This window comes from Halalkalibacter alkaliphilus, from assembly GCF_023555415.1.
Lineage (GTDB): Bacteria > Bacillota > Bacilli > Bacillales > Bacillaceae_D > Halalkalibacter > Halalkalibacter alkaliphilus.
This window is the reverse complement of the sequence record NZ_JAKRYL010000009.1, coordinates 57,672-173,014: the sequence shown is the minus strand read 5'-3', so window position 1 is coordinate 173,014 and position 115,343 is coordinate 57,672. Positions and strand designations below refer to the sequence as shown.

The 115,343-nt window shown below is 39.2% G+C and carries 103 protein-coding genes, 1 pseudogene and 2 riboswitches (2 of these 106 cut by a window edge); of the genes and pseudogenes, 29 read left to right on the top strand and 75 right to left on the bottom strand.

The window, feature by feature from the left end:
* From rho to MF646_RS10795, 6 genes are all read right to left on the bottom strand, one after another.
* Positions 1-4: the beginning of a transcription termination factor Rho gene (rho, locus tag MF646_RS10820; RefSeq protein WP_250096505.1), read on the bottom strand. The gene continues 1,265 nt to the left of window position 1, outside the view; the window shows 4 of its 1,269 coding nt (coding positions 1-4); its start codon is at positions 2-4; its stop codon lies beyond the left edge, outside the window.
* Between the two features lie 338 nt (positions 5-342).
* Entirely contained in the window at positions 343-1,308 is a 966-nt protein-coding gene (glpX, locus tag MF646_RS10815) for a class II fructose-bisphosphatase (protein WP_250096504.1), read from the bottom strand.
* 19 nt (positions 1,309-1,327) lie between these two features.
* Entirely contained in the window at positions 1,328-2,611 is a 1,284-nt protein-coding gene (locus MF646_RS10810) for a UDP-N-acetylglucosamine 1-carboxyvinyltransferase (RefSeq protein WP_250096503.1), read from the bottom strand.
* Positions 2,612-2,765: 154 nt separating this feature from the next.
* Positions 2,766-3,407 carry a fructose-6-phosphate aldolase gene (gene fsa, locus MF646_RS10805; RefSeq protein WP_250096502.1) on the bottom strand — a complete coding sequence of 214 codons (642 nt, stop codon included), beginning with the start codon at positions 3,405-3,407 and terminating at the stop codon, positions 2,766-2,768.
* Positions 3,408-3,564: 157 nt separating this feature from the next.
* Positions 3,565-4,428 (bottom strand): class II fructose-bisphosphate aldolase, encoded by an 864-nt coding sequence (locus MF646_RS10800; protein ID WP_250096501.1) that lies wholly within the window; start codon positions 4,426-4,428, stop codon positions 3,565-3,567.
* Between the two features lie 261 nt (positions 4,429-4,689).
* A complete protein-coding gene (locus tag MF646_RS10795; RefSeq protein WP_034632964.1) occupies positions 4,690-5,052 on the bottom strand; it encodes a response regulator in 363 nt (120 codons plus the stop codon).
* A 220-nt stretch (positions 5,053-5,272) separates the two neighbouring features.
* Between MF646_RS10795 and MF646_RS10790 the strand changes: the two genes are divergently transcribed.
* Entirely contained in the window at positions 5,273-5,794 is a 522-nt protein-coding gene (locus MF646_RS10790; protein ID WP_250096500.1) for a DUF2529 family protein, read from the top strand.
* A 101-nt stretch (positions 5,795-5,895) separates the two neighbouring features.
* On the opposite strand, the gene MF646_RS10785 is transcribed toward MF646_RS10790, so the two are convergent.
* From MF646_RS10785 to MF646_RS10730, 12 genes are all read right to left on the bottom strand, one after another.
* Positions 5,896-6,495 carry a hypothetical protein gene (locus tag MF646_RS10785; protein WP_250096499.1) on the bottom strand — a complete coding sequence of 200 codons (600 nt, stop codon included), beginning with the start codon at positions 6,493-6,495 and terminating at the stop codon, positions 5,896-5,898.
* A gap of 57 nt (positions 6,496-6,552) precedes the next feature.
* A complete protein-coding gene (locus MF646_RS10780) occupies positions 6,553-7,170 on the bottom strand; it encodes a hypothetical protein (protein ID WP_250096498.1) in 618 nt (205 codons plus the stop codon).
* A 137-nt stretch (positions 7,171-7,307) separates the two neighbouring features.
* Positions 7,308-8,906: a CTP synthase gene (locus tag MF646_RS10775; RefSeq protein ID WP_250096497.1), complete on the bottom strand. Its 1,599-nt coding sequence runs from the start codon at positions 8,904-8,906 to the stop codon at positions 7,308-7,310.
* Between the two features lie 293 nt (positions 8,907-9,199).
* Positions 9,200-9,724, bottom strand: a complete 525-nt coding sequence (gene rpoE, locus MF646_RS10770; RefSeq protein ID WP_250096496.1) for a DNA-directed RNA polymerase subunit delta — start codon at positions 9,722-9,724, stop codon at positions 9,200-9,202.
* A 127-nt stretch (positions 9,725-9,851) separates the two neighbouring features.
* Positions 9,852-10,868: an HD-GYP domain-containing protein gene (locus MF646_RS10765; protein ID WP_250096495.1), complete on the bottom strand. Its 1,017-nt coding sequence runs from the start codon at positions 10,866-10,868 to the stop codon at positions 9,852-9,854.
* Positions 10,869-11,008: 140 nt separating this feature from the next.
* On the bottom strand, positions 11,009-14,248 hold the full coding sequence (gene icmF / locus MF646_RS10760; RefSeq protein WP_250096494.1) for a fused isobutyryl-CoA mutase/GTPase IcmF: 3,240 nt from the start codon (positions 14,246-14,248) through the stop codon (positions 11,009-11,011).
* Positions 14,249-14,264: 16 nt separating this feature from the next.
* Complete coding sequence (locus MF646_RS10755) at positions 14,265-14,903, bottom strand: TetR/AcrR family transcriptional regulator (protein WP_476729805.1); 639 nt, start codon at positions 14,901-14,903, stop codon at positions 14,265-14,267.
* Between the two features lie 195 nt (positions 14,904-15,098).
* Positions 15,099-16,241: an acyl-CoA dehydrogenase gene (locus tag MF646_RS10750; protein ID WP_250096493.1), complete on the bottom strand. Its 1,143-nt coding sequence runs from the start codon at positions 16,239-16,241 to the stop codon at positions 15,099-15,101.
* A 12-nt stretch (positions 16,242-16,253) separates the two neighbouring features.
* Complete coding sequence (locus tag MF646_RS10745) at positions 16,254-17,393, bottom strand: acyl-CoA dehydrogenase (RefSeq protein WP_250096492.1); 1,140 nt, start codon at positions 17,391-17,393, stop codon at positions 16,254-16,256.
* Positions 17,394-17,417: 24 nt separating this feature from the next.
* Positions 17,418-18,269 carry a 3-hydroxybutyryl-CoA dehydrogenase gene (locus MF646_RS10740; RefSeq protein ID WP_250096491.1) on the bottom strand — a complete coding sequence of 284 codons (852 nt, stop codon included), beginning with the start codon at positions 18,267-18,269 and terminating at the stop codon, positions 17,418-17,420.
* Positions 18,270-18,465: 196 nt separating this feature from the next.
* Positions 18,466-19,641, bottom strand: coding sequence for an acetyl-CoA C-acetyltransferase (locus MF646_RS10735; RefSeq protein ID WP_250096490.1), 1,176 nt, complete (start codon positions 19,639-19,641; stop codon positions 18,466-18,468).
* Positions 19,642-19,767: 126 nt separating this feature from the next.
* Positions 19,768-21,870: a (Fe-S)-binding protein gene (locus MF646_RS10730; RefSeq protein ID WP_250096489.1), complete on the bottom strand. Its 2,103-nt coding sequence runs from the start codon at positions 21,868-21,870 to the stop codon at positions 19,768-19,770.
* A 207-nt stretch (positions 21,871-22,077) separates the two neighbouring features.
* Between MF646_RS10730 and cls the strand changes: the two genes are divergently transcribed.
* Positions 22,078-23,274, top strand: a complete 1,197-nt coding sequence (gene cls, locus MF646_RS10725) for a cardiolipin synthase (protein ID WP_250096488.1) — start codon at positions 22,078-22,080, stop codon at positions 23,272-23,274.
* Positions 23,275-23,398: 124 nt separating this feature from the next.
* Here the strand turns inward: cls and MF646_RS10720 are convergent, their stop codons facing one another.
* The 6 genes from MF646_RS10720 to speE form a co-directional block, all read right to left on the bottom strand.
* Entirely contained in the window at positions 23,399-24,181 is a 783-nt protein-coding gene (locus MF646_RS10720) for an alpha/beta fold hydrolase (protein WP_250096487.1), read from the bottom strand.
* A 21-nt stretch (positions 24,182-24,202) separates the two neighbouring features.
* Positions 24,203-24,373 carry a XapX domain-containing protein gene (locus MF646_RS10715; protein WP_034631895.1) on the bottom strand — a complete coding sequence of 57 codons (171 nt, stop codon included), beginning with the start codon at positions 24,371-24,373 and terminating at the stop codon, positions 24,203-24,205.
* 65 nt (positions 24,374-24,438) lie between these two features.
* Positions 24,439-24,915 (bottom strand): DUF456 domain-containing protein, encoded by a 477-nt coding sequence (locus tag MF646_RS10710; RefSeq protein ID WP_250096486.1) that lies wholly within the window; start codon positions 24,913-24,915, stop codon positions 24,439-24,441.
* Between the two features lie 183 nt (positions 24,916-25,098).
* On the bottom strand, positions 25,099-26,769 hold the full coding sequence (argS, locus tag MF646_RS10705) for an arginine--tRNA ligase (protein WP_250096485.1): 1,671 nt from the start codon (positions 26,767-26,769) through the stop codon (positions 25,099-25,101).
* Positions 26,766-27,209 carry a YwiB family protein gene (locus tag MF646_RS10700; protein WP_250096484.1) on the bottom strand — a complete coding sequence of 148 codons (444 nt, stop codon included), beginning with the start codon at positions 27,207-27,209 and terminating at the stop codon, positions 26,766-26,768. The genes argS and MF646_RS10700 overlap by 4 nt, the downstream gene beginning before the upstream one ends.
* Before the next feature lie 193 nt (positions 27,210-27,402).
* The gene (gene speE, locus MF646_RS10695; protein ID WP_250096483.1) at positions 27,403-28,230 is read right to left on the bottom strand and encodes a spermidine synthase; all 828 of its coding nucleotides are present in this window, start codon (positions 28,228-28,230) and stop codon (positions 27,403-27,405) included.
* Positions 28,231-28,472: 242 nt separating this feature from the next.
* On the opposite strand from speE, the gene MF646_RS10690 reads away from it, so the two are divergent.
* Positions 28,473-30,539 carry a transglycosylase domain-containing protein gene (locus MF646_RS10690; protein WP_250096482.1) on the top strand — a complete coding sequence of 689 codons (2,067 nt, stop codon included), beginning with the start codon at positions 28,473-28,475 and terminating at the stop codon, positions 30,537-30,539.
* Positions 30,540-30,858: 319 nt separating this feature from the next.
* On the opposite strand, the gene MF646_RS10685 is transcribed toward MF646_RS10690, so the two are convergent.
* From MF646_RS10685 to MF646_RS10670, 4 genes are all read right to left on the bottom strand, one after another.
* Positions 30,859-31,386 (bottom strand): YwhD family protein, encoded by a 528-nt coding sequence (locus MF646_RS10685; protein WP_250096481.1) that lies wholly within the window; start codon positions 31,384-31,386, stop codon positions 30,859-30,861.
* A 172-nt stretch (positions 31,387-31,558) separates the two neighbouring features.
* Positions 31,559-32,062 (bottom strand): YwgA family protein, encoded by a 504-nt coding sequence (locus MF646_RS10680; RefSeq protein ID WP_250096480.1) that lies wholly within the window; start codon positions 32,060-32,062, stop codon positions 31,559-31,561.
* A gap of 14 nt (positions 32,063-32,076) precedes the next feature.
* The gene (locus MF646_RS10675) at positions 32,077-33,375 is read right to left on the bottom strand and encodes an HD domain-containing protein (protein ID WP_250096479.1); all 1,299 of its coding nucleotides are present in this window, start codon (positions 33,373-33,375) and stop codon (positions 32,077-32,079) included.
* Positions 33,376-33,578: 203 nt separating this feature from the next.
* The gene (locus tag MF646_RS10670; RefSeq protein ID WP_034631914.1) at positions 33,579-33,803 is read right to left on the bottom strand and encodes a YuzB family protein; all 225 of its coding nucleotides are present in this window, start codon (positions 33,801-33,803) and stop codon (positions 33,579-33,581) included.
* A 236-nt stretch (positions 33,804-34,039) separates the two neighbouring features.
* On the opposite strand from MF646_RS10670, the gene lipL reads away from it, so the two are divergent.
* Complete coding sequence (lipL, locus tag MF646_RS10665; protein WP_250096478.1) at positions 34,040-34,873, top strand: octanoyl-[GcvH]:protein N-octanoyltransferase; 834 nt, start codon at positions 34,040-34,042, stop codon at positions 34,871-34,873.
* Positions 34,874-35,328: 455 nt separating this feature from the next.
* On the opposite strand, the gene pta is transcribed toward lipL, so the two are convergent.
* Positions 35,329-36,321 (bottom strand): phosphate acetyltransferase, encoded by a 993-nt coding sequence (gene pta, locus MF646_RS10660; protein WP_250096477.1) that lies wholly within the window; start codon positions 36,319-36,321, stop codon positions 35,329-35,331.
* A gap of 262 nt (positions 36,322-36,583) precedes the next feature.
* Here pta and MF646_RS10655 point away from each other — a divergent pair, with 262 nt between their 5' ends.
* From MF646_RS10655 to gerQ, 4 genes are all read left to right on the top strand, one after another.
* Entirely contained in the window at positions 36,584-37,324 is a 741-nt protein-coding gene (locus tag MF646_RS10655; protein ID WP_250096476.1) for an enoyl-CoA hydratase/isomerase family protein, read from the top strand.
* 138 nt (positions 37,325-37,462) lie between these two features.
* Entirely contained in the window at positions 37,463-38,212 is a 750-nt protein-coding gene (hemQ, locus tag MF646_RS10650) for a hydrogen peroxide-dependent heme synthase (RefSeq protein ID WP_250096475.1), read from the top strand.
* Positions 38,213-38,460: 248 nt separating this feature from the next.
* A complete protein-coding gene (locus MF646_RS10645; protein ID WP_250096474.1) occupies positions 38,461-38,892 on the top strand; it encodes a cell wall hydrolase in 432 nt (143 codons plus the stop codon).
* A gap of 24 nt (positions 38,893-38,916) precedes the next feature.
* Positions 38,917-39,456 carry a spore coat protein GerQ gene (gerQ, locus tag MF646_RS23425; RefSeq protein ID WP_250096473.1) on the top strand — a complete coding sequence of 180 codons (540 nt, stop codon included), beginning with the start codon at positions 38,917-38,919 and terminating at the stop codon, positions 39,454-39,456.
* Between the two features lie 62 nt (positions 39,457-39,518).
* On the opposite strand, the gene MF646_RS10635 is transcribed toward gerQ, so the two are convergent.
* A complete protein-coding gene (locus MF646_RS10635; protein WP_250096472.1) occupies positions 39,519-39,890 on the bottom strand; it encodes a DUF423 domain-containing protein in 372 nt (123 codons plus the stop codon).
* Between the two features lie 110 nt (positions 39,891-40,000).
* Between MF646_RS10635 and MF646_RS10630 the strand changes: the two genes are divergently transcribed.
* Positions 40,001-40,621: a GNAT family N-acetyltransferase gene (locus MF646_RS10630; protein WP_250096471.1), complete on the top strand. Its 621-nt coding sequence runs from the start codon at positions 40,001-40,003 to the stop codon at positions 40,619-40,621.
* Positions 40,622-40,825: 204 nt separating this feature from the next.
* Here the strand turns inward: MF646_RS10630 and MF646_RS10625 are convergent, their stop codons facing one another.
* From MF646_RS10625 to pgmB, 9 genes and pseudogenes are all read right to left on the bottom strand, one after another.
* Positions 40,826-41,113: a DUF5327 family protein gene (locus MF646_RS10625; RefSeq protein ID WP_250096470.1), complete on the bottom strand. Its 288-nt coding sequence runs from the start codon at positions 41,111-41,113 to the stop codon at positions 40,826-40,828.
* 368 nt (positions 41,114-41,481) lie between these two features.
* Positions 41,482-41,754 (bottom strand): annotated as a pseudogene (locus tag MF646_RS10620) (MerR family transcriptional regulator); the annotation flags it as partial.
* Positions 41,755-41,781: 27 nt separating this feature from the next.
* Positions 41,782-42,522, bottom strand: coding sequence for a 3'-5' exonuclease (locus MF646_RS10615; protein WP_250096469.1), 741 nt, complete (start codon positions 42,520-42,522; stop codon positions 41,782-41,784).
* Positions 42,523-42,529: 7 nt separating this feature from the next.
* A complete protein-coding gene (locus MF646_RS10610) occupies positions 42,530-43,531 on the bottom strand; it encodes a DUF294 nucleotidyltransferase-like domain-containing protein (protein ID WP_250096468.1) in 1,002 nt (333 codons plus the stop codon).
* 3 nt (positions 43,532-43,534) lie between these two features.
* Positions 43,535-44,800, bottom strand: a complete 1,266-nt coding sequence (locus tag MF646_RS10605; protein ID WP_250096467.1) for an ammonium transporter — start codon at positions 44,798-44,800, stop codon at positions 43,535-43,537.
* 264 nt (positions 44,801-45,064) lie between these two features.
* Positions 45,065-45,733 carry a uracil-DNA glycosylase gene (locus MF646_RS10600; protein ID WP_250096466.1) on the bottom strand — a complete coding sequence of 223 codons (669 nt, stop codon included), beginning with the start codon at positions 45,731-45,733 and terminating at the stop codon, positions 45,065-45,067.
* A 177-nt stretch (positions 45,734-45,910) separates the two neighbouring features.
* On the bottom strand, positions 45,911-47,311 hold the full coding sequence (locus MF646_RS10595) for a sucrose-specific PTS transporter subunit IIBC (RefSeq protein ID WP_250096465.1): 1,401 nt from the start codon (positions 47,309-47,311) through the stop codon (positions 45,911-45,913).
* A gap of 399 nt (positions 47,312-47,710) precedes the next feature.
* Positions 47,711-49,159: a glycoside hydrolase family 32 protein gene (locus MF646_RS10590; protein WP_250096464.1), complete on the bottom strand. Its 1,449-nt coding sequence runs from the start codon at positions 49,157-49,159 to the stop codon at positions 47,711-47,713.
* 87 nt (positions 49,160-49,246) lie between these two features.
* Positions 49,247-49,924, bottom strand: coding sequence for a beta-phosphoglucomutase (gene pgmB, locus MF646_RS10585; protein WP_250096463.1), 678 nt, complete (start codon positions 49,922-49,924; stop codon positions 49,247-49,249).
* A 99-nt stretch (positions 49,925-50,023) separates the two neighbouring features.
* Between pgmB and rarD the strand changes: the two genes are divergently transcribed.
* Complete coding sequence (gene rarD, locus MF646_RS10580; protein ID WP_250096462.1) at positions 50,024-50,974, top strand: EamA family transporter RarD; 951 nt, start codon at positions 50,024-50,026, stop codon at positions 50,972-50,974.
* 46 nt (positions 50,975-51,020) lie between these two features.
* On the opposite strand, the gene MF646_RS10575 is transcribed toward rarD, so the two are convergent.
* The 4 genes from MF646_RS10575 to MF646_RS10560 form a co-directional block, all read right to left on the bottom strand.
* Positions 51,021-52,073, bottom strand: coding sequence for a tetraprenyl-beta-curcumene synthase family protein (locus MF646_RS10575; RefSeq protein WP_250096461.1), 1,053 nt, complete (start codon positions 52,071-52,073; stop codon positions 51,021-51,023).
* 160 nt (positions 52,074-52,233) lie between these two features.
* Positions 52,234-53,592: a type I glutamate--ammonia ligase gene (gene glnA, locus MF646_RS10570; protein WP_250096460.1), complete on the bottom strand. Its 1,359-nt coding sequence runs from the start codon at positions 53,590-53,592 to the stop codon at positions 52,234-52,236.
* Positions 53,593-54,258: 666 nt separating this feature from the next.
* Complete coding sequence (cshA, locus tag MF646_RS10565; protein WP_250096459.1) at positions 54,259-55,743, bottom strand: degradosome RNA helicase CshA; 1,485 nt, start codon at positions 55,741-55,743, stop codon at positions 54,259-54,261.
* A 167-nt stretch (positions 55,744-55,910) separates the two neighbouring features.
* On the bottom strand, positions 55,911-56,558 hold the full coding sequence (locus tag MF646_RS10560) for an NAD(P)H-binding protein (protein ID WP_250096458.1): 648 nt from the start codon (positions 56,556-56,558) through the stop codon (positions 55,911-55,913).
* Positions 56,559-56,646: 88 nt separating this feature from the next.
* On the opposite strand from MF646_RS10560, the gene MF646_RS10555 reads away from it, so the two are divergent.
* From MF646_RS10555 to MF646_RS10545, 3 genes are all read left to right on the top strand, one after another.
* Positions 56,647-58,188, top strand: a complete 1,542-nt coding sequence (locus MF646_RS10555; protein WP_250096457.1) for an FAD-dependent oxidoreductase — start codon at positions 56,647-56,649, stop codon at positions 58,186-58,188.
* A gap of 171 nt (positions 58,189-58,359) precedes the next feature.
* Positions 58,360-59,505 carry an IS4 family transposase gene (locus tag MF646_RS10550; RefSeq protein WP_250096456.1) on the top strand — a complete coding sequence of 382 codons (1,146 nt, stop codon included), beginning with the start codon at positions 58,360-58,362 and terminating at the stop codon, positions 59,503-59,505.
* 137 nt (positions 59,506-59,642) lie between these two features.
* Positions 59,643-61,631: a methyl-accepting chemotaxis protein gene (locus MF646_RS10545; protein ID WP_250096455.1), complete on the top strand. Its 1,989-nt coding sequence runs from the start codon at positions 59,643-59,645 to the stop codon at positions 61,629-61,631.
* Positions 61,632-61,681: 50 nt separating this feature from the next.
* Here the strand turns inward: MF646_RS10545 and MF646_RS10540 are convergent, their stop codons facing one another.
* The 8 genes from MF646_RS10540 to MF646_RS10505 form a co-directional block, all read right to left on the bottom strand.
* Entirely contained in the window at positions 61,682-62,062 is a 381-nt protein-coding gene (locus tag MF646_RS10540) for a VOC family protein (protein ID WP_250096454.1), read from the bottom strand.
* Between the two features lie 38 nt (positions 62,063-62,100).
* Positions 62,101-64,290, bottom strand: a complete 2,190-nt coding sequence (locus tag MF646_RS10535) for a DNA topoisomerase III (protein ID WP_250096453.1) — start codon at positions 64,288-64,290, stop codon at positions 62,101-62,103.
* Between the two features lie 76 nt (positions 64,291-64,366).
* A complete protein-coding gene (locus MF646_RS10530) occupies positions 64,367-65,191 on the bottom strand; it encodes a glycosyltransferase family 2 protein (protein WP_250096452.1) in 825 nt (274 codons plus the stop codon).
* A gap of 54 nt (positions 65,192-65,245) precedes the next feature.
* Positions 65,246-65,560 (bottom strand): DMT family transporter, encoded by a 315-nt coding sequence (locus MF646_RS10525; RefSeq protein ID WP_338035490.1) that lies wholly within the window; start codon positions 65,558-65,560, stop codon positions 65,246-65,248.
* Between the two features lies 1 nt (position 65,561).
* Complete coding sequence (locus MF646_RS10520; RefSeq protein ID WP_275980279.1) at positions 65,562-65,909, bottom strand: DMT family transporter; 348 nt, start codon at positions 65,907-65,909, stop codon at positions 65,562-65,564.
* Between the two features lie 62 nt (positions 65,910-65,971).
* Positions 65,972-66,069, bottom strand: a riboswitch (guanidine-I (ykkC/yxkD leader).
* Positions 66,070-67,260: a class I SAM-dependent rRNA methyltransferase gene (locus MF646_RS10515; protein WP_338035489.1), complete on the bottom strand. Its 1,191-nt coding sequence runs from the start codon at positions 67,258-67,260 to the stop codon at positions 66,070-66,072. It lies immediately after the preceding riboswitch.
* Between the two features lie 99 nt (positions 67,261-67,359).
* Positions 67,360-69,030, bottom strand: a complete 1,671-nt coding sequence (locus tag MF646_RS10510; RefSeq protein WP_250096451.1) for an EAL domain-containing protein — start codon at positions 69,028-69,030, stop codon at positions 67,360-67,362.
* A gap of 653 nt (positions 69,031-69,683) precedes the next feature.
* On the bottom strand, positions 69,684-70,583 hold the full coding sequence (locus tag MF646_RS10505; RefSeq protein WP_250096512.1) for an SDR family oxidoreductase: 900 nt from the start codon (positions 70,581-70,583) through the stop codon (positions 69,684-69,686).
* Positions 70,584-70,745: 162 nt separating this feature from the next.
* Here MF646_RS10505 and MF646_RS10500 point away from each other — a divergent pair, with 162 nt between their 5' ends.
* From MF646_RS10500 to MF646_RS10490, 3 genes are all read left to right on the top strand, one after another.
* On the top strand, positions 70,746-71,051 hold the full coding sequence (locus MF646_RS10500; RefSeq protein WP_250096450.1) for a DUF3817 domain-containing protein: 306 nt from the start codon (positions 70,746-70,748) through the stop codon (positions 71,049-71,051).
* A 310-nt stretch (positions 71,052-71,361) separates the two neighbouring features.
* Complete coding sequence (locus tag MF646_RS10495) at positions 71,362-71,493, top strand: anti-repressor SinI family protein (RefSeq protein ID WP_420842496.1); 132 nt, start codon at positions 71,362-71,364, stop codon at positions 71,491-71,493.
* A 69-nt stretch (positions 71,494-71,562) separates the two neighbouring features.
* Complete coding sequence (locus MF646_RS10490) at positions 71,563-71,889, top strand: helix-turn-helix domain-containing protein (RefSeq protein ID WP_250096448.1); 327 nt, start codon at positions 71,563-71,565, stop codon at positions 71,887-71,889.
* Between the two features lie 92 nt (positions 71,890-71,981).
* Here the strand turns inward: MF646_RS10490 and MF646_RS10485 are convergent, their stop codons facing one another.
* From MF646_RS10485 to MF646_RS10450, 8 genes are all read right to left on the bottom strand, one after another.
* Positions 71,982-72,197 (bottom strand): helix-turn-helix domain-containing protein, encoded by a 216-nt coding sequence (locus MF646_RS10485; protein ID WP_250096447.1) that lies wholly within the window; start codon positions 72,195-72,197, stop codon positions 71,982-71,984.
* A gap of 2 nt (positions 72,198-72,199) precedes the next feature.
* Positions 72,200-72,580: a hypothetical protein gene (locus MF646_RS10480; RefSeq protein WP_250096446.1), complete on the bottom strand. Its 381-nt coding sequence runs from the start codon at positions 72,578-72,580 to the stop codon at positions 72,200-72,202.
* A 451-nt stretch (positions 72,581-73,031) separates the two neighbouring features.
* Complete coding sequence (locus MF646_RS10475) at positions 73,032-73,619, bottom strand: DNA-3-methyladenine glycosylase (RefSeq protein WP_250096445.1); 588 nt, start codon at positions 73,617-73,619, stop codon at positions 73,032-73,034.
* A 120-nt stretch (positions 73,620-73,739) separates the two neighbouring features.
* Entirely contained in the window at positions 73,740-74,735 is a 996-nt protein-coding gene (gene pdxA / locus MF646_RS10470) for a 4-hydroxythreonine-4-phosphate dehydrogenase PdxA (RefSeq protein ID WP_250096444.1), read from the bottom strand.
* 3 nt (positions 74,736-74,738) lie between these two features.
* Entirely contained in the window at positions 74,739-76,025 is a 1,287-nt protein-coding gene (locus MF646_RS10465) for a four-carbon acid sugar kinase family protein (RefSeq protein ID WP_250096443.1), read from the bottom strand.
* A 106-nt stretch (positions 76,026-76,131) separates the two neighbouring features.
* Positions 76,132-77,109, bottom strand: a complete 978-nt coding sequence (locus MF646_RS10460) for a 2-keto-3-deoxygluconate permease (RefSeq protein WP_250096442.1) — start codon at positions 77,107-77,109, stop codon at positions 76,132-76,134.
* Positions 77,110-77,338: 229 nt separating this feature from the next.
* Complete coding sequence (locus MF646_RS10455; RefSeq protein ID WP_250096441.1) at positions 77,339-79,087, bottom strand: sigma-54-dependent Fis family transcriptional regulator; 1,749 nt, start codon at positions 79,085-79,087, stop codon at positions 77,339-77,341.
* 117 nt (positions 79,088-79,204) lie between these two features.
* Entirely contained in the window at positions 79,205-79,747 is a 543-nt protein-coding gene (locus tag MF646_RS10450; protein ID WP_250096440.1) for a GbsR/MarR family transcriptional regulator, read from the bottom strand.
* Positions 79,748-79,982: 235 nt separating this feature from the next.
* Between MF646_RS10450 and MF646_RS10445 the strand changes: the two genes are divergently transcribed.
* Genes MF646_RS10445 through MF646_RS10435 form a run of 3 tightly spaced genes read left to right on the top strand, consistent with a single transcriptional unit; the run spans position 79,983 to position 83,008 of the window.
* Positions 79,983-81,215, top strand: a complete 1,233-nt coding sequence (locus tag MF646_RS10445) for a quaternary amine ABC transporter ATP-binding protein (RefSeq protein ID WP_250096439.1) — start codon at positions 79,983-79,985, stop codon at positions 81,213-81,215.
* Positions 81,216-82,064 carry an ABC transporter permease gene (locus tag MF646_RS10440; RefSeq protein ID WP_250096438.1) on the top strand — a complete coding sequence of 283 codons (849 nt, stop codon included), beginning with the start codon at positions 81,216-81,218 and terminating at the stop codon, positions 82,062-82,064.
* Positions 82,064-83,008 (top strand): glycine betaine ABC transporter substrate-binding protein, encoded by a 945-nt coding sequence (locus MF646_RS10435; RefSeq protein ID WP_250096437.1) that lies wholly within the window; start codon positions 82,064-82,066, stop codon positions 83,006-83,008. The genes MF646_RS10440 and MF646_RS10435 overlap by 1 nt, the downstream gene beginning before the upstream one ends.
* A 192-nt stretch (positions 83,009-83,200) precedes the next feature.
* On the opposite strand, the gene MF646_RS10430 is transcribed toward MF646_RS10435, so the two are convergent.
* The 5 genes from MF646_RS10430 to MF646_RS10410 form a co-directional block, all read right to left on the bottom strand.
* The gene (locus tag MF646_RS10430) at positions 83,201-83,626 is read right to left on the bottom strand and encodes a VOC family protein (RefSeq protein ID WP_250096511.1); all 426 of its coding nucleotides are present in this window, start codon (positions 83,624-83,626) and stop codon (positions 83,201-83,203) included.
* Positions 83,627-83,702: 76 nt separating this feature from the next.
* Positions 83,703-84,581, bottom strand: a complete 879-nt coding sequence (gene aguB, locus MF646_RS10425; protein WP_250096436.1) for an N-carbamoylputrescine amidase — start codon at positions 84,579-84,581, stop codon at positions 83,703-83,705.
* 19 nt (positions 84,582-84,600) lie between these two features.
* Positions 84,601-85,632, bottom strand: coding sequence for an agmatine deiminase family protein (locus MF646_RS10420; protein ID WP_250096435.1), 1,032 nt, complete (start codon positions 85,630-85,632; stop codon positions 84,601-84,603).
* 198 nt (positions 85,633-85,830) lie between these two features.
* On the bottom strand, positions 85,831-87,396 hold the full coding sequence (locus tag MF646_RS10415) for a Vga family ABC-F type ribosomal protection protein (protein WP_250096510.1): 1,566 nt from the start codon (positions 87,394-87,396) through the stop codon (positions 85,831-85,833).
* 336 nt (positions 87,397-87,732) lie between these two features.
* The gene (locus MF646_RS10410; RefSeq protein WP_250096434.1) at positions 87,733-88,161 is read right to left on the bottom strand and encodes a GNAT family N-acetyltransferase; all 429 of its coding nucleotides are present in this window, start codon (positions 88,159-88,161) and stop codon (positions 87,733-87,735) included.
* A 153-nt stretch (positions 88,162-88,314) separates the two neighbouring features.
* Here MF646_RS10410 and MF646_RS10405 point away from each other — a divergent pair, with 153 nt between their 5' ends.
* Together MF646_RS10405 and MF646_RS10400 are read left to right on the top strand one after the other, a co-directional pair.
* The gene (locus MF646_RS10405) at positions 88,315-88,869 is read left to right on the top strand and encodes a YpiB family protein (RefSeq protein ID WP_250096433.1); all 555 of its coding nucleotides are present in this window, start codon (positions 88,315-88,317) and stop codon (positions 88,867-88,869) included.
* A gap of 218 nt (positions 88,870-89,087) precedes the next feature.
* Entirely contained in the window at positions 89,088-89,801 is a 714-nt protein-coding gene (locus tag MF646_RS10400) for a hypothetical protein (RefSeq protein WP_250096432.1), read from the top strand.
* A gap of 90 nt (positions 89,802-89,891) precedes the next feature.
* On the opposite strand, the gene ppc is transcribed toward MF646_RS10400, so the two are convergent.
* Positions 89,892-92,645, bottom strand: a complete 2,754-nt coding sequence (gene ppc / locus MF646_RS10395) for a phosphoenolpyruvate carboxylase (RefSeq protein WP_250096431.1) — start codon at positions 92,643-92,645, stop codon at positions 89,892-89,894.
* Between the two features lie 251 nt (positions 92,646-92,896).
* Here ppc and MF646_RS10390 point away from each other — a divergent pair, with 251 nt between their 5' ends.
* Entirely contained in the window at positions 92,897-93,166 is a 270-nt protein-coding gene (locus tag MF646_RS10390) for a hypothetical protein (protein ID WP_250096430.1), read from the top strand.
* A gap of 195 nt (positions 93,167-93,361) precedes the next feature.
* Here MF646_RS10390 and MF646_RS10385 read toward each other — a convergent pair whose 3' ends face one another.
* Together MF646_RS10385 and rlmN are read right to left on the bottom strand one after the other, a co-directional pair.
* A complete protein-coding gene (locus tag MF646_RS10385; protein WP_250096429.1) occupies positions 93,362-94,972 on the bottom strand; it encodes a glutathione ABC transporter substrate-binding protein in 1,611 nt (536 codons plus the stop codon).
* A 502-nt stretch (positions 94,973-95,474) separates the two neighbouring features.
* A complete protein-coding gene (gene rlmN / locus MF646_RS10380; protein WP_250096428.1) occupies positions 95,475-96,536 on the bottom strand; it encodes a dual-specificity RNA methyltransferase RlmN in 1,062 nt (353 codons plus the stop codon).
* A 249-nt stretch (positions 96,537-96,785) separates the two neighbouring features.
* Between rlmN and MF646_RS10375 the strand changes: the two genes are divergently transcribed.
* A complete protein-coding gene (locus MF646_RS10375; RefSeq protein ID WP_250096427.1) occupies positions 96,786-97,853 on the top strand; it encodes a sulfite oxidase in 1,068 nt (355 codons plus the stop codon).
* Positions 97,854-98,369: 516 nt separating this feature from the next.
* On the top strand, positions 98,370-99,788 hold the full coding sequence (locus MF646_RS10370; RefSeq protein WP_250096426.1) for an FAD/NAD(P)-binding protein: 1,419 nt from the start codon (positions 98,370-98,372) through the stop codon (positions 99,786-99,788).
* A gap of 45 nt (positions 99,789-99,833) precedes the next feature.
* Here MF646_RS10370 and MF646_RS10365 read toward each other — a convergent pair whose 3' ends face one another.
* Positions 99,834-101,255, bottom strand: coding sequence for an alanine/glycine:cation symporter family protein (locus MF646_RS10365; RefSeq protein WP_250096425.1), 1,422 nt, complete (start codon positions 101,253-101,255; stop codon positions 99,834-99,836).
* 175 nt (positions 101,256-101,430) lie between these two features.
* On the opposite strand from MF646_RS10365, the gene MF646_RS10360 reads away from it, so the two are divergent.
* From MF646_RS10360 to alr, 3 genes are all read left to right on the top strand, one after another.
* Positions 101,431-102,672 carry a PucR family transcriptional regulator gene (locus MF646_RS10360; RefSeq protein WP_250096424.1) on the top strand — a complete coding sequence of 414 codons (1,242 nt, stop codon included), beginning with the start codon at positions 101,431-101,433 and terminating at the stop codon, positions 102,670-102,672.
* Between the two features lie 130 nt (positions 102,673-102,802).
* Complete coding sequence (gene ald / locus MF646_RS10355) at positions 102,803-103,939, top strand: alanine dehydrogenase (RefSeq protein WP_250096423.1); 1,137 nt, start codon at positions 102,803-102,805, stop codon at positions 103,937-103,939.
* 166 nt (positions 103,940-104,105) lie between these two features.
* Complete coding sequence (alr, locus tag MF646_RS10350) at positions 104,106-105,260, top strand: alanine racemase (RefSeq protein WP_250096422.1); 1,155 nt, start codon at positions 104,106-104,108, stop codon at positions 105,258-105,260.
* 119 nt (positions 105,261-105,379) lie between these two features.
* Here the strand turns inward: alr and hprK are convergent, their stop codons facing one another.
* From hprK to MF646_RS10335, 3 genes are all read right to left on the bottom strand, one after another.
* Entirely contained in the window at positions 105,380-106,315 is a 936-nt protein-coding gene (hprK, locus tag MF646_RS10345) for an HPr(Ser) kinase/phosphatase (protein ID WP_250096421.1), read from the bottom strand.
* Positions 106,316-106,688: 373 nt separating this feature from the next.
* A complete protein-coding gene (locus tag MF646_RS10340; protein ID WP_250096420.1) occupies positions 106,689-107,876 on the bottom strand; it encodes an aminotransferase-like domain-containing protein in 1,188 nt (395 codons plus the stop codon).
* A gap of 158 nt (positions 107,877-108,034) precedes the next feature.
* Positions 108,035-109,423 carry a YjiH family protein gene (locus MF646_RS10335; protein ID WP_250096419.1) on the bottom strand — a complete coding sequence of 463 codons (1,389 nt, stop codon included), beginning with the start codon at positions 109,421-109,423 and terminating at the stop codon, positions 108,035-108,037.
* A gap of 338 nt (positions 109,424-109,761) precedes the next feature.
* Positions 109,762-109,848: riboswitch (cyclic di-GMP riboswitch) on the top strand.
* Positions 109,849-109,887: 39 nt separating this feature from the next.
* Between MF646_RS10335 and MF646_RS10330 the strand changes: the two genes are divergently transcribed.
* The gene (locus tag MF646_RS10330) at positions 109,888-110,382 is read left to right on the top strand and encodes a hypothetical protein (protein ID WP_250096418.1); all 495 of its coding nucleotides are present in this window, start codon (positions 109,888-109,890) and stop codon (positions 110,380-110,382) included.
* Between the two features lie 128 nt (positions 110,383-110,510).
* Here the strand turns inward: MF646_RS10330 and MF646_RS10325 are convergent, their stop codons facing one another.
* From MF646_RS10325 to MF646_RS10310, 4 genes are all read right to left on the bottom strand, one after another.
* Entirely contained in the window at positions 110,511-111,824 is a 1,314-nt protein-coding gene (locus MF646_RS10325) for a YheC/YheD family protein (protein ID WP_250096417.1), read from the bottom strand.
* 11 nt (positions 111,825-111,835) lie between these two features.
* Positions 111,836-112,429: an SET domain-containing protein gene (locus MF646_RS10320; RefSeq protein WP_250096416.1), complete on the bottom strand. Its 594-nt coding sequence runs from the start codon at positions 112,427-112,429 to the stop codon at positions 111,836-111,838.
* Between the two features lie 273 nt (positions 112,430-112,702).
* Positions 112,703-113,704, bottom strand: a complete 1,002-nt coding sequence (locus MF646_RS10315) for a DUF3231 family protein (RefSeq protein WP_250096415.1) — start codon at positions 113,702-113,704, stop codon at positions 112,703-112,705.
* 201 nt (positions 113,705-113,905) lie between these two features.
* Positions 113,906-114,784 carry a radical SAM/SPASM domain-containing protein gene (locus MF646_RS10310; RefSeq protein ID WP_250096414.1) on the bottom strand — a complete coding sequence of 293 codons (879 nt, stop codon included), beginning with the start codon at positions 114,782-114,784 and terminating at the stop codon, positions 113,906-113,908.
* 422 nt (positions 114,785-115,206) lie between these two features.
* Between MF646_RS10310 and MF646_RS10305 the strand changes: the two genes are divergently transcribed.
* Positions 115,207-115,343, top strand: partial view of a glycoside-pentoside-hexuronide (GPH):cation symporter gene (locus tag MF646_RS10305; protein ID WP_250096413.1) — the 5' portion only. Its footprint extends 1,240 nt past the window's final position; only the first 137 of its 1,377 coding nucleotides appear in the window; the start codon lies at positions 115,207-115,209; its stop codon lies beyond the right edge, outside the window.

Sequence of the window (115,343 nt, the reverse complement as noted above, 5' to 3'; positions counted from 1 at the left end):
CCATTAGGAACACCACACTTCTATATTTAATAAATCCCCATGTGCACAAAAAAGTAAGCATGAGCGCAAGGAGACAGTTTTTTTCAATTTTTAAGCATAGGAAAAAATCATATTAATATCCTCATTGTATCTTTAAACTTTAGAATAAAGTGTAAAGGAAAATTCGAGGGTTCTGGAGATTAGAGGGAAAGGACAAATAAAAAGTACGAACATATATACTATTTTAACCACAACACTAATAATTATTCAACAATAAAATATAAATTCTTTAAAGATACATAATTTGAGAGGTGTCCCCAAAAGGTCAAAGAACAGACCTTTTGGGGACACCCCCTGCAAAAACTACCGAATAACTAAATCCGGTTTCTTTTTCATACTATGTTTTCCGTCAACGAAACGTACAGTTCCTGACTTCGCACGCATAACGAGGGATTGCGTCGTTGCAGATGATCCATGATAGCGAACTCCTTTTAACAGTTCCCCATCTGTGACACCTGTTGCTGCAAAAATACAATCATCGCCTGAAACGAGGTCGTCCATGTGTAATATTTTGTTCACATCTTCAATCCCCATTTTCTTACAACGAGCTAACTCATCTTCGTTAGCAGGAAGAAGTTTACCTTGAAGCTCTCCACCTAAACATTTTAAACCAACAGCAGCGATTACTCCCTCAGGAGCTCCACCGGACCCAAGCATAATATCTACACCTGTGTCGCCAAAGGCCGTGTTGATTGCTGCGGCTACATCACCATCTGATAAAAGCTTAATTCTAGCACCTGCCAAACGGATATCTTGGATCATTTTTTCATGGCGATCACGATTTAAGATCGATACAACAAGGTCTTCGATATCTTTGCCTTTTGCTTTGGCAACGGCTTTTAAGTTATCAATAACCGGCGCATTAATATCAACCTTTCCAACCGCCTCTGGTCCAACAGCGATTTTGTCCATGTACATATCAGGTGCATGAAGAAGATTTCCGTGATCGGCGATTGCAAGTACTGCTAGTGCATTCCATTGTCCTGAAGCAACAATATTTGTTCCTTCTAATGGATCTACAGCAACATCGACACGAGAACCATAGCCATTACCAAGCTTTTCGCCGATATAAAGCATTGGTGCCTCGTCCATTTCACCTTCTCCGATTACAACGGTACCCTTCATAGGAATCGTATCAAATACGTCACGCATCGCTTCAGTTGCAGCACGGTCAGCTTCATCTTTGTTTCCTCGTCCCATCCAGCGACCTGATGCTAATGCAGCAGCTTCTGTTACGCGGACTAACTCCATCGATAAACTTCTCTCCATCTTGCTCCCCCCACGTCATTTAACTGTTTACTTGATCTAACTCCTCTTCGGTCATCGTTTCACGCCAAATTTTCGCGCCTAAACCGATCAATTTCTCTTCTAAATTGGCATAACCACGGTCAATATGTTCTAGTCCGGAAATTTCCGTAACTCCTTCAGCAAGAAGGCCAGCTACAACGAGAGCTGCACCAGCACGCAAGTCGCTTGCACGAACCTTTGCACCTTGCAGTTTCGTTTTGCCGTTAATAATTGCTGAACGACCTTCCACCTTGACATTGGCACCCATTCTTCTTAATTCATCGATATGCTTAAAACGAGCGTTGTAAATCGTATCTGTTACAATGCTTGTTCCCTCTGCTTGTGTTAAGAGACTTGTAAATGGTTGTTGAAGGTCTGTTGGGAAACCAGGATAGACTAGTGTTTTAATGTCCACCCCGACTTTTTCCCCACTGTTATGTATCAACAATTTGTCATCTGATACTTCAATACCTACGCCCATTTCTCTTAGCTTTGCAATCAGTGATTCAACGTGATACGGAATAATATTATCGATGATCACTTTCTGCCCCATAGCCGCAGCTAAAATCATATACGTCCCAGCTTCAATACGGTCCGGAATAATTGAGTGTCTGCAGCCATTAAGTGACTCAACTCCATCAATTCGGATCACATTCGTACCGGCACCTTTAATCTTTGCCCCCATACTTGTTAGAAGGGTTGCTACATCAATGATTTCTGGCTCTTTTGCAGCATTTTCAATGATCGTTTGACCTTTTGCCTTTACCGCAGCAAGCATAATATTAATCGTAGCGCCCACACTAACAACATCAAGGTAAATCCGTGCTCCCTTGAGCTCTTCAGCACGTAAATAAATGGCACCTTGCTCATTTGTTACTTTCGCGCCTAATGCTTCAAATCCTTTAATATGTTGATCAATCGGCCTTGGTCCTAGATTACAACCACCAGGTAAGCCGATCACAGCTTTTTTAAATTTTCCGAGCATAGCTCCCATTAAATAATAGGAAGCACGTAATTTTTTTACACGTCCATTCGGTAATGGCATCGCGATCATCGATTCTGGATTGATTACCATTTCGTTATCACTTAACTCAACTTTTCCGCCAATTTCCTCTAGTAGTTCGCCAAGCAATTGAACATCGGAAATTTCCGGTAAATTATCAATTGTTACTTTGGAATCTGCTAAAATAGCTGCAGGAATTAACGCCACCGCACTATTTTTTGCTCCACTAATTTGTACTGTACCTTCTAGCGGATATCCGCCTTCAATCATTAATTTATCCATAACCGCATCCCTTCCGTTGGTGCATTTATAAAAAGACACAATTTTGCTCTCTATATTCCATTATAACCACAACATAGAAAATGTAACGTGTTTTTCTATGTACGATTGTAAAGGAATTCTGAACAAAAAGCTACGGACGGCAAGCCGATAAAAATTAGCGGTTATTCCAGTCTGCTAAAAACTTCTCAATTCCTTGATCTGTTAATGGATGCTTTGAAAGCTGTTGAATAACATTGAACGGAATCGTTGCAATATGAGCTCCTCTGCGAGCTGCCTCAGATACATGAACTGGATGACGAACAGATGCAGCAATAATTTCTGTTGGAATTTCATGAGCATCGAAGATTTCTACGATTTCAGAAATAAGCTCTAACCCATTTTGACCAATATCATCAAGTCTACCTAGGAATGGAGACACATAAGTTGCTCCTGCACGTGCTGCAAGCAATGCTTGTACACCTGAGAATACAAGAGTTACGTTTGTTTTGATGCCTAGTTCAGAAAATGCGTGAACTGCTTTTAGACCTTCAGTTGTCATCGGAACTTTAACTGTAATGTTTGGAGCGATTGCCGCTAGTTCTTTTCCTTCTGCAATCATCCCTTCAGCATCTAGCGCAATAACTTCAGCACTAACTGAATCTTCTGTTACAACTGTTGTAATTTCACGTAAGCGGTCATGGAAGTCCACGCCTTCTTTTGCTACTAGTGAAGGGTTTGTTGTAACCCCTGCTAAAACACCTAAAGATTTTGCTTCCTTAATTTGCTCAATGTTTGCAGTATCAATAAAAAATTTCATGTTTCTCTTCCTCCCAATAATTGTTTCTATATTTTTTTATTGTTATCACTCGACAAAAACCGTCAAAGCGTTTACAAATTTATTTTTTTAGAAAATTAAAAATAAAAATAATGCCATTAAAAGCAGCTCGCTTGACCTGCTTTTAATGGGAATCAATTTATGCTTTGTTTGAAGAACCAAATTCACGCATTTTACCTTTAACTGTTTCTTTGATCGCTTCGCGTGCAGGACCTAAGTATTTACGAGGATCGTATTCTTCAGGTTTTGCAGCAAGTGTTTCACGAACAGCTTTTGCAGAAGAGATTTGGCTTTCTGTATTTACATTAATTTTCGCATGTCCAAATTGGATTGCTTTTTGAATATCACCAGTTGGGATACCAGTACCACCGTGTAGTACAAGAGGGATACCTACTAACTCATCGATTTCCTTCATGCGGTCAAATCCAAGATTTGGCTCACCTTTGTATGGACCGTGAACAGAACCAAGAGCTGGAGCGAAGCAGTCTACGCCAGTAGCTTCAACTAGTTCCTTACACTCAGATGGAATCGCGTATGCAGCATCTGCATCATCAACGATTAAGTCATCTTCTTGTCCACCGATACGACCAAGCTCAGCTTCTACTGATACTCCAAGAGCATGAGCAACAGCTACTACTTGCTTCGTGATTGCAATGTTCTCTTCTAATGGATGGTGAGATCCGTCAATCATAACAGATGTGAAACCTGCATGGATTGCTTCCACACATTTTTCAAAACTTGAACCGTGGTCAAGGTGAATTGCAACAGGAACTGTTACGTTGTACTCTTCCATAAGAGCTTCAACAATTGCCACAATTGTTTTGAAACCACCCATGTAACGAGCTGCACCTTCAGATACACCTAAAATTACTGGTGATTGTTCCTCTTGGGCAGCTTGTAAGATTGCTTGAGTAAATTCAAGGTTATTTAAGTTGAATTGACCCACCGCATAGCTTTCTGCCTTCGCTTTGTTAAGCATGTCCTTCATTGATACTAAAGGCATTGTACATCCTCCTTCATGTTAGAGCGAATCTTTAGATAACAGACGTAAATATGATCGCCGTATCTATTTAACAAGTTACCCGAAATGTCAGCAAATATCCAACTTGCCTATGTATAAAGTCTCTTGCTAAATAGAGATAAATCTATAAGAGAGCTCGATAGTTAATCGAGTTCATTATAGCATATCTCGACCAAAAAACACGCGTTTCTACAAGGTTTTCGCAACTTTTTGAATGTAAGCGGTTTATAGTGACACTTGTCACTATGATACAGCTAAGCTGTTTTTAATGACTTCACGAATGTCATCAATATCGAATGGTTTTGCAAAGTGAGTGATCGCTCCTAAGCTCATTGCTTCATTAATTAAATTCAATTCACCATACGCTGTCATCATAATGACATCCACTTCCGCATGATTTTCTTTAATTCGTTTTAGGATTTCCAAACCATCCATACCTGGAATCTTCATATCTAGAAGAACGAGATCTGGCTTTTCTTCTTCAACGATTTTCAGTGCTTGTACCCCATTTGCTGCCTCATGCATAACATACCCGTCTTTTTGAAGAATTTCACAAAGCAATACACGAATTCCATACTGATCGTCTACGACTAAAATTTTCTTCACTGAAAACACTCCTTTCAATTTTGGTGTGTATTATTTTCTTTCCGAATTTATATCAGTTAAAATAAATCACACACAGTTCACAACAAGATAAGTTCTGTATGGCCATGTAAAAATCCTTCCTTAATTCTAAACAATCGTCGGACAGTGTCCGACATTCGCTGTCTAAGGGTGTCGATGTTTCCATCGTCATACGCTACTATTCCAAATGGAGGCCTGCATTTTGAAAAAAATTTTTACAACACAATTGGTTGGTTTATTTAATAATTTAGATGAGTTTCTACTTGAAGATGCTGCCCGCTTGTTAAGCCAAGCTCTTGTTGGTGATGGCAACATCTATATTTATGGAAAAGATGAAATGGCAGCAGTTAGCGTAGAAGCTCTAGATGGAAAAGAACAGCTCAATCAAGTTGCCCCTTTATTTAAAGAAGGAAAAATGGTTAAGCTTGATCCTGCTGATCGAGTGTTCCTTCTTTCAAGAAAATCTGACGATGAAGAGATGCTAGAAATTGCTGAACAAATTAGCGAGCAAAACATTTCTATTGTTGGCTTATCTGCTACCTATAGTAACAAAGGGAACAAATGGACTGATTTGGTCGACATTCACCTTGATTTAAATGTGGCTCAAAGTCTTGTCCCGACAGATACAGGCGAACGAATCGGTTATCCATCATCATTGCTTGCGTTATATACGTACTTTTGCTTATATTTGCTCATTTCTGAGATCCTATCCGAGGTTGAATAGTTTTTTTCTTGGAATTGGAAGTTGAGTCTTTTAGGATACTGTCCAAACAATCTTAATTTACTCCAAAAAGCAAAACACCCCATATCCGGTGTTTTGCTTTTTCAAAACTTCGCATGTGTATGATGTTTGATGTACAAAAACAGTTTGGTAAACCAATATGCAATCGAACCCAAAATAAAATATCCGACAAACATATAAAAATTTAACAATGTCTCGTGAAGTTGAAGCACATTAATTTTCTCATACAGAAAAAAGATGCCAATTTGTCTATGGAGTTCAACCAAGCCAATTCCTACCACTGCACTAACTCCTAGTAGCCAAAGGTGAAAATTCTTTCCTCGATCGGTACAAAACTGATACAACAACAAATAGATCACTGGCAAAAGCGATGCATTAATCGATAGTGTAAAAGGATACTGAGGCAAGATCATATAAGGATGTTCCCAATACCCATACTTACTCATGTAAGCATCAAAATACGTGTAGAGAACATGGGCTGTGTATCCGTAAAATAAAATTTCAAAAAAGCGCTTTCTATTTAAAAGTAAGTACAAAGCGACTAACGGAATAATGAGCAAAGCAATAAGATACCAAAACTGCCATGTTGATGGATCTGAATACGTAGCCCAATACTCATCTGACAACAAGTTTGTTTCTACTCGAGCTTCATTTATTTTATCAATAAAATCTTTATGTGTCATAACACAGCTCCTTCCATCCATATTTTTGTTTTTCCATGGCTGACTCAAAAGGGTAAATCACACTTTTTGGGTCAGCCCTTTATTCCGCATCTTTTTTTCTTTTATTAATAGAAACAGCTTTGTGAACCAAAATATAAAAATGGAAGTCATATAGTTGTTTAGAAAGATGTAAAAATTAAGGAAACCGCTATGGAGTTGAAGCACATTTATTTTTTCATGAATTTGAAATAAATTTAACTGTTTGTGGATTTCAACCCAACCTAGACCTACAACTGCACTGACAACTAGTGACCAGAGATAGAAGTTTCTCTTATGCTCCGTGCAGTATTGATAAAGCAACATATAAATAACAGGAAGAATGGCTGCATTTACCGATAACGCAAAAGGAAACTGAGATAAAATCATATAAGGGTGATCGACATAACCATACCGAACGAGAAAAGAATCACCATACGTAAACAAGACGTGGATAGAGTAGCCAAAGAATAGTATTTCAAAGAATCTTTCTTTGTTAATATAGATAAATAAAAGCACTAAAGGGATAATAAGCAAAACTAAATGATACCAAAATTGCCAAGTCGATGCGTCAGAATATAATGCCCAATACTCATCAGTCATAACATTAGCCTTCGTTTGCACTCTATTAATGTTTTCAATAAATTCCTGTTGTCTCATAACAACGCTCCTCTCACCCATATTTTTGGTAAATGGCGACGTGATTATTCAACAACACAAAAGACAGCACAAAAAGGGTCTGACCCCTACCCCCTGGGGGTAGGGGTCAGACCCCTCTTCACTACACTAAAGCAATATTATTTTTTCAAAGATGCGCCTACGAATTCTCTAAATAGAGGTTGTGGGCGTGTTGGTCTTGAGCTGAATTCTGGGTGGAACTGTGATGCGATAAAATATGGGTGTTCTTCTAGCTCAATAATTTCAACAAGTCTTCCGTCTGGGCTTGTCCCAGAGAAGATGAATCCTGCTTTTTCCATTTGGTCACGGTACTCATTATTGAACTCATAACGGTGACGGTGACGCTCATACACAATTTGCTCATTGTATGTTGCAGCTGCAACCGTTCCGTCTGTTAACTTACAAGGGAATAAACCAAGACGAAGCGTTCCACCCATATCTTCTACGTCCTTTTGTTCAGGAAGCAGGTCAATGATTGGATATGGCGTTTCTGGATTTAACTCTGCAGAGTGAGCACCTTCTAATCCAAGTACGTTACGTGCATACTCAATTGAAGCTAGCTGCATTCCTAAGCAAATCCCTAAGAATGGAACATTGTTCTCACGAGCATAACGAATCGCTGAAATTTTCCCTTCAACTCCACGATCTCCAAATCCACCAGGAACTAAAATACCATCAGCTGACCCAACTAACTCAGCAACATTTTCATCTGTCACTTCCTCAGCGTCAATCCACTGTATATCAACATCAGCATCAAACGCATAACCAGCATGACGAAGTGCTTCAGCCACTGACAAATACGCATCTTGCAAAGCAACGTATTTACCAACAAGGGCAATCGTCACTTTTCCAGATAAATTCTGTACTTTTTCAACTAACGCTGTCCACTCTGTCATATCCGCTTCTTTGCACTCAAGCTTCAAATGCTTACAAACAATTGTATCAAGATGTTGTGCTTGAAGATCTAATGGCACTTGATAAAGAGTATCCGCATCACGTGCTTCAATAACCGCGTTTTTGTCGATATCACAGAATAACGCAATTTTCTCTTTCATATCTTGAGGAACTGGCTTTTCTGTACGAACGACGATCACATTAGGTTGAATACCAAGGCTGCGTAACTCTTTTACACTATGTTGTGTTGGTTTTGATTTCATTTCTCCCGCAGCAGCAAGATAAGGAATGAGCGTACAGTGAACGTACATCACATTTTCGTATCCAGCATCGCTTTTAATTTGACGAATGGCTTCTAAGAACGGCAAACTTTCGATATCCCCTACTGTTCCACCGATTTCTGTAATAACAACATCTGCACTAGTTTCGCGGCCTGCACGAAAAACGCGCTCTTTAATTTCATTCGTCACGTGTGGGATAACTTGAACCGTTCCACCTAGATAATCACCGCGACGCTCTTTCTTTAAAACAGTTGAGTACACACGTCCTGTTGTTACGTTACTGTTTTGACTAAGATTAATATCGATAAAACGCTCATAATGTCCTAAGTCTAAGTCTGTTTCTGCTCCGTCTTCTGTAACGAATACTTCCCCGTGCTGATACGGGCTCATTGTTCCTGGGTCCACGTTAATGTATGGGTCAAACTTTTGAATCGTTACTTTTAAGCCACGATTTTTTAATAAACGTCCTAGTGATGCAGCTGTAATTCCTTTTCCGAGTGATGACACTACGCCACCAGTTACAAAAATATACTTCGTTGCCATGTTGTTTTCGTCTCCCTTGCTTAATATATAAGTATTCTCTCCTACACGGAGCGTCTTCACACGAAGTGCAGCCAACACACAGCTGGCATACAGATAACTACGGGGTACTTATTAATGATTCTTCCCTTTAGGGTATGTTATATAAAAATAAAAAAACAAAAGTGACAGCTCTCCCTAGAAAGGGGGCGCACTTTTGTTTTTGTTTTATAAAATTATTCCAATTAGATTTCTTAAGCCCTAAATGATTCTACCTATATTGCTTACAGAAGTCAAGTAGATTTCATTCGTTAAAATTAACGAAGATCCTCATCTTCCTCTTCGATATCTTCGTCATCATCTGTGTCGTCAATATCTAAGTCTTCATCCGCATCATCGAAATCCGCGTCATCATCTTCGTCTTCATCGAGATCGTCCTCATCGGCAATTTCATCAAGCTCATCTTCAAGATCTTCGTACTCATCTTCGTAATCTTCAAATCCATCATCAAGTGTATCCACATCATCCAATGCTGCCTTCGCCTTTTTGCGTGGCTTCACAGGTGTTGTAATTTCTTCTTCAGCCTGCTCTAATGGATACCAGCTTTTTAAACCCCAACGGTTGTCGCCTAAAGAGTGAAAGCGTCCATCGATGTTCATATCTGTATATAGGTTTGCAATTCGTTGTTCTACTTCTTCTTTTGACATTTCCTTAACCTCTGCCACTTTGTTTACGAGGTCATAATAATCATAAGGTGTGCGCTCATCCTTCATAATTTCAAACGCAACCTCCACCATCGACATCTCTTGTAATACTTCTTTATCCAATTCTTGTAGCTTCATAAAAGGCACGTCCTTTCAGTCAATCTTCTTCTATCTATTGATCCAATCGTTGTTGGCATTTCAAGCATACTTTTCATTATAAACATATTTCCGGTGTTTATGCTAGTTCATGGAAGAAGAAAGTCTATTAGCTGGCAATTAGCTTCGTAATATACAGATTTGTTTTACCTAATTCAATCAACTCATCGTGCAGACGAACAAGCGGATTAATGGGATCTTGTGGAAAAATAAAAACAATCTCCGCAACTTCTCCATTACTTAACTCGGCATATTGACCAATGGAAAGCTCCATAAACTTGGTAACAAACATGGCTGCATATGTAGGTTCCAATTTTCCAAATGATTCATCTTTAATATGCTTTAAAACAGCGTATAGAGAATGCCCTTTCCGATAAACACGGTCAGACGTCATCGCGTGAAACACATCGGCAATGGCAATGACTTTTGAAAAAGGATGAATCTCATTTGCTCCTTTTTGATAGGGATAGCCTGTTCCATCCTCTCTTTCATGGTGCTCTAAAGCCATTAAACAAATATCCTCAGAATAAATAGAGCCTATTTTTAACAGCTCATATCCGTAAGTAGGATGCATTTTTATTTCAGCAAATTCTTCATTCGACAGTCGACCTGGTTTCGTCAACACGCCGTCACTTAACTCCAATTTTCCTATATCATGCAAAAGTCCACCAAGTGTAATCTTTTTTCTGTCCTCTTCTGAAAAATGAAGCCAATTGGCTAACATCGAAGCGACAACAGAAACACCAATATTATGGCGATATGTATAATTATCTTTATCAAACAGTCCTTCTAACAGTGTAGCTAGCCGCTCCTCGCGTGCTAGTAATTCGACAGTTGGAAGAACGGTTGATTCAATTTGAGTAAGTGCATGTTTATCTTTTTTAAACTTTTCAAAAATGTCACGTATTTCATTGGCTGCCCCTTCAATCAAATCGATGGGATTATCCTTATTCTTATTAGATGCACCTTGCAAAGCGTACTCCAATTGGTCAACGCTTACATTTATTTTTCTTAACAAAGGTTCTGATAACACGGTTCCCCTTTTTAGGAGAAGTGTCCCTTCATCACTAACTAAATCATGCAAAAGCTCTAAGCCAATATAACGCTGATGAAGTTCTGCAATCATTTTCCTCCCCCTAAAATATGGCATTTCATCTATTATACAATATCCCTTTAATTTGGAAAGCTTTAAGCAGGAAAAAAGAGCACTAAAAAAGGTAAACATTCCCTCCCTCCTTTAGTACCCTTCTCGCCTTCAAATAAGACCTACATATTTCTACGATACTGTCCCCCTACTTCATAAAGTGCTGCCGTAATTTGCCCTAAGCTTGCTACTTTGACGGTCTCCATCAACTGTGCAAATACATTTCCACCTTGAATCGCTGTTTGCTGAAGATGTTTCAAAGCTATTGTGGAATCTTGTTCATGCTTCTTTTGGAACTGGCGTAAATTGATAATTTGTTGTTCCTTCTCTTCCTTTGTCGCACGAGCCAACTCTAGTTCGAATTCACCGTCAGCTACTTGATGGTTCGGATTTACATACGTATTTACACCTATTATCGGTAAATCCCCTGTATGCTTTTTCATCTCATAAAACATAGATTCTTCTTGAATTTTGCTGCGCTGATACTGAGTTTCCATCGCTCCAAGTACGCCGCCACGATCATTGATTTGCTCAAGTTCGCGCAGTACGGCTTCTTCTACTAAATTCGTTAATTCCTCAATTATGAAAGAGCCTTGTAACGAGTTTTCATTTTTGGCAAGACCCAGCTCCTTTGAAATGATCATTTGAATCGCCATCGCCCGTCTAACTGAGTTCTCCGTTGGCGTTGTAATCGCTTCATCATACGCATTTGTATGAAGAGAATTACAGTTATCATAAATAGCCATTAATGCTTGTAGCGTTGTTCTTATATCATTAAAGTCAATTTCCTGAGCATGTAACGACCGGCCTGATGTTTGAATATGATATTTTAATTTTTGGCTTCTTTCATTCGCCTTGTATTTATGCTTCATAACCGTTGACCATATTCTTCTTGCGACCCGGCCAATGACCGTATATTCTGGGTCCAATCCATTGCTGAAGAAAAAGGACAGATTCGGTGCAAACTTGTTTATATCCATGCCGCGGCTTAAGTAATACTCGACATACGTAAACCCATTAGCAAGTGTAAAGGCAAGCTGTGAAATCGGATTTGCTCCTGCTTCGGCAATATGATAGCCAGAAATTGAGACCGAATAATAGTTACGAACGTCATAATCAATAAAATATTGCTGAATATCTCCCATCATTCGAAGTGCAAATTCAGTTGAAAAAATACAGGTGTTTTGCCCTTGGTCTTCTTTTAAAATATCAGCTTGAACCGTTCCTCTGACAACTTTTAGTGTTTGTCGTTTAATCGACTCAAGCTCTTCTTCTGTCGGGTTACGCCCATGCTCATTTTTAAAGCGATCTGACTGCTGGTCAATCGCTGTATTCATAAACATCGCAAGTAAAATCGGAGCCGGACCATTAATCGTCATTGAAACCGATGTTTGCGGCGCACACAAATCAAAGCCTGCATACAGCATCTTCATATCATCTAACGTACAAATACTAACCCCGCTCTCACCAACCTTGCCGTATATATCAGGCCGATAATCAGGATCTTCTCCGTACAATGTAACCGAATCAAACGCCGTACTTAAGCGCTTTGCCTCATCATCTTTTGATAAATAATGAAAACGCCGGTTCGTTCTCTCCGGTGTACCTTCCCCAGCAAATTGCCGTTTCGGATCTTCTCCTTTTCTCTTAAATGGAAACACTCCCGCTGTAAATGGAAAATGTCCAGGAACGTTCTCTTCCATCGACCATTTTAAAATGTCTCCCCAATCAGAGAATTTTGGCAGCGCCACCTTTGGAATTTTCAAGCCCGATAAGCTTTCTGTCGTTAGTTCTGTCACGATTTCTTTATCGCGAATTTTTGTCACAAAGATGTCTTGTTTGTAGGCTTCTTTTAACGAATTCCAGCTGTCTAGAATTTGTTTTGAAGATGGGAGGAGCTGCTCTTCGTATTGTTTCTTTACGTCATGTAACTGCTTTAAAGCTTCGTTTTCTGGTGCTTGTTCCTCAAGTGTGTGGAGCGCACCTGTTAACTGAAACAATGTACGTGCAACCTTGGCCTGTTCATCGGTTGTTTTTTTATACTGCCTAATCGTTTGGACGATGTCTCGCAAATAATGAGTTTGCTCAGGTGGGATGATAATGTTTTGTTTTATGACCTCTGTACTCGTTTCAATCATCGTTTCCCAGTTGTTATGACTAATCTGGGCAATACGTTCAATTAGGGCGGCAAACAGCGTATTCGTCCCTAGATCATTGAACTGACTTGCAATCGTCCCGTACACTGGCATAGCTTCAAGTCGTTCATCAAAACGGTTGTGACTGCGCTGATATTGTTTACGAACATGCCTTAGTGCATCCTCTGACCCTTTTCGGTCAAATTTATTAATTGCAATCAAATCAGCAAAATCAATCATATCAATCTTCTCAAGCTGCGAAGGCGCCCCGTATTCACTCGTCATTACATACATCGAAATATCAGCAACCTCGATGATTTCAGCATCCCCTTGGCCAATCCCGCTCGTTTCAACAATAATCAAATCATAGCCAGCTGCTTTCACAACTGCGATCGCCTCTTTCAGACTCGCTGAAATCTCTGTACGCGACCCGCGTGTTGCAAGCGAACGCATAAAGACACGCGGATCGTGAATGGCATTCATCCGAATTCGGTCCCCTAAGAGCGCTCCACCTGTTTTTTGTTTGGTCGGATCAATCGAGAGAATCGCGACCGTTTTATCCTTAAACTCAAATAAAAATCTTCGGACCAGTTCATCGGTTAAGGAGCTTTTCCCTGCTCCTCCTGTTCCTGTAATCCCGACAACTGGTACAGGTGTGGCGAGTTGGTTGATTTGTTGAAACGTCTTTTTGAACATACCTTCCTGTCGATGCTCCGCAATGGTGATAAGTCGTGCAACCGTGCTCGGATCTTTTTCTTTTAGCTTTGTGATATCTTTCTCGCCTGTTCCTGCAACATTAAAATCACACTCTCTCAGCATTTGATCAATCATGCCTTGCAGACCATGCTTGCGTCCATCTTCAGGTGAAAAAATCCGTGAAATCCCGTAGTCGTGCAGCTCTTTCATTTCTGGAGGGGTGATGACGCCGCCTCCTCCCCCGTAAATACGAATATGCCCTGCCCCTTTTTCTTGCAAAAGATCATAACAGTATTTAAAAAACTCGACATGTCCTCCTTGGTACGAGGAAATTGCAATCCCTTGCACATCCTCTTGTATGGAAGCGTTTACAACTTCTTCGACAGAGCGGTTATGCCCAAGGTGAATAACCTCAGCCCCGCTCGCCTGCAAAATTCTTCTCATAATGTTAATGGACGCATCATGACCATCAAACAAACTTGACGCGGTCACAAAACGCACATGATTTTTCGGACGGTACGTTTCTGACATGAACACTACTCCTCCTTTAAATCGGGCGGTGATCGACTCCTTGAAGCAGCTGCTCGACTTGTAAGGTCGTATATTCTTCTAAACTAAAATGCTTCTGAATTTGCCATCTTCTAAATGTCCACATATGTCCTTGCACTAAAATATTATGAGCAACTAGCTTCACCCTAGCATCATCATCTACATTGATTACCCCTTCTTTGGCGCAATCACGAATGACTTTTTCAATCATTTCGGTCATTTCTACTTCTTTTTGGAGCACGTAAGACAGTGCCTCTTTCGGAAGGGATTTCGCCTCTTGATACATGACAAGCACCTCATCCTGCATATCATGAATCACTTGAAAATATGCAGCAACTGCCTTTTTCAGTCTATCAATACCTTCATTGTTTGTATCAAGGTGATAAGCCAGACGATCTCTTACCTCTTCATATATTGCATCACAAACAAGGTAAAGGATATCTTCCTTTGATCTAATATATTCATAAAGTGTCCCAATGCTAAAACCTGACTCTTTTGCAATTTCTCTCGTCGTTGTGCGATGGAACCCCTTTTCAATAAATAAGCGGACAGCTCCTTTGACCATTTGTTCACGACGTTTTTTAATTAATTCTGGATCTTTGACTAACGATGGAACGGATTTCTTCAAATTTGCCAACCTACTTCCTCTCACTTTTCTCTAATATCTCTTAGCATACTAGACTTTTGGACAATCTACCATACTGAGTTAAGAATATTTTGTTAAATATAGAGAAGCTTTTGTCTGATGGAAGTTTAGTTTGAAAAAAAGGAGAGGACCGAAAAAGGTAAAATCAGTACCTAGATTTTTTTTAGCAGCTTTCGTATTGAGCTCTCAATCCGCCAACAACATCTTTGCGATCACCAATCTTTGAATCTCGTTCGTACCTTCATAGATTTGCGTAATTTTTGCATCACGCATAAAGCGTTCAACTGGGTATTCTTTTGTATACCCATATCCTCCAAAAACTTGAACGGCTTCGACGGTCACTTCCATCGCTGTATCTCCTGCAAGCAGCTTTGACATTGCTGATTCCAATCCGTACGATAACCCTTCGCCCTCCTTCCATGCTGCTTGATACGTGAGCAGGCGGCTTGCTTCAATTTTTGTTGCCATATCTGCAAGCTTGAAAGAAATTCCCTGCTGAGCTCCAATGGCCTTGCCAAACTGCTTTCGTTGTTTTGCATATTCAATTGATGCATCTAGTGCTCCTTGAGCGATCCCAACCGCTTGTGCAGCGATTCCATTTCGACCGCCATCTAGTGTCATCATCGCAATTTTAAAGCCCTCTCCTTCTTTCCCTAGTCGGTTTGCAGCAGGTATCCGACAATTTTCAAATATGATTTCTGTTGTTGGTGAGGAGCGAATACCAAGCTTATGCTCCTTTTTCCCGACGGAAAAGCCCTGTGTATCAGCATCCACGATGAAGGCCGTGACCCCTTTATGCCTGAGACTTGGATCAGTCAAAGCAAAGACAATGTAAATATCAGCTACTCCACCATTTGTGATAAAAATTTTCGAGCCGTTTAAAACATAATCCTCACCGTCTAATATGGCCGTCGTCTTCATCGCTGCAGCATCTGACCCTGATCCTGGTTCGGTTAACCCATACGCCCCGATTTTCGTTCCTTCTGCTAAGGCGCGCAAATACGTTTGCTTTTGTTCCTCGGTACCAAATTTATAGATCGGCCATCCAGCAAGTGAGGTATGTGCAGAGAGCGTTACCCCAGTTGATGCACATACACGCGACAGCTCTTCAACTGCAATGACATAGCTCATATAATCTGACCCAATCCCGCCATATTCCTCAGGCCATGGAATTCCTGTTAGACCAAGCTCCGCCATTTTATCAAAAATGTCACGATCAAAGCGTTCCTCTTCATCACGCTCCGCTGCTGTCGGTGCGACTTCTTTGTTGGCAAAGTCACGAACCATTTTCCGGATCATTTCCTGCTCTTCTGTTAAGAAAAAATTCATGAGCATAGCCTCCTAGTTTAGTAACTGTTTGCTAATGACGAGTCGCTGAATTTCACTTGTTCCCTCGTAAATCTCACATACTTTTGCATCTCGGAAATAACGCTCAACCGGATACTCTTTCGTATAGCCATAGCCTCCAAAAATTTGCACCGCTTCAATGGCGGTTTCCATCGCTGTTTTTGAAGCGTATAGCTTAGCCATCGAGGCTTCCTGACGAGGGCGTTTGCCGTTGTCTTTTAAATGAGCTGCCCGGTACGTTAGTAGTTTGGCTGCTTCAATTTTTGTGGCCATATCAGCAAGCTTAAAAGCAACTGCCTGCTGCGTTCCAATCGCTTTGCCAAATTGCTTCCTCTGTTTTGCATAGTTTGTTGCTGCTTCAAAAGCGGCTTCTGCAATTCCTAAGCTTTGAGCCGCAATGCCAATCCGGCCAAAATCAAGATTTGCCATCGCAATTTTGAAGCCGTCTCCTTCTTTCCCTAGCAAATTCTCAGCTGGTACGAGGGCATTCTCTAAAATAAGTTCGGTTGTATTCGATCCATTTAAGCCCATCTTCTTTTCCTTTTTGCCTACTTTAAAGCCTGGCGTGTCTTTTTCAACGATGAAGGCTGAGATCCCTTTTGCTTTCGTACCTGGTGCAGTCGTAGCAAAAACGATGTACGTATCTGCTTCGCCACCGTTTGTAATGAATACTTTGGAGCCATTTAGCACGTAATGGTCTCCCTTTTTCACAGCTGTCGTTTTTAATGCAGCTGCATCCGAACCTGCGCTTGGCTCAGTAAGCCCGAACGCTCCTAAATAGGTCCCTGTCGCTAACTTAGTCACGTACTTCTTCTTTTGCTCTTCTGTTCCAAAATACAAAATTGGATTTGTCCCAACAGATGTGTGAACAGATAAAATAACACCAATGGTTGCACTTACCTTTGACAGCTCATGAATCGCTATAATATACGATGTAAAATCCATCGCTGCGCCGCCATATTTTTCAGGGATCGGAATTCCCATCAAGCCAAGCTCACTCATTTTTTTTATGATACTTTCTGGGAACGTCTCGTGTGTTTCCATCTCATCAATAAAAGGAGTGATCTGCTCTTCTGCAAATTCACGCACCATTTTTCTCATCATCTCTTGCTCGTTTGTGAAGCGCAAATTCATGACTACACCTCCCTAGATGTAATACTAGATGTATTTGTAAAAACCTCGACCTGACTTTTTGCCAAGCCAGCCTGCCTTTACGTACTTTTTGAGGAGCGGACAAGGGCGGTACTTGTCATCGCCAAAGCCTTCATGAAGCGTCTCCATAATATAAAGGCACGTATCAAGACCAATAAAATCAGCAAGTGTCAGCGGTCCCATCGGATGATTCATGCCAAGCTTCATGACTTCATCAATCGCCTCAGGTTCAGCAACCCCTTCATAAACGGTAAAAATAGCTTCGTTAATCATCGGCATTAAAATCCGGTTTGAAACAAACCCAGGAAAATCGTTCACTTCCACCGGCGTTTTTCCAAGCCTGTGTGACAAGGCTCGAATCGTTTCATAAACCTCATCGCCTGTTGCAAGTCCGCGAATAATTTCAACGAGCTTCATAACTGGAACTGGATTCATAAAATGCATACCAATAACTTTCTCCGGCCTATTTGTGCTAGCCGCAATTTCTGTTATCGGCAACGATGACGTATTAGTCGCTAAGATTGTCGTTGGTGGGGTGATCTGGTCAAGCTCTGCAAAAATCGAGGATTTCACTTTAATATTTTCAATCGCAGCTTCAATCACTAATTGGACGTCACGCGCATTTCCTAGATCGGTTGAACCTTCAATGCGTTCTAAGATTTCTAGTTTTTCCGTCTCACCCAGTCTTCCTTTCTCGACTTGGCGAGCAAGATTCTTTGTAATTGACGTCATGCCTTTTTGAACGTACTCTTCTTTTATGTCGTGAAGAACGACATTGATTCCAGCCATTGCATGGACTTGGGCAATGCCAGATCCCATTTGTCCCGCTCCAATGACCATGACTTTTTGTATGTTCATAGATACTCTCCTTTGATATGTGATTCGGTTTCATAAAAAGGGAAGACCGCCCTTAGCCTTATTAGCGCGAACATGCTTGCGATCGCTACACTCGCCGTGCGCCTTTTATGAGAAAACCGCTCATAAAAGGCTTAAAAGATTACGGCGGCTCCGCTGATCGCGTCGGTTTAACCAAAAGGGAAGATCGCCCTTTTGGTTAAACCTCTATAAGCACAGCGTCCCCCTGGCCTCCGCCGCTGCATATTGCTGCGATTCCGAGGCCGCCGCCTCTTCTTTTTAGTTCATAGGCTAGTGTTAAAATGATACGGGTGCCGCTTGCGCCGATTGGGTGGCCAAGAGCGATTGCTCCTCCGTTTACATTGATTTTGCTCGGGTCAACCTCAGCAATTTGCTTGCTTGCTAAAGCGACGGCAGCGAAGGCTTCGTTGATTTCAAAAAGGTCGATGTCTTCTACTTTTTTGTTCGTCTTTTCAAGAAGTTGTTTAATGACTAAACCTGGTGTTTTCGGGAAGTTTTCTGGTTCAATAGCTAGTGCGGTATGTGCAATAATTGTTGCTAAAGGCTTGAGTCCTGCTTCTGTTGCTTTTGCTTCAGACATGAGAAGCAGTGCGGCAGCGCCGTCATTTACTCCAGGTGCATTCCCTGCGGTGATTGTTCCGTCTTTGCCAAAGACAGGTTTTAATTTTGCTAATGAGTCTAGCGATGTATCAATACGTGGTGCTTCGTCTTTTTCTATAAAGAGAGGGGCGCCTGAGCGCTGCGGTACTTCTACTCCGACGATTTCATCTGTCAGTTTTCCAGACTCGATTGCCGCAACTGCTTTTTTGTGACTTTCGTACGACCATTCGTCCTGGTCTTCTCTTGAAATGCCTAACTCTCTAGCGATTGCATTACCGTATGTGCCCATATGAACGTTGCGGAATGAACAGGTTAGACCATCATGAACTAGGCCATCAATAACTTGGCCATTGCCCATTCGCTGCCCCCATCTCGCATTTGGAAGGTAGTACGGAGCGTTGCTCATTGACTCCATCCCACCAGCAACAACGACATCCGCATCTCCTAAACGAATAAGCTGATCAGCCATTGTTACACTCCGCATGCCAGATGCGCACACTTTGTTGATCGTTTCTGTCTTAACCGACCAAGGAAGGCCAGCATGGTGAGCAGCTTGACGTGAAGGAATTTGGCCACTGCCTGCTTGCAGAACATTTCCCATTATGAGTTGATCGACTTGTTTTTTTTGCCAATTGGCACGGCTTAACGCCTTTTTGATTGCCTGACCACCTAATTCACTTGCACTTAACGCACTTAGGGCCCCACCGTATTTGGCAAACGGAGTTCTTGCTCCACTAACAATGACTGTCTTCATTCGTTTTCCTCCTCCTTCGTTCTGAGCGAACGCTCACTCAATTTTCATAAAAAAGAGAGGAAGCCTACATAGGCTCCTTTCTTTTTATGTTTACATTACACTTATGAAAGCCTTTTCTTTTTTATTCTAGTGTACAGCGTCATTTTCCTTCTGGATAAGCGATTTTTCTAAGATTTCTACTATATCAAGTGTTTGAATGTCTTCTTCGACTTCTTTGGCTTTTGTGCCGTCACTTAACATTGTTAAACAGTATGGACAGCCGCTCCCAATCACAGATGGCTCGACTTCAAGTGCTTGCTCGGTGCGTGCGACATTGACACGTTGGCCTGTATCTTCTTCCATCCACATCATTCCGCCTCCAGCCCCACAGCACATACCATCCTGGCGATTTCGTTTCATCTCAATGATCTCAACACCTGGAATCGCTTTTAATATTTCACGAGGCGGTTCGTACACTTCGTTGTAACGCCCTAGATAACAGGAATCATGGTAAACGATTTTTTCCTTCACTTCATACTTTGGCAAAATCCTACCATCTTTGATCAGCTCAGCTAGAAGTTCTGTATGGTGATATACCTCGACTCCTTCTAGACCAAATTCTGGATACTCATTTTTAAATGTATTGTATGCATGCGGATCAATCGTGACAATCTTTTTGACGTTATGTTTTTGGAACAAATCAATATTTGCTGCTGCTAGCTCTTGGAATAAAAATTCGTTCCCTAATCGTCTTGGAGTATCACCTGAGTTCTTTTCTTTGTTCCCAATGATTGCGAACGTTACTCCTGCTTCATTCATTACTTTTGCAAATGATTGAGCAATTTTTTGACTGCGTTTATCGTAAGAACCCATCGATCCAGCGAAGAAAAGAAATTCAAATTCTTCTCCTGCCTTCTCCATCTCTTTAACCGTTGGCACATGAATGTCGTCGCGACCTGTGCGCCAGTTTTCACGTTCTTTGCGGCTAATTCCCCACGGGTTTCCTTGACGCTCGATATTTGTCATTGCACGCTGTGCATCTGCATCCATTTTTCCTTCTGTTAATACGAGATATCGACGCATATCGATTATTTTATCGACGTGTTCATTCATAACTGGGCACTGATCTTCACAATTTCGGCATGTCGTACAGGCCCAAATTTCCTCTTCTGTAATGACATCTCCAATGAGATTAACGGAATATCCTGCTGCTACTTCCTTGCCGCCAGACCCTTGCATAGCTAGCTGGTTTGCTTTTGTATTAGAAAAAGCAAATTCCGGTAACCATGCTGATTTTGACGTAACTGCAGCACCCTTTTCAGTTAGATGATCACGCATTTTTACGATTAAATCCATCGGTGAAAGCATCTTGCCGGTTCCCGTTGCTGGGCACATATTCGTACAGCGCCCGCACTCTACACAGGCGTACAAGTCGACGAGTTGTTTTTGGTTAAAGTCTTCAATTTTATTCACACCGAATACTTCTTGGCTCTCATCTTCAAAGTTAATAGAAGCTAACTGTCCAACTTTGTGAGTCCGCCCTAAGAACACATTTACTGGACCTGCAATTAAATGCGCATGCTTGGATTGCGGTACGTAAACGAGGAATGTAAGCAGAAATAATAAATGCATCCACCAAAAAACAAAGAAGAGCCCACTTGCTATAGTTGATGGTAAAAAGCCAAATATAGCTGCAATTCCTGAAGCAATCGGCTCAAAACCACTTAATGATTTTTCAAGCCAGATGATTTCCATTCCTTTTGCCAGAAGCTTAGACGTCATCAAACCACCGATAAATATGAGGACAAGACCTGCTTTCCAACCTCGCTTTAGGCGCCCTAATTTTTCAATATAACGGCGATGGAATGCCCAAACAACAGCAACTAAGATCATAAATACAATGATTTCTTGGAAGAAAGTAAAGGCTGGATACAACGGTCCTAATGGCAAATGTGAACCAATCACTAGTCCTTTCCAGATTAAATCTATTGCCCCGAGCTGAACCATTAAAAATCCGTAAAAAAACATTAAATGAATGATGCCGCTTTTCTTATCTTTTAATAGCTTCTTTTGCCCAAAAACATTTACCCAAACCGCATGTAGACGTTCCTTCATTGAATGATCGAACTCTGCTTTTTTTCCGAGTTTGATATATTCATACCTCGTTTTGACAAGCGTTACGAATAAATAGACAGCATAAGTCGTTACGAGCACGAATAAAATCCAATTAACCCATGTTAACGCTTCCATAACTGAGCATCCCCCTTCATTCTTCCTTTTATAAAATACTCATAGGCACATTTATAAAACGATTATATCACGACTTGAATGAATGGTCATTCATTTTTTATAATCTTTTTCTCATGATCTTCCTCATTTCCGCACATGCTAAAAGCAGAACTCTAAGCAAAGTGTGGCGCTACTTGCTAAACGCTCTTGTAGAAAGAAGGTTATGCGATGAATGGATGGGTTATTACTGCTTTAATTATAATTGCTGTTTTCATATGGTTGAGAGTCGATTTTGTACTTGGACTACGTCAGCAACGAAAAGAAGCTACTCGACATGTTCAAAAAACACGACACGGTGACGTAACTTTTTTACCTACAGGTGATGAATTTTATAGAAAATTGTTTGCCGATATTGAGCAAGCAACTGACCATGTGCATTTACTCTTTTATATCATCAGAGATGATCATATTAGCGGCAAGATGCTGAAGATTATTGAAGGAAAAGCAAAAGAAGGTGTAGATGTCAGGCTGTTGGTTGACAAACTGGGCTGTGACATCAAAAAGAAACATTTAAAACAGTTAAAGAAGGCTGGGGTTCGATTTGCCTATTCTCACCCTGTATCCTTCCCTTATATCTTTTTCACTTTTAATCGGAGAAACCACCGAAAGTTAGCGATTATGGACGGCAAGGTTGGTTATATTGGTGGATACAATATTGGGGATGAGTATTTAGGAAGAGATCCTAAATTTGGTCCTTGGCGTGATTTCCATTTACGTATTGATGGAGATGGGGTCCAAGATTTACAGGGTCAATTTTTACAAGACTGGCAAACAGCGAAGCAAAAGCATATGGAGAGATCCTCTCATTATCCTACATTAAAAGAAGGGCCTATTCCACTTAGGATATTGCCAACCGATGGGGTTTATTTGGAGGAAACCTTCATTGATTTGATCAGCCAAGCGAAAGAAACAATCGTAATTGGTACTCCTTACTATATTCCTGGCGAACCATTGCAGAGAGAATTAATGGCTGCAGCCAAACGAGGAGTGGACGTGAAGCTCATCGTTCCAAAAAAAGGGGATCACCCTCTTGTAAAGGAAGCGGCATTTCCTTATTTTAAGCCGCTGCTTGAAGCAGGAATTAATGTGTATCAATATTACCGAGGGTTCTTCCATGCAAAAGCGGTTGTTATTGATAACCAAGTTTGTGACATTGGAACAGCAAATTTCGACAAGCGGAGCTTTCACATTAACCATGAGATTAATTGCTTGATTTATGATGCAGAATTTATTCAAAACGTATTAAAGGAAATGGAGCATGACATTCAGATCTCTGAACGCCTGACACTCGAAGCATACAAGAAAAGACCCCTCACCCAAAGAGGCAAAGAACAAGTCGCCAAACTTGTGTCCGGCCTCCTTTAAGAGAAAATCTACCATTAAGGGGTCTGACCCCTCTTTACCCCTTCACAGCGTTAGTGGTGTACCGAGGGGTCTGACCCCATGATACATATCAGCAAAAAATGGACCCTCAGAAGAGTGGTCCATTTTAGTGTATTTGTGCGAGTTGTTTTCGTTTGATCCAGCTGTCGATAATAGAGTTACATTGGTCTGGACGCCTTGTTGGTACTTGGTGGGCCACTCCACTTACAAGGACCACATCAACATCTTTTAATTCTTTAAAGAACGTTAATGAGTACAAAGGAGATACCGCATCTAACTTTCCGTAGATCAACAAAACAGGAACCGTTATTTGTTTCAGCCTATCCGTTGAAACATAGTCTCTTCCTTGTTGATAAATACGTTGCAACGTTGGCGCGTCACCACGCTTAATAAAAAATGCCATTTTTTGTTGCTCGATTTTTGAACGAAAATGAACTTTTGGCAAGACAAAGGAAAACATATTAAGCAGCTCATTTTTCGCAGCCCATATTCCGAGGTTAAATTCTTTCTCAAGCAAAAATGACGACACTTCTGGGAAGCCGCTAATAATAATGACCCCTCTAGTTAATTCCGGATACAAAAGCGCAAACTCCTGGGCTGTCGATCCCCCGTTTGAATATCCGCAAACAATAACAGGATCAAGTCCTAACTTCACAACTAAAGAATAAGCTATCTCAGCAAAATCGGTAACTGACGTTTTTTCCGATCGTTTTGAGCTTCTGCCACTATCGGTCAAATCGATGAAAATAAGCTGATAGTTTTCAGCGAGAGCACGCTGATATTCAAACGTTTCAATCCCCATAACAGGTGGATGAAAAAAGAGAATCGGCGTTCCCTCTCCATGAACTTCATAGTAAAAATGAGCTTCGTTTGATTTCAAATATGGCAAATGACCTGCCTCCTTTTCTCCTTACGATTGAATAAATGGAAGAAGCCAGTGGAAAAGTTTATACCCTAAATAAACACCGACGATTCCCATGACACCTGCTAGTGCTGGTGGGGCTGGAATCGGCAATTTAATTAGTGCAAAGAAAAAACCAACAACTAAACCCGCTATAAGAGCAAGGATTACTTCTTGCATGAATATCCCTTCTTTCTATCCTTACTATGTGTGAAAAGCCTCGCATTATTCTTTTACATGAGGCATTACCAAATAATCTCTATCATAAACCAAACAATTAAAATGAGCTGAATCATAAATTTGGCAAACGTACTGCTTAAAAAAGCAACCAAAGAAGCAACTGCGACTTTACACGCATGCTGCCCATTTTTACTTGATGAGAACTCCGTAATAAAGACAAGGAGAAACGGCACGAGTATAAGGCCAAATGGCGGATAAATAAAGGAGCCAATAATGACACCCACCGCAGCCATTCTCTCTCCCCATTTTGATCCACCATATTTTTTCACAAAATATTGACTCGCAATTATATCAGCACAAAGAATGATGACTGTTAACAAACCCGCACCAATCCAAAACCAAATGGAAAGTGACCCAAGCATAAACGCATAAAGGAGAAATCCACCCCATAACACAAGAACAGAAGGAATGATCGGAAAAATCAGGCCAACAAAACTTAGAACAAATAAGGCAATAATTAAAATCCAAATAAGAATGTTCATACTCCACCTCCAAGCTTCCATTTCTTAATCAGACAGTAAACTTTTCTTATTCAGTTTGATCTTCTGTTCAGTAAATATATCAGCTATTTTTAATTTTTATCAGCTTTATCAAAGTAATATGCTCTTCCTCCAACTTGAGAAAGAACAGAAAAGCACTTGGAATTTTGTCCAAGTGCTTTCACATTACATTTTTTCTGGAGCTTCTACCCCTACTAATGCAAGGGCATTTTTAATCGTTACTTGTGTTGCTTTCATTAGAGCCAAACGTGCATTTGATGCTTCCTTTTGCTCTGGATCGATAACTCGTTCAGCATTGTAGAAGCTGTGAAGCGTTGACGCCAAGTCATGAACATAGTTTGTAATACGATGCGGAATTTGCTTTTCAGCTGCTTCAGCAACAACGGCTGGGAAGTCCCCAATTGCTTTTAACAAATCGTATGCTTTTTCAGAAGAAAGAACAGATAGATCTGTTGTTTCATCAAATGTAAAGCCTTGCTCACTTCCTTGGCGCAGCATGCTGCATACGCGCGCATGAGCGTACTGAACGTAGTAAACAGGATTTTCGTTTGATTTTGAAACAGCTAAGTCCATATCAAAATCTAACTGTGTATCAGAGCTGCGCATTGCGAAGAAATAACGCGTTGCATCAATTCCAACCTCTTCCATTAAGTCACGTAGCGTAACAGCTTTCCCGGTACGCTTACTCATTTTCACTTTTTCTCCACCTTGGAACAAGCTAACCATCTGGATAATTTGCACATCCAATTGTTCTGGTGCATATCCAAGCGCTTGAATAGCCGCTCTCATACGAGGAATATACCCGTGGTGGTCAGCTCCCCAAATGTTGATCAACTTCTCAAAGCCACGGTTCATTTTATCTTGATGATACGCAATATCTGGTGTTAAATACGTGTAGCTTCCATCGTTTTTAATTAATACACGGTCTTTGTCATCACCGTATGTAGTAGAACGGAACCAAGTTGCTCCATCTTCTTCATACGTCTCCCCTTTTTCCGCTAACACATTTAACGTTTCGGTTACTTTTTCCGTTTCATATAAAGATGTTTCCGAGAACCAGTTGTCAAATTCGACGCGGTATTCCTTTAAATCGACCTTAATTTTTTCTAATTCTTTTTCAAGACCATATTGACGTAAAAATGTGTGGCGCTCCTCTTCTGACACATTTACGTACTTATCACCGTATTCATCAGCTAAAGCTTTTCCGAATTCAATAATGTCCTGCCCATGATAGCCATCTTCCGGCATCGGTTTATCTTGACCTAGTGCTTGATAGTAACGTGCCTCTAGTGAGAGTGTCAGATTATGAATTTGATTTCCTGCATCATTAATGTAGTATTCACGCTCTACATCATAGCCGGCTTTTGCTAAAACATTACATAGCGCATCACCAACAGCCGCTCCACGAGCATGTCCAAGATGTAGTGTTCCTGTAGGATTCGCAGAAACAAATTCGACTTGAATTCGTTTTCCACCACCTACATTTGTTTCCCCATACGCATCACCAGCTTTTAGTACAGTAGGAATAACGTCGCGTAAGTAGCTATTATCCATGAAAAAGTTAATAAAACCTGGTCCAGCAATTTCAACCTTTTCAACAGATGCACGCTCATTGTTCAGCTTAGCAACTAGTTCTTCTGCGATCATACGTGGTGCTTTCTTTGCCACGCGCGCTAGCTGCATTGCCATATTCGTTGCATAATCACCGTGAGCTTTTTCCTTTGGTGTTTCTAGGACAACCTCAGGCATTTCTTCTGCACTTGCTAGTCCTGCTTCCTGTACTGCAGCAACGATTTCCTCTTTTAATTTTTGTTTAATTTGTTCTACACTATTCATTTCGTTGTATCCTCCTCTAATGTCAACCGTACTTGGTGGGTTCCCGTCTCCTGACCTTGTAAGGCAAATTTATATGTAAGTTGAATGCGACCACGGCTCTTACCAGACGGCCACTGAACGAGCAGCTTATCTGTTGTCGCTGTTGTTTCCCATGAGGCATCTGGGGTGACATAACGTCCGAGCGTTTCTTCTCCTACGATAAAGCCTTGTCGCATCAGGATTGAACCTTGCCTAATGAGCATAAGCTCTCTGCCATCCCATTTCATCGTTGTTTGCACAGATTCTGTTTCCGACAACGTTTCTTGAAAGCGCAAGTAATCCTGACTGCCTTTATGAAACAGCTCTCCCCGAGTTGTAAACTCATAGGAATCTGTATGATCACCATGGTTAATTTTCGTTTGAAATCGCATTTTTAATGAACGTTTTGTTGGTTTATTCATCCTTAGCTCGCACACCTCTCTATTATTCAAGTTTAGCGAGTTTACTACCGACATGCAAGACGCAAGTCAATTCTTGAAATCGGGGTCAGACCCCGCTTTATTTTTGTAACGTAGTAAAGAGGGGTCTGACCCCCAAATGCTATGCAAAAAGAGCAACCCATTCTGGTTGCTCTTTCATGGTGTTCGTTTGCTTTTATTTGACTAAATCACCGACAAACTTCGGTAGAGCGAAGGCAGCTTTGTGCAAATCCTTCGTGTAGTATTTCGTTTCAATGTCATGAAAGCGGCTGTCCTCTACTTCTAGTGGATCGTACTTTTTCGATGCAATGGTAAATGTCCACAAACCGCTTGGGTATGTTGGAATGTTTGCCGTATACAAACGGGTAATCGGGAAGATTTCTTTTACATCTCTAAATACCTTCGTAATGAGTTCACTATGGAACCAAGGATTGTCCGTTTGTGCAACAAATATACCGTCCTCTTTCAACGCTTTTGAGATTCCTTCATAGAACCCTTTTTCAAACAACTTCACAGCTGGTCCAACTGGCTCGGTAGAATCGACCATAATGACATCATACTCATTCTCTGACTTTGCAATGTGCATGAAGCCATCATCCACTTGAACATCGACACGAGGATCATCAAGTGCTCCTGCAATCGTTGGTAAATATTTTTTCGAGTACTCAATAACCTTGCCGTCAATTTCTACAAGTGTCGCCTTCAAAACGGATGGATGCTTAAGGATTTCACGGATGACTCCACCATCTCCTCCTCCGACTACTAATACATTTTTCGGATTTGGGTGTGTGAACAATGGAACGTGTGCGACCATTTCATGATAAACAAACTCGTCCTTCTCGGTTGTCATAACCATCCCATCAAGAACGAGCATATTGCCGAATTCTTCAGTTTCAATCATATCAAGCTTTTGAAAATCAGTTTCTTCTGTATGATGAGTTTGCTTAATTTTTGCTGTGATCCCAAAGTACTCTGTTTGTTTCTCTGTATACCATAATTCCATTTGTGTCACCTCATAAATTCCTAACTTATCATTTATAGGTTCTTCCATTTATGTACGTTCTACTCATACCAAATGAAAGTATATAGCAACAAATAAAAAAATCAAGGGGAATTTATCCATTTCCCCACGTTTAAAAAAGATGCTTTTTACCAATGATGAATAGATAGGCGAACAGCATAACAAAGGCATTTGTTCGCAAACTTGCCATTATAAAAAAATCATACTAAGAACGGGGTGACGTAATGGAAGTCGTCATTGACCGACGAGTACGCCGAAGAAGGCGCTTAGTCCGTTTATTTTTTCGTCTTTTATTAATATGTTTAGTTTTGGCAGCAGGGGCCGCTGTCTCTCTTCTATCGTATACAAAAATGCAAGGTCCCCCTCCATTAAACGTGTCGCAAACAACTGTTTTTTATGGAGCAGACAATTCACCTATAGGTCAGCACCATCAAGGTGAAAACCGACATTGGGTCGGATTATCATCCATTGACAATGATATTATTAACGCAACAATTTCAATTGAGGATAGACGCTTTTATAATCACCTTGGATTTGACCTTACTCGGATTGGAGGCGCAGTCGTTGCAAATCTTCGTTCAAGGTCTATGGCTCAAGGAGCGAGCACACTCACGCAACAATACGCGAGAAACCTCTATTTAAGCCATGATAAAACATGGGTACGGAAATGGAACGAACTGCTGTATTCACTCAGGCTAGAAATGAACTATGATAAAGATCAAATTTTAGAGGGGTACTTAAATACCGTTTATTATGGGCACGGAGCTTACGGGGTCGAAGCTGCTTCTCATCATTATTTTGGAAAGTCAGCAAATGATCTCACTCTAGCAGAGGCAAGTATGTTATCTGGTATTCCAAAAGGGCCTAGCTATTATTCACCTTTAATCGACTTTGAACGAGCAAAACGACGCCAAGCTGTCGTACTGCAATCGATGGTCGACAATGGTGTATTAACTCAAGTGGAAGCAGATGAAGCCCATGCTGAGCCTTTAAATTTCATTCATGATGAGCTAGACAGCACCTCAACAGTCGGACCTTACTTCCAAGCAGCTGTTGAAAAAATCTTAATACAAGATGTCGGCATTGACCCAGCCTTACTCGAAGCCGGTGGACTGAAAGTGTATACAACCCTTGACCCTGATATGCAAAAAGAAGCTGAGTATTGGGTTGAACGTGAAATGCCTGACTCCGAACTACAAACAGCCCTTGTTGCCATGGATCCGCGGACGGGTGATGTAAAGGCACTTGTCGGAGGAAAAGATTATGTTGAGAGCCCGTTTAACCGTGCAATTGATGCGAGAAGGCATCCAGGTTCATCGTTTAAACCGTTTCTCTACTATGCAGCACTTGAAAATGGATTTACACCTGCTTCAACCCTCATGAGTGAGGAAACGACGTTTGAGATTAGTGGCGGGCAGCCTTGGTCACCTAGTAATTTTAATGATAACTATGCCGAGGATTTTATTACGCTGCTTCAGGCGATGGCTTTTTCAGATAATATATACGCTGTGAAAACCCATCTATATTTAGGAACGGATAAAGCTGGGGAACTCGCTCACCGCGTCGGGGTTGAAAGTCCATTAGACGAGGGCGCAGCGTTAGCGCTAGGTGCTTCTGATGTTGGGATAGCCGAAATGGCTAGAGCCTACAGTGCCTTTGCCAATGGAGGGAAAAAAGTAGAGCCTCGCTTTATTAAGAAAGTCGTTGACCCAGAAGGCGATATTCTCTATGAATCAGAGCCGAAACTTGAGCAAGTTCTTGACCCGAAGCTAGCTTTTGTTATTACAGATCTTATGAAAGGGATGTTTGATCCGTATTTAAATGCTCATACATCTGTTACAGGACGCTCTGTTTCCCATTTAATCAACCGTCCAGCAGCAGGCAAGTCCGGTTCTACGAGTCGAGACAGCTGGATGGTTGGCTATACACCACAGCTCGTTACAAGTGTCTGGGTCGGCTACGATAGTGGGACATTTTTGAATCAAGCAACAGATGGGCAATACGCGAAAAAGATTTGGGCTAATTTTACTGAACATGCCCTAAGCGATCAGGAAGCAGTTGACTTCCCAATTCCTGATGGTGTCGTCGGGGTGGAAATGAACCCACAAAACGGGCTGCTTGCAACAGAGGACTGCCCTACACATCGTGTCACATACTTTGTCGAAGGAACCGAGCCGACGAAGGAATGTCCAAAACCAGCTTCTGACGGAGAAGAAGTGGAAGCAATTGATGAGGAGTCTCATGAAAAGGAACGCTTTATTGACCGATTTTTTAGATGGTTTGGTCATTAACAAACAGGCTAATGGCGGTTCGCTACTTAATCTAGAGAGGAGAAACCCACTTCTCTCTGGCTTTTTAATCCATTTGTTTCTTAAGGGTATTCAGAAGGTCATCAAACGACTTCTGGATAACTAGATTACGCAGAAAAGATGAAAAGGCGCAAGGGGTGTCCAGTCCCTTGCGCCTTTTCGTGTCCTAGTATAAATGTGCTGTTTATACTTCTCTCAGTTTACTCGTAATAATGGAAAAGCTCAAGAGTCGCATTCAGTGTTCAAAAATCTTTCATAGTTATTTGAATTTAGGGGTTTACAAATGAGTGGTTTTCTCTCTCTAAACCTCTAATGCTTCATGCAGCTCTTTACCTGAGTTTACCCACATTTGTTCGTTATGATTCTTTAAAAACTCAGCAAGAATTTTCTTTGATTTGTCGTCCATGTCATCGACGAGAATTTTTCCTTTTAAAGATTTATCCATCTTATTTACGTGCTCTGGCAAGCTCTTATAGCCGCGTCTAATTTCAGTATCAACTGTCATTTCACAACCAGCTACACCCGCGTAATACGGCTTTCCCTCTTTATGATTAATCGTCACCCATACAAGCCAGTACAGCTTGCCATTAGGTACTTTCTCCTTATCAGGAAGAAATTTAATACGCTTTTCAACAGCTGAACGAGCATGTAACGCACCCATATCGACAAACGCTTCTCCTTCTGTTGGATCAACAAATACAGGTGACACGTTATCTAAGTTCATTGTACCGGCTCCATAACCGCCGTGGCCGTCTGTTGAGTCATTGCTTAAAATGTTAAACCCACTGCTTTTCTTCTTTTTCAGGTTATCATTATTTAGTAAGTCCACTTCGTACACCTTCCTTTCACTGCCTTTGTTCAAATTTTACACAAAACTACCCGCTATATGCTAGTGTAAAGTAATATTCATTTGTGCATACGTGACGATTTAAACAATTACATTTTATCAACTTTTCGAATCTAATAAAAAACTCACCCAAAAAAGAGTGAGCTAATCTATATTAATGACTGAGTGTTCGAAGCGTCCCAATAAATTCATAAGCTTGTTCAATGTCTTCCTCAGTGTAGTTTGATTTCTTTTTTAGCGTAAAAACTTTCTCTTTCACTTCATCGCGAGTGAGTTCTTCAAAATACAAGAGCGTTGAAACGAGCTCTAAGAAACGTGAGCTTTGGCCGTTTAGTTTTCCAATAAGCTCCTCTGTCTGCGGCAAATCGAATTGGTATAATTTCAAAAACTTCTGCCCTTCCTCTGAAAGAGCGTAGCGATATTGATAGTAGTTTCCCTTATCCTCTTTGTTCTCTAAAAGGAAGCCTAAGTTACACAGCTCTTCCATCCGCAAGCTTAGTTCTTCTGAATAAGGTCCAAACATATGAAATTTAAATCGCTCTGAAAATGGCACGTCCATTTTTTTGGCGATATAAATCATCTTTTGCAGCTTCTTCCGTCCAACAACCTCACCAGCTTGCAAAAAAAGTGCCATCACATTTGCATGATCCTTCAGCAAAGTCTGTTCCCCCTTTAAACGTTCAATAAATCTCGAATCTTCTTCTTCACTTCTTTATGTTCACGCTCATCCTCTAAGTAATCAAGCGGAAAGTAGAGCTTATGATCTGTACGCTTCTTTCCAGATATCGCTTCAACAACATCTGATTCCCGCGACAGCTCGCGTAATTTCCCGTTTGGCATAATTAAATGAATCGGCAGGCGCTCTTCTTCCTCACCCGGGCGGTAAAAGTCATACGGGAGGTCAGAAGATGAATCGACAACTAAATAGTAGTCAGGATTCAAATCAGCTTGACGGAACAGATCTTGCAGCACAGGCCAATCATTCATACGCAAATTTGGATTAAATTCGACATACTTAAATAATTTTCTATTACAGAATCTTACACAAAGATCGCTCAAAATGCGATCCTCTTCTTCTTGCCAAATTTGAAAATAATAGAGAGTTATCGCCTCATCTAACCGTAAATAATCGTCCAAGCTCCCTTTTCCATCAAAAAAGGAGTAAAAGTGATGCGGCTTATGCTTAAACTCATAACCTTGTTCGTAAAGTTCCTTAGCACGCCAAAAAATTTTGCTTAAGATAACTTCTCCGCTCCGTGTGACCGGGTGGAAATACACTTGCCAATACATTTGGTAACGGCTCATGATATAATCTTCAACCGCATGCATCCCGCTTTGTTTAATCGCAACTTGATCTTCCATCGGACGCATCACACGCAAAATTCGCTCCATGTCGAAATGGCCATAGCTCACCCCTGTGTAGTACGCATCGCGTTGCAGGTAATCCATACGATCGGCATCAATTTGACTTGAAATAATACTTGTTACGAGCTTGTTTGAATACGTTTTTTCGATAACATCTGCAACAGCCTGTGGGAAATCAGGACTTACATTTGAGAGCACTTCATTTACTTCGGTGTCTCCTAAAATGATTTGTCTTGTCCACTCTTCATGATCGGTATCAAATACCTTTTCAAAGGAGTGGGAAAAAGGCCCATGCCCAACATCATGCAAAAGCGCTGCTGCAAGCGTGAGGAGACGCTCGTTTTCATTCCAATGCGGCCGGCCACAAAACACATCAAGGATCCGTTTTGTAATCTCATACACCCCTAGCGAATGGTTAAAGCGCGTATGCTCAGCTCCGTGAAACGTCATATATGTCGTACCTAGCTGCCTAACACGACGCAAACGCTGAAATTCCTTCGTGCCAATTAAAGCCCAAATCAACTCGTCCCGCACATGGATGTACCTATGTACTGGGTCTTTAAATACCTTCTCTTCTTCTAATTGACCGTAATAAGGTTTTGTCATATCCGTTCCTCTCGTCTTTCGGTAATAGTACCTCCATTATAAAGGAAGAACGAGCTCATGTCAGGAGGGGTCTGTCAGGAGGGGTCTGTCAGGAGGGGTCAGACCCCTCTTTATCTCTTCACCGCTGTACAGACACACCGAGGGGTCTGACCCCTCGCCCTCCACAACGCATAAAAAAATCCCAGTTTCTGTTTAACTGGGATTTATTTTTTAAGCTTTTTCATGACTTTTTCAATGAGCTGATCTTCATCTGGCGCTGCGACCGGACGATTATTCACAAATGCAAACGACTTTTTTCTCCCTGGCCCACAATATGATTGACATTTTATATCGATTGTTGCTTCAGCATCAACTTTTTTCAAACGTGGGATAAGTGTCTTTATGTTGGTCGCTTGGCATTCATCACAAATACGAAATTCATTTGCCATTTTACCTGACCCCTTCTATTGCTAGTATCTATATGTTCAACGGAATGATCTCTTTTTAAACCATGAACTAGTATACCATAAGATTCTGTAGAAGCAATTGGTTATTACCTTTAACAAACTGTGTAAGGGATACCATGCGATATAACAGCATAAGAATAATGTCTCCTCCTTTTATCCCTATCAGAAAACCCGTGCTATAATAGAGGATATTTAATGAAATTATAGGAGCTTCGCCCATGACTATATCTATCCCTTCTATTTCTAATACTTGGCGTTTCTTGGACCATAGCACGTTCGGTCCTACCTTTGATGCGCTTCAATCTTTTGCCTATGATGATACACTTTGTTCATTTATCGGGCAGCAGCAAGGACTTCCTGCTATTCGATCGTGGGTTCACCATCAAACGATCGTCCTCGGCATCCAAGATAGCCGCTTGCCGGATATAGATTCAGGACGTACGTATTTAGAATCAAAAGGCTATCGCGTCATTGTTCGTAATTCTGGAGGTCTAGCTGTTGTCTTAGATGATGGCGTCTTAAACCTTTCCCTTATTCTAAAGGAAGAAAAGGGGTTCTCTATAGATGCCGGCTATGAGCTGATGTACGACCTTATAAAAAAGATGTTTGCCTCTTTTCATGTCCAAATTGATGCTTATGAGATTGTTGGCTCCTATTGTCCAGGAAGCTTTGATTTAAGCATTGGCGGGAAAAAGTTTGCTGGAATTTCTCAGCGGCGCATTCGTGGAGGCATCGCTGTTCAAATTTATTTATGTGTCACAGGCAGTGGCAGCGAACGTGCAAAGGTTATCGAACAGTTTTATGAGAGATCGGTAAATGGCAAGGAAACCAAGTTTGCCTATCCTATCATTAAACCTGAAACGATGGCTTCCTTAAACGAGCTTCTCAAACAGCAATTTACGAACTCAGACATCATGACAATCCTTCTGCGTACGATACAAAGTGAAGGGATCAATATATCGGTTCAGTCCTTTTCAGCTGAGGAACAAAGTCTATTTTTAGAGAATTATGATCGAGTACTGACTCGTAATGAGAAAGCTTTAAACCGTTAAAGGGGGTATCTCAAAAGGTCTGTTTTTGACCTTTTGAGATACCCCCAAAGCAATGAGCGAAGTCGCTACATCTTTTAAAGTCGAAGCCACTGAAAAAGGTACAAACCAGCCTTTTTCAGTGCCTCGATTAAGTAGCAATGGCTCCGCATGCTGCGCGCCTGCTATGAGAAACCCGCTCATAGCAGGCTTTTCAACAAAAGGCAGCAGCTCCGCACATTGCTTCGAGGGCACTGAAAAAGGTACAAACCAGCCTTTTTCAGTGCCCTCTTAAAAGCCTTGAGAGGAGTGGGGTACACACTCACGGCGCGTAGCGAACGGAGCCATTTCTTCCTCTGTTTTGGTCTTTAAACACATCCCATTTTTTGCATACCACACTACATTTTCGCTAAAAAACTACATTTTTCGCAAAAAAAGGCCAGCAAAGCCAGCCTTTTTATCATCTACTTAATATTAACTTAGCTCATAACCTTCTGATTAATCGCCTGCATCGCTGTAATTAATGAAAGTTTATATACATCAGATGCGTTACATCCACGTGAAAGGTCATTTACTGGTTTGTTTAACCCTTGAAGGATTGGGCCGATTGCATCGTAGCCACCAAGACGTTGTGCAATTTTGTACCCTAGGTTTCCTGACTCAAGACTTGGGAAAATGAAAACATTCGCTTGACCTTGAAGTGGTGACTCTGGTGCTTTCTTTTGTGCCACTGCTGGAACAAATGCTGCATCAAATTGGAACTCACCATCAATGACTAAATCTGGTCTCGTTTTTTGTGCAAGTTTTGTTGCTTCAGACACTTTCTTTGTTTCAATCGATGACGCTGATCCTTTTGTTGAGAAACTTAGCATCGCCACTTTTGGATCTAATCCGAAAACTTTTGCTGTTTCCGCTGTCGCAATCGCAATTTCAGCTAACTCTTCACTGTTTGGAGCAATGTTGATCGCACAGTCACCGAAGACAAACTTTTGCTCTTCTTTTACCATGACGAATACTCCTGATGTACGCTTAATACCTGGCTGAGTCTTAATGATTTGTAGTGCCGGACGTACCGTATCACCTGTTGAGTGTGCAGCTCCACTTACTAAGCCGTCAGCTTTGCCAAGGTACACAAGCATTGTTCCGAAGTAGTTTACATCAAGTAGTAACTTGCGTGCTGACTCTTCAGTTTCTTTGCCCTTACGACGCTCAACAAATGCCGCAACCATCTCATCCATTCCATCATAATTATGAGGGTCTAAAATCGTTACATCGTCCCCAAGTGCTATACGGTTCTCAATTGCTTTTGCACGTACTTCTGAAACATTACCAACTAAAATTGGTTTTACAACTTTATCCTTTGCCAAATTTGCTGCAGCTTCTAAAATTCGTTCATCCGTACCTTCTGGCAACACAATGATTGGATTGTGTCTTTCCACCTGTGCTTTTATTTCTGAAAAAAGATTACTCACTATTGATTCCTCCTAAAAAAACTACGCTCTTTTCATTATATGATAAGGATACTCCTCTTGCATGCAAAAAGGAACCATATTTGTCAAGTTCACTAAAGTGTTAATTTTTTCAAAAATTAATATATTTTCGCTTACACACTTACTACATTAGTATTTTTCGTCATTTCTAACATTACCTTTAGGATGACCAAAGGATTCTTTGCTTATGTGTCGAATAGATATTACCAGAAAGTGAATGACTGTTCATTTTAGGGGGGGTTTTATGGAAACATCTATTGTTATATACGAAGTTGAAAACCAAGTTGCAATGATTACACTAAATCGTCCAGAGGTAAAGAACGCACTTAGCAAATCCACACTTGATGAGTTATACAATTTATTTAAAAAAGCAAATGATGATGAACATGTAAAAGTGATTGTCGTACAAGGTTCAGGGAACGCCTTTTCTGCTGGAGCTGACATAAAAAGCATTCCATTAGAGGACATGAAATCCTTTGATTACGGCTCCTATTTAGATGACACGTATAACCGTCTTATTCGTCAAATCGTCTCTACATCAAAACCGGTGGTCGCTTATATTAACGGCATTGCTGTTGGTGCTGGATTAAGCATTGCACTTGCATGTGATTACCGAGTAGCAAGCAATGAGGCAAAATTGGGCCTTGGGTTCTTAAAAATTGGACTCGTTCCTGATGCTGGTGCTTCCTATTTTTTACCTCGTCTCATCGGGTTAAGTAAATCAATGGAATTAGCTTTAGGAAAAATGATATCAGCAGACGAGGCGCTGCATATGAATCTTGTTACCCAAATTGGTCAATTGGATCAACTCATTTCTTCATTAAAAGGTGTTCCTCCAACGGCATTTGGATTAATGAAGCAAAATTTCCAATGTAGCTTTGATCATCATTTCGAAGATGTTTTACAAATGGAAGTAACAGCCCAACGCCAAGCTGGTAAAACAAAAGAACATCAAGCTGCTATTACACAGTTTTTAAAAGGGTGATCCTGTCGCTTCATGGTTGTAACAGACACTTCTTCTCCCCTCAACTATCTGTGTTCATGGCTTCCCCGTTTCAAATATGATATAGTATCGTTGATTACATATTTGAAACGATTTATGAATACAAAGGAGATGTTTTTGATGAGTGAAGCTGCAATTACATTAGATGGTTGGTATTGCCTGCATGATTTCCGCACGATTAATTGGCCGGCATGGAAAACAATCTCAACAGAAGAACGCGAGCAAATTTTAGCTGAATTCCATTCGATGATTGATAAATGGGTGCAGACAGAAGCAAACGAGCAAGGAAGTCACGCGATCTACTCAATCGTTGGTCAAAAAGCAGACATCATGCTCATGATTCTTCGTCCAACAATGGAAGAGCTTAATGAAATTGAAGCAGTATTTAATAAAAGCCGCTTAGCTGAGTTTACGATTCCTACCTACTCTTATGTGTCTGTTGTAGAATTAAGCAACTATATGGCAGGCGAAAGCGATGAGGATCCTTACCAAAATCCACACGTTCGCTCACGTCTGTACCCACAATTGCCAAAGGCAAACCATGTTTGCTTCTATCCAATGGACAAGCGTCGTGATGGTGAGGACAACTGGTATATGTTGCCGATGGAAGACCGCCGTTCGCTTATGCGTAGTCATGGCATGATTGGCCGCAGCTATGCTGGGAAAGTAAAACAAGTGATTACTGGATCAGTTGGTTTTGATGATTGGGAATGGGGCGTCACATTATTTGCTGATGATGTTCTTCAATTTAAAAAACTTGTATATGAAATGCGCTTTGATGAAGTATCTGCTCGTTACGGTGAGTTTGGCTCTTTCTATGTTGGAAATATTCTTTCTCCTAGTCACTTATCTAGATACTTTCACGTATAAATAGTAAATGACCACATCTGATGAAGATGTGGTCATTTTTTTACTGAGTTTCAAACAGATAGGACACAGAAAGCGAGTCTTAGCGGACATACTCACTAAAAAACGTATGCATACGCCCCTTTTTCAAGTCATATAGTGAAGTAACTGCACCGCTTACGGCAAATCATCCTTTTTTATTTTGGATGCAGTTTTCGTTTCTTATCTCTTACTAACTTCTAAGAATGTCAACTTTGATAGGAGGTGAACGGATGGCTGTTATTAAAGCTAATTCAAGTGATATCGATATGCTCGCAAGGCTGATGCGCGCAGAAGCAGAAGGTGAAGGAGAGCTTGGAATGTTAATGGCAGGAAATGTCATGGTGAACCGTACTAGAGTTCGTTGTATGGACTTTGGTGGCGTCAATACGATTCCTGACATGGCATTTCAGTCTCCAGGGGGGTTTGAAGCTGTTCAGAAAAGTTACTTTTATCAAAGAGCTCGCGAAAAGGATCGGCGATTAGCCAGGCGAGTGATAAACGGTGAACGATTCCATCCTGCCGAATTTTCTTTATGGTTCTTCCGTCCAGAGGGAGCATGTCCAGCACAATGGTGGGGGCAGTGGAACACAGGTCGGTATAAATTACATTGCTTCTACCAACCATTGCCAGCAGATTGTGAAGAAGTCTTCAACACTTATTAATTAAACGAAAAAGGGGCGATCAATGTGCATCAGAATCAACAACCATGGTATCCACAACATCAAGCAGGAACGGGGTATGGACAGCAGCACCAGCAGCAGGCTTTCCCTGGACAGCAGCAAGCGTTTCCTGGACAGCAAGCACCCGGACAAATTCCATATACATCAGCTGAAGCTTATCAATATCAACAAATACCAGGAATCACTCAACAACAACAACAACCTTTCCCTGGCTTTCCTGGCTTTCCTGGCTTTCCTGGAGAACCAGGAATGCTGCCAATTGAACAATCCTTTATTGAGAATATCCTTAGGTTAAACCGAGGTAAGATTGGTACATTCTATTTCACGTATGAAAACAACCCTGAATGGAATGCACGAGTGTACCGGGGACGTGTAGAAGAAGCTGGCCGTGACCATATTATTTTAAGTGATCCAGAAACAGGTCAATGGTACTTACTTCTAATGGTTAACTTTGATTATGCTGTCTTTGATGAGGAGCTTGAGTATGATTATCCGTTTGATGGAGTAGCTCCACTCGCAACATATTCTCCAAGACCTAATGGTTGATTGTTTTTATCCATACAAAAAACCCCTGCTATGACCATTTAGTCATAGCAGGGCTTTACATTTTATAACCCTCTTAACACAGCTAACCCTAACAACACCCAGCCAACAATAAAAGCAAGCCCACCGATTGGAGTGATAGCCCCAAGTTTTGTGACTCCCGTTAATGCCATCGCATAGAGACTCCCTGAGAAAAGCACAATTCCAATTAGGAAGCTCCAGCCCGCACCATTTAAACCTGGTAACGGATATTTCAATGCAATAATCCCTACGGCAACAATCGCTATACCGTGAATCATGTGATACTGTACACCCGTTTGATAATTCTTCATCATACGTTCTGTTAATCTAGGTTCTAATCCATGTGCACCAAATGCGCCAATAGCAACAGACAGTCCCATAACAATACTACCTATTAATAAAAATAATTTTGCCACTGTATTCGACTCCTTTTCATTATCAAATCTTTTTTCGAAAGAACATTTTTGTGCTTCACGTGAAATTTCACGTTCGTTTTACTACAATAGAACAAAAGGAGGTTTTTCATATGAGCTCTATCAACGTTCGTCCTTATACCCTAGATGATTTTGAAGGATTATTAGATGTTCAAAAAGAAGCATTCCCTCCCCCATTTCCAGAAGATTTATGGTGGTCACGCGATCAAATTAAAGCCCATGTCACAACGTTCCCTGAAGGGGCTTTGCTTGCTGAATTAGATAACGTTGTCGTTGGCTCTGCTACCTCTCTCCTCATTACCTATGACGGGAAGCCGCACACATGGGAAGAAGTTGCAGATGATGGCTACATACAAAAAAGCCATAACCCTGCAGGTGATAGCCTTTACGGGATCGATTTATGCGTTAGACCAAGCTACCGAGGAAAAGGCATTGCCGGCGCTCTATACGAAGCCCGAAAAGAGACCGTTAGAAAGCTTGGTCTAAAACGATTCATGGCCGGTTGCCGTATTCCAAACTATCACGAATATGCAAAACACCTTGATGTAGACAGCTATGTAAAAGCTGTCGAAAAAGGAGAAATAAAAGATCTTGTCCTTACCTTTATGTTAAAACAAGGCCTTCGCCCGCTCCAAGTAATGTCGAACTATCTAGAAGATGAAGAGTCACTGGATTATGCGGTGCTAGTCGAATGGAGAAATGACCAGCTTTAGCAATGAGACCACTGAAAAAGGTATGGTTTTGACCTTTTTCAATGGTCTTTAAGCAATGAGCGGAACCGTTGCTTTGTCTTAAAGCCTGCTATGAGTGGTTTTCTCATAGCAGGCGCGCAACGTGTGGAGCCATTGCGCTTCCTCGAATCCTCTAAAAAGGACTTTTTCAGTGGTCTCGAAAACCACCCTTTTTCAATCCCTTCTTTAAAAATCGAGGATATTTCGATCCTTCTCTTCAATCTCACCGCCACTTTGAACAAGCGGCTTTGCAAAGCTGCTCGGCTGAGTTGGGAGCACATAGTCTTGTTGGGGTGGTGTCGGCATTGGCACCTGTTTTGTAGCAGGCGCCGAGCCTTTTAATAAGTTGCAGTATGCTTCAATGACCGCTGATGTCTCACGCACCGTTGCCTGATCTCCGTTAGAGATGGCTTGTCTAAGCTTTGTCACTTGAGATTCTATATGGTCACAAATTTGATTTGCTGGAATGTTCATTTCTTTCTCCTCGCTTTTTGATGATTTTTTTATTTATGTAAGGCATAGAGGAAAAAGGGAAGATCGTCCTTTTTCCTTGATCGTGCATACATGCTTTGCGCTGGCTTCTCTCGCCGTGCGCTTTTTTGAGAAGATCGCTCAAAAAAGCTTAAAACCTTTACGGCGGCTCCTTTTCGCCTTGATCGTGCGTACATCGTGGGCGCTGGCTTCTCTCGCTGCGCGCCTTACAAGAAACCCACTTTTAAGGCTTTAAAACCTTGCAGCGGCTCCGCTCAGCGCTTCGGCATAGAGGAAAAAGGGAAGATCGTCCTTTTTCCTCTATGCCTCTAGTTTATCATAGTCCTCCTCACAACAAAAAGAAGGAGCTAATCAGGTTTCTGATTAGTTCCTTCTTTTTGTTGTCTTGATGCGAAGATGGCTTTGACGCCTGCGATGTTGACTCCTTGTTGGATGAGTGATTTGATTTCGAGGAAACGTTCGATGTCTTCTACTGAAAACATTCTTTGATTTCCTTCGTTTCTTGATGGTTTAATAAGCCCTTGTTCTTCATAATAACGAATTTGTCGGGCAGACAAGTCCGTCATCTCCATTACTACACGGATGGGAAAACATGCTTGACGTCTAGGAATATCTGACTTCACTCGCTCCCCTCCTCCTTCGCTACCATTCTATAATTGAGACATTCGACCTTTTGCTAAATAAGAATAGACATCTCGTAATGTCTCAAACCCTTTCTCTTTCGCAAGCCGAATGTTTTTTTGCCATAATTGTGCCGTAATGAGTGCATCCTCTAATGCATGATGCCTCTTTTGTACGGGAATTTCATAATAAGCACAACACTCTTCTAACGTCACTAGCTTTTTTGGGACGACGATCTTCGTTAGAAAGGATGTGTCAATGATTCGGTGTTGAAACGTTGTTCGTAACGTTTGCCATGTTGCATGAGACATAAACTTTTTCTCATGAGAAGCATGATGGGCAACTAGTGTTGAATGTCCTACAAACTTATAAAAATCGGATAACACATCTACTAGTGGCGGAGAGTCTCTTAATTCTTCCTCTGTTAACCCTGTTAGTTCTAAAATCTCATTTGACGGTGAAGTCGAGCATTTTACAGTAGAATAAAATATATCCTCCTCATAAATCTCGCACCCTTTCATCTTTACAGCTCCAATTGAAAGAATGCCATCCCCTTTATCCGGATAAAACCCACTCGTCTCTAAATCAAAAATAATAAAGGGAAGCTCAGTGAGCGGGCGATCAAGAACGTCTTCTTGCTTTAACTGACGTTGAATTTGACGTAAATGAGAAAGCCTGGCAGCATCAGACTGCTGTTGAAGTGATGTATAGACATTGGGACTTAATCGATTCGACAACTGCTTAACTAGTTGCACCATATTATTTATCATCGTTTATTCACCCTTTTAGCAGCCTTTCTATAGTCTGATACAGCCTATGTCCTTCTCTTACCCAATTTTTTAATTGCCTCTGCTCATCCTTGCTTAAATTTTCTATTGTAAGATGATGAATATGCTCGTATTGTTCAATACCTTTTTGCCATTTCACACGTTGTTCTAATAGTCTTTCGAAAGATTCCTTCATCTTTTTAACATTGTCATGCTCACTCGGTAATTGTTGAAACCTATCTACCGTCGAACTTGACAAAATTTGCTGCTCAATAGCTAGTAAGCGTAAACCATTTACATAGGGAAATAGAACAATCTGTTTAAAATCAAACTTTCCTTTATGAACACCTTTTGTTTCAACAAGCAGTTGATTAAATAGTCCAATCCCCTTTTTTAGTCTTCCTGTATTATCGGTTAATCTTTTTATCATTCTAGGTTGTGTTTTAATGAATTGAAAAGTTGCTTGCTTTAACCGCTTGACTAGTTCATGTTTTCCATAAATAGACCTAGCATCAACAAACGTCAGTGTATATCTGAGTGTTTCCCACCTATCTTCTCTCAACCAATATTTAAGCTGCTCCTCCCACGTTTCATAGGAACAACACCATTTGGGGCTTGATGCCATCACATTTCCGTCACAGCGTTCGTACCCTGCTTTTTCAAGAGCGTAAACAATGTCTCTTCCTAGATGGAGGAAGTACGATGCATCCTCTTCATTGCTGCTTTCATATATAAGTCCATGATCCTGATCACTCCAAAATGACTGTTCAAGCCTGCCTCCGCTTCCCATTAAAAAGAAAGCAAAGTGAGCGGGCGGTTTGCCCCACTCACTTTCTGTCTTTTTAAGAGCGAGACACACCGCTTTTTTTATGATCTGTTCATGACTTTCTTGAAGAGAGGCCGAGGTATGCTCCTGTTTATGAATGGTATTTGTGCGTTCTTCGAATAAAAGGCGAAGTTCCGCGTCCCATTCTTTATCATTAAAGGTAGGATAACTCTTTGCCCCTGCCATCCATTAAGCTCCTGTCTTTTCGCTTCCAGGCATGCTCTCAGGATAACCGTAGCTACCGTGCTCACTAAGGTCAAGACCGACAATTTCCTCTTCCTCAGATACACGAAGGCCGCCACATACAGCTTTTGTAACTAATAATAAAACGTAAGAAGCGATAAATGCGAACGCACCACACGCTACAACACTTAATACTTGAACTCCAAGCTGACTAAGTCCACCACCGTAGAATAAACCAGCTGTTCCACCGTTCATTGCTGCAAGCTCAGGAGTTGCGAAGAAACCAGTTGAAACAGTTCCCCAAACACCAGCTACACCGTGAACAGATAATGCAAAGATTGGATCATCAATACGTGCTTTATCAAAGAATTTCATTGAGAAGAATACGATTAAACCACCAACGATACCGATAACAACTGCTGCCCAAGGAGCAACGAATGCACAAGATGCTGTGATTGCTACTAAACCTGCTAATGCACCGTTTAACATAGTTGGCACATCGGATTTTCCTGTCATTGCCCATGCAATGAATAGTGCTGCTACTGCACCAGCTGCTGCTGCTAATTGTGTGTTAAGTGCTACATAACCAAAGAATGCATCTGCTACTTCTAATGTACTACCTGCGTTAAATCCGAACCAACCTACCCAAAGAATTAGAACCCCTAGAGCTGTGTAAACTTGGTTGTGACCAGCTAATTCATTTGCTGAGCCGTCTTTGTTATATTTACCAAGACGTGGTTTTAAAAGAATTGTAGCTGCAAGTGCTGCCATGGCACCTGTTAAGTGAACTACTGTAGAACCTGCGAAATCTTGCTTTCCTAAGTCAGCTAACCATCCGTCACCCCAAATCCAGTGTGCAACGATTGGATATACAAATGCTGAGAATAGTACTGCGAAAACGATGTATGCTGATAATTTAGCACGTTCTGCAAATCCACCAAAAGCGATTGTTAATGCGATTGCTGCGAACATTACTTGGAAGAAGAAATCAACTGATCCAACTAACCCTTCCTCAGCTGTTGAAAAGTCTCCAAAGAAGAAATCTGACATTCCGATAAAGGCATTTCCTTCACCGTAAGCAAATCCCCAACCTACAGCCCAGTATACTAATGAAGCAATCCCGACTGTGAAGATTGTTTTTCCGGCAATATGGCCCGCGTTTTTCATTCGCGTTGAACCTGCTTCTAAAAGAATAAATCCACCTTGCATGAAAAGAACTAAGACTGCACAAATCATTACCCATAAATTATCCATAAGTGCTAATTCAGTCATTTCTTTCTGCCCCCTTTAAAATGTGTACACGTTAGCGTCAGAGAAGCTAACATCTGTTGTTAGTTCTAATTATACGTACGAAATATTCTGAATCTACTCTATTGTCAGATATTCTGACACACTTTTAAATCAAGCTGTTTTTATGTAAAGGCTTACTACCGTACCCTCACTTATGTTTCAATGAAAATGGAATCACACAGAAAAACCTACACTTTTTTGTGTAGGAAATGCATTTTTATCTAGTTCACTTGTAAAATTTAACAATTACTTCATACTCCACTCAATTGGGTCTTGTCCATTACTTTTTAATTTTTGATTGATTTGTGAAAATGGTTTGCTCCCGAAGAACCCTCGATGGGCAGAAAAAGGACTTGGATGTGCCGCTTCAATAATTGTATGGATCTCATTTGTAATCATCGCTTTTTTCGATTGAGCGTGTTTGCCCCACAATACAAAAATGACAGGCTGCTCTCGCTCATTTAACGCTTTTATCACCGCATCGGTAAAGGTTTCCCACCCTCGTCCTTTATGAGAAGCCGCCTGTTTTTTACGCACAGTGAGTACAGTATTTAATAAGAGTACTCCTTGCCTCGCCCATGTAATAAGTGAACCGTCTAATGGAATCTCACAGCCAAGATCGGTGTGCAGCTCCTTGTATATATTTTTTAATGAAGGCGGAATTTTTTCTGTAGGCTGAACAGAAAAACTAAGACCATGTGCTTGATTGGGTCCATGATAAGGGTCTTGTCCTAAGATGACAACTTTTGTTTTTGAAAAAGGTGTGCACTCTAATGCTTGGAAGATTTCTTCTTTCGGTGGATAGACCGTATGATTTTCATATTCTGCCATCAAAAACTCCGCAAGCTCCTTAAAGTATGGTTTATCAAATTCATCGCCAATGACATCTTTCCAATCAGCAGTTAGTTTCCTCATGTACGTCACTCCTTTACTACTTCATTAGTTTAGCATAGATCGTATTTTAATCGGCCGTTAGCTGCATCCTGTCCAAGATCGTCCATTTACTGTCGAAACTTCGCCACTTTTTGTCCAAACAAGATTTTCCCCAACAAAAAAACTCGCCCCCGCAAAAAGCGGAAACGAGTTCTTCTATTACTTTTTCGTAGTATCTTCTTTTAAGCCAAGGATCCAAGTTGCAGCAAATGCCCCCGTCACTGCAATTAACATTCCAATTAAGTAATTGATAATGTTGGCAGTTCCAAATGGTGCAGCAATGGCAATCATCGGGATTCCTGTTAATCCATATGCATTGGCAAAAACGTTCATGAAGACGACGTACGCTCCACCTAATGCACCACCAATCGCTGCTCCAATGAACGGACGCATGAAGCGTAAGTTTACACCGAAAATGACAGGCTCTGTAATTCCAAGGAATGCCGAGAACGATGCAGGAAGGGCAATTTCCTTTACTTTCTTATTTTTCGTTAAGAAAAATACTGCAAGACCTGCACCACCTTGTGCAACGTTAGCCATTGCCCAAATTGGTAGTAAGAAGTTAACACCTAAGTCAGCAATAAGTGCTGCTTCAATTGCATGGAAGCTGTGATGAACTCCAGTAATAACAATTGTTGAGTAAAGTCCACCAAAGATTAGCCCAGCAAAGATTCCAGCTGTATTATAAATAAAATCAAGGCTCCAAGTTAGTCCATTTCCAAGCCACGTACCAAGCGGGCCGATAAATAGCATCGCAATAAATCCTGTTAAAATTACTGTTATAAACGGAACAACTAGCAAGTCAATTGCATTAGGAACAACCTTGCGTAGTCCTTTTTCAATCTTACTCATTATATAGACAACAAGCAGGATCGGAATAACCGTTCCTTGATAACCAAGTAACTCAACATTCATTCCAAAGAAGACAATTGACTCTGGTACTGCATCTGCAAGCATCCAAGGGTTCAGTAATGCTGGATGCGTCATAATTCCACCAAGAACAGCTCCAAGATATGGGTTAGCTCCAAATTCTTTCGCTGCACTAAATCCAATTAAGATCGGTAAAATAATAAACGCAGCACTTGAGAACATATCTAAAAATAAGATCCAAGGGCTGTCAGGTGCAACCCATTCAAATGCTGTCATCATTCCAAGCAGTCCCATTAACAAACCACTTGCAACAATTGCCGGGATAATTGGCACGAAGATATTTGAAAGCGTACGAGCGATTCGAGCCAGCGGATTCATTTTCTTTTTAGCCGCATCACTGTGATCAACTTGTTTTTCTCCCCCATCAGTATCCTTTGCGCCAACGCCTGTAATGCTTGCAAACTCACCATACACTTTATTAACAAGACCTGTTCCGAAAATAACTTGAAACTGTCCAGAAGCACTAAAAACCCCTTTTACTCCATCAAGTTCTTCAATTGCTTGCTTATTTGGTTTATCATCATCGTTTAAAACGATACGTAAGCGAGTGGCACAGTGTGTAGCACTAATTACATTGTCTTTTCCACCTAAAAGTTCAACTAGTTCACTAGCTACTTTTTTCGTATCCATCATGTATTGCCCCCATTCCTAGATATTTTTATTTTAATCAAATGTGAAATGGTTACTCGCTCTCATCCATATATAACAATAAAAAAAGACCTAAAATGGCCTAAACGTATACGTATCCAAAAGATACACGTATCCCGTTTGTCCATTTTAGGTCTTGCCTGCTTGATCAGTAACAATCCCACATATTTAATTGATTCCGCTTTCAGTTTACAACTATCGACCGAATTCGTCAATAACCTTTGCTTACTTTTTTAATTGGGAAATTTTTAATTTGTGAAGAGGCCCTTCTTTATCAAATTTGTAACATCATTATAACAGGGAATCACCTTTACTTGGCATTTAATACCAATAAACTTCGAAAAAGAGACTTGCTTACAACCGTAAGCAAGTCTCTCTATATTACCGTAATTCCCAAGCTTCTATCGTCACTTTTTCCGTACCTTCAGCCGCAAACGAAATTCCTTTTTCCTCAACATCTGGATAGATGCGAGCTGTAAACACCTCTTCGCCTTCATTGATAAATACTTCAATGGAAGATGTATCAATGAAGATGCGTAGGCTCTTTAATTGGTGAAGGTGGCAAAATCTCTCCTCCACTGTTTCCCCATCAACATAGCTAATACGGTCTAGCTTGAATAGCTTATCAGTTGGATTGTATACGAGATTTGCATGATTACGAATATGAATCGTCATTGCATTTGTTATCGTCTCTAGTGTCTCAAGGTTGATTTCTAACACATCCCCTTCTACACCTTTAAATGCTTGAGCCTTATTACCAAGCTCAACAGCTTCATGTTTTACCCCTTCGCCACGCAACTCTTTTAGCTCTTCAACTGGCAGTTGATAAACCTTTCCATCGACTAGTTTCAACTCTCTTGGCAAGGTCATGGCATGGATCCATTTATGCTCAATCGTTGGATGGGCATCTTCACGTTCTTCAGGCAATCCAAGCCAGCCGATCATAATACGGCGTCCTTTGTCATCAACCGTTGTTTGTGGCGCGTAAAACTCAAAGCCACGATCTAACTCAATAAATTCCCCGTGCTTGTATTCAACTGAATCATAATCCAGTTTCCCAACAACATATCCCGCTTGGTAGAGATTTTGATAGTAGATTCCACTTGGTTCTAATCCTTGTGGGGAAAAGACTAATACATCTTGTCCATCAAGATCAAACAAGTCCGGGCACTCCCACATATAACCAAAATCCTCAAAAATACCAACATGTGCCCCTGCAATCGGACCAAGATGCTCCCAGTTCTCTAAATTACTCGAACGGAATAGAACAGCTTTTCCTGTTTCATCCTTACTTTGCGCGCCAATAACCATGTAAAAGTATTCTCCATGCTTCCACACTTTTGGATCGCGAAAATGCGGAGTATACTCTTTTGGGAGACGAAGCACAACACCCTTTTTTTCAAAGTGTTGGCCATCTTTAGACTCTACCATGACTTGATACGATTCCCGGTTGTTGTTTTCATCTTTTACGTTCCCTGTGTAAAACAAATACATCGTTCCGTCATGCTCAATTGCACTGCCTGAGTAGCAACCATTTTTATCAAACCAATCACTCGGAGCAAGGGCGATATCATGATGCTCCCAATTCACTAGATCTTTTGAAGAGTAATGTCCCCAAAACTTTGCACCGTGTTCTGTTTTAAATGGATTCCATTGATAAAATAGATGGTACACACCTTTAAATTGGATAAAGCCATTTGGGTCATTTAACAATCCTACCGGCGGCATTACATGATACGCTAAACGATACGGATCTGCTTGTACAACCTTTTTATACTTTTCTACTTCCTCATATGCTTGACTGCGTAATTGTTGATCTAGATCTGGCATAGTATTAGCTCCTTCTATCTAGTTTTGTGAAATCATCGTATCGTAGCTTCTTACATTTTGGCAACTGGTCTAAAGCGACTAAACTAGCTAAAAAAGCGTTTTCTCTTGCTTATTAAGTGCTTTTTCTAGTACTTCAACGGTTAATTCTTCCGTTTGGGACAACGTAAGGTCTGCTCTTATTAAAGATGGCTCACTCCCGACGCCTACAGAAAACATTTCTGTTTGTAAAATACCTGTTAAGCCGGCATCTCCATCTTCTATAGCCACACATTCAGCTGGTGAAACATCAACCATTTCCGCTGCTTTTAGAAAAATTTCCGGATCAGGCTTGCCGCGTGTTAATTTTGTGACGTCAACCACACCAGCAAAATAATCAAGCAGTTGAAGTCTTGATAACACTCTGCTTGCATTTTGACTTGCTGAAGCAACGACCATTGTCATTCCTATTCCTCTTAAGTCTTCGATAAAGGAGCGTATACCAGGTTTGGCATCTTTATCGGTTAATTGATTGATTAATTCTATGTAATGACTATTTTTTGTTTCGCAACACTGTTCAAACTCGTCATCTGATAAGTCCAAACCCGACTTGTCGACGATCGCTTGTACTGTCGCTCGCCGGCTTAACCCTTGCAGCTTTTGATTCCATTCCTCACTAAAAGAAATACCAAGCCGATCAGCCACTTTTTTATTAACATGGTAATGTAAGTGAACGGTATTTGAAATGACTCCGTCCATATCAAAAATAACTGCTTTTATTGATTTCACAAATATCCCCCTTATTATTTAGTAAGTCGAAAAAAGTTATAGGCATTGATTGTTAACTTGTGTAAAATAGAGCTACATCATCAGAGAGGAAGTTGAACTATGCAGCAATCAGAGCATCAAGTAGGTGTATTGGCGGCAACTTTCGCCTACTTAATTTGGGGTATTCTCCCCTTGTATTGGAAGCTCCTTGAACCTGTTTCTCCTGGCGAGGTGCTAGCTCATCGAATTGTATGGTCATTGGTCTTTATGATTCTTATTTTAACCGTTCGAAAACAACTTCGCTCAAGCTGGAGGGAATTCATTTATATCTTTACCCACTTTCGTTCAGCTGTTGCTATTATTTTAGCATCTTGCTTTATTACGTTAAACTGGTTTGTTTTTATTTGGGCAGTTAACAGCGATCGTGTCGTTGAAGCTAGTTTAGGTTATTATATCAATCCACTAATTAACGTTCTTTTAGCGATGCTATTTTTAAAGGAGCGGTTTACTCGCTGGCAAGGTATTTCTATTGGGTTAGCGTTTATTGGAGTAGCTGTTATGACCATTTTTTATGGAGTTGTCCCATGGGCGGCACTTATTCTTGCCGTATCATTTGGGTTATATGGGCTCATTAAAAAGATGGTAAATACAGGTGCCATGATTGGTCTTACGATCGAGACATTGTTAATGACTCCGTTTGCGTTATTGTTTTTATTATGGTTATCTAAGCAAGCAGCTTACTCCCCATCTTTTGGCTCATTGCAAACAGAAACAACGTGGCTATTAATGGGGGCTGGTGCCGTAACTGCGATTCCTCTTTTATTATTTGCTATCGGAGCAAAACGAATTTCCTTATCGTTGATAGGGTTTCTCCAATATATCGGACCAACGATTATGCTTTTTATCGGAATCTTTTTATACAAGGAACCGTTTTCTCAAATTCAACTAATTGCGTTTCTCTTTATATGGGTTGGACTGTTCATCTTCACAACGTCGAAAACAACTGCTTTTAAAAAGATGACTAGCAAACTATGTAAAACAAATACGAAACATGAACCAAAAGCCTCATAAAACTCAAAAAAGCAGTCGAGAATTCTCTCGACTGCTTTTAAAAGATTTATGCCCGGCGGTACATCCAACTATTCAAATAAAAGAATACAGTCGGTAAACCGCCAAAACGAATAAATTGTTTAGCTGTTTTTTTAATTTCCTTATGAGCTTGTACTTTCTCATCAGCCAAATAAATGGCAATTAACCCTTTATTAATAAGACGATGAAACTTCCAGTCAGGAAGACCTCGAATGCTTTCTTCTGCTTTTTCTCTAATATGACGTATCCTTTCAACCATTTTTTCTTTCGACTCATAATAGAAAATGAAATTCAGGTCCTCTGCCTCAAGGTCTTCTTCTTGATCGATAAAATAATCAAGTAAAATATGCAGGCCTTGAACCCAAGGGAAATATCCATTTTTGATCAGCACTGCTTGTTCCTTTGTCATCTCGCCATTAGCCGCATAAGCAGCAAAGCAAAAAATACCTAATGTAGACCCTGCACAAGCCGAAAACTCATACCACGTCATAGGAGGAAGCTCTTCTTTATGCCTTTCAAACCACTCCTCCAATAACCCAACACGTTTATCGATCTCCACATGTTTAAAGACTTGCAAATCACAGTAGTATTCTGCCAATTGAAGCATAGGCACCTTAGCATGTTTAAAACCAGGCAACTCTAAAAGAACTTCCTGACAAGTCTTCACAAGTGAAGCTAAGTAACCTCGATCATCTTGGTCTTCTCGATAACGATAATAATTTTCCGGCTTCACCCCTGGACTCAAAGCATGATACATCGACTGATGAAGTGCTCTGAAATCCTTTTCATCTAATGACGTACTTCTGTCACAGAGATTATCTAAATAATCACTTATCGTTTGATACGCCACGATAAAGCGGATAATTTTATTGCGATGTTCTCTTGCAAGCAGTCCATATACAGCTCCACCTTCACAGTGAAATGCTTTATCTTTTAAGCTAGCAAGCGCTTGTTCACGTAACTCGTCATTTGGTATAGCCTTTGCTTTTTCCTTCCATTCACGTAAGTAATAGTGAGCATCCGGCAACACTTCCCGATAAATTCTATATAGCAAAGTCCATGGTTTCGTTGGAGCTTTCAAGGTGTTACCTCCTATCTGCCAATTGATTGTCTACTTCAAAAAGTATGCCCAACTCACATCCTACACATTACCAAATTTTTTATGTGTATATTTTGATCAGTGACCTAAACAACTAAAAAAAGACAGCTGAGGATTCTCAACTGCCTTCTTATTTATTAAATTAGAATTTAGCTTGGTAAGCTGCAACTTCCCAGTTTGTAACAGCTAAACGGAAGTCATCACACTCAGCACGTTTTAATGCTACATACTCATTAAATGCGTGCTCACCAAATGTTTGACGGCCGATTTCCCCAGTTGCAAAACGCTCAACTGCAGCTTCTAGACTTGTAGGAAGGTTTTCGATTCCGCGAGCTTCTAGCTCTTCTTTGCTCATTTCAAAAATATCAGCATTTGTAGCTGGAACTACTGTTAAGTCACGATCTACTCCATCCAAACCAGCAGCTGCAATGATAGCAAATGCAAAGTAAGGATTAGCCGATGGATCTGGACAACGGATTTCTACACGAGTTCCTGCACCACGAGTTGCTGGGATACGGATTAGCGCAGAACGGTTAGATGCAGACCATGCGATATAGCAAGGCGCTTCATATCCAGGTACTAAACGCTTATAAGAGTTTACTAATGGATTTGTAACTGCAACGAAATCCTTAACATTTTCCATTAGACCAGCAATGAACTGGTATGCTTTTTCAGATAATCCTAGATCATTAGACGGATCGTAGAAAGCATTTTCTTGCTTCTCGTCATCAAATAGAGAGATGTTTACGTGCATTCCACTTCCGTTCTCACCAGCAAGTGGTTTCGGCATGAATGTCGCATGGTAACCAAATTGCTGAGCAACTGTTTTAACAACCCACTTGTATGTTGTTGCAGCATCAGCAGAACCTAATGCATCAGCATATTTGAAGTTAATCTCATGTTGACCGATTGCTACTTCATGGTGAGATGCTTCGATTGTGAAGCCCATCATTTTCAAAGCTTTATAGATTTCAAGACGTACTTTTTCACCAAGGTCTTTTGGAGATGGTTCAAAATAACCACCCACATCTTGAGTTTCTAATGTTGGTTGGCCATTTTCGTCAGTCTTGAATAAGAAGAATTCAAGCTCAGGTCCAACACTGATTGAATAACCTTGGTCTTTTGCACGCTTAACTGTTTTTTTCAAAACGTTACGTGGGTCGCCGTCAAAGTCAGAACCATCAGGCTTTTTTACGCTACATAAGAAGCGAGCTTCTGAATAACCTTCTTGCTCAGTCCAAGGTAATACAGCAAATGTAGTTAAGTCAGGATCAAGGTAAAGGTCAGATTCATTAATAGGTGTATACCCAGTAATAGATGAACCATCGAACATTACCTTTCCATCGATTACTTGATCTATTTGTTCAGCAGTAACTGTAACATGTTTAAGAGTTCCTTCAATGTCTACAAATTGTACGTGAAGAAGTTCTACATTCTTTTTCTCGATTGTTTCCTTAATAGTTGCAACTAAACTTTCTCTAGTCGGTGTAGATGTTGCCATTTTTAAACACTTCCTTTTCATGTAATGTTATGTGACATCAATTTGTTATGTTTTACTTTAAGGGGTTACTAGCTTTTACGCAACGGGTATGTCAGATAATCTCACATAGAATATGAAAGTACAGCTTTCGACAAAAACGGCATAATCTGCTCAACAAAGGTAATGAAAAGGCTTACTTATATGAGAATTTTCTCAAAACTTTTTTCCTTAATTATTTTTCTGACTATTGATATTAGAAGGATTATATACCCAGATACTCCCAAAATCAGGTTCGTAATTGCCTCTCATGGCACTAGTCAATGTTACAGGAGACTAGTGAGTGTATTCAATATCATATTGGAATTAATATGTTGTATGGAGTATGATGAGCTTTACTTTTGGTTTTTATTTTGTTTTGGTCTTCATTTAATCTATGAGCGACTTTTCTCTTTGATCCTTAGCTTGTTTCGGTCTTCATCAACCTTATGAGGCACTTTTCTCTTTGATCCTTAGCTTGTTTCGGTCTTCATCAAACCTATGAGGCACTTTTCTCTTTGATCCTTAGCTTGTTTCGGTCTTCATCAAACCTATGAGGCACTTTTCTCCTGTTTGGGTCCTCATCTATACCCAAACACCCAAAAAAACATGATGTATTCTAGTTGAATACATCATGTTACCTTAACTATCTTATGCATTTTTCGCTTTGCGCTGGCCATGTCCGCCGCGTCCGCCTTGACGACGTCCACGATCGTCTTTGCCACGGAACTGCCCTCTGCGGCGATCATCACGATCACGACGTCCACGATACGGTTTTCCACCACCGCTTCCGCCACCATCACGACGCTTTTTCACACGTAGAGGAGCTTCTCCTGTTAAACGAACTGGAGTTGTATCCGGCTCTTTTGTTAGAAGTTTTAATGCAGCTGCAAGAGCAGACGTTGCATCTGATTCTTGTAGTAAGTCTTTAGCTGCTTTACGATAGCTATCGGCATCACCGCTAGCAATTAATGAACGTAATTGTTCAACAGCTAATTCCTGTTGACCTTTAATCGCTTGTTCAAACGTAGGCTTTTGAACTTTGTTCATTTTTTTCTTCGTAATTTGCTCAATGGTACGAACATGATCCATTTCACGAGGCGTAGCAAACGTTACAGCTAGACCAGACTTACCAGCGCGTCCTGTACGTCCAATACGATGAACATAGCTTTCAGGATCTTGCGGAAGGTCAAAGTTATAAACATGTGTAACACCACTAATATCTAATCCACGAGCAGCAACATCTGTTGCAACTAATACGTCGATTAAACCACCTTTAAACTTACGAAGGACACTATCACGTTTTGCTTGGTTTAAATCACCATGGATTCCTTCTGCACGGTATCCGCGTTTAATTAGTGCTTCAGACAGCTCATCGACACGTCGTTTCGTACGACCGAAAACAATTGCCAGCTCAGGAGATTGGATATCCATGAAACGGCTCAGCACGTCGAACTTCTCTTTTTCGTGAACTTCTACATACTGCTGTTCAATATTTTCCATTGTTACTTCTTTAGCCTTAACCGCAATTAATTGCGGGTTAGACATAAATTGCTGTGCAAGCTTTTCAATTCGCTTTGGCATAGTCGCTGAGAATAAAAGCGTTTGACGCTCTGTCGGTACTTCTTTTAAGATCGTCTCAATGTCTTCAACAAAGCCCATATTTAACATTTCATCAGCTTCGTCTAATACAACCATATTTACTTCGTTTAAACGAATCGTCTTTCTTCTCATATGGTCCATTAAGCGACCAGGTGTTGCTACTACTACGTGTGGCTTGCGTTTCAAATCATTGATTTGTTTACGCATGTCCTGGCCACCATACACGACAACCGTACGAACGCCTTTATGCTTACCAAATTTAACGAGGGACTCTGCGACTTGATTCGCAAGCTCTCGTGTAGGGGCAAGGATAAGTGCTTGAACATGTGCTTCTTCAACATTAATTCGGTTAATTAGCGGAATACCGAAAGCACCTGTTTTACCTGTGCCCGTTTGCGCTTGCCCAATAATGTCTTTTCCTTCTAATGCGGTTGGAATGGTTTCTGTTTGAATCGGTGTCGCTTCTTCAAATCCCATTTCTGTTACTGCTCGAACCACTTTGTGATCCAAGTCAAAATCATAAAAAGTTGCCAAATATATAATCTCCTTTTTTGGTGAATTCACCATGTTACTTAATTTTAAACATCCTTCAATACTAACATGTCCAGATCAACAACACAATATGTATTTTTTCGGGGTCAGACCCCTCTGTATTGCAACAACGCGGTGAAAACCTGCAGAGGGGTCTGACCCCTTCATAATTAACCCAATTGATTTGACTCATAAATCAACACACGTTGATCTGTTTTCGTTAAAGCTGCTCTAACCATCACTTGTGCAACTTGTTCCCCAGAGATGGCCCGATATTTAGAGAGCGTCCCTTTCAACAATGGCTTGGCTAACTTCGCTCCCCATTCACCAACCTTCTCACCTATCCTGAGTTCATTACGCTCGCCAAGCAATAAAGAAGGGCGAAAAATATGAATATGTGAGTAAGCAAGTTTCATGACTGCTTTTTCCATCTCCCCTTTTACACGGCTATAAAAAAAGCGGGATGTTTCACTTGCTCCAATGGCTGACACGACTAAAAATTGCTTTGCTCCTTTTTGCAATGCACCTGCAATCTTCAAAGGATATTCGTAATCAACTTGTTTAAATGCCTCTTTCGTCTTTGCTTTTTTCATCGTTGTCCCTAAACAACAAAATACATCATCTACTTTTGGAATATCACTACTTTCTAAAGAGTCAAATGAAACAACTTTGACTTCAACCTTCTTACTATTTACCTCTATGTCTCTTCGTACAAGAATATAAATTTTTTTATACTCCTTTTGTTGTTCCAGCTTCTTCACAAGGAATTGGCCAATGAGTCCTGTAGCCCCAACTACGAGCGCTGTTCTTTGTTCCACTTGCAAACCCTCCTTTTGCTCTAATACATGAAAACCCTACGTTTGGTTATAGTATGAAAAGAAATTCCAATTATCGGAGGGATACATAATGTCAGATGATTACACTTTAATTGATTCTTCCATGCCAGAGCAACCAGAACCTTATTGGCGCGACTCCGTTGACTTGCCATCTTTTCCTTCGCTTGAAGAAGATGCAGCGATAGATGTAGCGATAGTAGGTGGAGGAATATCAGGGATTACAACTGCTTATCTTCTTTCAAGAGAAGGTGTAAAAGTCGCATTACTAGAAGCGAATGAATTATTAAATGGAACAACAGGCCATACAACAGCGAAGATTACCGCACAACATGGTGCCATTTATGACGAGTTTATCTCCCACTTAGGAAAAGATAAAGCCAAGCTTTATTATGAAGCAGCGACTGATGCTCTCCAATTTATTCAAAACCTTGTCAAAGAAGAACAAATCGACTGCGACTTCTCATCAGAGGACGCTTATTTATACACAACGACAAATCGAGGTGTAAATAAGTTAGAAAAGGAAAACGAAGCTTACAAAACATTAGGAATAGACGGTGGACTTGTTGATTCTATCCCGTTAAAATTGCCAATTAAATCAGCTCTCGTCATGAAAAATCAAGCTCAATTTCATCCACTTAAATACCTTTCATATTTAGTCAATAAGATTAAAGAAAACGGAGGTAAGATTTTTGAAAATACGGTAGCAGTTGATATTAAACACCAACCTAACCCTGTCATAATGACTAAAGGCGGGGCAAAACTGACTGCAAATCATGTTGTCGTTGCCTCTCACTTCCCATTCTATGATGGAGGCGGCCTTTATTTTTCACGTATGTATGTAGAACGTTCCTACGTATTAGCAGCAAAGGTAAAAAAAGGTGAATGCCCAGATGGAATGTATTTAAACGTTGATTCTCCGTCTCGTTCATTACGCTATACGATGAGAGACGGTGAAAAGCTTGCGATCATTGGCGGTGAGGAACACAAAACAGGACAAGGAATCAATACCCAATATCACTATGAAGCACTAGAACAGTACGGAATGGAGCTTTTTTCTGAGCTAGATATTCAATACAAATGGTCCGCTCAGGATATGGTCACACTCGACAAACTGCCGTATATAGGAAGAATTAATCGGACACATCGTAATATATACGTTGCTACCGGTTATCGAAAATGGGGGATGACAAACGGTACGATGGCAGGTCTTTTAATAAGCGACCTAATATTAAATCGTAAAAATAGGTATGAAACTCTTTATAGACCTTCACGCTTCATTGCTGACCCAAGCGTCAGGAAATTTATTACTAACAACGCCGATGTAGCAAAGCAACTTCTACAAGGAAAATTTGATAAGAGCGAGCTTCATCCAGATGATGTAAAAACAGATGAATCCCAGATCGTAAATGTTAACGGGAAACGAGCTGGAGCGTATCGTGACAAAGATGGCCATCTACACGTTGTTGATACAACATGTACACATATGGGATGTGAAGTTCATTGGAACGACGGTGACCGCACATGGGACTGCCCATGCCACGGCTCACGCTACTCCTATGATGGAGAAGTAATCGAAGGCCCAGCAAAAAAACCACTCAAAAAAATCGAATAAGTGAATAAGGGGTCAGACCCCTCTTTACCACATTAACGTACAACCGAGGGGTCTGACCCAGGGCTGTTGATTAGCCAGAATTTAGTAAATATAAGCATATAAAAAGACAAAAAAAGCCATCTCCGTTAAAGTGTAGTTACCGCTAACAAACACAAAGGAGAATGGCTTTTCATGAACAAGATTAACACACTTCCTCAGTTGTTACAATTATTCATTTCCGAAGAGGATTTCGACCAAATTGCAGTAAAATACGGCTATATAGAGACGGCACGGAAATTCAATTTCATTCATCTCATCCACTTTTGGTCCATTGCGGCTACGAAAGCATGGTCAGGTTTTCGAGAGGCAGAGGCAAATTTACCAAACTGTTCTACTTTACCGAATGTAGACCATTCAACCCTTGCGAAAAAAGCAAAAAGTGTACCTTACCAACTCATTCGTGAGATCTTTCAATTGCTTATCAAACGAATGAACCGATCGCTTCGTCGGTCATTTGTGAAAAAGTATAAACTTTATGCAGTCGATTCAACGACCATTACGTTTAAACATCCTAATTATTCATGGGCGCGTTATACAAGCAGTCGCCATGCGATACGACTTCATACCACATTTGATCTCTTGAACCATCAACCAAGCCAAGTCATTGAAACAACGGGACGCGATCATGATATTATGGTTGCCCCTAAACTTTATACTCATGAAGATATAAACGCTGTTTTCATAGGTGATCGAGGGTATGCTAGTACAGCAACCTTTGAAGACCTAAATGAACAAAACCAGCATTTTGTGATCAGAATTGCGGATGCTTATACAGCATCAAAGCGAAAAGCGTTAAAACGATTGAATGTAGAGAAGACCAACATTGTTAGGGATGAAACAGCTATTCTAGGTAAAGGTTCACGTGAGACAAAGAAAAGGTATCGTCTTGTCACCTTTCAGGATTCAGAAGGGCATGACATTCGTGTAGCTACTAATCTAATGGATTGTTCAGCAGAAGCCATTGCTTCCATGTATAAATCTCGTTGGCAAATTGAACTGTTTTTTAGATGGGTCAAGCAAAACCTCAAGTTATCAAACCTATTTGGAATGTCCGAAAATGCAGTGTACAGCCAAGTTTTTGGAACGTTAATCTCGTATTTACTGTTACGCTGGTTATATAACGAAACGAAGTCTGCCTGGAGTATGGTTTATTCATTAAATTTTTTGGATTTCTCGCGCAGGTTTATTCAGCATACTCTCCCAAGTGAGGTGAAAGCTGAAATTCAGTGGTTCCATCTAAATAGGAGAAGTCTATCTTATTTAGATGGAAAATATTAGTTAATCAACAGCCCTGGGGTCTGACCCCCCCTCCTCCCCCCTCACTTTCTCCTAGATCTTTTTTCACATTTTTGTTGAACTTCATTGAAATTGCGCCGATAATATCATTATTACTCAACTAGGAGGCTGGTACTTTAATGAAATCAATTCAAACTAGATTAATTAGTCTTATCTGTTTGATTTTAGTTGTTACGTTACTTGCAGTTTCTGCAATAACATATTGGCAAGTAAAGCAACAGGTTGAAGCAAATATTCTATCAGAAGGAGCTATCTCTACAGCCGATAAAAAGAGTCATATTGACCTTTATCTATCAAACTACGCTTCTTCCATGTATCGCTACACACACAATAATGTAATATCTGAGTTTCTGAATGCTGCAGGTGAAGAAAAAGAAGCACTTTGGCAATTAGTAAGCGAAGACTTCCTGATCTTCAATGAGCAAAATGAAAATATTGCGGTTAGCTATTTAGGAACGAATCAAGGTGAGTTTTATGCAGAACCATTTATTGATGTCGGTTCAGACTATGATCCACGTGTTCGCCCATGGTATGAACAAGCTTCAGCGAATCCAGGTGAAGTTATTTGGACAGAGCCATATTTAGATGCAAGTTCAGGCGAGTACACAGTTACGGTTGCCAAAGCGGTTATCGGTTCGAGTAATTCGATTTTAGGGGTCATCGGCTTTGATTTATCTCTAGAAGATTTAACAAATATCGTCTCTTCCACAAATTTAAATTATGACGGCTACTTCTTCCTTTTCGATGAAGCAGGCATTGCCCTCGTCCACCCTACTATGACAGAAAACAACCGTGAGGATCCGGTAGTCGCTCAAATACTAAGCGGTGGAAGTCATGGACTTATTGAATATAACCAAGACGGTTCTAACCAGATCCTTTTCTACGAAACGATAGAATCAACTAACTGGAAAATTGGCTCTGTCTTTGAACAAGAAAAAATGCTAGCGCAAGCGAACGAGCTACGTAATACGATTCTTATTACTGCTTTCATTGCAATCCTAATAGCCATTGGCATTTCTTATTTTGTTTCGAAAAAAATATCAAAACCAATTGTCGCTCTTCGTAATCAAGTAAGTCTAGTAGCTAACGGTGATTTAACCGTATCAATTTCATCCAATTCAAAAGATGAAATTGGGCAATTAACCAATGACTTTAATCGAATGGTCCTCTCCATGAAAGGGTTGATTGACTCGATTCAAACATCTGTTGAGCAAGTTTCTCAATCTACGGAAAACTTATCAGCTGTTGCTGAGGAAACCCTTGCTTCGAGCGATGAAGTTGCAGCAGCTATCAATGAAATAGCGAGCGGATCCTTACAACAAGCTGAGGATATTGATTCAACGAAGCTAGCAACTGTTGATCTATCCAAACAAATTGACTCCGTAAATACTTACTCTGCTACTCTTGTAACCTTGTCACAACAGGCAAAAAGAGAAAATGAAAAAGGCTCTGATACGGTATTCTTATTACGTGAACAAACACAAGGGTTTAATTCCGTCATTCAAGGGGTAGAAAAAGCCGTTCATACTTTATCGGATCGGATTATTGAAGTAGGTCAAGTCATTGATACGATTAATAATATTTCTGACCAAACAAACCTTCTCGCTTTAAACGCTAGTATTGAAGCGGCACGAGCTGGTGAAAGCGGAAAAGGATTTGCTGTTGTAGCGGCTGAAGTACGAAAGTTAGCCGAGCAATCCTCTCAAGCGACAAATAAAGTCAGGCAAACGATTGAAGGTATTCAGCTTGAGGCAAATAAAGTGGTTCATGAAATGACTTCAACTAAGACCATTACTGAAGAACAGAACTTGGCTGTACAAAGAACAGAAGCTAGTTTCGAAGGAATAGAAAAAGTAGTAGATCAAATGACTTCTGCCATTAACTCCATTAAGACAGAAGTAAAAAAAATGACCGATCACAAAGATGCGGTTGTTGCTTCCATAGAAGACATCGCTGTTGTGTCCGAGCAATCTACAGCCGCCTCCGAAGAAGTTGCAGCCTCATCAGATGAGCAAAGAAGAGCACTTTCTACTGTCTCCAACTCAACCGAATTATTAAATGATGCAACCCTTGAGTTAACAGAAAGAATGAAGCAATTTAAATACTAAACAAAAAAGGAAAGAGCTAGGTGCTGACTATACACCTAGCTCTTTCTCTCTTACAAAGGTTGTTCCACATGCAGTTCGATAATATGTCCATCTGGGTCACAGCAGAAAATTTGTGCAAACCCACTCTTGCTATCGGGCTTCTTAACGATGGTAATATTATGTTTCTTCAACCACTCCGCCGTTTCATAATAATCCTCTACGCGAAGTGCAAAATGCAGTGCTCTAGAGTTAATTTTTTGTTCTGCTTCACGAGGCATTGTCTCATCAACAATAAGATGAAGTTGCCCTTCTCCGATTTGATACCAAGCACCATCAAAGTCAAAATCCGGTCTTGCTACTTCTTTTAATCGAAGAACTTTGCCATAAAATGCTTTTGATCTTTCCAAATTTGATACCGGTAAACTAACATGATGAAGAAGTACTGCTTTCAACGTTTTCTCCCCCTCAGTTCGCAACACAAGCGATTTGTCTAATCATCCAACTTCAGCTTTGCTAACGCATCTGCTAATGCGTTGTTGGTGAACTCCTCTTGTTTGTTTTGCTTTTTCATGAAATTATTTACTTCTCGCTTCGATACTTTCTTGTTTTGGTTGTTTTTTCTTCGTTCTTGGAACGTTGATAACTTCTCCCTATGTCCACAAACACAAGCAAATGTTTGACCTTCGCCCTCTCCCCAAAGCTCCAATTTCTTTTTACACTTTGGACAGCGTGCATTCGTTGTCTTAGAAATATTTTTCTTGTAGCCACAGCCCGGATCCTGACAAACACGTCTCTTTCCATGCTTTGATTTCACTTCAAGTAACTGCTTTCCACAATCAGGACATGGGCTTCCCGTTACATTATCATGCTTAAACTGCTTCTCGCTCTGTTTAACCTGGCGAACGATGTCTGCTGCGTACTGTTTCATATCTGCCACAAAAACAGATTTCTCTAACTGCCCTTTCGCAATTTGCTCTAGCTTTTGCTCCCACTCTGCTGTTAGTGCTGGTGATTTTAGTTCAGCAGGAACTAACTCTAGTAACTGCTTTCCTTTGCCTGTTACATGTAAATATTTGTCTCTCTTTTCTACTAAATGAGTATTCAAAAGCTTTTCAATTATGTCCGCTCTTGTCGCAACTGTTCCAATTCCGCCTGTCTTTCCTAACGTCTGTGCTAACTCTTTATTATGGCTCTCTAAATAGGCACTTGGCTTCTCCATCGCAGAAAGCAGCGTACCTTCTGTAAGTCTTTCTGGCGGCTTTGTTTGTCCAAAAGCAACATTAATTTCTTGAACAGGTAGCGCATCACCTGCGCTCAACTTTGGAAGAGCACTCTCACGCTCATCTCCATCTAAATACGACGCGTCTTCGGAATAAACGACTTTCCACCCTACGCTTGTCATTCTCTTCCCTTTTGCAATAAACTGTTCCTTCGCAGCTCCTGCTGTAATCATTGTTTGTTCAAATTCATTTGCTGGGAAAAAAGCAGCTAGAAAGCGTCGTACAATTAAGCGATATAATTTTGTTTCCTTTTCACTTAATGCGTTCGGTCCCGGAGATTGTTCTGTTGGAATGATCGCATGGTGATCAGATACTTGTTGATCATTGATACAAGCTAGGCTTTTATCAATTTTAACGCCCTTTAACTGGGAAACCAATTTTCGAAATGGTTGAATATCACAAGCTTTTATGCGATCTGCTAACGTATCAACCATATCGGATGATAAATAATTTGAATCGGTTCTCGGGTACGTGATCACTTTATGCTGCTCATATAAACGCTGAATGGTAGAAAGCGTCTCTTTTGCTGAATATCCGAATCGTTTATTCGCTTCACGCTGTAGTTCTGTTAAGTCATATAACTTAGGAGCAGCAATCTTTTTAGCAGCCTTTTGAATATCTAATATGTTTAACTTTTGCCCTTTAAGTGACGTACGAATCGTTTCTGCTTTTGTCTCATCAAACATTCGGCGTTCATTCGTCTTCTGATCAACCCAATGAAACGATATTCCATCCTCGGTTTTCACCGTTAATTGCTTATAAGGAACAGGCTTAAATGTTTGAATATCTTTTTCCCTTTTTGCTATCATTGCAAGCGTTGGGGTTTGAACCCGTCCACAAGAAAGTTGAGCATGAAACTTCGTCGTTAATGCTCTCGTTCCATTCATTCCCACATACCAGTCCGCTTCTGATCGAGCGACAGCCGAATGATAGAGACCTTCAAACTGTTTCGCGTTTTTCAACTTCGCAAAACCTTCCTTAATTGCACGGTCTGTTACCGAGGATATCCATAATCGTTTCAACGGTTTATTTACATGTGCTTTTTCAAGAATCCATCTGGCAACAAGCTCTCCTTCACGACCTGCATCTGTAGCAATAATAATGTCTCCTACATCTTTACGCTGCAGTTGAGCCTTTACCGCATTAAATTGCTTGCTCGTTTGTTTCATCACAACAAGCTTTAACTGGTTTGGAAGCATCGGTAAATCATCTAAATTCCACGTTTTATAATTCTCTCCATAGCTTTCAGGCTCAGCTAATGTAACTAAATGTCCCAACGCCCATGTTACTATGTATTTGTCCCCTTCTAGAAACCCATTTCCTTTACGCCCACAGTTCAATACTCGAGCAATATCACGGGCAACAGAAGGTTTTTCTGCTAAGACAACTGACTTTTGCATCAAAACATCCTTTCCACTCTAATGCTTACATGATAGCATTCCATTTTAAAAAAAGATATGACACAGTCATACCTCATTATCCAATTGGTTTTCGCTTTAACCTTGAAATCACACCTACACCATTCCATATGCGTTCACTTTTTGCTTCTCTTCTTTTCATAGCCGGTTCTTCTAGGAGCAAACGAAAATTCATCGTCGGCAATAAGCCTAATTGGTGCTTTTCTGATAAGCGATCTAGATGAATTCTCATACTGTCCATATTCTTTGACTCATTACTGCTTGTTTCAGAAAAATTATAAATCACACTCGCTACAGGTAAGCGTTTCACGTGAAACATTCCTGCTACTTGCAAATAAAAATCCCAATCCCAGTAATGCTTCATCTCTTTGTCAAACAGACCTACCACCTCATGAATCGTTCTACGATAAAGACATCCAGACGGGACAAATGTTGAGAATACCTTCATATCTTCTAACCTATTATGATAGGCAAAAAGTTTACGATCAATAGGAATTCTCTGTTCAGCCTCTATTTTGTAGTTAACAATTTCAACATCCGAATGTACAAAATCAGCATCCTTTATAGCTTCTATCATTCGTTCAAGATGAGTTGGTACAATCCAATCATCGTCATCAATGAGCATAATATATTCCCCTTTTGAAAGTTCCACTCCAACGTTTCTAGCTTGAACATGATGCTGATTATTAGATAAATTGACAATGGTACAAGATAGCTCAGGATAAAGAAGAACAACCTCCTCTACTGATTTCCCTGCATCATTAACAATTACTACTTCAAAATTCTGATATGTTTGGTTCGCTAGTGACTGTAGTAGTTCAGCTAACTCTAGCAAACGATTATACGTTGGAATAACAATCGAAATGAAGGGCTGCACGCTCATCACCTTTTCCAGTTTTTTACTAATGTTATAACACACCTACGTTCAGATGTGTAGCTATGTGACAAGCTTTAACCCAACTGAAGCGAAAATAATCATACTCAAAAAGAAAAGTCGCTTCCAATGCTTTGATTCATTATAAAATAACATCCCTATTACTACACCACCAGCTGCCCCTATTCCAGTCCAAACAGCATAGGCAATCGCCATTGGTAAGATGGACATAGCTAATGATAGAAATAGAAAACTCAAGCCAAACGCACTAACTAGTAATAGCAGCTGCAGCACTCCCCTTTTTCGATTAAATTGAGTAATCATTGCTACACCCGCCATTTCAAACAAACCTGCTAAAATTAAATAACCCCACTCCACTTTATTGCCCCTCCTTTGCTTCTTCTTGCTCTGGTGTACTCACCTTCAACCCAACTACACCAATAAGCAATACACTGATAAAGAATAGAACCGAAAAGCGAAACGGCTCCGCAAATATGATATGGTCAACAATCACCGTTCCAACTGTGCCTAGTCCAACAAAAACAGCATAAGCCGTTCCAACTGGAAGCACCTTTCCAGACCAAATCAAAACTGAGAAACTAACAATGATCGCAACAATTGTCAGCCCCCATGTTGCATAACTTGCAGCATATTTCAATCCGACGACCCAACCAACTTCAAAGACTGCTGCTATGACAAGCAGCATCCACGCAATGTTTTTATTCATTTTTCAAACCCTCACTTTTCAAAAAATAAAAAAGCCCGAAACGTCCCTATCAAATGATAGTAACCTCCCGGGCTTTTCTCCCTCCGTGTACATAGAAGCTTCTATGCGCTTTCTCTTGGACCAGACCGTATGTACACGCGGAACCCTAGAAAGCTTTTTATTATTTTCTTTTTATAAAGACGACCTTTAAATAGTTTCCTTCACGGAATGATTTCGTCGTCTTGAAATCATCTGGTAACGTGTATTCCTCTAAAATTTGATAATTTGCATTTTCCTTTTTGAATGCCTCTTTAATAAACGTATGAAACTTCTCCATAGAAAATGTACTGCAATTTGTCGAGGCAATAATGACTCCATTTTTCTCTGTAATGGCAATCGCTTCTTGTAGCAAACCTGTGTAATCTTTCGCGGCACTAAACGTATGTTTTTTTGACCTTGCAAAGCTAGGTGGGTCTAAGATGACAAGGTCAAATGACTTCCCTTTCTTCTTTGCAAATTTAAAATAGTTAAACACATCCATCACAATAATATCCTGAGCTTCATAATCAATGCCATTTACACTAAACTGTTCAATTGTTTTAGCTAGACTTCTTTTAGCAAGGTCGACACTTGTTGTCTTCGCAGCTCCGCCAAGGGCAGCTGCAACCGAAAACGCACCTGTATACGAAAATGTATTTAGCACATGTTTGCCACTTGCATACTCATCTCTGATTCGTCTACGTACGTCTCGCTGATCAAGAAAAACACCGACCATTGGGCCATCATTTAAATTAACAGCGAAATTCATGCCATTTTCTTTAACAATTAAAGGGAACTCACCACGTTCTCCCATAACAAAATCATCATCTTCTACATACTGTCCCTGGCTAGCAAATCGCTTTTTCTCATATAGACCTTTAAAGGTAACGGCGTTTTGTAATGCCTCATAAATGTCTTTTCGAAAATGATAAATCCCTTCACTGTACAACGTACTTACATAAAAGCCATCATAAAAATCAATCGTTAGACCGCCAATGCCATCTCCTTCTCCATTAAACAGACGAAAAGCAGTCGTTTCATTATCGTTGAATAAGTTCTTTCGACGGTTTACAGCTGCTCGAATTCGTTCTAAAAAGAAATCTCGATCAATCGTTTCGGACGGATCTTTCGTTACTATCCACCCTACTCCTTTATTTTGCTTACCATAATACCCCTTCCCAACAAATAAGCCTGATTCATCCACAACACGAAGGATCGTTCCTTCTTCTGCTTTCTGCATACTTTTTGTTAGTGCGGTTTGTTCGATTAGAGGAAATCCTTTTTTCATTTTTTCCGAACTACGTTTTTTTACCTCGATTGTTATTTCCGTCACACATATCATCCAATCTACTTATATTTCGAACATGTTTGACTCATTATAGCACGAGTTAACTTGAACCAATAATCGAGCCACCATAATTGGCTGTAGGAATTATAACAAACTACTCCACTGCTCTCTTGCTTGTTTAGAAGCCTTGTGAACAATTTCATTAGGAGCTGGTTTACCAAAGAGATAACCTTGTAACTCATCGCAAGAAGCGTCGACTAGCATCTTGGCTTGTTCCACTGTCTCAACACCTTCTGCCGTTACTCTTACGCCAATCTTCTTAGCTAAAGTAAGAATCGACGTAATAATATGATGCTCTTTTGAATTTCGTTTTAAATTTTGCACAAATGCTTTATCAATCTTTATCTTATCTACGGGCAGCACCCGTAAATAATTAAAAGAAGCATGCCTCATACCAAAATCATCAATTGCTACTTTGAACCCTAATTTACGTAAACAGCCTAACTTCTCAATTAACAATTGTTCATCTTCTAAAAGGGTGTGTTCGGTTAATTCAAGTTCTATGAAGCTTGGGTCAATTCCATGTTTTGAACAAGCTGCAAGAAGCTTCTTTTCTAGCTCTGTGGATTGAAACGTTTTAATTGATAGATTTATCGAGACATAACGTAGCTCTTCATGAGAGTTTGCGACATGCTCACAAACCTTTTCAATCACCCATAGGTCAATCTCTTGAATAAAGTCACTTTCTTCTGCAGCCATAATAAATGCATCTGGTGGTACCGGTCCTAATTTCGAACTAAACCAACGCAATAATGCCTCATAATGAATTCCTCCTGTTGCAGCATTAACAATCGGTTGGAAATAGACGACAAACTCCTTGTTCACAATCGCCTTTTTTAATTCGTGAACTAGATGAGGTTTTGATCTCATTACTTCCGTTTGACGATTCATATCAAATACCTTTACCGAATTCCCCTTCTCTTGCTTTGCCTGCAACATAGCATGATACGCTTCATTAAGCAGGCTCAACTCTGACTTTGTTCCTACCTCTTGGAAACTCACTCCTACCGCGGTCTCCATTACGAGTTTCATACCGTCTACAGAAAATGGTATCGAAATCACTTGTTGAAGTTCCTTTACTAAGGCAACTGCATCGTGCTTTGTTGAAAAAAAACAAACAAGTTCATCTCCAACTACACGCGCTAGCTCCGATTCTTTTTCAGGAAGTATATTCAAAATCCGCTTTGTAAGTTCAGCAATAAATACAGCTTGGTCAATCTCTTTCGTTCTTCCTTCCTCGTTTCGCTTTATTTGCCTAAGCTTGAGGTAACATAAGGCAATCGGATTGCTATCAGCTATTTGAAGCTTTTCCTTTAACTTGCTAACAAACAAATGGTAACTTGGAAGGCCTGTAACAAGATCAACAGTTGCTTCCTTTGGAGATCTTGTTCTCTCTGTATAACTAATAAAATACGTTAATTCGTCATCAGCTTGAATCAAGGGCATGATCACCAATCTTGCTACTTCATCCGTTAACTCCATATTAAGCTTGTCCTCAACGACAACGGGCTTTCTTGTTTCTTTTGCCTCGTTATAGAAAGAACTTAAATGGTCTGAAATATAGTCTGGATACACTTCATTCAGTTGTTTACCAAGAAAACTTTCATCTAATGAAGCAAGTTCTTTCGCCTCCGGGCTTATGTAGCGATAGACATAGTGATCGTCTATTACTTCCATTAAAAAAACGACTCCGTACATAAGCTCGAACGACTTGATTATATTCATAATTGGAACAAGTTCTTTATTATTAACCAATACGAAACGCCATCCTTCCAACAAAAACTTTTGAAGTCCGAAACATTCATATTAATATATATATTTTATTTGATCTTACAGTAAAAAAGAAGATAGTCAAAATTGATATAAGCTAAAAGAACAAAGGGAAGGTCGCCTTTGTTCTTTGTTTTCTTGCTTAAAAAACTACTATCGCCTTACGTGTGCGATCATGTTTGCAATGGCTACGCTCGCTGCGCGCCTAAAGGGGAAGTTCGCTCCTTTAGGCTTAAAACATTTACGGTGGCTTCGCTCATTGCGTCGATAACCGAAAAAGGAAAATCCCCTTTCGGTTTAGCTTTTATATATGAAATATACGTTTCGCCTTACCTGTGCGAATATGTTGCAATGGCTGCGCTCGCCGTGCGCCTTTTTGAGAAGTTCGCTCCTTTAGGCTTAAAACCTTGGCAGTGGCTTCGCTCATTGCGTCGGCAATCGAAAAGGGAATATCCGCCTTTCGGTTAGCTTTTATATACGAAAAGTACATTTGTCCTTACCTGTGCGATCATGTTTGCAATGGCTACGCTCGCTGCGCGCCTAAAGGGGAAGTTCGCTCCTTTAGGCTTAAAACCTTGGCAGCGGCTTCGCTCATTGCGTCGGCTAACAGAAACAAAGGAAGGGCACCTTTGTTTCTGTTAGCCTCCTACAATTTCTCCTCCATTTACGTGTAGGACTTGGCCTGTTACGTAGCCTGAGTCGTCTGAGGCTAGGTAGACAAAGGTTGGGGCTAATTCGAATGGTTGACCTGGCCTTTTCATTGGCGTGTCTGTGCCGAAGTATTTGATTTCCTCTTTTGGAAAAGTGGCTGGAATGAGCGGTGTCCAGATAGGACCAGGAGCGACGGCATTTACTCTTATCCCCTGCTCAACTAATGACATGGCTAATGATCGTGTAAATGTAACAATCGCCCCTTGTGTAGCTGAGTAATCGATTAATTTCTCATGACCTCGATAGGCCGTGACAGATGCGTTATTAATGATCGTATCTCCTGATTGTAAGTATGGGAGTGCAGCCTTTGTCATAAAGAAAAAAGAGTAAATATTTGTTTTAAATGTATCGTCTAACTGATCAAACGTAATATCGAGAATTGAATCTTGCACATATTGAACTGCGTGATTATTGACTAAGACATCAAGCCTGCCAAACCGATCAATCGTTTGTTTAACGACCTCTGTTGAAGCAGCTTCTTCCCGTAGATCAATCGCAATTGCAAGACATTCTTTCCCTATTTCTTCAATACGCTTCTTCGTAGCATTTGCATCAATATGTTCATTTAAGTACGCGATTACAACATTTGCACCTTCTTTTGCAAAGGCAATCGCCGTTGCTCGCCCTATCCCACTATCTCCTCCTGTAATAATCGCCACCTTGTCTTTTAACTTACCTGAACCAATATAGTGAGGATTTTCTGCAATCGGGTTTGGTATCATTGGGTACTCTAGACCTGGTTGCTGATCCTGTTCTTGAGGCGGAAATGCAACAGGCTGTTCTTTACACTTCGTCTCTTTATCATAATAAGGAAAAACTGGATACATCATTACAACCTCCTAATCCACTTTTGCCTTATAGCGTATTCATTTCTAGGCTAAATGTGTTTTTCTAAATCGTCACGAATTAGAAAAACACATTATATTAATAATTTGCTATAATACAACCTAGGTATGACAACGAGTCCACTTTAATTGGAGATGATCATTATGAGTTCAACACTTAAATTATTTCGTTTTGTCAGTTATATAGAAGGACTTTCTTTCATCCTTCTATTAGGCATTGCTATGCCATTAAAATATATGTTTGATATGCCAATGATGGTCACGGTCACTGGATGGATTCATGGTATATTGTTCATGCTTTACTTTGTCGTTCTAGCATTTGTCATGTTTACTGAAAGATGGTCATTTAAAAAAGGGCTACTAGCAGCCATTGCATCTGTTATTCCATTTGGTCCGTTTATTTTTGATGCAAAATTAATAAAAGAAGAACCCGTAACAAAAAGTTTATAAGATTCTGTTTAAAAAGGGGAGATTTTTCCCTTTTTGAACAGACTTGTGAGAAAATTAGACATGGTTTTTTTATTCGACAGCCGGCTTTGGTTTTTTTCAAAGCCGGCTGTCTTTATAGTTTTACGGCCTCATAAAAATGTTATTAAGAACCACATTTTCAAAAACAAAGGGGAAATTTACAAATAACTCTTTATTTCATAAGTAATTAGTATTATACTCAACTTAAGTTCTTTAAAAAGAACAATTCTTTCGGTCTAATTGTTCTTAATATAGGCATATCTTTAGTCATGATTTAAAGGAGATGAATCCGTTGAATAATCAATCTGATAAACTTGACCACGAGTGGCTAATGTTAATAGAAGAAGCTAAAAAACTAGGATTATCTGTTGAAGAAGTCCGTAATTTTTTAAAATTGCAAGCAGTTCATTTAGCGAAAGAGTAGTTCTATTTACAGAACAACCTCTGCACTGTTATAATCATACTATTACATAGGCAGAGAGGACAGATATGTATGATCGGCGAACGTGTGAAAAAATATCGACTTGAAAAGGGCTATTCTTTATCAGAGTTAGCTGAAAAAGCAGGAGTAGCAAAATCTTACCTAAGTTCAATTGAAAGAAATATTCAATCTAATCCTTCCATACAATTTTTAGAAAAGATCTCTTCTGTTCTAGGAGTAACAGTTGAACACCTATTAAATGAGGAATCAAAGAATAAAAATACTAAATTGGACGATGCTTGGATTGAGCTAGTAAGAGAGGCCATGGATTCCGGAATTAGCAAGGAGCAGTTTAAAGAGTATTTAGAGTTTAATAAGTGGAAAAATAATCAAAATTAATACACATAGGTGACTTTATTATTGATGTATAGACCTTCTCGTCTTCTTATGAAGCTACTTGCGTCTACGTAATAGAGTCACCCTCTTTATATTTACTTTTTTGATACTTCATTTACAGATTCAATTAACTTCATAAATTCAATTCCAAGTGCTATAGAGAGCTTCTCTAAAACGGCAATACTTGGGTTTTTTTGCATTCCTCTTTCAATGTAACTAATATATGATTTTGATACCCCCGAGAGAGTGGCTAATTGGTTTAATGTCATCCCTCTTTCTTCTCGTAACACCCTAATGTTTCTTCCATTCATTCCTATATCTCCTTGTCTGCTTTTTTGGTGAACCTTATTTTCTCCTCCTTTTCATTTGGTAACTTTGAAGAATTAATCGGTAGAAATTGATCAGTATTCAAAATGTAGTCATATTGATAATGGTAGCTAGTGCTATTTGAGTTACTAATTGATTGGGTAATGCAGCCAAATAATAAAATACGATTATCGGCTAGCTTTAGATCAACGTGATAAATGACGGATTCAGACAAGGGGAACTTTAATTGACTTACAAACAAAAGCGATTTCTTTCTAATTTCAAGGATAACAATCGTTGATAGTCTTGAATCTACTAATTCCCCTTCAACTTGATGAATTGAAATTCTCCCTAACAAAGGTTGTTCATAACATGAAAGATTGTCCATCTTATCCTCCTGAACAAATTAAAGAGTATAATGTTCTCCAATAAGAACATTATACTCTTTAATTATAGTGCAGTAAACACTTTTTGTTCTCTATAAAGAATTACAACTACTTAAATTCTGCTACAAATAAAAAAACTGATTAGGAGGGCTTCCATCTAAGTCAACTTTAACGATCTAATACACCTGCTAAAAATTTCACTAGTATAGTTTTTCACTGCGCCTTCACTAATATAAAACTTTTCTGCTATTTTATTATTTAACCCTCTTAGCAAGGAGATTCGACCACTTCCCTTTCTTTCTTAAAAGCGAACCCCCTCCTTTATGTAACTATTTTATCTAAGCCACTCGCTTTCCGCGAGGAGGAGTCGAGTGACTTCCTCCATTTCACTACGAGAAAAACGTTTCTTCACAACATCAATCTGAAAACAGTCTTTAAGAATGCTTATTCCTATTATCTTGAGACAAACCGATTGCCTGACAACCAATACCTCCAAGGATAATCCCTCGCTTCTCCACTGTTTTCAATCCCAATTCTAGGCCCACTTTCAATGATTCCACTTCTTTTTCCCTCTGCGATATAGATTGGTTGCTTATTGCAAGGAAGACCATAATCGAGTTTCGTTATACCTAATGCTTTAGTTAGTTTCCCTGGCCCATTTGTTAAATCCTTTTCTTTTTTCTCTTGTCCTCGACGCTCATACATTAGTTCGATTCCATGATAAGGTTCAACAGCTCTTATCAAAACAGCTTCAGGATGACCCACTTCTCCACTGACAACATTGACTAAACAGTGGGTATGCATAACATATGTATAGAAATGCCCCGGTGGTCCAAACATGACTTCCGTTCTCTTTGTTCGACGGTTTCCAAAACTATGTGCCGCTCGGTCATCAGGACCAATATATGCCTCTGTTTCAACAATCCACCCAGATGTAACCCCCTCTTTTGTTTCCTTAACAAGAATTTGCCCAAGTAAAGCCTGTGCTAGGTCGAGTGTAGGTTGCTGATAAAACTCCGCTTTTTGTGGTTGAAGGATCAATTTACTCACCTCACCGATTAATTTTATTTAGTTTACCAAACAAAATAGGTAAATCAAAAAGAGGCTGTCGTCAAAAGGTCCATACTTTGACCTTTTGAAACAGCCTCTTTCCACTTGCAACTAATCTCTCGGTGCTAATTCAATTGCAGAATTAATTGCAGCCTTCATGCTTCTTGAATCAGCTATGTTTTTTCCAGCGATGTCAAAGGCCGTTCCATGGTCAACCGAAGTACGGATGACTCCGCCTTTTAATCCTACCGTAATATTTACTCCATCTTCAATTCCCATTACTTTAATTGGAGCATGACCTTGATCGTGATAGCAAGCAACAACAATATCAAAATCGCCACGAGCCGCACGGAAAAATAGTGTATCTGCAGGATGAGGTCCAGACGCATTAATGCCTTCTTGTTTTGCTTTTTCAATACCAGGAGCTAACTTTTCCTCTTCTTCTCCATTCCCGAAAAGGCCATTTTCACCAGCATGCGGGTTAATTCCACACACTGCAACACTTGGGTTTTTCATACCCGCTCTAGTTAACGTGTCATGTGCTAATTTAATCACTTTGTATGTTCTTTCTGGGTTAATCATCTCGATTGCTTTAATTAATCCTACATGAGTAGTTAGGTGAATTACCTTCAAATTTGGTGCTGTCAGCATCATAGAGAAGTCTTCCGTATCAGTCAATTTCGCCAAGATTTCAGTATGGCCCGGGTACAAATGGCCACCTTTGTGCAGAGCCTCTTTATTAAGTGGAGCTGTACAGATTGCATTGATTTGTTTTTCTTTTGCTAGTGAAACAGCTCTTGCAATATACTGATAAGCGGCGTTGCCCGCTTCACCAGAAACTTGACCAAATGGTAGATCCTCCGGGAGTAGATCTAAATCAATAACATCTATTGTTCCAAATTCATTTTTTGCTTCTGATACATGTTGAATGACATGAATATCTACGTCTGCTTCAACAATCGGTTTCACTTTCTCCAAAATCTTCACATCACCAATCACAACCGGTTGACACCTATCATAAATATCCTTATCTGTTAACGACTTCACGATAATTTCCGGTCCAATTCCCGCTGCATCCCCCATTGTAATTCCAATAATCGGCTTCATACATTACACTCCTTTTAATTTATCAATAGCATGGACAAATACTGTTTCTTTGCCGAAACCACCAGCTTTTGTTATAACAAAAATCTCTTCATTTCCAATAAAAGTTGAAATCGGAACACCGATCTCTAGCTCGTCGTGAAGATAGAAACCTTTTACATTCCATAATTCACATACTTGTTTAGCTGTGTCACCGCCTGTCATGACAACACCTTTAAAAAGTTTTTCTTCAATTAATCCGGCACTAATTTCACCAAGTATTTTCACTATTTCATTACTCGTTTCTGTATGAGTAAAGCCGTTATTCTCCCCTGTTCTTCTTGCTTTTTCAATGTCACTCGGTGTACCAGTAGAGTAAATAACAACATCAAAACCCTTTCCTGCTGCAACCCTTGCTTCATTTAACACGTTTGACACTTCAAGTCTTCTATCTTCATCACAGGATACAGCTTTATAAGATTCTACTTTGATCCCGAAAACATTGTCTTTTTGTAAAACAACATCCAGCTGGTGTCTAGAATTTTTGTTAACACTGCCTACAACAGTTAAAACAGGAGTATTGCTCTTAGGAATCGTTAATAGCTCCTCTTTTTCTTCAATCCCGTAATATGAAGGAAGATGGTTAGCTAAGCCCGCAGAGCCAACCCATGCAATGTCAAAGTTAGAGTCTTTTGTTTGGTGTAAAATTCGAGACAAATCTTCTTCCGTTTCAGAATCTACGACAATATAGGTTACATGATCTTTTGCAAAGGTTTCAAGTTCGCGTTGAAATACTTCTTCATCTTTGTGCAATAAATTTTTATCGATCAAACCAACTGATTTGTTTGTTTGCTGCTTTAATAATGTAGGAATATGTGAAACAGTTACAGGCGTTTTCGGGTCATTGGCAATCTCTGTTTCATGTAATGGAACTCCATTTAGAAAGTGGTACCCATTTACAACTGTACGACCATTCTTAGGATAACCAGGAACGACGAAAACAAAATCTGGTTTTAAAGAATCATACAACGCATCGATTTCTGCTCCAATATTCCCTCTCATTGTCGAATCAATTTTTTTATAGATGTTTTGAAAACTTTGTTCTTTAAGAAATTCAGTTACTTCAAATACCATATCATAAGCTTTATTTTTATCAATCGAACGGCTATCTGTATCAAAAACAACCGCTTCTGAATCATGAACAGTCCTTTTATCTAATCCAAATAAAACAGATGTTTTCAAACCAAACTTCGCAAGTTGTACTCCACTATCATTTGCTCCTGTTAAATCATCTGCGATAATGGCTAATCTCATTGTTTTCCACTCCTTATCCTCAATAGAAAATCGCAATCTTTCTATTTTTATAGATTGCTATAAAGAGAAAGCCATTCATTAGAAATGAATGGTTCCTCATAACTAACTATTGGAAGTTATTCGCTGCAGTTTTTCCTTTTTTCTCTAAACGCTTTACTAAAAAGGCAACAAATATCGGCAGTAGAATGGCTGTCGTTACAACACTTGCTGCTACTTGAACCGTTGCTAATTCAGCATTTGCTGCAAAAACCGGACTCGCTGCTGCAATTGCTGCAGGTGTTGCTACAGCATTTCCTGCTGTTGACCCTTCAGCCGCACCAACAATCGGGTTCCAATTAAATAGTTTGAACACGTAATATGCTACTGAACCTGTAACTAAAACCGTCATTACTCCAATCACAATACCAGCTAAACCACCTTGAATAATTGCTTGGAAGTTAATCCCCATCCCTAATGCAAAAGCAAAGAACGGAATTAACATATCACTACCTTTACTTAAGAAATCTCTCATTTCACCATCTAAGTTTCCAAGAATAAAACCGATTACAATTGGTAGTAAAACAGAAATAAATGCTGTTGCTGAGAACATTCCTTCAACAAATCCCATTGCTCCGAAAATTGATAGAGCTACCATCGTTAAAAACGGACCATCATTTAAAGCTAATACTGAATATGCCGCTTTATCATCTGCTTTTCCGTACTGCCCTACTAAAGCCATGTACAAGCCACCATTACTATTTGTCATTGCTGCAATGATAGCGATAGGAACTAAACCAAAGAATAAGCCATCTGAACCTGCCATCATGAAAGCTAGTAAACCAACTGCTGCACCGACTAGCCATTTCACTCCAAGAAGCGTTGCCCCTTTTCCAACAGACACCCCTATATTACGAACATTGATTTGTGCACCAGCACAAAGTAAGAAAAGGGCAATAAGTGTTCCTGCTCCATTTACAAAGAGCGCCTCTGTAAAGTTACCGATCCGAAGTAAATCGGGAGCTACTGTATTAATAGTTGCAGCTAGCAATAATGGTACAACCATCATGCCGCCTGGAATTCTATCTAATGTTTGTTTAAGTTGCATTGTGAAAACTCCTTTATTTTTTATTGCGCTTACATTTCGTTGGAAACGCTTTACCTTTTTTCAAAAAAATTTAATAAAAGCTAATTATATGATTAATATTGCAACAATTTTTATTTTTGAACAAAATGTAACGCGCTTACAATTGTAAGTATAAACACATATGTTTATTTTTGCAATACTTTTTTCTGTTAAAAACAAAAAAAATAAACTAACGTTGCAAATTGCAACGTTAGTTTATTTTGCGCCATAAAGTCGTACGGTTAATCCCTAACCGTTTTGCTGCTTTTGTTTGGTTCATATTTTCCTCTTCAAGTACAGTAAGAATGATTTGTTTTTCTATTTCTGCTAACGTTTTTGTTAAATCAATGAAAGATCCATTATCTCCTTTAGATTTACCAAGAGGCACCGTGTCTAGTAACAACTTCTCAATGTAATCTCCCTCTGAACGAATGACAAGCTCTTTTACAACCTCTTTTAACTGCTTCACATTTTCTGTCCACTTTACTGATTTTAGCGAAACAAGAGCATCTTCCTTAATCCCCACTATTTGTTTCCCAAATTGAGCATTAAAGATACTAACAAATAACCGAATTAATTCAGGTAAATCTTCGATACGTTCATGTAAAGTTGGTACATATATATGATTTCTTTTAACTTGTTTGATCAGTTCTTTATGCATTTTGGGATCATCGGTAAATGAGTATATCACTCTCACTTGATTATTTTTTTCAAATAGTTGTGCTATTTCCTTTTGATGTTCGATTGTTATCTTCTCAAATCCAGTAACATAAACCGTTGTTTTTTCAAGCATAGTAAGAAAATTAGCTATTTCACTAACCACTTTATTAGAATCCGTTTCTATGATCAACTCAACAAATGACCCTTCGTTCCACCTACCCTCTGTGTGAATAGAGGACGCAAGAAACTTCTTTCCAACTCCTTTATCACCCCAAATAACAAGTGGGTCATTATGTGCTGACGCTTGCCTTGCTTCTTCTAAGACATGTCTCATTACGTGACTACTTGTCACTATTTGCGCAAAAGATGTACGTGGCATTCTGCCAATGTGAACTTCTATACTCTTTTTTTCTTCTATGTTTATTTCATGTATTTTGAAATAAAAGTACTCATTACCTCTATCAATGAACTTCCCTGCAGTTACATACAGACTTTCCCCTTGCAAGGCGATCGTCGAACTAATTACATCTTCATCCACTTTAGATATCAACTCTGAAATTAATTGCAAAAACTCTTCTGGTAAATTAAAAATAGAAGACTCTTCATTTCGATCAAACAACTTCTGTTTAAACACCTGATTGGCATAGATAATTTCTCCACCTTCTTGAAAAATAGCAATGCCATCATTTATAGAATGTAATAGTTCTTTGTACAAGGAATAGTCTTTTTCTATCTGTTCCATAGCCTGATTCATTTGCTTAACTTGATCAAAAACTTCTAAAACAGACTCCTTTCCAGTTGTAATCATCATCCCTTGCAGCCCAAAACCCTCTGCTGTTTTCACTGTAATTGTATCACCTAAAATAAGCTGGGCACCTTGATCCCAAGCAGCTTTAACAGCAGTTGCTACTTCCTCTTTACGGTCGACAATGGTGTAGGAAATATCTATATTAAGTAAACTTGAAACAGAAAGCACATCATTACAAATATTAGGGAACCCAATCATTTGGACTTTCATTTGATAATCTTTAATGAGTGTCAATGTCCTCAAAATATCATAACCTGACAGTTTCACCTCTATTACAGGAATATCCGTATACTTACTAATTAAGTTCGCAGTACCGCCACGACTAATAATGAACTTAATCCCCTTATTTTCATATGCTTTCACAATAGGAATAGCAGCACTTAAATCTGCTTCTTCTATAATAATATCAAGGTCGGCTTGCTGCTTTGCCAGCACAGTTGCTAATTCCTTTAGCCCTCGATACGGTGCTATAAACAATATTTTTATCCCCATACATTTAACTCCCTTGTTGCAATTTGCTACATTTATTATACAAAACGAGTCGATAGTTCACCACCTTACTCTTTTTAGATTAGATAAAAAAAAAAACCAAACCTACAGGGATTTGGTTTAAATGTTACTTTTTTTCTTTGGAATATATTCAAAAATCTCTTTTGATTCAATGCTATCAATAAGACGGTTAAGCCAATCGTAGTACTCTAACGCATGCAATAACTTTTCTTTGTCTACTTCAGCTTCCTTTTTTACCTCATCAGATGTTCCTTCGTCTGCAAGCAATTCATCTAATTCCTCTAAAGACTTTTGAAGAGAGTTAATGTTTAAAGAGACTCCTGCCCTCCACTTAACAGAGAATAAATCTGAAAATGTCTCATACCAATCATCGATCGATTGATATAAATCTTTCCGAATCCCTTTTTTCCAAACTTTTTCAACCATCTTCAACTCTTGTAGCTGCCTAACTGACGTACTCATACTCGTCTTGCTCATCCCTAGTTCATCTTTCATACAATCTAACGTCATTGGCCTTTCACTAAAATAAAGCAATCCATATAATCTACCTACTGAAGGCGTAATCCCATAAAGATTCATGTTTTGTGCCATTGAATCAATAAAGCGTGACCTAGCTTGCTCTAGCTTGTCCAACTCATTCATTCCATCACTTCCCCGCGGAGCTTTTTTTATAGACTACCACATCAATTTCAAAAGATGAAATTGGAAAAAAGAAGGAATAATGAGTTATTTGGAGCAATTCTAAGAATAAAGTTTATTTATTTTGTTCAGTTTTAACTGTACAAACTAAATGTGGTAATTTTGCCCTTTAATGCTCTTTGAAGATTGAAGGATAACATTTATATAATGAGATGGTGGTTATAAAAGAGGTGTAAATATGAATGAGAAAAAAGTAAAGATAAAGGTTGATCAAGTCACCAAAATCTTTGGCAGAAATGTAAAACAAGCCCTCGGACAACTAGAGAGTGGAAAAACAAAATCAGAAATACTTTCGAATACCGGTTGTACGGTTGGAGTGAATCAAGCTAGCTTTAATGTTCATTCTGGTGAAATCTTTGTCATCATGGGACTTTCCGGAAGTGGAAAGTCGACACTAGTCAGACTGTTAAATCGATTAATTGATCCAACGAGTGGGAAAGTAGAAATTGATGGTAAAGATGTTGTCAAAATGTCAAAGGAGCAGCTTCGTGAAGTTAGGCGTGAAAAAATCAGTATGGTGTTTCAAAAGTTTGCCCTCTTTCCTCATTATACGGTTCTAGAAAACACAGAGTATGGCTTAGAAATCCAAGGTGTACCGAAAGAGGAACGAAACAAAAAAGCACTTGAATCTCTGGAACTAGTAGGATTAAAAGGCTACGAAAACCAATACCCTAGCCAGCTAAGTGGCGGGATGCAGCAGCGTGTCGGTCTAGCACGTGCCTTAGCTAATAATCCAGATGTTCTCTTAATGGATGAAGCATTCAGTGCCCTTGATCCACTTATTCGTAAAGATATGCAAGATGAACTTTTAGATCTACAATCATCTGTCGAGAAAACCATTGTCTTTATTACACATGATTTAGATGAGGCGCTTCGAATTGGTGACCGAATAGCCTTAATGAAAGACGGAGAAATTGTTCAAATTGGTACACCTGAAGAAATTTTAATGAATCCATCCAACCAATATGTTGAACGATTTGTCGAAGACGTTGACCTGGCAAAAGTGCTGACGGCTCATCATGTGATGAAACGAGCAGAAACGGTTCAAGCCGACAAAGGTCCACGTGTTGCATTAAAAATGATGAAGGAACTAGGAATCTCATCCATTTATGTTGTTGATAAACAAAAAACATTAATTGGTGCCATCTCTGCTCATGATGCTAAAGCAGCAATGGATAAAAAGCAGTCACTCACTGAAGTCATTACAACTGATTTAATTACAGTTAAACCAGATGTGTTACTAGTGGATTTATTTGATAAAGTATCAAACGCATCCATCCCAGTTGCTGTAACCGATGAGAACAACCGCTTAAAAGGAATTCTTGTAAGAGGTGCTGTTATCGGTGCCCTTGCTGGAGATGAAGAACATATTAATCTACTAACAGGCGCCAAAGCTTTGGAGGTGAAGTAAATGGTAGACTTCATTCCAAGACTGCCGTTAGCTGATATAATTGATCTTTTTGTATCGTGGCTGACAGATAATTTAAGTGGTGTTTTTCAATTTATTAGTGTCATTTTACGAGGTGTGGTAGACGGCATTGAATGGCTCTTAATTCTCCCTCCTCCTATTGTATTAATTTTACTAATTGGATTTATAGCTTGGAAGACTAGTAAATGGAGAATGGCATTATTTTCCGTGCTAGGTTTGCTCTTAATTTGGAACTTAGGTTATTGGGAGCATATGGTGCAAACCCTTGCTCTCGTCCTAACAGCTGTGTTTGTCACAATCATTGTTGGGATTCCAATTGGAATATGGGCATCACAGAAAACATTGGTAAGACAAATTGTTACACCAATCTTAGACCTCATGCAAACAATGCCTGCATTCGTCTACTTAATTCCTGCTATCTTCTTCTTTAATATAGGAGTCGTTCCTGGAGTTGTCGCATCGGTTATTTTTGCTATGCCACCTACGATCCGCTTAACAATACTCGGGATTCAACAAGTACCATCCGATTTAATTGAAGCAACAAACGCGTTTGGTTCAACAACGAAACAACGTTTGTTAAAAGTTCAAATTCCTCTTGCCATGCCAACAATCATGGCAGGAATTAATCAAAGTATTATGTTAGCTCTATCGATGGTTGTCATTGCAGCCATGGTAGGTGCACCAGGACTCGGTACAGAAGTATACCGTGCCGTCACACAGATTCAAACTGGAGTTGGTTTTGAAGCTGGTTTGGCTATTGTAATCATTGCGATTATCTTAGACCGAATCACTCAAAATATAGGAAACAAAAAACAAGGGGGAACACAGTAATGCTAAAAAAATTATTAGGTTTAACAACCGCCTCTGTCCTAGCTTTAGGACTAGCAGCTTGCGGAGGAGAAGAAGCATCTCAAGAGGCACCTGCAGATGATGTAGAAGGTACAGAAGAAACACCTGCAGAAGAGACTGCTTCACATGTAGGAGAAGACGTTGATTTTGAAATTATTGGGATTGACCCTGGTGCTGGTTTAATGAACATTACGATTAACCAAGTTTTACCTGAGTATGGTCTTGAAGATGACTGGAATGTAGTTGAAAGCTCAGATGCTGCGATGACAGCTGCGTTAAAAAGTGCATATGAAAACGAAGAGCCAATAATCGTAACTGCTTGGAGCCCACACTGGAAATTCTCTGAGTTTGAACTTAAATACTTAGAAGATCCACTGAACCTATACGGTGCTGCGGAAGACATTCACACAATTGCTCGTACAGGATTAGATGAAGATCATCCAAATGCATATCAATTATTAGATCAATTTGGTTGGGAGCCTGATCATGTTGAATATGTTATGGCTCTTGTCAATGATGGTGCAAATGTAGAAGAAGCTGCAGAGCAATTTGTTAGCGAAAATGAAGAGTTAGTTGCTACATGGATAGAAAGTGTTGAGACCGTTGATGGTGATAATTTCACATTGCTATATGTAGCATGGGATGAAACTGTTGCTGCTACAAATGTTCTTGGCCACGTATTAGAGTCTATTGGCTATGATGTTACATTAACACAAGTAGATGCAGGTCCAATGTGGGCTGGTATTGCAACAGGTAGTGGTGATGCAACAGTAGGTGCATGGTTACCTACAACACACGCTGATTACTATGAGCAATACGAAGGGGACTTCATTGACTTAGGTTCTAACCTTCACGGTACTGCTCTTGGCTTAGCTGTTCCAACTTACATGGATATTGATTCTATTGAAGATTTAGTTGTTGAGTAAATTAAGAATTGACCCTTAAAGAAACGGTTCACATTTTACTTTAAGGGAACACATATGTCTATCGGTTGTGGCAAAGATCATTTTTGATTCTTGCCACAACTTACTTATATATAGCCAATTCCTTTATTTTCTTATTGGCTTTAACATACCAAAAAAGAGTACAAACCAACTGGTTCATACTCATTCCTTTCGTTACTGTCCACTTTCAGTCGAAATCTGAAATGTCACACCAAATTTATCAATGACAATCCCATAAGCTGGACTCCAAAACGTTTCCTGAAGAGGCATCGTCACTTGTCCACCTTCTTGCAATCCATCATAAAAGTCTTTTGCCTGTTCTTTCGTATCAGCCATAATACAAATTGTTACATGATTTCCTTTTTCATAAGGTGTGCCTGGAAATGTATCCGAGAGCATCATATCTGTCTCACCGACTTTGATCATCGCATGTGATACTCGATCCTTAGCCGAATCTGGTAATGGAAAATCAGGATTTTCCGGCATTTCACCAAAGGTTTGAACTCCAATCACATTTGCATGCAAAGCTTTTTCGTAAAACTCTACTGCTTCTTTAGCATTTCCATCCATTACTAAATAAGGAAGTAAACGTGTCATTATCCTGACTCCTTTATATAACAAAGTATTTTTAAAGGATCTGACCCCTAACATGAAAAAGGTTCAGATCCTATCTATGCTATTTAATAATTAACTCACCATCGTAGGAAGTAATAATTTTATATAAATCAGGTCTACGATCACGGAAAATGCCCCACTCGATGCGTTGAATGTCTAATGCATCAAGATCAAATTCTGCTACAAGGACCGTTTCTTCTGTTCGGTCCGCTTCTTCTACTTTGTTTCCTTGAGGTCCTGCAATAAAAGAAGAGCCATAGAACGTAATTTTGAAATCTTCATCCTCTTCTACTCCTACTCGGTTCGAGGCTACAACTGGCACTAAATTCGATGCAGCATGCCCTAGCATAACTGTTTGCCAATGGTCCTTGGAGTCAATTGTATCATCATGCGGCTCTGAACCAATGGCTGTCGGGTAAAATAAAATTTCTGCTCCCATTAGCGCCATACATCTTGCTGCTTCAGGATACCACTGATCCCAACAAACTCCTATTCCAATTTTCGCATAGCGTGTGTCCCAAACTTTAAACCCTGTGTCGCCAGGGTTAAAATAAAATTTTTCTTCATAACCTGGTCCATCTGGAATATGACTTTTGCGATAAACACCTAGTACTTCCCCATCAGCATCAATGACAGCTAACGAGTTGTAACGAGCATTATTTTTCTTTTCATAAAAGCTAATCGGAAGTACAACTTCAAGCTCCTTAGCAACCTTTTTAAAATGAGTAATGGCTTTGTTTTTTTCTACTTCTGTTGCATAAATATAATAATCAGATTTTTCCTTTTGACAGAAGTAAGGTGTTTCAAACAATTCTTGAATTTGAATGATTTGTGCACCTTGACTTGCTGCTTCCCTTACTAACTTATCAGCTTTCTTTATATTTTCTTCTATATTATTAGAACAGCTCATTTGTGTAGCTGCTACTTTCACTTTTCTCAAACCAACTCACCTCTTCCTTCTATTTTCCTTCAGCAGGCATTTGCTGTGTTGTACAATGAACATTTCCGCCTTCTTTAATGATAGCCATTCCATCAATTGTCCGGATTCTACGGTCAGGGAATGTTCGTTGCAAGACATCAATTGCTTTTTGATCGGTTTCTTTTGCTGCATTACCAAACACTGGTAAAATAATTCCGTCATTTACAAAATAAAAATTAAGATAGCTAAGCGTTAGTCGGCTCTCTTCAAAATGTGATGCTGGTGGTTGCTCAATCTCAATGACCTCAAACTTTCGTCCTTTTGCATCTGTTGCTTTGCGCAAGATCTCAAGGTTTTCTTGTGTGATTTGATAATTATCGTCACTCGGATCATGACACACTTGCATAATTACCTTACCTGGTTCTGCAAAACAAGCCACATTGTCAACGTGACCATCTGTTTCATCTCCACTTAAACCTCTATTCAACCAAATAACCTTTTCAATATTTAAATAATCTTTTAAGTATTGTTCCACTTGTTCCTTTGATAAATCAGGATTACGGTTTGGGTTCAATAGGCACTCTTCTGTTGTCAGTACCGTTCCTTCCCCATCCACATGAAATGACCCACCTTCCATCACTATTTGAGCATCAAATTTTTTAATATTAAAATGCTCTAAGATTTTCGGTGCCACATCATTATCTAATTTCCACGGAGAGTACTTTTCTCCCCACGCATTAAAGATCCAATTAATCCCTGCTATGTCCCCGTCAGCATTTTTGACAAACGTAGGTCCGTTATCTCGTAACCATGCATCATTATGCTCAATTGGTAAAAATCCCACTCTCTCATCTACAAAAATTGCCTTCAACTTTTCTATATCGTCTCGATTTGTGACAATTGATACAGGCTCGAACTCAGCAATTGCATGTACAAGTTCAGCGTAGCCATTCCAAACATGTTCATAATCATCAGGATAGACCATCGAATCTTGAACAGGCCAAGAAATGAATGTACGCTGATGAGTTGTCCACTCTGCAGGCATTTTATAATTTAATTCTTTTGGATACATTGGTTCCATCACTCTTTTTACAGTTATTTTTTGAAGCATCGTATTTTCAAATCATATAACAAAATCACTTCGTACTCAAATTGTAAGGGATGAAAAAAAGTCTTTTTTCAGCAGCTGCTAACTAACGAGAATTCCAAGGGACTAAAATAAAAAAACAACTTCCTATAGTCCCTCAAAATTCAACTCAAACTGCACTTTTCAATTCAATCTCCTTTTCTCTTCTAATAGCTCCTGAAACTCTTTCTCTAGCTGACCAGATGGTTCCATACTTAATCGACCCAACACTTCCGATATTCTCGTTTCAATCAATAGACGTTTGTCTTCCTCTGAGTTTCGTTTTTCTTCTATTTTAGGCTGTTTGTATTGATGATACGTTCCCTCAAACAATCGAATTTCTTTATTTCGTATTTCCAATATTCGTGTGGCAACCTGTTCAATAAAACGCCGGTCATGCGAGACAAAGATCACGCTTCCTTCATACTCTTTTAAAAGGGACTCTAATGCTTCAACAGCCTCCATATCAAGAAAATTCGTTGGCTCATCTAAAACTAACGTATTAATATCACTCAAAAACAACTTCGCTAATGCGACTTTTACTCTCTCCCCTCCACTCAAAATTTCTCCAATTTTATATACATCATCCCGAAAAAAATGTAACCTTGCTAAGATCGTTCGAATGAATGTTTCATCATGCTTTGAAGTGGAGCGAACATTTTCTAATATTGATTTCTTCATATCTATTATCGTAAGGTTTTGACTGAAATAACCCAATTTCATAGCTGGAGAGATCGTAATACCATTCGCCTGATCGATGATTTTTTTAATTAATGTCGTTTTTCCGCTTCCATTCGGTCCGATAATCGCCAGTTTATCACCACCACGAACTTGAAAGCTTGTGTTATTCCAAAGAACCCTTTCACCAATTCTTGAAGATACCTCCTGTACGCGAAGAATAATTCGACCTTGAAATGTTTCTTCATTTGGAAGATTCATTTTAAGTGGCGGGTTCTCTCTAACTTTATCTACCTTTTCAAGCTTCTCTAATCTCGTTTCAATTGCTTTAGCCGCCTGTTGCAACTTCTTTTGCTTTTTGGCAAAGTATGGCTTTGCTCCTGTAATTCTCGCTTCTGATTTGCTAACTTTTTTGGGTGTTTTCGTTGCTCTGTCTGCTTTTTTCTCCTTTTGTTTCAATGCTTCTTCTAACTGTTTTTTCTTTTTTTCATATATTTCATAGGCTTGTTGTTCTTGCCTTATTTCTAAACGTTTTTGTTTTGCATAGTCTTGGTAGTTTCCTTTATACTCTTTAATCTTTCCCTCCTCAATTTCCCATATCTTTGTACAAAGAGCATCAAGAAAGGCTCTGTCATGTGAAACGATAACAAAGGCTCCCTTCCACATAGATAACTTCTTTTCTAACCACTCAATATGTTCTGTATCTAAGTTTGTCGTTGGTTCATCCGCAAACAATAGTTCAGGATCTTTTATAATTGCTTCATTAATGTACTCTTGTGTTACTTCTCCACCGCTTTTTGTTGTGTCTGTCCTTTTAAGCTGTGGCAGCAGTTCACTTTGAGTATGAGTAATAACCAGCCCTTTTTCTGGCGCTTTCTTTCCTGCTAATATATGCAATAAAGTTGTTTTCCCACTTCCGTTTTTTCCTACTAAACCAATACGATCATTTTTATGAATTTGGATATGGTCTATATTAAGTAGGAGTCGTTCTTTTATATATTGCTTTATTTTTTGAGCTTCTAATAAAAGCATACAATCATCCCCATCTTCATTATGTTTTGGGGACATGAAAATGCCCCCTATCTACAGTCAGAATAGGAGGCATAAATATAGGTGAATACCAAAAAGAAGGAGACTACTCCTCTTGGGCTCAACTATAGAAATCCAATCCTATCCTGAAAACTCCCATTGAAGGCATGTTAAAGAAAGCAGAAATATTCTGCAAAAAACACCTTCAATTGATTGCTTTCGTAAATAGGATTAGTACTTCATTGTAGTTGGGTCACCCTTCCATCAATTTGTTACTCAAACTATAATTGTCCTGTAAGGATTTGTCAATGGGCTAACCTATTGTTTCACATGAAACTATTATAATGGCCTTTCCATAAGCGTGGAAACATCTTTAAAACCCATTTGTTCATAAAGCTTTTTTGCATGATTCCCAGCAAAAACGTTCAGCTGTACTTTCTTTAATTGTTTTTGCTTAAAATAATGGAGAGCATAATTCATTAGCATATGACCAAACCCTTTTTTTCGATAAGGTTGTAACACATATAACTCTAAGACCATTCCCATCGTCTCGGAATTAACTGGTGTCTTTGCTTCTCCTAACAGAATCCACCCGCAAATTCGATGTCTATCCAATAATGTGAAGTATTCTGCTTTATAATGATAGTGCATCTCTTCATTCATTACATTGTTCCCATCCATATAGCCTAACGTAGCTTCTTGCTGGACGATTGGCGCATAACTTTGAATAAACCTCAGCTCTTCGGCAGTAGCCCTTCGAATGAACACCCGCCACTCCCCCCCTTTATCAAACTGGTATCCTATTATATTCATAAGTTATTAAATTGTTATCAGACTATTTAGTTTGAACGAACACATCTGAATTGAAATATATGTATATCATGTTATGCTTGAAGAAAGTAGAATTTCAGGGTGGTGTTTATGAGAAACTGGGTATCCGCATCAGAAAAAAGTAGTTTTTTAAAATGGTTTTTAGAACAGCACCAGCTTAAGCATAAAGATGTAAGGATGTTGCTTGAACATATATTGAAAAACCATCATATCCTTGAGAACCTTTCCTTTGTCGAAACGGTCCCATCAAAAGGAAGAACCTTTGTTATATCAAGTATGCATTCAGATAAGTCTGGTTTTGTTTATTATTACAATAAGCGCAAATCAGAAGATGTATCAAAAGCCCTCGGTGACCTTATGAGCAATCCTGCAGAAAAAGTATATGTAAAGCTTCATTTTTATGGGAAACAATCAAATCACCGCTACCTCAACCTAGTCGAGTCACAAACAAATTCATTTGTTCAATATAAGCAATTTAAGGAATATGAAAAGGAAACAAACTTCATTATTGAGAAGGCTCTTCTCGACCAAGAAATTGAAAAAATTAGAATGCAAATTGATGAAGCGCTTGACCAAAATGATAAACCTCTTTTTAATAAGCTAGTTGAGAGATTACAAGAACTTAAAAGTATGCAGGAATCATAAATTGTCGCAATTTTAAGGTTAATGTTTCACGTGAAACGTTCCATGTAAGAGGTTGTCTTAAGCAGCCTCTTCTTGTTGTTTTTTTCTTTTTTCCACCTCAATATATTCTCCTTTTCACACCTGAAAACCCCTTACTGTTATTTCCCACTCGATTGTTAGTCAGTACGATACGTTTTCCTTTACAAAACTGTGGGTACTGATAAATAAGGAGTGTCATTATGTCTGCTTATTTATTAGGAATTCTATTTATTATCATTCACCTTTTTTCCAACAATTTTATTCCGGCCAATCAAATTCGCCGTAGAAAATGGCTTTCGTTTTCAGGTGGGCTAGCTGTTTCTTATGTCTTTGTCTATATACTCCCATCCATGCATAGGGAACAACAGCAAACTGTGGAAGTATATACCGATAATCTAACAATGGAATCAGAGCTTTATTTTGTTGGGCTATTTGGCTTGCTTATATTTTACGGTATACAAAAAACGTTCAAACAAGCCGTGCAAAGTCAGAGAAATCGTTCTACTCTTTGGCTTCAAATTATCTTTTTTACTATTTATAATATGTTAATCGTATATATCGTTATGGCGTCAAATGTCACAGGGATACAATCGGTTTTTTACGGGATTGCGATTGGTCTCCATTTCATAGCTGTTGCCCACGATCTTTGGCGTGAGAATCCAAAACAATATAACCTTGTAGGCAGGTTTGTCATTGCATCAGGCATTATCATAGGTTGGATTATCGGAGTATTTGTAACCCTTTCTTCCTTCACACAGGCTATGATTTTTGCTTTTATTTCAGGTGCTATGATTTTAAACGTTTTAAAAAATGAGCTACCAAACGAACAACATGCCCACTTCCCTACCTTCGCTTTCGGGGTAATATCCTATACACTCATTACGTTTGCGCTCAAGTTCTTTTTTGAGTGGTAAAAGAGTATTTTGACAGTTAGTCTATTAAAATAAGAAATGTAGGATAAGAAAAACATCCGCTGCAACACATTTTGCAGCGGATGTTTTTAATCAACCTGTATTCACTAACCCAGCAGCGACTCCACTGATCGTTAGCAGCACTTCTGTAAGTAACTCCTCAGAATTCTCATCTGATTCGCGCATTTTTTGAATTAAATCAACTTGTAGGAAGTTGAGTGGATCAACGTAAGGATTACGTCTATAAACGGACTCTTGAATATTTGGTGTATGATCAAGAAGTTCTTCATTACCAGTAATTTGCAAGAGAACGTCTTTTGTTAGTTTATATTCTTCAGATATATTATTGAAGATTCTTTCCCCGATCTCCTTGTCCTGAACAAGATGAATATATTCTTTAGCTGTTGTTAAATCTGCTTTCATTAATGCCATTTGTAAATTATTAATCGTCGCTTGGAAGAACGGCCATTTTTTATACATTTCTTGGAGCAATGCTAGATTTTCTGCACTTTGTCCAACGAATGATTGTAATCCTGTACCTGCAGCATACCAAGCTGGAATCATTTGCCTTGATTGTGTCCAAGCAAATACCCAAGGAATGGCACGTAAATCCTCAAAACGCTCACTACCTTTACGTTTCATTGGACGCGACCCAATATTTAAGGCTCCTAATTCATTTAAAGGTGTAGCTTGAGTAAAATATTTTAAGAAATCTTTATCTTGGAAAACGAGCGATTGATATTTCTTTAAGGAAACTTGTGACATTTCCTCCATCGCTTCTTCCCACTTTTTATCACGGAAATGTCCCTGTACTGGATTCTTATGCGCTTTAGCAGAACCTTCTAACAAAGCAGATGCTGCTTGTTCCAGGTTACGATAAGCGATATCCTCCAGCAAATAGCGTGATGATAATACTTCACCTTGCTCCGTAATTTTCACACCATCTCCTAATGTTTCTGATGGCTGTGAAAGAATGCTGCGGTTTAATGGGCCACCTCCGCGTCCTAATGACCCTCCACGACCATGGAAGAATTTCAAGCGAATATCAAACTCTTTTGCCATATTATGAATCTCTTGCTGAGCTTTGAATAATTTCCAGTTCGCTGTTAATGTTCCACCATCTTTGCTTCCATCGGAATATCCTAGCATAATTTCTTGATGGTTTCCTCGCTCTTTAATGTGGTTGCGATATACATCCATCTCAAACAGCGTCTTCATAATTTTTGGACCAGCAACTAAATCATCAATTGTTTCAAGAAGCGGTGCTACATGCAAATGACTCTCTACTTTCCCATCTGCATGGAGGCGATAAATGCCAGCTTCTTTCGCAAGAACAAGAACTTCTAATAAGTCACTTGGTGACTGTGTCATACTGACAAGATACACTTCAATTGAACGTCTTCCAAATTCTTTATGAGCTTGTTTAATCATCTTAAATACTTTAAATGTTTCTTGTGTTTCTTTCGAATAATCTTCTTCTAGTAATAATAGAGGTCTTGGTTCACTAAGAACTTGCTCAAGAATAGCTACCTTCTCCTCTTCTGGAAGAGATGCATAATCTTCAGCAATTCCAACTACTTTTAAAATTTCAGACACAGCTGCTTCGTGCTCACCACTATGATTTCTAATATCAAGTGTTGCTAAATGGAAACCAAACAGCTCTGCTTGACGAATGAGCTTTCTAATCGTTTTTAACTTATGGTTCGATGGTTGATGCTGCTCAGCGCTATCCCTAACTAAAATCAAATCACTTAAAAACTCTTCCGCATTTTGATATCCAACTTCTGATTCACCAACTTGACGAAGGCGCTTTAACATTACAGCAAACTTACGTCGATAAATTTCAGACTTAATTGGCCATGCTTCTCCTGTTTCCATATAAGCCTGCTCGTCTCTTTCAACTGAATCAATTAATGCTTCACATAAATCAACTCTAGTTGTTGTTTGACTAAAGCGCTTCATAAGGTCAATAATTGATTCTTCATACTTTTTAAGAGCAACTTGACGTTGTAATTTCAATGTTTCCCATGTCACCTCTGGAGTTACATTTGGGTTTCCATCACGGTCTCCCCCTATCCAAGAGCCGAAGTGAAGAAAGTTCGGGACTTTCCACTTATGATCTGGGAAGTGTTGGTCTAACTGAGCCTCTAGATCCTGATGAATATCAGGCAGTGTATCAAATAACGTTTCGTTAAAATAATAAAGACCATTTTTCACTTCGTCTAAAACGGTCGGTTTACGTTGTCGCAATTCATCCGTTTGCCATAAGGCTGTTACTTCATTAAATAAACTTTCTTCAAGAGTTGTTCTTTCTTTCTTTGTTAACAAAGGATTGTCGAATTCTTGAAGGAGCTTTGAAATTCTTTTTTGTATTTCAAGAACTGTACGCTTTGTCGCTTCTGTTGGGTGTGCTGTAATAATTAATTCAATTGACAGATCATCTAACACTTTTTGAATTACTTCATTAGAGAAGTCATTTTCTTTAATAGAAACCATCGCACTTTCTAGAGATACAGGTTGGATGACTCCATCATCTTGCAGCTGATACTCGCGACTGCGACGAATACGATGATTTTGCTCAGCGATATTAATTAAATGGAAGTAAATAGAGAATGCACGAATGACCTGTTGACGTACAGGTGGCTTTAATGTACTAATCTCTTTTTTTAATTTTTTATAGTCTTGTTCATTGTAATCTTTTCTTAAGTTCTTGGTCATCTCTCGAATTGTTTCTACTTTGTTAAATAGCGAGATACCACCATGATGTACGAGAATCTCTCCTAAAATATTACCTAATTTTTTGACATCATTGCGTAAAAGAGAGTTATTGTCTGTTACATTGATCATTTACTAATCCCCCTATTTAAATCTAAGTTGCACTGCTATCCTTTATTATATCACAACCCAACAGGGACACACTTCGTCCCTCAAGGTCAATTTCCGTCCCTAAGTGCATTGTATAATATTTTATCAGAAAACCTAGAAAATAGCCAATCTTTTCTGATTATTTAGTGTTTTACTATAACTTTTCAAATTACAAATTCGTATATAAAAAGTGACTGAATCGCACATTACTAAACAGAAGGAGGAAGGTAATAATGAAAAACAATGTGTCCAGTCTACAAAGACAAAACCAAATATTCCAAGCTGAACAATCTGTTGAACATGCACACCAAGCAATCAATGATGCATTATCACACCCTGAAAAACAAACAGTCGAAAACGCAAAAAATTCAATTGAAAAAGCCGAGCACGCTCTTTCTCAAGCTGCAGATTTCGATAATCAAGATGCCGTTCAATTAGTTAGAGAACAGTTTGAGCAATACAAGCAGTCATTCAAAGAGGTTTCTGACCGTTCTTATGAATAAAAAACGATAAAAAAAGGTTAGTTTTTACCTTTTTTAGTGGCTTTTAGGGCTGTCTCAAAATTCAAGAACAGATGTGGCAACGGCTCCGTTCGCTACGCGCCTTAAGAGGAGAAACCCACTCCTCTCAAGGCTTTTAAAGAGGGCACTGAAAAAAGGAAAATTCACCTTTTTCAGTGCCCTCAACTGACTTCTTTTCTATTGAATCGTTACATTTTGTAATTGATACACACCAGAAGCATCGGCCCAGAATCCTTCCACTCCATCAGCGTAGCCCATAATATGAGATGGATGGTAAAGGAATGCCATCGGTACTTCTTCGTTTAAGTAGTTCGTTGCATCTTCATAAAGAGCTAAACGAGTTGCTTCATCTTGCTCAATACGTGCATCATAAAGCATTTGATCAAATACATCATCTGCCATACGTACACGGTTACCGTCCCCTACGTTGTTTGAATGAAATAACATGTGCATTGGGTAATCAGCATCACCTGTACCAAGAGAAAGACCTAAAATAAACATGTCATGTTCCCCAGCCGCTGTTGCCTCAAGGTATGCACCCCACTCGACCACTTCAATGTTAACATCGATACCAATCTGAGCTAGTTCAGCTTGCGTTTGCTCAGCAATGTCGATACGCTCACGGCTATCGTTTGTCCAAATTGTTGTTTCAAAACCATCTTCATATCCAGCTTCAGCAAGAAGTTCTCTAGCCGCCTCTAGATCACGCTCAATACCTTCCACGTTCTCACTGTAACCAAAGTTTGTATTATTAACTGGCCCCACAGCAGCTTCTCCAGTACCATCTAAAATACCTTCTAGCATCGCTTCTCTGTTAAGAGCTTTGGCAATTGCTTTTCTTACATTTGCATCTGTAAATGGCTCTTTTTCCATGTTGAAGCCAAGATACGTAATACTTGCAGCGTTACGGATATACGCATTCGCTGTGTTTTCTACACGTGTTAAATCACTAGGTGTAACAGGATCGATAATATGCGCAGCACCCGTTTCAAGCTCAGCAATACGAGTTAAATCTTCTGGAATAATTCTAAACGTTACGGTATCTACCTTTGCATTTTCACCCCAGTAGTCTTCGAACCTATTTAAGACAACTTGCTCACCAGGATTCCAGCTATCAAATTCGAAAAATCCTGTTCCAATTGGGTTTTCATTAATATAGGAACCGTGCTGCTCTCCTTCTTCAACAGCTGCATAATCTGCTTCAATTGCTTCTTTACTTACAATACTTGAAGCATAATGCGCTAAATGAGCAGGTAGTGGAGCGAACGGCTCTTCTGTAACAAATTGAACAGTATGATCATCAACGACAATCACTTCTTCAACAATTTCAAATAAAATGGCCCGAGGTGAAGCCACTTCCGGGTCTAAGATACGCTCAATGTTAGCCTTTACTACTTCTGCATTAAATTCAGAACCATCATGGAAATATACTTCTTCTTGCAGTTTAAATTCCCAAACTTTATCCTCGATCGGCTCCCAGCTTGTTGCCAGGCGTGGCTCTAACTCCATGTTTGTATCATACTTCACTAATGTTTCGTAAATATTTGACTGAACATTTCCTGATGGAACATCACTTGATGAATGCGGATCCAAAATAGTCGCATCTGAAAGAACGCCGACAACAAGGTCGCCACCTTCTTCTCCACCTTCTATTGCTACATTCTCTTCACCAGGTTCCACTTCTTGTTCAACATCATCTCCTGAACTTGGTTCACTCGCACAACCTACGAGCATGAAACCAAATGCCAATGAAAAAATTCCTGCTTTTAATGATTTTCTTTTAAACATGTTACCCTCCCTGATAATTGAATTTTCAGGTTTTTGTCTAAATAAAAATAGAGCAGGTGGCTGATTACGCCATGATATAGACGTAAGAAAAATGATATATGTATTTCCACCTTATTTCGAATTAGAAAAAAACCTGTCTCACTTCGCTTTTGCGAAGCAAGAAAATTGCTATGTACAAAACTACTATACTATTTCACATTTGTAAAGATTATTTCCTGAAAATTTTATTTTTTTATATTTTTTTAAAAGGGTTCGAAAATTTAGCTTTATCCCCTCTAAAAAATCTACATAAACACCGAGAATATCGCTCTTTTCTTAAGACATCCTAAAATATCAGAATTTACAAATCCATCAAAAAGGTATTTCTATTAATATTGTCAAAAAACATTTTTTCTGATTTTTACGTTTCTAAAATAATAACTATAGGTGAGAATTTTAAAACGGATTTGTCAACATAAAAAAGCACAATAGATATAAAATAATATCCATTGTGCTTCCCCTATTATTTTGTTTGAGGTTCCTTCATCTGTTTGCTCCGTAATTGTCCACATGCAGCATCAATATCTGTACCATGTTCAATACGAATTCCACATGTAATTCCTTTTTTCTTTAATGTATCATAAAAATCTAGTACCGTACGTTCCTCGCTTCTTTGATACTGGCTATGCTCATCAACCGGGTTATATGGAATTAAATTCACATACGCACGGCGGTCACCCATTAACTCAGCTAGCTCAAGAGCATGTTCCTTTTGGTCGTTTACATCTTTTAGCAAAATATATTCAATCGTAATTCGACGATTCGACTTTTCAATATAATAATCAATGGCTGGCATTAATTTTTCAAGTGGAATCGCACGGTTTATTTTCATAATCCGAGTTCGTAATTCATTATTTGGAGCATGCAGTGAAATCGCTAAGTTCACTTGCAGTTTCATATCAGCAAACTCGTAAATTTTATCAGCTAGACCACTTGTTGATACGGTAATATGCCTTGGACCAATTTCGAGACCTTTTTGATCTTTTACAATCTCCAAAAAGTCGACCATATTCTCAAAATTGTCAAATGGCTCGCCAATTCCCATAACAACGATATGACTGACCCTCTCCCCTTTACCAACTTGATCAAGGTGCAGTTGAACCTTCATAATCTGTTCAACAATCTCGCCACTGGATAAGTCACGATCCTTCTTCAACAAACCACTCGCACAAAAACTACAGCCAATATTACAGCCTACTTGCGTTGTAACACAAACCGACAACCCATACTTATGACGCATTAAAACCGTTTCAATTAAATTTCCATCACTTAACTTTAAAAGAAATTTAATTGTCCCATCTGCTGATTCTTGTTTTGTATGCTCAGTTAATGTTTGTATCGAATAATTCTTCTCTAACAATGTAAGAAGATCCTTATTCACATCCACCATATCAACGAAGGATGTCACCCGTTTTCTATATAGCCACTCCCACACTTTGGAGGCACGACCTTTTTTGTGTCCATGTTCTAATAACCATGCAGACAATTGTTCAAACGTTAATCCATAGATGGACTCTTTATTCATTCGTTACCCTCTTTTCACTGCGTTTAACATTCATTCTTATTTTACTGAAAGAAAACATTGCAAGCAAACGTTTCTGCCTTTCCTATGTTTCCCATTACAAAAGTTTGTTAAAAGTGCTAAACGTTATTTTATCATGAATTGAACCTATGCATGAAGGAGGAATAAATAACTAAAGTGACTATATTCACAATATTTATTTAACCTTTTGCATAGGTATAGATACGAATCATTTTTAGATAGGAGGTAATCATGTCAAATCCTCAAGATCGTCTAAATGAACCTACGCTTTCGACTCGTGGACTACAACCAGAAAATAAAGAAACACCAATCTCATTTCTGAACACAGACATCGTGCCCTCTCATTTATTTTTTAAAAGAAACCATTTCTCCTACCCAAAACTAACGTACTCAAATTATTGGTTACCTATAAATGGCTTAGTCAAAACACCAAAGATATTTTCATTACAGGAGATTGTTAAGCTCCCTTCAAAGACAATTAAAGTCATTTTGGAATGTGCCGGAAATAAACGAAGTCTATTTGAACCAAAAGTATTTGGAGAGCAATGGGAAAAGGGAGCAATAAGCCAAGGGTACTGGACCGGTGTTTCCCTAACCACTCTACTTGAAGCAACCGGCATCAATCCAAAAGCAAAAGAAGTTTTAATTGAAGGATACGATAAAGGAAAACGAACAGATAAAAATAATGAATATTCATATTCGAGAAGCCTACCTTTAGATAAAGCGCTGGACCCTGATACAATTATTGCTTATGAATATAATAGCCAACCCATCCCTTTTAAACACGGGTATCCGTTAAGACTGATCGTCCCCAATTGGTACGGCATGGCTTCTGTAAAGTGGATCAAGCAAATCAGCTTAATTAGCTCCGAGTTTAAGGGACCCTATCAATCGATTGATTATGTTTACTATCCTAATAAGGAAAACGATACAGATTCTTTTCCGGTTACGATCATGAATGTAAATTCTACGATACAAGAACCGGTTCATATGGAAATCCTAAACACTGGTACCCATGTAATCAAAGGAATTGCCTGGACCGGGGCTGGCGAAGTTTCAAAGGTTGAAGTCAGCACAGACCACGGTGACACATGGCTAGAGGCTGAGATTGAGCCAACATATAGAAGTTATGGCTGGGTTTCTTGGACATATGAGTGGTCAGTATACGACCCTGGCGAATATACCATAATGTCTAAATCAACCGATACATTAGGGCGGACTCAACCTCTTAAGCCTTTTTGGAACAGAAAAGGTTATGGATATAACGCAATTGATAAAGTTGAAGTCAAAATTGAATAACAAATGAAGGGGGTGTCTCAAAAGTCCGGAACAGAGGTGGCAATGGCTCCGTTCGCTACGCGCCTTGAGAGGAGAAACCCACTCCTCTCAAGGCTTTTAAAAGATGTAGCGACTTCGCTCATTGCTTCGGTGGTGTCTCAAAAGGTCAAAAACAGACCTTTTGAGACACCACCTTTATTTAATTGAAACCACTATTAATAAATTACTATGTATAATCATCTGACAATGTCAGAGCGACTCTAAAAGGATAGCCCTATTCTATATAATGCCTGCTCTTCAAATGTTCTATAGACTTTTTAAAAATAGAAGATGTTTAATAAACATTTTTTTAAAAGAGCCTCCCTCCTCCACAAGATATTTTAAACAATAAATAAATCTAATTTTAGTTACTTTCAACAATGAATTAATTAAGAGATGTAACTAAGATAGGGATATAGAATTGAACAGCGAGGCTAGCTTCGTACTTACAAATGGAATAAAAGGCGAAACCTACCTTCCTTGAAAGGAATGAAGCCCATGAGCTTAGAAGCTTTAAATGAAAGAGTGAAAAAAGATTTATCATATTTAGCGTTTGACCGAGATAATTGGGTGCGCCCTCTTACACACCCAAAAGGTCATGTTTACGATGTTGTTATCGTTGGCGGCGGGCAAAGCGGCTTAGCAACAGCATTTGGTCTATTGCGTGAGAGAGTGTCTAACATTCTTGTTATAGATGAGAACCCAGAAGGCTTTGAAGGACCATGGGAAACGTATGCACGCATGGTAACGTTACGCACACCAAAACATCTAACATCGGTAGACCTTGGTATTCCCTCTCTTACATTCCGTTCTTGGTGGGAAGCACAATTTGGCCAAGAAGCTTGGGAAGCCGTCGATAAGATCCCACGAGGCGAATGGATGAAATATTTACGTTGGTATCGAAAAGTACTTAACTTACCCGTTATAAATGAAGTGAATTTAAAGCTAATTGAACCAATTGAACAAGGTCTTCACCGACTGCATATTAATGGCACTGGTGCACCGGGAGATCATCTACTAGCACGCAAAGTTATTCTCGCCACTGGCATCCAAGGAGGAGGAGAATGGCACGTTCCACCAATGGTTTCAGATTCCTTACCGAAACACCTTTATGCTCACACTTCAGAGACAATCAACTTTGAATCACTTAAAGGGAAAAAAGTAGCTATTTTAGGTGGCGGAGCATCCGCCTTTGACAATGCTAATTTCGCATTGTCAGAAGATGTAGCAGAAGCACACGTCTTCGTCCGTCGAAAAGAGCTGCCGCGAATTAACCCAATCCGACAAATGGAAGGTTCGGGTATGATCGAACGATTCCACGCTTTAGAAGACGCGGATAAGTATACTGCTATTGCTCACTTTTTTAAACATAATCAACCTCCCACTAACGACACATTTGACCGAGCATCATCTTGGGACGGCTTTCATCTGCATTTAGATTCACCATGGATAAACGTAGAGGCCAATGCTAATAAGGCTATTGTCACCACACCTCACAGTTCATTCACTTTTGACTTTCTCATTATTAGTACAGGTCTACTCACAGATCCTGCATTGCGACCAGAGCTGAAGCTTGTAGAACATCATATTGCTCGCTGGGGTGATCGCTACCACGCTCCCGAACATCAAGCAAATCCTATACTTGATGCACACCCTTATTTGAGCCCTGGGTTTGCCTTTTTAAGTCGCGACAAACAAGGAGAAAAATATTTGCATGGATTATTTTCATTTAATTATTCTGCCTTAATCAGCTGTGGTATTTCAGCATCCGCCCTTTCTGGGATGAGGTTCGGTGTACCAAAACTTGTTACTGCTGTCGCCGATCAGTTATTCCTTGATGATCGAGATGAGATATTAAAAGATTTCTTTGAATATGACGAAGTGGAATTCGTTGGCCAATGGCCGTTGAGGGTTTAGAAAAAAGAGGCTCTGCTTCAAAGCAGAACCTCCTCTACTAAACTATCAACCAATCTTTCTTTCTACAGAAGCAACTTTCGCATTTTCATAGAAATTGTTAAAGTAATCATTTGTTTCAGCCACAATCACCTTCCATAGAAGTAGAAGTGCAACTAAGTTTGGAATCATCATTAATGCATTAGCCATGTCTGCAAATGCCCAAACCGTTGCAAGATTAGCTATTGTTCCAACACCACAAGCTCCAATGTAAACAAGGCGATAGCCTGCAATTCCTCTTGAACCAACTAAATACTCAAAACACTTCTCTCCATAAACGTACCAACCAACAATCGTTGAGAATCCGAAGAATATAACGGAGAAGGAAACAATGTATTCACCTACAACACCAAGAACCGACCCGAATGCTGCACTTGTCAATGCTCCGCCTTCAAGAGTTGCATCATGGGCGACACCAGAAAGCATACCGCCTGAAGGATCCCAGAAACCAGTAATGAGAAGCGTTAAACCAGTCATCGTACAAACAACAATTGTTACAATAAACGTACCTGTCATTGCTACAAGAGCTTGCTTTACAGGGTGATCTGCACGTGCGTTACCTGCAATCAGTGCCGCTGTACCTAGACCTGCTTCATTTGAGAAGATACCACGAGCAACACCGTTACGAATAGCTTCTGATACAACGACACCTAAGAAACCACCCGCAGCAGCAACAGGGTTAAAAGCATAATAGAAAATAAGCTCAAATGCTGGGAAGATCATATCATAATTTAAAATAAGAATTAAAAGTGCTCCACCAATGTACAGAAAAGCCATAATCGGAACGAAGAAACTAGCAACAGCACTAATTCGTTGGATTCCACCAAAAATAATAAAACTAACAAGTAAGATTAAAATGACACCCGTTACCCAGTTTGGCATACCAAAACTATTGCTTGTTACATCAGCAATCGTGTTCGATTGTACACTATTTCCTATTCCTAACGCAGCAAACGCACCGAATAATGCAAACGCAATAGCAAGTCCTTTAAACTTTCGACCGAGCCCTCGCTCAATATAATACATTGGACCACTCGAATATTCACCATTCTCATTTTTCACACGGTATTTAACAGCAAGCAATGCCTCACCGTACTTTGTCGCCATACCTAACAAACCAACAATCCACATCCAGAAAATCGCACCAGGTCCACCAAGCGTGATTGCTGTTGCAACCCCGGCAATATTTCCGTTACCAATTGTTGCAGCAAGTGCCGTCATAAGCGCCTTAAAATGACTTACATCTCCTTCTGCAGCTGCATCTTTACTATCTTCTTTACCAAACCCGATCTTAAAAGCATAGATAAGTCTGCGAAATTGTAATCCTTTTAAAGCAATTGTTAAAAATAAGCCTGTCCCAAACAACAAAATCAAACTAGGCGGCCCCCACAATACGTTATTGATTCTCCCTAGTATCTCTAAGATATCCATAAAACCCCTCCCGTAAGATAACGCTTTCAATTGCTGTAGTTACGCTACTTATGCTATCCTAACATAATAAGGATCGTTTATGTTTGTGAATTTTTACAAAATGTAAGCGTTTTAATTGTACTTCTCAAACAAACAAATTGAGATTTTTTAATAATTGGAAGAGGTGTTTACATATATGAGAAGTGAAAATAGACAGATGTTTTATCGTCCATTTGATTCATTAGAGGAGTTTGTTGATGCTATTAGCGAACGTTTCTTATGTCCTGTGACAATTGAAGATGCGAATCATCATCTCCTTGCCTACAGTTCTCATGATGAAGGGACTGATGCTGCAAGGATTTCAACAATTATCGGCCGGCGTGTTCCAGAGCGAGTCATTCATCGTTTTTGGAAAGAAGGTGTCATTCCTACTCTTAATCAAAGTGATGAACCACTCGTCATTCCTGAAATTGGTGAGATCGGCCTAGGAAATCGGGTTGCTATTTCCATTCGTCAAAATCAAGAGGTGCTCGGTTATATTTGGGTGCTTGAAATTGGATGTACATTAAACGATCAAGACCTTACTGACTTAAAGCTTATTGCTAGCAAAGCAAAGAACCAACTGCTCCAACTAAACCTCCAAAAGAAGAAAAAAGAAAAAAGTCACCAAGAACTGCTTTGGCAAATCATTACTGGGGATATAGAAAGTCATCAAACCATTGCATGCCAATTATCAAACATTGGCTTACACTTGAATAAGCCATTAGGTATGATTCTATTTACCTTTGATTCAATGGATCGAGAACTTTATAAGAAGTTAGTCTACACTGCTAAGACGATCCAAAAAGTAAATATTCTCATTGAAACACTTGATGGAAATCAACTAATCTTCCTGTTCTCGCCTACCTCAACGAAAAATGAACTTAATGATGTATTTGATTTTATTGATACATTCAAAGCCCAAGTTAAAGACCGGTTCGGAATTACCGATCTCCAATCAGGGTGCGGATATTTATATGAAAACTACAACTCACTAAAGAGAAGTTACAATGAAGCAGCTAAAGTTATTGCTTTTAAAAAAGCATTTCCACTCGAGCTCTCTAATGTGACCTTTTACCATGAGCTAGGCGTGTTCCGTTACATTGATATACTAAAAAATACAGAGGAAATTCGCCGTTTACCTGTAAGTCCAGCGATCCAAAAGCTTCAAAACTACGACTTAGAAAACCGTTCAAACTTTCTAGAAACATTAGAAGTAATCTTAGATAAGGATGGCAATATGAACGAAGCGGCTAAATCTCTTCACTGTCATGTCAACACATTAACGTACCGTCTAAAAAGAATTCAAGACATCACATCGATTCAATTAAAGGACCCTGCACAAAAACTTGGACTCTACTTAGACATAAAACTTTCTAGAACAACGATTAATAGCTAGCTATAACGATTTGTTAAAACCAACAAATAAACGCTTTCATTTTTTGGTGTTGCACACAATGCGCTCTTTCTCATCGGGATTTATACTAGCGATATAGCAAACATAAATCCCTTCTGAGGAGGACGACATAATGATTATTGGTATTCCAAAGGAAATTAAAAATAATGAAAATCGTGTAGCGATTACTCCAGCTGGTGTCGTAGCACTAACAAAAAGCGGGCATGATATTTTAGTTGAGAAAAGTGCTGGAATTGGCAGTGGCTTTGAAGATGCTGATTACACCGCAGCTGGTGCAACCATTATTGAAGAAGCACAAGATGTATGGGCGAAAGCAGATATGGTCATGAAAGTGAAAGAACCATTAAGCTCTGAGTATGGTTTCTTCCGTAAAGGCCTTATTTTATTCACATACTTACACTTAGCTGCTGAGCCAGAACTTGCTCAAGCACTTGTGGACAGTGGTGTCATTGCAATTGCATACGAAACAGTTGAAGTGAATCGCACTCTTCCATTGCTTACCCCTATGAGTGAGGTAGCTGGCCGTATGGCTTCACAAATTGGTGCTCAATTCCTTGAGAAGCCAAAAGGTGGAAAAGGTATTCTTTTATCTGGAGTACCAGGAGTGAAACGTGGCAAAGTTACGATTATCGGTGGCGGTGTAGTTGGAACGAATGCTGCCAAGATTGCCATTGGACTTGGTGCTGATGTTACGATCATCGATCTAAGTGCAGATCGTCTTCGTCAACTTGATGATCAGTTTGGGAATGACATTCAAACATTAATGTCTAACCCATTAAATATCGCAGAAGCTGTGAAGGAATCTGACCTTGTCATCGGCGCTGTCTTAATTCCTGGGGCAAAAGCACCTAAACTTGTAACAGAGGAAATGATCAAATCGATGGCACCTGGTGCTGTTGTTGTTGACGTAGCTGTTGACCAAGGTGGAATCATTGAAACAGCTGATCAAATTACAACTCATGATAATCCAACGTATACAAAGCATGGGGTCGTTCATTATGCAGTAGCCAATATGCCTGGTGCTGTTCCGCGCACCTCAACGATCGGTTTGACAAACGTAACCATTCCTTATGCATTGCAAATTGCTAACAAAGGCGTGGCACAAGCTGTAGCAGAGAACAAAGCACTAGCCCTTGGGGTGAACGTTGCAAATGGACATGTAACATACAATGCTGTAGCTCGTGACCTTGACTATGAACTTGTCTCTGTGGAGAATGCACTCCGTAAAGACGAAACAGTTTTAGCATAATAGATATATTATACTAATAAAGTTATTTTAGGAGACTGCCCCAAAAGATCGAAAAAGAGATGGCAATGGCTACGTTCACTACGCGCCTTGAGAGGAGACCCCCACTCCTCTCAAGGCTTTTAAAAGATGTAGCGACTTCGCTCATTGCTTAAAGGAGGTTTACAAAATGAAAGTAAGCAGCTATCGAAATACATATGCTCAAATCTCATTAGAGGCAATCGAAGAAAACGCAGCTTCATTTAAAAATTGGTTACAGACTCCTGATTGCAAGCTTATGGCTGTCGTCAAAGGCGACGGTTATGGCCATGGAGCCATTGAAGCCGCGAAAGCAGCCTTACGCGGAGGTGCTGCCTATTTAGGTGTAGCCATTTTAGATGAAGCACTTGAACTTCGAAACGCAGGAATTGATATACCGATACTTGTATTAGGTTATACTGCACCAGACGCTCTGAAAGAAGCCGTCAGAAACAACATCTCTGTAACCGTCTTCTCAGTTGAAGTACGGGATGCATTAATAGAACTTGCCAACTTAGAGCAAACCCCCATAAAGATTCATATCAAAGTAGAAACAGGAATGGGACGAGTAGGTGTTCAAACGACAGAAGAATTGCTTGACCTCGCTACACCACTTTTTCATCACAATATCAAAGTCGAAGGCCTATTTACTCACTTTGCCGAAGCAGACTCCCCTGCCTCCACATATACCGATCAACAATTTGAGAGGTTCACTGCTTTCATTCATGCACTAGAAGACAAGGGAATGTTCGTACCAATAAAACATTGTTGCAATAGCGCTGGAACTCTTTTTCATAAGGATAAACACCTAGACATGGTTCGTGTTGGCATAAGCCTCTATGGACTAAAACCAGATGTATCTCTTGAGATGCCGATGAAACTAAAGCAAGCAATGCGGCTTTACTCAAGTATTGTTTCATTACGAAAGCTTCATGAAGGCTCTTCAATTAGTTACGGTCGTACGTATACACTGCCAGCTAATCGCACCATTGCTACTCTGCCTATAGGCTATGCAGATGGATTATCGCGAGCTCTTTCTAATAAAGGCTTTGCTTTAGTTAATCGGCAAAAAGCTCATATTGTCGGGCGAGTCTGTATGGACCAAACAATGATTGATGTAACGGATCTAGCTGATGTTCAGGCTGGAGATAGTGTTGAGTTTCCAATCGATGAAATGGCTGAAGTAACCGGAACGATTAATTATGAGGTGGTTTGTTCGATTAGTAAACGTGTACCGAGGTATTATGAAGAGGGATGTACAAAATCTGGAATAGAGCTGGTAATGACTCCATTTGTTACCCGCTGAAGCCACTGAAAAAGGTACAAACCAACCTTTCTCAGTGCCTCGATTAAAAAGCAATGGCTCCGCACATTGCTTCTTCTTTCCCACTCGTCCACCGCTGGGAGACTAGTAGGCAAAAGATTTCATTCCTTCCCTTCTTTCGACAAGTCTGCCTCAATCCTGCTCATAAACTCCTCTGCAGCACTATACCCTTGCTGCCTTAAGTACCAGTTGTTAGCTGCAGCTTCAATAAGCCCTGCTACGTCACGCCCAGGCTGAAGTTGGATTTCAATGGAAGGAACCTTGACCCCCATATAGTCGGTAAAGGCAGCATCATGCTCCAACTCATTATTCAACGAATCTTTTTGCCATTTCGTTAAGTTAATATCTAGTGAAATTCTTGTTTCATCTTGAAATGCTTTACGACCATACATCCTAACAACATTTAATAAACCGATACTGCGAAGAGCCAAAAATTCCTTTGTTTTTTCATCATGGGTTCCTAAAATTGTTCGTGGACTAAGCTTTCTTAAAACTACGACATCATCAGCAACAAGACGATGTCCACGACCAATTAATGTGTGTGCAATTTCACTTTTCCCTATTCCAGACTGACCTCGAAGTAAAATTCCAACACCAAACACATTCAAACAAACCCCGTGGATTGACATTTCAGGCGCCAAATTCTTTAGCAAATATGCATCCAACATAATAATAAATTCAGATGTTGTTTCTACTTTATTTGTCACTAACAAAGGGATACCCTCTTCTGTGCAGTAATGAGTTAAATATGTAAGTCCTTCTTCACCAGCTGTCACGATAAAACATGGCGGATGATAATGGACGATATTCCCAATCCTAACTTTCCGTTCCTCATGACTTAACTTATGCAAATAGTTAATTTCTTTTCTCCCTAATATTTGAACTCGTTCTGTCGGAAAAAAATCAAAATGACCGACAAATTCCAAGCCAGGACGATGTACATGTGATTGAGTAATTGTTTTCTGTAACTGATCTTCGCCAGCTAACACTTTTAACGAAAACTTGTTAGCTAGTTCCTCGACTGTAATGCTTCTCACTATCAAACTCCTCCGTATCGTACACAGTAGTATAACTTTTAGCTTTTTATAAATTTTATTATACCTTACTTATCATTTTAACCTGTTTAGTGTAACTCCCAAAATATTAGACCTTTTTGCGCCGACACTTAATTTTATACAAATGAAAAAACATAATCTGATTGGAATTGCAGGCGTTCGCTTTATAGATAAAAAAAGAAACCGCACTGAAACCCATAATACAGGGATCAATACAGTTGATATTTATTAGTAACTAAACCTAACTATACGAGGCATCTCAACCGGATGTAAAACTTTGTTTCGAGAGTGCTTCTTCACAACTCACTCTTGAATTTACTCTGTATTCAGTAAAAACATAACCCCCACTAAAAACCTAGTTCCTTTCGATAACTTTACCCAACTTTTGAATCCCTTCGACAATTTCACTTTCATCAGCAAAACTAAATGAAAGGCGAAGATATTCCGTTCCTTCTTGTTGATCTAAGAAAAAGTACTTACCAGGAACATAGGAGACACCCTCTTTTAGCGCATGATCTAACAATTGCGACGTATCAACCCCTGCAATTTTGACCCACACAAAGTAACCTCCATTTGGAACGTACCAAGAAACTGATTTGGGCAAGTATTGTTTGAGTGCAGAAAGCAACACATTACATTTCTCTTGATACGTGTCACGCAACATGTTGAGTCGGTCTTTCAAATCAATACGATCCAGATAGGAAGCCATTGTCGCTTGAGCAAACGGATGATCCAAATCCTTTTTAAACCAAGCTATAGCGTTAATGAACTCAGGTGCTGCTGCTACCCATCCAATTCGCATTCCTGGTGCAACTACTTTAGATAAAGAACCGACGTAAAGAACACGGCTTTCTTTATCCATTGCTTTTAATGGCATCGAATGCTCGTCAAAGTATAGTTCTCCATAAGCATCATCTTCTAAAATAAGAAAATTATATTTGGATGCAAGCTCTAATACATGCTTACGGCGCTCTTTTGTCATCGTCGTACCTGTTGGATTTTGAAACGTTGGAATGGTATATAAAAAACGCGGAAGGCTAAGACCTTTCCTTTTTCTTTCTCCTAGTACTTTTTCTAATTGCTCCGTTTGGAGACCATACTCATCTACCGGAATACTGATAAAATGCTCTGTGTAGTTCTGAAATACTTCCAACGCCTCCATATACGTTGGAGATTCGATCGCTACGAGTGTTTGGTCATCAATGAGAATACGAGCAATGAGGTCGATCGCCTGGCATGCACCAGATGTAATTAAAAGTTCACCTTCTGACAAACGCATCCCGCGCTCTACAGATCTTTCTTTAATCTGCTCTGTGAGCTTTGCCATTTTAGGACTTCCTAGATAATGAAGTGGTAGGTCTTGCTCTTCTTTAAGGAGGCTGACAACAGCTTCCTCCAGCTGCAAAACAGGGACAAGATGAGGCGCTGGATAACCCGAGCTTAGCCGGATACAATCGTCTGGTAGACTTGGCATCCACTCACCAGGTGGATCATTCTTAAGCGCAGCTTTTATACTTTCAGAAAAAAAGGATTCGATTTTCACTTTATCATTCACCTTTCCGTTCATTTTCCTTGCGACATATTCAGATAAAGGTATTTTTATGTATAAGCAGAAAGCATTGGTGGACACCAATGCTTTTTCACTATATTAAACTAAAATGTTATTACAGTTCAAATTGATCACTATTACTTTACCCTATTTTAGAAAAATAAGAAATGTGCCATTGCTGCAGCAACTGGCAACGTAATAATCGTTCTTTGTAAAAAGATAATAAATAATTGAACGAATGAAAGTGGAATTTTTGACTTTAATAATAAAATTCCAATTTCAGACATGTAAATTAACTGTGTTAAAGACATAACACCTATAACAAAACGTGTCAGCTCGGACTCAATTCCACTTCCAATTACAGCTGGTAAGAACATATCTGCAAAGCCAACAATCATAGCTGGAGCAGCAGCATGTGCTTCAGGAATTTGCAATAACTGAAGGAATGGAACAAAAGGATAAGATAAATATGTGAAAATAGGAGTGAACTCCGCAATTATAAGAGCAATCGTCCCTAACGCCATAACTAATGGAATTAACGCGAACCAAATATCAATAACATTTTGGACTCCGCCTTTTACGACACTGCGATAACTCTTCACTTGACTCGCTTTTTCAACAGCTTGTCTGACTCCCCAGCTGAAACTAGACACGCCATCTGGAACAACCTCTTCTATTTGCTTCCCTACTGGCTCATAATAGACGTCTTTTTTACGTGAAAGCGGTGGAATTCTCGGACAAATAACAGCAGCGATGATCCCTGTTATAATGACTGTAAAATAAAATTGAATGAACATATGATCAATTTCTAAAAACTTCGCGATAACAAGGCTAAAGGCAATCGATGCAATGGAGAAATTCGTTGCAACAACAGAAGCTTCTCGCTTTGTATAATAACCAGATTCATATTGTTGTGTCGTTAATAAAACGCCTACAGTTCCACTTCCCATCCAAGATGCTAATGCATCAACCGATGAACGTCCAGGCAGTTTAAATAATGGAAACATGATTTTACGTACTAACGTCCCAATAAAATCCATCAACCCAAACTGAAGCAAAAGCGGCATAAATAAACACGCAAATAAGAACCAAACCATTAATACGGGTATTAAGTCATAGAGGACAACCCCACCTGTGAAACTTGACCAAATGAATTCAGGACCTATTTCAATCAATGTAACAACAGCAAATACCGCCCCAATACATCTCAAGGTTACCCAGAATGGTGTAATATCAAATAAACTACTTAAAAAAGAACTTTTATTAATAGCTTCAATTTTTGTAAATTTTACTACTAAACTACCAACAGCCGATAAACAAAGTATGATCGTCATAAATAAAGGAATGTAATCAGCTATAGCACCTTGCAAGGCATCTGCTAACACTCCTAATCCGATTGTCACCTTGTCATTTACTGAAATAGGCACGAGAAATAGTAACACCCCAATTAATGAAGGCAGCCAAAACTTCATATATTGCTTTGCTGTAAACTCTTTTTTCTTACTAAATTCCTCTACCTTTTGTATTTTCCCAACTTCCATATATGTTCTCTCCCATTTATTCTATTTCTCATAACATTGCTTTTTTTAGATAATAAGTAATATATCATCGTTATGTATAATTATGCAACATTATTTCCCGGTTTGGAAATATTTTATTAAGAATAAGAAGTTCTCCATTACAGAGTCGAAATTGACGGTAATATGGAATAAATATTGCCGTTACCAACTAACGATACTTAAGACCCACACATAAGGCGGAAATTTGTCGAAATAAAATACTTCCCAATTATTAACACTGAATATATAATTCATTTTAGAGACAATGCACTATATTCTATGTGGCCACAGAAAAATGCAGGCGCAAAGTCCTGAATGTTTTTTCTTAGGGAAGCGATGAAGTATAGCCTTTTAATTTGGACACCTAAGGTTATATGAAGCTAGTGGTGTAACCGGCCCTCTTATTTAATGTTCAAATTAATTTTATTTAAGAGGAGAGTTTTATTATGAAGAAGATTTTAACTGGATTAGCAGCAGGCGCTTTAGCAATGTCATTATTTGCAAGTTCTACATTTGCAGCTGTTTCATTCGATTCTGAAACTGGAAAAGGATTTGTTGGTAAAGGTGACGTTCAAACAGCATTAGGCTTCAATAATAAGCAATTGCAAGATAATGCTGGAGAGCTTGCTTTTACTTATGAGTCTGTACAAAGCTTTGAAGTAACCGTTGAATGGACTACTGGAGAAGGTACGAAGGGTGAAAAAACTCATTTGGTTGAGCATAAAAGAACTTCTACAGTAACTGGTAATGTAGCGTATGACGCAAGAACAGCAAAACAAGTTACTGGCTTTAATTTAACCAATTTCGGTGAAAAAACTGAGGCGGGAAATATTCCTAAAGTAGGTGAAACATTCCCAGGTAACTCTGGACATGAGGTTACAAAGGTTGAACTAGTTTCAAGTACTAATACACTTTATGTAAATGGTAAAGCATTGCAGTAAGGATAATATCTTTACTGATATATAGAAAGAAATACAACTGCATAAAAAAGAGCTAGAATTGAATTACTAGCTCTTTTTTTACAAAAATAAACAAAAGGTTTCGAAGGTCCTGGTAAAATTCTTTAAACCTAACTCATAGCTTCTTTTCCTAAATACCTTACAATACTATCAATTATTTGATCATACATATCATAGTCATCAAGATAAAGAGGGGACCACAACTGTTGGTAAACATTTGCTTCAAAAATCCATACCTTTTCATTTTCATCTAACCCAAAGTCAAAGCCAAAATCTATATACGGAGAGTCGTTTGAATCTAATGCCGTAGCAATTTTTCTTCCAATTTTAATCATTTCTTTTTTCTTTCTCGCTATTTGTTTTGAGTTGTAACCAAATTGAATTTTTAGCATTTCTTCAAGCGTCCGTCCATTTGTTTCAACTAACGTATGAATGGTAAAACCCCCAACGGCACCTAACCAACCTAGAATACCTTTACATTCCCATTTTTCCTTTATATTCTTTGTAAATATTAGTCGATAGTCAATTTTTCGGTTGTCATACGTTTTTAGAGAGATAAATTGTTGGAGTATATAATCATCCTTATGTTCCTCTAGGAATTCTACCATTTCATTCATAGATAAATAGATAGAGTCATAAGTTAAGTTCTTTGTTACGATATATTTATTTTTCTCCTTTGTTATTAAATAAATTCCGTGTCCTAATTTCTTTTTCGTATGTTTTAATATAACCTTGTCATATTTCTTTAATAGAGCGTCTAAACTGCTTTTGCTAATGTCACCAGTTGTTTCAGGTAAATGTGCGGCTAGATCAGGATGAACCTTCAGCATTTCCCAGAATTCAAATTTATTAAAACGAAATGAATTTAATACTTTCCCTTTCATTTTACTTTTTAATTCATCTGATACAGATACTTTACGATATATAACAGCAGGTAATGGAAACACTTTTTCATCCCAATTAGATGTTTTGGCGTTATAGACAAATCCTTTTATTTCTTCTTTTTCATAGTTTATTTGATCCGTAGCAAATACATATATTATTCCACCTAACTTTTTCATCATTTCTGCGTAAGGATCATATTTTCTCTTCTTTTCTTCGTTAGAAAAACGCTTTTTTAAATACCGTCTTTTATGAGTATATAGCAAACCTATTAAAGGCCCAATAATTAGGTTCCCTTTTTCAAATCGATAGTTATAGTTGTATTCAGTATCAATCATTAATCTTTCAATGCTACTTTGATCGATTTCAACAACTTCTTGAGGCATATTGTCATTTATAAATACCGCTACTTCCCATTGTCGACTTCCATAACAAATCAATACTTTACTTTTATTATTTATGCCAAGCTTTTTTGCTATTTTATGACTTATTCTAATGACGTAATCAGGAGATTCTATAGCCTTTATTGTAATAAACTCCATTTCTTTCCCCCCTATTGCCTGTCTTCAAAATAAAGGGTTTTGATTGAGTCAATCACTTGTCGTTTTTTACCGGAAAGTGTCATTTTCTTTCTATAAGCAGTTGGAATTAAGAACCCAAGCGGCTGTTCAACTTTATCAAAAGATTGGTAAGCATCTAAAAGCAATTGATCCCATTCTTTATAATACTCAAGTAAGTCTTCTTTTCTAACATAGGTTCTCTCGATTCCTTCCTCAGGTATACAAGCAAATGGCTCCTCTAAGTTCAAACATCCATACTCATCCGTTAATTGTGTTCCTGGTTGAATATCTCGTATAGCAATTTCTGAATCATATGGTGTGCTTATACAGTTTGCCTTGAAGCTATGATTCACATATTGACCAATATCCCAACTAAGGACATATCTTCCCTTATTATCTATATATGAATATTTTTTCACCTGATTCTTCCTCTCATTATCAAGGCTTTCAACGAAAGAGGGATCGAGCACTTGATCAAGCTCATCTAACGCCCAAACTATTGTACCTTTAGGTATGAATTTAGTCGCAAACACTCCAAACCCTATTTCATCATTTACATAGCGAAGCTCTGTGTCTGGATGAATCATTGCTGACATCTCCTTTGTTCATTTTTCTTTTCATAATATGTCGTCCCATTTTTTTCCGTTCAACCTCATAGCCAATTAGAAGAAATAGGTGAATTAACCTAGTATTTATTTTGTAAATTTATGTTTCTATGTTTTTGCTAGTGAAAAATATGGAGTTGTCCCCTAGGACTTGAAAAACTAAAAATCACGGAGACCTGATTACCCTGGTCTCCGTGATTTTTGTTGTTTTTATATTCTTAAGTTACATTCCTTCTCATTGATAACTATTATAAACTATCTTGCTAATTCATCTCGATTTGCTGCTTGTGGAGGTTGTTCCAGCCAACCTTTTTCAATCATAAGGTTGGCTGCATCATCTGTAAACAGTGCGACTTCTCCCATTAAACGTGTGTAATGAGTCCCAAGGTCTCTTCTTGAACTAGCTGACATAGATACTCCATAGTTACCTATACCTACTGCGTTTAATGCAGTAATATGATATAACATCAACTTCTCAGAAAATGGTGGATTAGTTGAATCAGTTACATATGCAGCCCAGGATTCAAAAGAAGAAAGTTCTTCTTCTTTTAAGACTGAAGTAAATATGTTCGTATGCTTAGCTGCAATTTCTTTTCCTCTTACAAATAAATTACGAATGTCTTTTGATTTGGTTACTTGGCTGAATCCTGTTATTAATGTATGGCCTATTGTATTTGTCATCGCATTTTTAAATAAATGAGTTATTTCAAGTGCATGTAAAGGCCTTCGTTCGCCAAACCAGCCCGTTAAAAAACTTTTCTTTTTTACAAAGTCTACTTTTTGTGGAGTCGGAATGTATGGTGCACGAATAAAGTACCCTTTTTTCAAAGCTAACTCTCGCGACTTCGTATCTGTATCAGCAGAACCATTTAAAACTTCACGATAAAAATCGCTCACATCTGATCTGGCACACAATGCCATTGATAATGAATGAGCTTGTAATTCCATACTACTCATAAACCAAATATAATAGAGGTAAAAGGGATCAGAAAAAAGACGCGGAGCTCCTGAATACACATCCTCATCAGTAAATCCTTGAGGAATAGGGACATTCTCTTTTGAAAGCAATTCTTTAATCTTAGGAATACGTTTGTTACAGATGTTAAGTGCATTTACTAAAAGTGATTCAATATCTGGATCCTCGACGTTCTCTAAGAAATGAATTATCATACACTTTGTTGTAGTTTCTGAAAAGTATGCACTCCACAAGGCACCAATTTCTATTGAAGTCATACCTATATGTTGGTTATTTTCCATGAATTCCCTCACCCCATTACTATAACTGTAATCACAAAATTATTATTTACCAAAGAAAATAAATTATGTATTCTTATTAGTATTTTAGGGTAGTATCGACTTTTTCCTCGTAAAAAATAAGAGGTAGGGGACATTTTTCCCTTACCTCTTGCTTACATTTTTTGTATACATCTAGCATCCTTAACTGCATCTTTTATTATTCTACTTCCCAAACCTCTTACGATAACCACACTTCCTACATAACTCCTCAACTGCAACTCTTCGTGAAAAGCCATCTACAAGCTTTTTGGCTCTATCCCCTTCAATAACCTCAGAAAATGACTTCTCATTAATATTGCCGAGGTTAATAATCCCTTCCCCATCTAAACAACAAGGAATAACCGTCCCATTAGCTAAAATACCTGCTTGATTTCGAAGCCCATGACAGAAGCCTTTCCCATCATCCTCTTCTTCATGTAAAGCGGGCCATTGAAATTCATAATCTTGATTAATGAAGATCCGTTCAGCTATTTTCACACCGCTTCCAGGGGACACTTTTTCTTCAATTTTGTAATCTAAATCAAATTCTTTCTCAATGATTTCAAGGATATTACGATTTCGTTGTCTTTCAAGATTCGTCATATTATCTTGTGTGAGATTCCATAGCCTTAGCGACACAATCATTTCTGATTGACTAGTGGCTTCTTTGATAAAAGAAAGTATACTCATTACGTATCCTTCTTTATCAGTAGAACCAGTATGCCCGTCAAAGCTATGAAGTGAAAAATTCATCTGCCTTAGTGCAGGTTTATTTAACAATTTGTGTTTGTTTTTATTAATTAATGTTCCATTGCTAGTAATATTAACTTTAAACCCTTTTTCATGGCTTACGTCTAACAATTGATCTATTTTAGGGTGGAGCAGCGGCTCACCTTTTACATGTAAATAAATATAGTCTGTGTGGGGTTTTATTTGGTCTAATCTCTTCGAAAAATCCTCTACAGATATGAATTGCTTTTGCCGTTCTGTCGGCGGACAAAAGCTACAAGCAAGATTACAAATACTTGTAATCTCTAAGTAAAACTTTTTAAACTTTTTCAACCTTCATTCCTCACTTCTATCACTACTTAGAACAGAATGAAATATTGTTCTAATCATTATTAGAGCACAATTCTTCAAGAATGGAAATAACTTATTTAAGGGAATTAATGTCTTAAAGTTATGAGGTATTATTCCTTGATTACAACAACTTCCTGACAACCATATTAATATGCACAGTCTCTTGAAAAATATTTAACTTTAATCAATTCATTCTTTTTCTTATTGCAAGCAGGGGAAATATGTGGTAATTTTAATTTACAAAACTTAGTTCATCCACCGAACTAACTAAGTTGTATACGCTTTAACTCTTTAAAAAAAGATTATATTATATAAAATTCAATCTTGTAAGCCCTTTTATTAAAAGTTGTAAAAAGTAATATTCTCATAAATCATTCGATTTTAAAAACAAGGAGATGACTCATATGCCAAGCGTTCAACCGCAGCCCTCTCTCAAAGAAAATTCTAAGTTAGGAATGAGAGAAAAGATAGGGTATGCATCAGGTGATTTAGCTAGTAATTTAATTTATCAAACAACCTCTATTTACTTGCTTTTCTTCTA

What these genes read in the sequence shown, in the direction of transcription:
- glpX (WP_250096504.1), bottom strand. Translation starts at nt 1,308, where the DNA reads ATGGAGAGAAGTTTATCGATGGAGTTAGTCCGCGTAACAGAAGCTGCT.
- MF646_RS10810 (WP_250096503.1), bottom strand. Translation starts at nt 2,611, where the DNA reads ATGGATAAATTAATGATTGAAGGCGGATATCCGCTAGAAGGTACAGTA.
- fsa (WP_250096502.1), bottom strand. Translation starts at nt 3,407, where the DNA reads ATGAAATTTTTTATTGATACTGCAAACATTGAGCAAATTAAGGAAGCA.
- MF646_RS10800 (WP_250096501.1), bottom strand. Translation starts at nt 4,428, where the DNA reads ATGCCTTTAGTATCAATGAAGGACATGCTTAACAAAGCGAAGGCAGAA.
- MF646_RS10785 (WP_250096499.1), bottom strand. Translation starts at nt 6,495, where the DNA reads ATGACACATAAAGATTTTATTGATAAAATAAATGAAGCTCGAGTAGAA.
- MF646_RS10780 (WP_250096498.1), bottom strand. Translation starts at nt 7,170, where the DNA reads ATGAGACAACAGGAATTTATTGAAAACATTAATAGAGTGCAAACGAAG.
- MF646_RS10775 (WP_250096497.1), bottom strand. Translation starts at nt 8,906, where the DNA reads ATGGCAACGAAGTATATTTTTGTAACTGGTGGCGTAGTGTCATCACTC.
- rpoE (WP_250096496.1), bottom strand. Translation starts at nt 9,724, where the DNA reads ATGAAGCTACAAGAATTGGATAAAGAAGTATTACAAGAGATGTCGATG.
- MF646_RS10765 (WP_250096495.1), bottom strand. Translation starts at nt 10,868, where the DNA reads ATGATTGCAGAACTTCATCAGCGTTATATTGGCTTAGAGCTTTTGCAT.
- icmF (WP_250096494.1), bottom strand. Translation starts at nt 14,248, where the DNA reads ATGTCAGAAACGTACCGTCCGAAAAATCATGTGCGTTTTGTGACCGCG.
- MF646_RS10750 (WP_250096493.1), bottom strand. Translation starts at nt 16,241, where the DNA reads ATGAATTTTTTCTTAACAGAAGAGCAGGAAATGATCCGGAAAATGGTT.
- MF646_RS10745 (WP_250096492.1), bottom strand. Translation starts at nt 17,393, where the DNA reads ATGAATTTGCGCTTCACAAACGAGCAAGAGATGATGAGAAAAATGGTG.
- MF646_RS10740 (WP_250096491.1), bottom strand. Translation starts at nt 18,269, where the DNA reads ATGAACATACAAAAAGTCATGGTCATTGGAGCGGGACAAATGGGATCT.
- MF646_RS10735 (WP_250096490.1), bottom strand. Translation starts at nt 19,641, where the DNA reads ATGAAGACAGTCATTGTTAGTGGAGCAAGAACTCCGTTTGCCAAATAC.
- MF646_RS10730 (WP_250096489.1), bottom strand. Translation starts at nt 21,870, where the DNA reads ATGGAAGCGTTAACATGGGTTAATTGGATTTTATTCGTGCTCGTAACG.
- cls (WP_250096488.1), top strand. Translation starts at nt 22,078, where the DNA reads ATGAATGGATGGGTTATTACTGCTTTAATTATAATTGCTGTTTTCATA.
- MF646_RS10715 (WP_034631895.1), bottom strand. Translation starts at nt 24,373, where the DNA reads ATGCAAGAAGTAATCCTTGCTCTTATAGCGGGTTTAGTTGTTGGTTTT.
- MF646_RS10710 (WP_250096486.1), bottom strand. Translation starts at nt 24,915, where the DNA reads ATGAACATTCTTATTTGGATTTTAATTATTGCCTTATTTGTTCTAAGT.
- argS (WP_250096485.1), bottom strand. Translation starts at nt 26,769, where the DNA reads ATGAATAGTGTAGAACAAATTAAACAAAAATTAAAAGAGGAAATCGTT.
- MF646_RS10700 (WP_250096484.1), bottom strand. Translation starts at nt 27,209, where the DNA reads ATGAATAAACCAACAAAACGTTCATTAAAAATGCGATTTCAAACGAAA.
- speE (WP_250096483.1), bottom strand. Translation starts at nt 28,230, where the DNA reads ATGGAATTATGGTATACAGAGAAACAAACAGAGTACTTTGGGATCACA.
- MF646_RS10690 (WP_250096482.1), top strand. Translation starts at nt 28,473, where the DNA reads ATGGAAGTCGTCATTGACCGACGAGTACGCCGAAGAAGGCGCTTAGTC.
- MF646_RS10675 (WP_250096479.1), bottom strand. Translation starts at nt 33,375, where the DNA reads ATGACAAAACCTTATTACGGTCAATTAGAAGAAGAGAAGGTATTTAAA.
- MF646_RS10670 (WP_034631914.1), bottom strand. Translation starts at nt 33,803, where the DNA reads ATGGCAAATGAATTTCGTATTTGTGATGAATGCCAAGCGACCAACATA.
- lipL (WP_250096478.1), top strand. Translation starts at nt 34,040, where the DNA reads ATGACTATATCTATCCCTTCTATTTCTAATACTTGGCGTTTCTTGGAC.
- MF646_RS10655 (WP_250096476.1), top strand. Translation starts at nt 36,584, where the DNA reads ATGGAAACATCTATTGTTATATACGAAGTTGAAAACCAAGTTGCAATG.
- hemQ (WP_250096475.1), top strand. Translation starts at nt 37,463, where the DNA reads ATGAGTGAAGCTGCAATTACATTAGATGGTTGGTATTGCCTGCATGAT.
- MF646_RS10645 (WP_250096474.1), top strand. Translation starts at nt 38,461, where the DNA reads ATGGCTGTTATTAAAGCTAATTCAAGTGATATCGATATGCTCGCAAGG.
- MF646_RS10630 (WP_250096471.1), top strand. Translation starts at nt 40,001, where the DNA reads ATGAGCTCTATCAACGTTCGTCCTTATACCCTAGATGATTTTGAAGGA.
- MF646_RS10625 (WP_250096470.1), bottom strand. Translation starts at nt 41,113, where the DNA reads ATGAACATTCCAGCAAATCAAATTTGTGACCATATAGAATCTCAAGTG.
- MF646_RS10615 (WP_250096469.1), bottom strand. Translation starts at nt 42,522, where the DNA reads ATGATAAATAATATGGTGCAACTAGTTAAGCAGTTGTCGAATCGATTA.
- MF646_RS10610 (WP_250096468.1), bottom strand. Translation starts at nt 43,531, where the DNA reads ATGGCAGGGGCAAAGAGTTATCCTACCTTTAATGATAAAGAATGGGAC.
- MF646_RS10605 (WP_250096467.1), bottom strand. Translation starts at nt 44,800, where the DNA reads ATGACTGAATTAGCACTTATGGATAATTTATGGGTAATGATTTGTGCA.
- MF646_RS10600 (WP_250096466.1), bottom strand. Translation starts at nt 45,733, where the DNA reads ATGAGGAAACTAACTGCTGATTGGAAAGATGTCATTGGCGATGAATTT.
- MF646_RS10595 (WP_250096465.1), bottom strand. Translation starts at nt 47,311, where the DNA reads ATGGATACGAAAAAAGTAGCTAGTGAACTAGTTGAACTTTTAGGTGGA.
- MF646_RS10590 (WP_250096464.1), bottom strand. Translation starts at nt 49,159, where the DNA reads ATGCCAGATCTAGATCAACAATTACGCAGTCAAGCATATGAGGAAGTA.
- rarD (WP_250096462.1), top strand. Translation starts at nt 50,024, where the DNA reads ATGCAGCAATCAGAGCATCAAGTAGGTGTATTGGCGGCAACTTTCGCC.
- glnA (WP_250096460.1), bottom strand. Translation starts at nt 53,592, where the DNA reads ATGGCAACATCTACACCGACTAGAGAAAGTTTAGTTGCAACTATTAAG.
- MF646_RS10555 (WP_250096457.1), top strand. Translation starts at nt 56,647, where the DNA reads ATGTCAGATGATTACACTTTAATTGATTCTTCCATGCCAGAGCAACCA.
- MF646_RS10550 (WP_250096456.1), top strand. Translation starts at nt 58,360, where the DNA reads ATGAACAAGATTAACACACTTCCTCAGTTGTTACAATTATTCATTTCC.
- MF646_RS10545 (WP_250096455.1), top strand. Translation starts at nt 59,643, where the DNA reads ATGAAATCAATTCAAACTAGATTAATTAGTCTTATCTGTTTGATTTTA.
- MF646_RS10535 (WP_250096453.1), bottom strand. Translation starts at nt 64,290, where the DNA reads ATGCAAAAGTCAGTTGTCTTAGCAGAAAAACCTTCTGTTGCCCGTGAT.
- MF646_RS10530 (WP_250096452.1), bottom strand. Translation starts at nt 65,191, where the DNA reads ATGAGCGTGCAGCCCTTCATTTCGATTGTTATTCCAACGTATAATCGT.
- MF646_RS10520 (WP_275980279.1), bottom strand. Translation starts at nt 65,909, where the DNA reads ATGAATAAAAACATTGCGTGGATGCTGCTTGTCATAGCAGCAGTCTTT.
- MF646_RS10505 (WP_250096512.1), bottom strand. Translation starts at nt 70,583, where the DNA reads ATGTATCCAGTTTTTCCTTATTATGATAAAGAGACGAAGTGTAAAGAA.
- MF646_RS10500 (WP_250096450.1), top strand. Translation starts at nt 70,746, where the DNA reads ATGAGTTCAACACTTAAATTATTTCGTTTTGTCAGTTATATAGAAGGA.
- MF646_RS10490 (WP_250096448.1), top strand. Translation starts at nt 71,563, where the DNA reads ATGATCGGCGAACGTGTGAAAAAATATCGACTTGAAAAGGGCTATTCT.
- MF646_RS10485 (WP_250096447.1), bottom strand. Translation starts at nt 72,197, where the DNA reads ATGAATGGAAGAAACATTAGGGTGTTACGAGAAGAAAGAGGGATGACA.
- MF646_RS10480 (WP_250096446.1), bottom strand. Translation starts at nt 72,580, where the DNA reads ATGGACAATCTTTCATGTTATGAACAACCTTTGTTAGGGAGAATTTCA.
- pdxA (WP_250096444.1), bottom strand. Translation starts at nt 74,735, where the DNA reads ATGAAGCCGATTATTGGAATTACAATGGGGGATGCAGCGGGAATTGGA.
- MF646_RS10465 (WP_250096443.1), bottom strand. Translation starts at nt 76,025, where the DNA reads ATGAGATTAGCCATTATCGCAGATGATTTAACAGGAGCAAATGATAGT.
- MF646_RS10460 (WP_250096442.1), bottom strand. Translation starts at nt 77,109, where the DNA reads ATGCAACTTAAACAAACATTAGATAGAATTCCAGGCGGCATGATGGTT.
- MF646_RS10455 (WP_250096441.1), bottom strand. Translation starts at nt 79,087, where the DNA reads ATGGGGATAAAAATATTGTTTATAGCACCGTATCGAGGGCTAAAGGAA.
- MF646_RS10450 (WP_250096440.1), bottom strand. Translation starts at nt 79,747, where the DNA reads ATGAATGAGTTGGACAAGCTAGAGCAAGCTAGGTCACGCTTTATTGAT.
- MF646_RS10445 (WP_250096439.1), top strand. Translation starts at nt 79,983, where the DNA reads ATGAATGAGAAAAAAGTAAAGATAAAGGTTGATCAAGTCACCAAAATC.
- MF646_RS10440 (WP_250096438.1), top strand. Translation starts at nt 81,216, where the DNA reads ATGGTAGACTTCATTCCAAGACTGCCGTTAGCTGATATAATTGATCTT.
- MF646_RS10435 (WP_250096437.1), top strand. Translation starts at nt 82,064, where the DNA reads ATGCTAAAAAAATTATTAGGTTTAACAACCGCCTCTGTCCTAGCTTTA.
- MF646_RS10420 (WP_250096435.1), bottom strand. Translation starts at nt 85,632, where the DNA reads ATGTATCCAAAAGAATTAAATTATAAAATGCCTGCAGAGTGGACAACT.
- MF646_RS10415 (WP_250096510.1), bottom strand. Translation starts at nt 87,396, where the DNA reads ATGCTTTTATTAGAAGCTCAAAAAATAAAGCAATATATAAAAGAACGA.
- MF646_RS10405 (WP_250096433.1), top strand. Translation starts at nt 88,315, where the DNA reads ATGAGAAACTGGGTATCCGCATCAGAAAAAAGTAGTTTTTTAAAATGG.
- MF646_RS10400 (WP_250096432.1), top strand. Translation starts at nt 89,088, where the DNA reads ATGTCTGCTTATTTATTAGGAATTCTATTTATTATCATTCACCTTTTT.
- ppc (WP_250096431.1), bottom strand. Translation starts at nt 92,645, where the DNA reads ATGATCAATGTAACAGACAATAACTCTCTTTTACGCAATGATGTCAAA.
- MF646_RS10390 (WP_250096430.1), top strand. Translation starts at nt 92,897, where the DNA reads ATGAAAAACAATGTGTCCAGTCTACAAAGACAAAACCAAATATTCCAA.
- MF646_RS10385 (WP_250096429.1), bottom strand. Translation starts at nt 94,972, where the DNA reads ATGTTTAAAAGAAAATCATTAAAAGCAGGAATTTTTTCATTGGCATTT.
- rlmN (WP_250096428.1), bottom strand. Translation starts at nt 96,536, where the DNA reads ATGAATAAAGAGTCCATCTATGGATTAACGTTTGAACAATTGTCTGCA.
- MF646_RS10375 (WP_250096427.1), top strand. Translation starts at nt 96,786, where the DNA reads ATGTCAAATCCTCAAGATCGTCTAAATGAACCTACGCTTTCGACTCGT.
- MF646_RS10370 (WP_250096426.1), top strand. Translation starts at nt 98,370, where the DNA reads ATGAGCTTAGAAGCTTTAAATGAAAGAGTGAAAAAAGATTTATCATAT.
- MF646_RS10365 (WP_250096425.1), bottom strand. Translation starts at nt 101,255, where the DNA reads ATGGATATCTTAGAGATACTAGGGAGAATCAATAACGTATTGTGGGGG.
- MF646_RS10360 (WP_250096424.1), top strand. Translation starts at nt 101,431, where the DNA reads ATGAGAAGTGAAAATAGACAGATGTTTTATCGTCCATTTGATTCATTA.
- ald (WP_250096423.1), top strand. Translation starts at nt 102,803, where the DNA reads ATGATTATTGGTATTCCAAAGGAAATTAAAAATAATGAAAATCGTGTA.
- alr (WP_250096422.1), top strand. Translation starts at nt 104,106, where the DNA reads ATGAAAGTAAGCAGCTATCGAAATACATATGCTCAAATCTCATTAGAG.
- MF646_RS10335 (WP_250096419.1), bottom strand. Translation starts at nt 109,423, where the DNA reads ATGGAAGTTGGGAAAATACAAAAGGTAGAGGAATTTAGTAAGAAAAAA.
- MF646_RS10330 (WP_250096418.1), top strand. Translation starts at nt 109,888, where the DNA reads ATGAAGAAGATTTTAACTGGATTAGCAGCAGGCGCTTTAGCAATGTCA.
- MF646_RS10325 (WP_250096417.1), bottom strand. Translation starts at nt 111,824, where the DNA reads ATGGAGTTTATTACAATAAAGGCTATAGAATCTCCTGATTACGTCATT.
- MF646_RS10320 (WP_250096416.1), bottom strand. Translation starts at nt 112,429, where the DNA reads ATGATTCATCCAGACACAGAGCTTCGCTATGTAAATGATGAAATAGGG.
- MF646_RS10315 (WP_250096415.1), bottom strand. Translation starts at nt 113,704, where the DNA reads ATGGAAAATAACCAACATATAGGTATGACTTCAATAGAAATTGGTGCC.